The organism is Salinimicrobium oceani (assembly GCF_012037645.1).
On sequence record NZ_JAAVJR010000001.1, the window covers coordinates 519,045 to 634,387 of the forward strand.

A 115,343-nucleotide genomic window follows, 5' to 3' on the forward strand; every position below is an offset into this window, starting at 1 on the left:
TAGTAAAGCCTCCAGCTGAAAAGGGTCGGTTCGCACTTTCCTTATCACTGCAAAAGGAATTGAGGCTGCAATACTAAGAAAGGCCTCCCCATTGACATTAAGACCAAAATTCTTTGCCAGCAACTGGAACAGCACCGCCTCCCAATCTCCTGCCGACTTTCCTAAAAGGGTATTTACAAGGGTGGTTTTTTGTTCCAGTCGCTCCAGGTAAAGGCGCTCCAGCCAGTTTCTAACCAGGAAATCATCAACCTCTCCAAGATCATTCTCGCAGTTGATCCACCTGGATGAATTTCCTGAACACAGCTCGTCATAAGCAACAACTGCTTCAGGCAAAACCAGTTTTTTGATTTCAACCACAGGCAAAGGAGAATTGTCCCTTCTATAGACCTCCACGTCATGCTCCCATACTACATGCAGAATCACATTATCATATGCGGGATCATTTTCGTGCCCGTGCATATACCAGTCTGACGAGCGAAGATGGATCTCAAGATTTCCCGCCCATTCCTGATCTCCTATTAACAGCCGGGCATTGAAAAAATCGGGACCCGAAAGCAGATTATGAGACCCTGGTGAAATTACCTTAACTGCAAGCCCATTGGCGGTTCTAAGTGCCTGATGTTCCAGTTTTTGATACTGCCACAAGTAATGTAAGTAATCCTCCCGCATAAAATAAAAGTATGTAATATACTCATAGCTTTTCTCGCCCCTGGAAATTCTTCTGCGGGATAAATCTTACAAATATTGTTAATCTTTTGGGGCGAGGATGGCTTTCACATCATTAAAGATCAGATCGACCCATTGCTTATACATTTCACCACTGGGATGAAGCCCGTCTTCAGCTACCAGCTCTGGCTCTTCCTTAGCTCTTCTGGAGATGGGTGTAATATTGAAATATTCAATATTATATTCCGAGGCAATCTTTTTAAAGACCTCGTTAAATTCGTCTATTTCCTTCCCAATCTCTTCTTCCCTCGAAGCCCCAAAAGGCGTTGCGCCATAGTCCGGAATACTTACGGCAAATACTCCGGCTGCACCTTCTTCTGAACGCGCAATAGCTCTTTCAAAAATTTCATGCAGGTCTTGCTCGTATGCTGTCAGGCTTTTCCCCTGGTACTGGTTATTCACCCCGATAAGAACGGAAACAAGATCGAATTTCTCATTGTTGAGCTGGTCATCCATGGCCTTCAGGAGATCTTGTGTGGTCCAGCCAGTAGTCGCAATGATCCTGGGATCTTCAATCTTCACATCGGTTTTTCGAAGGCTGTCTACAAGCTGTACCGGCCAACGCATGGCCGGGGCAACGCTTTCTCCAATCGTGTAAGAATCCCCCAGAGCCAGATATCTGAAGGTATCCTCTTCAACCACGGTGATATTCTCAGGCTCGGTTTCTTTGCATCCAGTCATGAGCAGCAGCAAGACCAGGCAAGGCAGTAGCATTTTTTTCATTTCCTACGTTTTTTTGGTTAAGCTAAAATATATCATTCTGAAGCAGCTTTACAAATCTTCAACCCTAAAGGAGAAAAAACAACTACTGCTTTATAGTTCCATAAAAAAAGCCGCTGTAACAAGCGGCTCATTATTTTTAGAATTCTGGAACTTCTGCAACATAGTCCTATGTTACTCAATATACCCCATCTTTCTCATCCAGTCATCATTGAACATTTTCCCCACATACCGGCTTCCGTGATCGTGAAACAGAATAACCACTACATCATCTTTTTTGAAATGCTCCTTGAGCTGAAGTAGACCTTTAATAGCTGCACCTGCACTGTTCCCCAGAAACATTCCTTCCTCCTTTGCAAGCCGTTGGGTATAGATCGCAGCATCTTTATCTGTTACTTTAGTAAACCCATCAATAATGCTGAAGTCCACATTTTTAGGAAGTATATCCTCTCCTATTCCTTCGGTCACGTATGGATAAATTTCTTTTTCATCAAAAACTCCTGTTTCGTGGTATTTCTTAAAGACTGAACCATAAGTATCCACGCCCCATACCTTCACATTTGGATTCTGCTCTTTCAGATATTTTCCAACGCCCGAAATAGTCCCACCGGTACCCACGCCCACTACGAAGTGAGTCACTTTCCCATCGGTCTGTCTCCATATTTCTGGCCCAGTACTTTCGTAATGCGCTTTGGTGTTAGAAAGATTATCATATTGATTCACATACCAGGAATTTGGTGTCTCATCCGAAAGGCGTTTTGAAGTTGAATAATACGACTGGGGATCATCTGGTGCAACATCCGTTGGGCACACCACTACCTCACTGCCTACAGCCCTTAAAATGTCAATTTTTTCCTTGGATTGTTTATCGGCCATAACACAGACCATGCGGTAGCCTTTTACAATGGCTGCCAGTGCAAGACCCATCCCTGTATTTCCTGAAGTTCCCTCAATGATGGTCCCTCCTGGTTTTAAAAGTCCTGCCGCTTCGGCATCTTCGATCATCTTGACGGCCATACGATCCTTTACCGAATTCCCCGGATTAAAGGTCTCATATTTTGCCAGTACCAGAGCATCTATACCTTCAGTCAATTTATTGATCTTGACCAGTGGGGTGTTACCAATAGTACCTAATATATTTTCAGCGTATTCCATATCTCATTTTTGCGGCTGCAAAGGTAAGAAAAAAAGCAGCTTTTAAAAGCGGGCAAAAGAGGTGCCAAAAATGACATTTTTGACACCTCTTCTAGTCGAACTTCATGGCTCTTACAGGAGATATCCTAGTAATGATATAGGAAGGGATGAGCAACATGAGCATGCATAGAACAAGAGTACCCAGGTTCACGGCAGCAATATATTCCCACCCAATGTAAACAGGAGCTTCGGTGACGTAGTAGGTCTCAGGATCGAGAGGAAAAAGCTTCAGATATTTTTGAGCAAATAGTAGTCCGAGGCCAATTAGATTTCCCCAGAAAAGTCCGAGTAAAATGAGATAAGTAGCGTTGTATAGGAAGATCTTCCTTATGGTCCAGTCACTGCTCCCCAGCGCTTTTAGTATCCCTACCATTTGAGTGCGCTCCAGGATAAGTACCAGCAGAGCGGTGATCATGTTGATCCCTGCTACCAGGATCATGATCCCAATGATGAGCGCCACATTAAAATCAAAAAGCGATAACCACTCAAAAATGGAATAATACTGTTGTTTTATGGTTCGGGTGTCAAGGAAAGAACCGGTATTCTCATAGATCTCCTGGCCTTTTTCTTCTACCTCACTGAAATCTTCCAGAAAGACTTCAAAATTTCCTACCTCATCCTTTTCCCAGCGGTTGATTCGCTGAATATGGCGTATATCTGCCAGCATATAAAGCTCATCAAACTCCTGAAAACCGGAGCTGTAAACACCTTTAATAACAAAAGCTCTTATGAGCGGCGTCTTGCTGCTTTCATCTCGCAAGAAGTAAGTAGGAACTTTATCGCCTACTTCCAGGCCTAATCGGGTGGCTGTAAATTTCGAGACAAGCACCTCATCGTTCAGGTTTTTTGAAACATCTGGCAGCTCCCCGGCAATAAGAAATTCCTTAAAGTAATCCCAGTTGTAATCTGTCCCAATCCCTTTGACAATAATCCCTTCAAAATCGGTCTCAGTGCGAATCACTCCTGCCAGGTAAGCCGAGGCCTGCACATGCTTCACACCCTCTACACTGGTGAATTCAGGATAAAAATCCTGATTTTTGGAAATTGGCATAAGAGAAACCTGGGAATTGTTATTGTCATAGCTGGAAATAGTAATATGCCCTGTAAAAGCCGACATTTTTTCCCGTATCTTTTGCTGAAGACCCAGACTTGTTGCAAAAGCTACCAGCATCATGATGACCCCAATAGCAATGGCCACAATAGCTATTTTTATTATAGGGGCCGAAATGCTACTTTTGTGTTGCTTCGCACTAATAAGTCGTTTGGCGATAAAGAATTCCAGATTCAAGAGCAGCTATGAGTTTTAGATTTTTCAAAAGTACATTTTTATTCCTACTTATTAGTGCCGCTGCCTGCGGAAACACCTCGCGCGAAAACAGCAAAACTTCTTCTCAAGAAGACAGCTCTTCGGTACACCAACAGGAGGAGCCCCGGTTAAAATTAGGTGCAGAAAGAACCGACTATTATTTGCCCTTTTTGGAAGGGAAGAAAGTGGGTCTTGTTGGGAATCAAACCAGCATTATTCCCACCGAAAGCGGAAACGTCCATCTGGTTGACACCCTGCTCTCTCTTAAAGTTGATCTACGGAAGGTATTTGCTCCCGAACACGGTTTTCGCGGAACAGCCGACGCCGGGGAGGCAGTTGAGGATGGAAAGGATCCTCGCACCGGGCTCCCTGTGATCTCTCTCTACGGAAACAACAAAAAACCAACCGCAGAACAGCTGAAGGATCTCGACGTTCTCATTTTTGATCTTCAGGATGTGGGAGTTCGCTTCTACACCTATATTTCGACTCTGCACTATATTATGGAAGCAGCTGCAGAAAATGAAATTGAGGTCCTTGTCTTTGACCGCCCTAATCCCAACGGACATTTTATTGACGGACCTGTTCTTGAACCGCAACATCAAAGTTTTGTAGGGATGCATCCTGTTCCTGTGGTGCATGGAATGACGATTGGGGAATATGCAACCATGATCAATGGAGAAAGCTGGTTAAAAAATAAAATTCAGCCTTCATTGCAGGTGATTAAAATGGAAAACTATGACCGCAACGAGCCTTATGAGCTACCGGTAAAACCTTCCCCAAACCTTCCTAATGCAAAGGCTGTAAATCTTTATCCCAGCCTCTGTTTTTTTGAGGGCACCAATGTTAATGCCGGCCGCGGAACCGATAAGCAGTTCCAGGTTTTTGGTTCCCCTTTCCTGCCTAATGACAAATACCTTTTTTCTTATGTCCCTCAATCGAATGAAGGAGCAAAATCCCCTAAGCACCTGGGAAAAACCTGTTATGGTAAAGATCTTTCTAACACCCCTAACCTCGACTTTTTAAATCTTGAATGGCTGATAGAAGCTTATAATCTTACCTCTCGAAAAGAGGAATTTTTCAATTCGTTTTTCACCAAACTCGCCGGAACTAAAAAACTCCAGCACCAAATAGAAAGTAGGATGAGTGCAAAGGAGATTCGTGCGAGCTGGAAGCCGGGGTTAGAGGAATACGCGAAGGTAAGGGAGAAATATTTGCTCTATTATTAAATGTTGCACGTTGCACTGTGCGGGTTAAATCTTCCAGTTCTTCTCAACGTACTTAATGAAGTTATAGATCTTGGCACTAAGGCGATCATATTCATCCTTTAGATATAAATGGTCCTTTACCAATTCAGGATAGAGAACAGTTATCTTTTTTAAGTGGTTTTTGGTCTCATCGCAACTGGAGTGGGCGTAGACTAGAAACTTGATGAAATCAGCTTTGTATCTTTTTCTGCCATACCCTTCGACAATGTTAGAATTTATTCCGTCACAGGACCTTCTTACCTGGCTACCCAGTTCATAAAGCTCATGCCTTGGTAGAGTATGACTGAGGCGATGAGTAGCGTAAAAAAGATCCATGGATTTTTGAGAGATCTCCAGTTGATGATAAGAATCGGCCATAGTTTAAAGGATTATACCTCAATTTACCGCATTCCCATAAAACGCGCAACCTGCAACTTGCAACAAAGAGGCTGCTAAGGCAGCCGCTTTTTCATTTCCTCTACAATATTAAACGCTGCCGGGCAAATTGCAACGTTCTTCATGGTGAGATTTGAGATCTTCTGGAAGTCTTTGCGATTAGTATGAGGAAACTCACTGCAGGCCTTAGGTCGCACATCATAGATGAGGCAGTAATTGTCGGGAGCGAGAAAGGCACAGGGTACTTCCTGCAAGACGTAATCCTTATCTTCATCTATCCTCAGATACTTATCGATGAACTGCTGCGGCTTTAGGCGCAGGTGTCTGGAAATGCGTTCAATATCCTTATTGGTAAAGAGAGGTCCGGTGGTTTTACAGCAGTTAGCACATTTAAGGCAGTCTGTTCTCTGAAATTCCTCCTCATGCAGCTCCTGCATTTGAAGGTCAAGATGCTTTGGTGGCTTTTTTTTAAGCTGAGAGAAAAACTTCTTATTCTCCTTATGTTTATCTTTGGCCCTCTGCGGGAGCCCATCGATCTCTTCCTGCATGGCGCAAAGATAAACAGAACTAGCACGTGAACAAGATAAAAGAGCAGCCAGACATTTTCGGAAAGGCTATTACAGCCTTCTATGAAGCTGGTGACAATGAAGACATTATCGTCCACTCCCCCGATTTTGATGATGATGTAATACCAGTTGCATACCTCTTTAGAAACTTTAAGGAGATGCCAAAACTCGAGCAAAAAGCCTTAACCTCCTGCCGGGGAAAAGTTCTGGATGTTGGGTGCGGGGCGGGCAGTCACACTCTGTACCTTCAGCAGGAAAGAAATTTACCGGTCACTGCAATAGACACTTCTGCCGGCGCAATCAAGATTTGCGAAAAAAGAGGTATTTCTGATGCGAGGAATATAGCTTTCGAAGAGCTTTCCGAAGAAAAATTTGATACCATTCTGCTGCTCATGAATGGTACTGGCATTGTAGGTAAAATGAGATTTTTAGATGATTTTTTTCAGCAGCTAAAAAACCTTTTGGCTCAAGATGGGCAGGTGCTAATAGACTCTTCCGATCTTATCTATCTTTTTGATGCAGATGAAGATGGCGGAGTATGGGTAGATTCTTCCCAGGGTTATTACGGGGAACTCAACTATCAACTGAGCTATAAAGGGGAAACATCAGATAATTTTCCCTGGCTTTATCTTGATTTCGATTCCTTATATTTAGCAGCAGGTAAGAATGGTTTTTCATGTGAGCTGCTCTTTGAAGGAGAACATTATGACTACCTCGCACAACTTAAATTAAAATAGTACGATGACATTTTCTTCGGGAATTAGATTTTTTAGCTGGCTGATTATTGTTTTACTTTTTGCAGGATGTTCTGTAGACGAGGCTGAAGATTCCTCGTCATCTCATAGAAACGACCTGGTGCTGGGAGCATCGGCCAGGGATTTTCTAAGCGATGAAAAATTCACTTCTCTGGAGGTCGAGATCGTGTACGTGACAGGATCTGAACCAACTTCTGAAGCGATTGTTAGCCTCCAAAAATTCCTCGGAAAATATCTCAATAAGCCAAACGGAATTTCGATAAAAACCCGTGCCATACCTTCACCGAACCTTGGCACTTACTCCATCGACGAGATCGTAAAGATTGAAAAAGAGAACAGAACTGTTTTCTCCAATGATGAAAAATTGGGCACTTACATCTTCTTTGCCGATGAAAAAAGTACCGACAGCAATTCGCAACGAAGAATAATAGGGAAAGCTTACTTGAACACCTCTATGGTGATCTTTGAAAAGGAAATACGGGAAATGGCGAGTTCTGGCACCCAAAGCGAAATCCAGACCACTGCATTACACCACGAGTTTGGCCATCTTTTTGGGCTGGTGAACAATGGTACAACTGCCCAGACGCCTCACGTAGATCCCGATCCCAAGAAAAAAGCGCACTGCAACGTGGAAGGCTGCCTTATGAATGCTGAAATTGAATTTGGCACCTCGCCTTTTAGCTTCCTGGAAAACGGACAGCATGTTCTGGACTTTGATGACCAGTGCAAGCTGGACCTTAGAGCCAACGGAGGAAAATAGATCCTTTTCCTGCACAAAGATCTGTTGCTCTTTTCTGATTCCTACAACTACTTTTCACTGGTAATTATTTAAAAAAAATACTCCTCAAAAATGACATTTTTGAGGAGTATTTTTTTCTGAGGCTTTAAAACTTAGCTGCGAAAATTTGCAGGCTCAGTTTAAATTGGCACGTCCTACTTCACACTACTGTAAACGCGCTTACCTCCCAGATATGTGGCATTAGCTTTGAGGTTTGGGATCTCCGTTTCGGGGATCTCCATGATGTTTTTATCGAGGATCACGAAATCGGCAAACTTACCTGCTTCTATAGACCCTTTTTCCTGCTCCTCAAAGTTGCTGTATGCGGCCCAGATAGTCATTCCCTTTAAAGCTTCCTCTCTTGAGAGTGCCTGTTCCATATAATAACCTTCAGCAGGATAATTTTCAACATCCTTTCGGCTTATGGCCGCGTAAAAGGTTAAAAACGGACTTACTTTTTCCACTGGGAAATCTGTTCCTAATGCAATTATTCCGGCCTCTTCCAGCAACTTCTTGTAGGCATAAGCACCTTTTTCCCTTTCGGCACCCAACCTCTGTTGCGCCCAGTACATGTCACTGGTAGCATGAGTAGGCTGGACAGAAGGAATAATATTTTTACTGAAGTACCTGACGTCTTCTGGAGCGATAACCTGAGAATGTTCTACTTTCCAACGGCGATCTCCAGCCTCGGCCAGCAGGGAATCATAAGTCCTAAGAACCACAACGTTTGCTGAATCTCCAATGGCATGCGTATTCATCTGGTAAGGCGAATTTGCTATTCGTGCAGCAGTAGCCTTAAAATCGGCAACAGAAGAAAGCAGCGCACCATAATGATCATGTTTATCTGAATAAGATTCTTTTAAGGCTGCACCCCTTGAACCTAGAGCTCCATCTGCGTAGAACTTGACAGATCTCACATTAAGCTTATCCGTTTTCAAGGGTTGCTTCGGAAGATAATAATCCAGATTCTCCTTTGTATTGCTGATCATCGCATAAATACGCACGTCTAGTGCTCCCGCCTGCTGAAGGCTGTCAATCAATTCGATGGTTTCCCGATCAAGGCCGGCATCATTCACCGTAGTTAATCCATACTGAAATACCTCTTTTTGAGCATCCTGTAAAGCCGCCACCTGATCCTGAATACTGGTCTTTGGCACAGCATTCTCTACCAGTGCCATGGGATTATCGATAAGAATTCCGGTCAGTTTCCCATCCTTTACCTCGATCTCTCCACCCTCGGCAGGTGTCTCTGCAGTGATCCCTGCAGCATCAAGAGCAGCCTGGTTGGCAAGGATGGCGTGACCGTCAATACGCGTAATAGCTACGGGTGTATTTGGGAATAGCAGATCTAGGGTGTCCTTGACCGGGAATTCTTTTACTTCCCAATCGTTTTGATCCCAACCCCGGCCTACTACAAAATCTGTATTCTTTTCCTTCTGAAATTCAGTAATGCGATTTACTACCTCTTTAAAGCTGGTAGTTCCGGTAAGGTCAACTGCCTGCATGTTTGTTCCCAGACCATAAAAATGGGCATGAGCATCAATTAGTCCCGGAAGAACGCTTTTCCCCCCGGCATCCAGAACTTCAGCAGCATTAAATTTTTCCTGAAGCTCCTGTGCAGTCCCCACAGCTATAAATTTACCGTCCTTTACAGCAAAGGCTTCAGCAATTGAAAATTCCTTATCTACAGTGTAAACTTTGGCGTTGATCACTAAAAGATCTGCTTCTTCTTTATTGTCACAGGCGAAAAACATTCCGCAGGTAAGGAGTAAAAAAAGTATTTTTTTGGTCATGGTCTTATAATTTGCGTAAAAATAGAAAATGCGCTCCAAAGAGGAGCGCATTACTTTTTATTTGTATTAATCGGGTTTTAGAACCAGCTCATAATCGCATTTCCGATGGCCTGGCGAATGTCCGGGTTTGCTCCCGCAGCAAGCGCAATTGAGATAAACAGACCTATCATGGCGTAAGAGAAGTCTTTGAAAATCATCCTTCCTGCTTTTTTGCGGTGTTTTTTACCTTTCTTGGTACGTGAAAGGCTTACCGCAATTTCTCTACCTCCAATAACTCCAAGGAATACCCAGGTGGTGGACATGGGTACTGTACTAATAAAAAGTTTGTAGATCAACAGGATGACATAAGTAGCATCAACAAGAGTGGCAGCCCTTACATCGGATATCCTCGCTTTTTCGCTCACAACTTCCTGAATCTTATCTCCTCTTAAATAAAAAAGCAGACCCAACCCAGCGAAAATAGTAAAGGCAAAAATTATGAACTGAAAGAGGTCGAGTTGTCTTGGTAAGAAAACAGCAATATTAGCTCCATCCTGCATCACCCACACTCCCCAAAGAGTACCGCTCACGATCCATTGAACTATATTCCAGCTCTTGTTAAATTTTCGGCTTTTAAAATATTTCTTTATTGCGTTGTACGACAGATACCACACCAGGAAAGAAAGAACAAAAGCCATGATGTATCCGGTCCAGGATTTCCAAACTACGGAAGTAATTCCTGAAGTATCGGCACTAAAAACACTTAAAATAAGAAAGGTTGTAGACACCGGCATCTTTAACCTGGTAAGGATAAGCAGTACAAGCGGTGCAATGATCTGGAAAAAACTGAAATTTTCGGGGTGCGGATATTTAGTGGTGCCTTCTGCACTTAGAAGGCGTCTATAGGTAACGTCTCCGTCAAATTCGACCCAGCTATAGGTCACCACCGCAAGAAAGATGATCCCTATAAACAGCCACATCACCCACCACTTCCGGTTCTTGTTGCTTTCAATAAAGGTTCCGAGAGATTGAATACTATCGTTAGCCACAGTTGCATAAGCAGCGAAAAAGAATCCGAGCCACATTCCGGCCTGGCCATAACCAGTAAGGATACCTGCCAGTACAAGACCAATGATTACTATGGCAAGAAATGTCTTTTCCTGAACCATAAAGTCTAGGACGTTCAGGTAGGGCCTGTTTCGCTTCGTCCGTTTAAATTTAGTTTTTGCCATTTTCTAAAAAAAGAAAGTTAAAAATATTAAAAGTGCTGAAAAATACACTTTTCCTTGGTTTTTTTCGAGCTGCAATATTACATACTTCCATAAGAACCTATTTTTATATCAATGTTATCTAATTGTTAAGGATGCATTAAACCTCCTTTTCGAAAATAAAAAAGGTCGGTTTATCTAAACCGACCTCCTGTAACTTTCTCAGAATCACTTATCTTCCGAAATCGAATTTATAAGTTGCCCCGGCCATTACCTGTAACCCAAGTACAGGGTAGTTCTTCCACTTTTCATAATTGTTACCCAGCAAATTATTACCACGGGCAAAGATTGAAAGCCTGTCATTGAACCTGTAACCCAGCCTGGCATTAAGATCAAGGTAAGAATCCAGATCTGCAACTGAGGCAAATCTAACTGATTCTCCTCCAGTTCTGTCTACAAACATATTGGCATCCTTTCGTTCTCCTACAAGAAAGAGATCGGCCCCGGCAGACCATTTTGAGGTTATCTGCCAGTCGAGCATTGCATTGGCTTCAAAATCTGGAAGATTCCACGCCTCCTGCTGCTCATCGGTATCATAAACAAAAAAGCTGGCATTAAGCCTCAGGTTCAAGTTGCGGCGTACGTCTACATTCAGTTCACCAAAGACGGAAACCGTATTGACCCGGTCATATACAACTTCGAAGGAATTCTCATAGCTATAATCCTCTCCCCCATAATATGGATTCGACCTGAACAAGGGTTTGGCATCTTCAGCCACGTAATTCGCACGAATATTATAACCTATGCTATTGGATAGTTTCCCTTTAGCACCTACATAGGCATCATATTGCCTGTCTGTAGGTCGAACTTCCAGGGTAGGTGAAACAAAAGGATTTCGCTGTACAAAATCGTAGTAACTATTCTGTCGCAGTTCCCCTTCCAGCCCTGCATATCCTATAAAGTAATCTCCCGCCATTCGATAGCTCGCTTTCACCTGCGGGTAAACATAAATTCCGCCATCTCCGTTATCTGAATCATAGTTGTAGAAAATAGCAGCCCCAAGATTCAGGGTTAGATCATCTCTAAGAACAAGCAGGCTGGATTGTAATCCTGCATTCATGCTGCTGTAGCTAATGGGATCATCTGAATAAAAACCTCTGTCAAAATCCCCTTTTACATAATCAAAGATCAGATTGGTGTGAAAAAGTTCTCCGCCAATAGGCAATTCCAGAGTGGGTTTTATTTTCACCCTGTGTTCTGCAGAACCATGATCATCTCCAAAGTATCTGTATCTGGCTTCGGCCCTGTCGAAGAAGGATTTGTCCCAGTTCACCTCACCACCGGTAAATACGCTATAGTAATTGTGTTGTGGATCTATCTCTGGCAACTGGATCCCGATGAAATTTGGCACTCCATACCAGTTGTATTGCTGATGCTCTGCTCCAAAATCCAGGTTCCAGATAAGGTCACGATTCCTTGAAGAATAGTTCAGATTGAGTTCGGTATCATAATAATGATCGTCATAAACTACATCATCTATCCCTCCCTGGGCCGAGTTGTGGTTTAGAAATATTCCGAAGTTATCTGTACGGGTGACTTCAATATTGCTGTAGAATTCTGCAAGGGCACTTGTATAGGTTCCAAAACCCAGAGTAATGTAATTATCATAAAGCTTTGGTGGCCTTTGCCTTTCTACCGTGGTTGCTCTTCCCTTAGCTGGTGAAAAGGTGGAAGCTACCGGCACAGAAAAAATGCTATACACCACAGGCCTTTTTGCGAGGTTTAGAGAATCTGTGATCTTAGGTGTTTCTTTGATCTTAGCGGCATCACTTACGGTAGGGGTATAGGGCTTTACCACCTCAACAGTTTCACTTCCTAAATCCTGAGCGAAGGTGTAGCCGGTAAAAATTAAAAATATAAAGATTGTACTTAATGAATTGATTTTCATGAGAAGGCTTATTAAGTATTTTTAATTGTTTGTTTCAACAGAAGCATTTGTTTTAGCTTCCTGTGCTTTGATTCGACTTAGTTCCTGCTTTGCCTCCTGTACCACTTCGGGGAACTGAGTGAAGTTCTTGATCACGTTGTCAAGAATGTAAGTTGCCTGGTAAGCATCTCCTAACTGATAGAAATTCTTAGCCATTAGCACAAGCCCTTTCGCACCATAAAGCTTATAACCTGAATATTCCTTTGCCAGGCGCTGTACTGCATCGTTAGATGCCTGGTAACTTCCTCCTTTGTGCTTAAAATATGCATCATAGTAAAGAGCTTCTGCAGCCAATTCTCCACTAGCCGATTTCTGAACTTCAGCATATGCACGCTTTGCTCTATCTTCATTCCCAGTACGCATCGCTGCCCTGGCTATAATTACCTGAGCATCATTTTTCGCACTTTTTTCGGCATCTGGATTGGCAAGAACTTTTTCTGCATAGGTCACTGCTTCCGAATATTTTTCACTCTCCAGATATGATTTCATAAGGTTTGACTGCGCAAAAATGGTGTTCTGAGGATAAGAAGCTTCCACTTCCAGCCTTTTAAGTAAAGGAATTGCCTCAACGTAATTTCTGTTTTCAAGATATACTTCTGAAAGCCTTGCCAGCGACTGCTCAAGATATTCTGAAGAAGATCTTCCAATAACGTATTTGTAATGCGGAATGCTCTTTTGTTTATTACCATCTCTGAAATACAGTTGTCCCAGGTAAAAATTAGCCTGTACTGAATGTATCCCGTTAGGGAAAGAATTCAGATACTTGCTCAAAGCAGTAATGGCTGCAGCAGTGTTGTTCTCCTGGTATTGCTTCTCTGCAGATTCAAATGTAGTATTGTCAAGATCGGCATCGGTGACTTCCACGAAGTCGAGATTCTTCACCCAATTCGCATATTCGTCTGTTCTGCCCAGATCAACATAGATAAGACGTGCAGTACTCACGGCCTGTACAGCTTCAGCAGAATTAGGATACTCGGCCACCACTTTTTTCAGTTTATCCAGCGCCTGATTTCCCTGGTCATTATTATAATAGATTAGTCCTTGCTTTAATAGCGCCTGTGGCACGAAAGGACTTCCGGGCACATCTCTTATCAATCGATCGTAAGCCTCCATACCCTGCGAAGTATTTTTCATCGCCACATAGGTATTGCCCAGTTCGTATGCCGCATCATCTCTGTAAGAAGAGCGGGGATATTTCCGAAGAAAATCATTAAGCTCAGAGATCTTTGTGTCATTACGCTGTACAAATCCATAACTAATGGCTTTTTGAAAAGCCGCATAGTCATTTTGAGCACCATTGAGTGCTATAGCCGCGTTATAAGCCTCCATTGCCGGCCAGTAACTGCTATTAACAAAGTGACTGTCTCCCAGTCTCACATAAGCATCGTTCCTTCGCAACCTGTCCTTCCCGGTGTCTCTTGCATAGCGGTTAAAGAATTCAGCCGCCCTGGCATAATCCCGCTGCTTGAAATAAGCGTACCCAATATTATAATCGAGATTTTCCTTTTCTGAAACTCCTTGTGCCCCACTCATTCCACTAAATTCCCTATACCCAATCAAAGCTTCAGGATAATTGCGAAGGTTGAAATCGCTCTCTGCCTTCCAAAAAGTGGCCAACGCAGTGAATTTCGGATCCCGACGCTCATTGAGTGCAAGGTCGAAATATTCGCTCGCTTCTTGGTAATTCCCTTCCTCAAAGAGTTCAAGCCCGCGATAAAGAGCAACCTGTTGATAAACAACATTGTTCTGAAAATTGCGATTCCCTTTTAGCAACCTCATGGCCTCTTCGTAATTCTTGGATGTAATGAATGAATTGATCAACAGCTCATTGATCTCATCTTTTGCAGGGGAATTAGGATAAGCTTCAAGATAATTTAGAAGCACCTGTGGAGTGCTGGCATAATTATTTCCAATCTCATAGCTAAGTTTGGCGTAGTTTAGAGCAGCATCGGCTTTGATCTCCATATTGAAATCCATTTCACTCGCATTTTTAAATGCGTTCAATGCCTGCTGCTTCTTATCTGTTTTAAGATAGGACTGGGCAAGATGATAATAGGCATTCTGTGCGACGGCATTCTTACCATCAATAATTTTATTGAATTCAGAAATTGCTGCCTCAAAATTGTCCTGTTGAAAATAGGCATAGCCCAGTTGGTAGTAATCTGTATTATTCCATTTCCCTCTTTCGCCCTGATACTCCTTGAGATAAGGAATAGCTTTTTCATACTGTCCAAGATTAAAATAGCTCTCTCCAATGATCTTGTTGAGTTCAGACTTATCGCGACGATCGGCACGAGGTAATTGCTCGAGCCCCAATTGAATAGCTTTTTCAAAATTCCCCTGCTTGAAATTCATGTCGGCCTGGAAATAAGAAAGATCTTCTTCGTAACGTTCGTTATCCTGCACCTCCTCAAAAAGTGCATTTGCCTGTTCATAATCATCACCTTCGTAAGCCATAAAGCCCAGGTAATATTTAGCCTGCGAACCATAGGTTTTTGAATCCTGAACCTTACTCAGGTATTCCCTGGCTTCTTCGGGTTGATTGGCTCTGAAATAGGCATAGCCATTATTGAAGTTGAACCTCTCCTTTTCGGCTTTACTGAGATTTCTTTGATCTACGGTATCATACCATTTACGGGCAAGAGAATATTTTCCGGTTTCAAAGTAGTAATCGGCTACGTCCAAAAATGCTGCATTGGTCTTTGTGCTGGTAGGATAACGCTGCACAAAATCTTCCATGAGCTTATCTGCTCCTGGCTGGTTGAGTCGTATGGCAGCATTAGCAATGTAATATGCACAATTGGCTTCTATCCTCTCATCATCAACCTCATCTTTTACTTCGTCAAACAAGGTTTGTGCGGCGAGGTATTGCTGATTGTTGTATAATTCCAAGGCCCTGTGATAATCGGCAAGTTCATTTGTCTGAATGGCAGATTGTTGAGAAAACCCTGAAATGGAAAGAAAAAAGAAAACAACAAATAAGCAGATTTTGTTATGTTTCATTCGTAGGAATTGTTTGTTGATGATTCAAAGATATAAGAAACTCTTTGGTAATAACGCCAATCCTGTAGGATAAATTATACCGGGCCGTTAAATGAAACTTAAAATTTTCTGCGGAAAAATTCAGCAGAAGAAAAGCAACACGAACCATCATAATTACGTTCTCTTTCTTACTTTTACCTCTCAAAAATGTAATTTTCCATGTCCAATACTGTTCTGTACCTAAAAGATGCCGCCATATATCAAAGAGAGGCGTTAATTCTTTCTGAAGTTAATATAGAGATCGAAAAAGGAGAATTTGTTTACCTCATTGGAAAGACAGGAACCGGAAAAAGTAGTTTCATGAAAACCTTGTACGGCGACCTCCCGCTTACCGAAGGTGAAGGCCAGATCGTAGATTACGACCTGCGAACCTTACGGGAAAAGGATATTCCCTTCTTACGCCGGAAACTGGGTGTGGTTTTCCAGGATTTTAAACTACTCAATGACAGAAATGTCAATGAGAACCTGCTTTTCGTGCTCAAGGCAACCGGCTGGAAAGACAAGGCAGCCATGGATGCCAAGATCGAAGAAGTACTGAAGAAAGTAGGAATGGGCACAAAAGGATTTAAGAATCCTTACCAGCTCTCGGGAGGGGAACAGCAGCGTATTGCTATTGCTCGGGCCCTACTTAATGATCCTGAACTCATCCTTGCCGATGAACCTACCGGAAACCTAGATCCACAAACTTCTGTAGAGATCATGGAAGTCCTGCAACAGATCAGCAAAAACGGAAAGACCATTCTCATGGCCACCCATGATTACGCCCTGCTCCTCAAGTATCCTTCAAAAACCCTAAAGTGCGACGGACAAAAAGTATTTGAAGTGGTTCAAAAGACGGTATAACCGAAGCACCAAAGAACAAGCACCAAATTCCAAGCACCCAATCTCAAGTACCGAATTACAAGCACCAAATTCCAAGCACCAAATTCGAAGCACGAAATTCCAAGTACCGAATTCCAACTATCGAATTTCAAGGGCCGAATTCCAAGCACCAAATTCCAACAAGGTTAAAACATCACAACTTTTATTGCCATTGCGTGGCAAACTCCTCTCCATCAGGGGCGCCTATTTTAGTTGTAGTTGGATGTAAACAATAAAAAAAACACCTTCCAAAAATGACATTTTTGGAAAGTGTTTTTGAAAACGTGTAAATCTAACTTCGTACCTCGTATTCTAACTTTCAGGATTCTTCCTGTTGATGAAGAGGTAATAAATGTTGATGAGGATTATTGCACCATTTGTGATCGTAATAGGCCAGGCGTCAAGCAGCAGACCATATACCACAAATAAAAGACAGCCAAGGCTGTTAATATACCTTAAGGTGGTAATGTTCCTCATAAGAAATGACAGCAGCAGGAAAAAAGAAGCCAGGTAGCCAATCCATTCAATATATGATATTCCAAAAAGTTCCATAAATAATAATTCAGCAGTTTAAAAATTGATTCGGTATTGATCTATCTGGAGACCTTAGATCGGGCTCCAAAAACAAGAGCTGCCAAAAATACAATTTTTGGCAGCTCTTACTAATAAAATTATTTCAGCTTATGCGATCTTGTTTCTCTTACGATCGTTCTCAGTAAGATAGATCTTTCTCAATCGCAGGTGTTTTGGTGTTACCTCAACATATTCATCTTTCTGAATATACTCAAGCGCTTCTTCCAGAGAAAATTTGATTGCCGGTACAATTCTGGCCTTATCATCGGCTCCAGAGGAACGAACGTTAGAAAGTTTTTTGGTTTTGGTGATATTCACCACCATATCATCCTGGCGTGAGTTCTCTCCAATAACCTGACCTTCATAAATATCTTCTCCCGGATCCACGAAGAACTTTCCGCGATCCTGAAGTTTATCAATAGAATAAGGTATAGCTTTTCCGGTTTCCATAGAAACCAGTGATCCATTCTGTCTTTCAGGAATTCCACCTTTAAGTGGCTGATATTCCTTGTATCGGTGAGCCATAATAGCTTCTCCGGCAGTGGCCGTAAGCAATTGGTTTCTAAGACCTATAATTCCGCGGGAAGGGATCATGAACTGGATGGTCATCCTGTCGCCTTTTCCTTCCATGCTCAGCATTTCTCCTTTTCTAAGCGTAACCATTTCCACTGCTTTTCCTGAAACATCTTCAGGAAGGTCGATGGTCAATTCTTCAACCGGCTCACATTTTACACCGTCAATTTCTTTGATGATCACCTGTGGCTGCCCAATCTGAAGTTCATATCCTTCACGACGCATGGTCTCTATAAGTACCGATAAGTGAAGAACTCCACGACCGAAAACCAAAAATTTATCGGCACTGTCAGTTTCATTCACTCGAAGTGCAAGGTTCTTTTCAAGTTCCTTCATCAGGCGTTCCTTGATGTGTCTTGAGGTAACGAACTTTCCGTCTTTTCCGAAGAAAGGAGAATCATTAATGGTGAACAACATGCTCATTGTTGGTTCATCAATCGCGATGGTCTTAAGTCCTTCGGGATTTTCGACATCGGCAACTGTATCTCCAATTTCAAAACCTTCAAGTCCAACCAGGGCACAAATGTCACCTGCCTGTACTTCTTCTATCTTTCTACGGCCAAGACCTTCGAAAGTATGTAATTCTTTAATCTTTGTTTTCTTAATGGTTCCGTCTCTCTTTACAAGCGCAACCTGCATTCCTTCTCTTAAAGTTCCACGTTGAAGACGCCCAATGGCGATCCTTCCAGTAAAGGAAGAAAAGTCTAGAGAGGTGATCAACATTTGCGGAGTACCTTCTGCGATCTTAGGAGATGGAATATGTTCGATCACCATGTCCAGCAAAGGTTCGATATTGGTAGTAGGATTTTTCCAGTCTTCACTCATCCAGTTATTTTTGGCCGAGCCATAAACTGAAGGAAAATCAAGCTGCCATTCTTCGGCGCCAAGTTCAAACATCAGGTCGAAAACTTTCTCATGAACTTCTTCGGGAGTACAGTTTTCCTTATCTACCTTATTGATCACCACACAAGGCTTTAACCCAAGGTCGATCGCTTTTTGCAATACAAAACGCGTTTGCGGCATTGGCCCTTCAAAAGCATCTACAAGTAATAACACGCCATCGGCCATGTTAAGAACTCTCTCTACCTCTCCCCCAAAGTCGGCGTGACCCGGAGTATCGATAATATTGATCTTGGTTCCTTTGTAGACTACGGAAACATTCTTGGAGGTAATAGTAATTCCTCTTTCTCTTTCAAGATCATTGTTATCAAGAATAAGATCTCCGGTATTTTCGTTTTCCCTGAAAAGCTGGCAATGGTACATAATTTTATCTACCAGAGTAGTCTTTCCGTGGTCAACGTGTGCGATAATCGCGATGTTTTTAATAGCTGTCATATAAACGCCTGATTTTTAAAGGCTGCAAAGGTACGTTTATTTTTTCCATAAAAAACAGCAGCATTTAGAATTATATTTTATTTTAAATTTCCTATAAAATTTTGATTTGCAACATGTTATGCCAACGTTTGAATTCAGTGGATTTCTTCAGGAATTGAAAGGCCCCAATTAAACTTCGGGAATGTTTCATAATCTGAGATTGCTCATATTTTAGGAATCCACAATTCCTATTCCCATAAGATTTCCTTAACTTTAAGTAATTCATATTCAAGTAAATAATTAAAATCAGGAGTCATGAAAGAGGAAGGAAAAACAATGCAGTGGAAGAAGTTACTTCTGTTAATCGCGATCTTCATTACTGGGCAACAAGGCTTTTCCCAGATCGACGGAAAGGTAAGTCTCGATTTCCCGAGTGAGGACAATGCAATGCAGGCCGCAAAAGAAACAGTGAAAGCTTATGAGACCGGTAATTGGGAGATGTTGAGAAGTCACGTACAGCGGGAGGCGTATTTTTATAATTTGGGCAGCTTTGACAGTCTGTCTCTGGATCAAACGATCAATTACTGGAAAAAAGGCCGGGAATCGGCCACCCCTCTATTGGCCGAAGATGGTGCCTGGCTTCCGGTTTCAGTGCCCGAAGGCCCCCGAAAAGGAAACTGGATCTTGCACTGGGGGACCAATACTTTAAGCTATCCCAATGGCGAGACCATAAGTTTTCCATATCACGTCGCTCTCAAATTTCAAAATAACAAGGTCAACCAGGCGCACTTTTACTATGACAATAACAGGATCATAAGAGCACTGGGTTACGAAATCCAGCCACCCTTTGTAGAGCCCGAAGCGGAAAACGAAGATTCTGGCGAGGATGACGAAAATTAACAGGTCTCAAAAAAGGCATTTCTGAATTAGCTTTCAAAAAAGGTATCTTTGCGGTAAATTTTTATTTATGCAACTACATAAGATACCACAGATAAAGCACGCCACCTCCGGCAACTTCTTTTTACTTGCAGGTCCCTGCGCCATTGAAGGCGAGGACATGGCTTTGCGTATTGCCGAAACCATTGTGGGTATTACAGAAAAACTTGAGATTCCCTTCATCTTCAAAGGTTCCTTTAAGAAAGCGAATCGCAGTCGTATAGACAGTTTTACAGGAATTGGAGATGAAAAAGCTCTAAAGATCCTTCGGAAAGTTTCTGAAACCTTTGGAGTTCCTACTGTAACCGATATTCATGAAAGAGAGGATGCGCAACTGGCTGCCGAGTATGTAGATGTTCTACAGATCCCTGCCTTCCTTGTGCGGCAAACAGATCTTGTAGTCGCCGCTGCAGAAACAGGGAAAGTAGTCAACCTCAAAAAAGGCCAGTTCATGAGTCCGGAGAGTATGAAACACGCTGTGAACAAAGTTCAGGAGTGCAACAATGAGCAGGTAATGGTTACAGATCGCGGAACTATGTTTGGATATCAGGATATGATCGTGGATTTCCGCGGAATTCCAACCATGCGAGAATTTGCACCTACCGTTCTTGATGTTACTCATTCTTTGCAACAACCTAACCAAAGCAGCGGAGTTACGGGAGGAAGACCCGATATGATCGAGACCATAGCACGGGCAGGAATTGCCACAGGTGCCGACGGAATTTTTATCGAGACACATTTCGATCCGGCAAATGCAAAGAGTGATGGTGCGAACATGCTGGATATTCAGTATTTGGAAAGACTACTAAGCAATCTAACAGCAATTAGGAAGACGATCAATTCATTTTAGAGAATATCTCAGCACGGATTGCAAATCGGCGCCATATAACTAAGGATTAGACCTAACAGGTTTTAAAAACCTGTTAGGTCTTTTTTATTTAGTACCTCAAAATGTCGTTTAAAGTTTCTTTTATAAACTCCAGCTGTTCCGATCTTATATTTCCAATTCTCCTTTCCAGACGCTTTTTCGAAATAGAGCGAACATGAAAAGTGAGAACTTCCGATCTGTACCTATGTCAAAACTAAAAAAGCAGCTCCGTAGGAGCTAAAGATCGGTTGCACCGAAGGTGCAAAAGATCATCACCGAGCCGTAGGTACGGAAGATGTTAAACAAAAACCCCGCTTCTTTTCAGAAGCGGGGTTTTCTATTTACCGGGGGACAAAATTAAATCATTATCCACATTTGGAGTAACCACAGCTCTTACAAACCAGGCATCCTTCAGAAAATATTATTCCTTCAGGATCTCCACATTCGCCACATTCTTTGTCGGCTGCAGGAGTACCGTCGGGCACGAACTGCTTAAGGGCACGAACAACTCCTGCTTTCCAGGTGTTGATGCTTTCGTCAAGCAGGTTCAGGTTATTGATCAGGTCCACAACGTAAGGAATTGGCATTCCATGACGTAGCACTCCAGAGATCAGCTTGGCGTAATTCCAGTATTCTTCGTTAAAGGATCTTGAAAGACCTTCAATCGTTACTTTATATCCGTGCTTGTCACAGAACTGGAAATCATATCTTGACTTTCCGTCTTCATCGCGATTCTTGATCACAAATCCTTTTTCAACCCAGGTTGGCAGGTTGAAAACATCTTCCATCTTACCAGTGAAGATCTCATATGGGCGATCATTCAGAATACCAACTACTGCAAGCCACTTCTCATTTTCGTTGTTAAAACGAATGATCCTGGACTCAAGTTTCTTAGGACGTTTTGGCGCATAGGTTTCAGCAAAAGCATTATCCTTGCTGCCTTCTTTCTTTCCTTTGTCATCTGAAGAAACAAGAATTCCGCTTCTTGAGCCATCACGATAAACCGTAATTCCTTTTAAGCCCTGTCTCCAGGACTCGATATAAATATCACTTACCTTATCTGTAGTCACATCACTGGCAAGGTTGATCGTAGAACTTATAGAGTGCGTGGTGTATTTCTGAACCAGCGCCTGCATCTCAACTCGCTTCTGCCAGTCGATCTCAGACGCAGTTGCACCCGCATAAGGACTTTGCTCAATTGCTTCTTTTCCAGATGCATCCATCCATGTTTTCACTTTTGGATGATACACAGTAAATTCCTCAAAAGCATCTCCGGTGTCATCCACAAAAGCCACTTTGGCATTTGAACCTGATGCATTCACTTTTCTTCTTCTCTTATAAGACAGCATGAAAACAGGCTCAATTCCTGAAGAGGTTTGCGCAAGCATACTTAAACTCCCGGTTGGAGCAACTGTACTAATTGAGATGTTCCTTCTTCCGTGCTGCATCATGCGTCCGTAAAGCTCAGGAAATTCCCTCTTCATCATTTGAACGAAATCTGACTGTTCTTCAATTGCAGGATCGAAAACTTTGAAAGGCTCGCGGGTGATCGCCATGTCAATACTACTGTCAAATTCTCCCTTCAATTTTGTTTGCATGATCTTATCTACCACCTCAAGAGCTTCATCTGTATCGAATTTTACTCCAAGAGCGGCAACGGCATCGGCGAGAGCGGTGAAGCCAAGGCCGGTACGTCTACCATTTTTACCATTTTCGGCAAGTAGTTTCCAGGTGTCGATCTCGTTCTTCTTGATGAAATCGGGCTCCTCATCCTGACTTATCTTTGCAAGGATCTTTTCTACCGCCTCAAGTTCAAGATCAACAAGATCATCCATTAACCTCTGAGTTTCATAGATCACTTTATAGAACTTCTCGTGGTTGAACGAAGCATTTTCAGTAAAAGGATTATCAACGAAGTTGTACAGGTTCACGGCGATCAAGCGGCAGGAATCTCCTCCCTGCATCGCGATTTCTGAACATGGATTTGTTGAGCTGTTCTTAAATCCTGGATAGAAGGAAGAAGTTGAATACGTATGTTGTTTATCCCAGAAGATCAATCCTGGTTCTGCAGTGTTGTGAGCACATTTAATAATGGTGTCCCACAATTCTTTTGCACGTACTGTTTTGGTGTATTTAGGATTAGGACTGTCAATTGGCCAGCGTAAGGTGAAATCTGTATCCTCAGTTACTGCCTGCATGAACTCGTCTGTAAGCCTAAGGGAAATATTCGCCCCAGTCACTTTTTTAAGATCCTGTTTGATCGTAATAAAATCTTCAACATCGGGGTGAGACACATCAATAGTAAGCATTAATGCTCCGCGACGGCCGTTTTGAGCTACTTCACGGGTGGTATTTGAAAAACGCTCCATAAAGGAAACTGCGCCCGTGGTAGTTCCCGCTGAATTAGAAACCTGTGCATTTTTAGGACGAAGCCCAGAAAGGTCCACTCCTACTCCACAGCGTCTCTTGAATAACTGAACAAGTTGTTGATCTGTATGTAGAATCCCGCCGTAAGAATCATAGACCGGAGGAACCACCACACAGTTCGATAAGGAAGCAATCATTTGATCATTCCCTAAGGCGGCCATGACACTACCCTGAGGAATGCTGTATTTAAAATCTTTAAAAAGTTGAAAAATTCTTTCTTCACTAAGAAATTCCCGGGACTTTCCATATTCAGACAAATTTTCCTTCCCTTGTGCTCTGTCTGCATATTTCGCCTCCATTCGTGCGAATTCCTTCGCCATACGCCGGTGCATATCATCGGGAGTTAATTCTAGAAATTTTCCGTTTTTGTCTTTTACTGCATACTTATTTATCCAGGTGGTGGCTGCGAGCTCGTCATTTTTAAAATATTTTAAACATGCTTGCAGTACCTCATTATAGGTATAAGTCTGGGTGCTAAATAATTCTTCAACCATGGCCGTTTTGTTTTTGTTTTACTTGAAAGAGGGATAAAGTTATTTTAATTCCTGAGTTTTCAATTATGAGGTTTCGCTTTCTTATCAACTAAAGACTGTTGAAAAAAAATTCAACTTTTTTTGTGAAAAATGGCATCTGCTTTCAGCCCTTGCTACTCCTAATTTCTTTCATTTTTCAGCCGGAGATTCCGACTAAAAAAATATTAACAACAACCTGAATATTTTTTTAAACTCTTGTTAAGTGTCTGTGGCAGAAGTCCTTTTTAAGCTACCTTCAAGTACTAACTATCTTAAAAAAAGAATAAATTATGGAAACACAAATGGAAAACATAGGAGATCGAATTGCCTATTTTCTACCTAACCTGCTAGGAGCCTTACTGGTACTCCTCATTGGCTGGCTTATCGCAAAGGCCATTAAGACCATGGTCGTAAAACTATTGAGAAAAACCTCCTGGGACGAACGCATTTTTGGAGGGGATAATGTTGACGATACCAACATCTTCGTTGGAAATATTTTCTATTACCTTATAATGATCATTGTACTCTTGATCGCTCTCGAAGTTCTGGGGATAAGTGAGGTGCTGGCTCCACTCGAAAATATGCTCAACGAATTTCTCTCTTTCATTCCTAACCTTATTGGCGCCCTTCTTATTGGGTTCATTGGTTATGTCCTGGCGAAATTTGTTGCCAACCTGGTAAGCATTGGGGGCGGACTGCTAGATCGTTTGGTCGATAAAACCGGATTTAAAGATACCGACAGGCTGGTGAACATCTTAAGGAAAGTAGTCTTCATCGTAATTTTCATTCCCTTCCTTATCCAGGCTTTCAACACTTTGAGGCTGGATGCGATCTCCGAACCGGCAAATGACATCCTCTATGGATTCACCGAACTTATCGGAGAGATCATTATTGCTGCCCTCATTTTGACCGTCTTTGTTTGGGGTGGAAAGTACCTTGCGAATTTTCTTGAAGACCTCTTTAAAAGTATAGGACTTGATCGTACTGCGGAAAAGATCCAGATTCACAACATGATCGGGGCCGGGCAATCCTTATCAAAACTGGTAGCGAATCTTATCTACTTCTTTTTAGTTTTCTTCGGAATAATCACTGCTGTAGAGATCCTTGGGTTATCGAGACTTACTGAAATTCTACATCAAATCCTTGAAGTAACAGGACAGATCCTTTTTGGACTTGTTATTCTTGCTGTTGGAAATTACATTTCTCTATTGATCTACAATACCATGACCCGCTCCAGCAAAAATCATTTTATCGCCGGAGTAATTCGATGGGCTTCGCTGGCATTGTTCATTGCCATTGCCCTTAGAACCATGGGAATTGCAAATGAGATCGTGGAACTTGCCTTTGGACTTATTCTTGGAGCTATCGCTGTTGCTGTAGCATTAAGTTATGGACTTGGAGGCCGCGAGGCTGCCGGAGAACATTTTCGAGATATAATTCAGAAATTCAGAAAAGAAGCCTCTGAATCTCGTGATCCTAATAGAGATAATCCAGACGTGAGAAATAAGGGTGGCAACTTCCCTCCGGGTGGAACCGGAGCCGGTAATGCCAGTACGCCTGGAACGCCTGGCAATACTTCGGGAGGAACAATTACACCGCCACCTGGATCAAGAGACACCAGAGATCCAAACCGTGACCGGGGTATGGATTCAGACACTAACGGGCCTGCAGGCGCGGGACCTAATGATCCTATTAACCCGATATAAAGGAATCGGTTTATTAAACCAGTAGAAAGAGGCTGTTTGAAAAGCATGTAATTTCTCCTCCTGAATTTATTTCAGGAGCCATCAAAAAATGGAAGCGGAACTAGTAACTAGTTAAGCTTGATGAAAAACTGACTATTCAGGCAGCCTCTTTTTTATGAATCAGATTTAAAATTTGAGTTCTACCAATACAGGTAAATGGTCTGATGGATATTTCAGATCTTTCGAATCACTAAGTACTGCGTACTTTAATAATTCCACTCCTTCAGTAGTAAAAATATAATCTATTCTCCGCTCTACAGGCGTATGGAAATCATACGCATTAAAAGTTCCTTCGGGGCCAAAGCTCAAAGCAGCCGCCTCTTTGGAATCCCTGTACAATTTCTTCAGAAATCTAATCTCCTCTGTTTGAGGTTCCAGATTAAGATCTCCCATTAGAATTACAGGAATCTTATTTACATTTAATTCTGTGATCTTATCATGGATAAGTTGTACGCTATTCTTCCTTGCTTCGTCCCCTACATGATCGAAGTGGGTATTAAAAACCCAGAATTCCTTCTCAGTTTGAAGTTCCCGGAACTTCCCATAGGTACACACCCTTGGATAAGCTGCATCCCAACCCTTACTTGGAGCTTGGGGAGTTGTGGAGAGCCAGAAAGTCCCTTCCTGCAACAGTTCAAATTTGTCCTTCTTAAAAAATATGGCACTGAATTCCCCTTTTTGTGCCGCATCATCGCGACCTTTTCCGAAGAACTCATAACCCGTCAAACCTTCCTTTAAAAAATCCAACTGACTATACAATGCCTCCTGTACTCCAAAAATATCAGGTTCATAGAATCCTAATTGAGCCATAAGGTGGTTCTTTCGCTGAGACCAGCTATTTTCTCCATCATTCTCATTCGCATATTTTATATTGTAGGTCATGATCTTCACCTGCGCAGTAGCATTAATGCCTGTAAACAAAATCATCATGGAACAAAATATCATCTTTTTCATACTCCTAGCTCATTTCCTGCTACATAGTCGCTCAAATATTGGTATTGCTTGGTAAGTTCTCCATTCCTGGTCATTCGGGCGCGATCAAGGATGCCATCCTTATCTCCATTAAAGAATGCAGGCAGCACATTGTTCAGGAACATCTCCCCAAAGCCTTCACTTGCGTCTTTTGGCAGTTCACAGGGAAGATTATCTACTGCCATCACCATAATAGCATTTTTCTCCCGAAAATCGACTTCCCTCTCTTCCTGTGCGTCATAGCCATAAAAAGGTTCTGCGATGGTTGACGGACGAATGGTAGTGGCAACTGGGCCTGCAATATCGCAGGAAATATCGGCTACATACTTCAACCTGAAATCTGGCGACTTCGCATCCTGGCTCGTAAAGAACACCGGTGCGCCTTCTCCATAAAAGTGACCGGCAATAAAGAAATCGGCCGCCCTGCTAAACCTATGAAAGTTGGATTCGTAAAGTTCCGGCTGACTGTAAAATTCGCGATTATTCCCTGGAGCGCCATCCTTCCGCTTATTGTAATCAAGTACATCGATATGGCAGTACACGGGTTTATCATAATCCTTATTTAGAAAATCCTCTACCTCCACTTTGCTAATGGACATATGTTCAAGGATCTCCTTCGCACCAAAGGCTACTTTTCCACTTCCGGTGAGGACGATCTTTAATGGAGGAAGCCTAACTTTGTCAAGAGCGGCAAGCATGGCGTTGAGATCGGGAAGCTCTTCAGCTTTAGGGAGCTCAAAAATGTCATTTTTGAGACCTATTCCGCGGAAACCGTTGTAAGCTCCCACGAGTCCGGCATATCTTCCGAAGCCAATAAGCCTGCTACCGGTTTCACTTACGATCACCTCATGATCAAAAAGCTCAATGTTCTTTTGGAGGATCTCTCTTAAAAGATCCCGGTTATAAGGTTGTTTCTTGATGGTATGAGAAAAGAAAAAATATTTTTTATTCGGAATAAGATACGGCAGCGGAACCTCCTTTACCCCAAGCATGACATCACAATCTGAAACATCTTCGGCCACCTCAAACCCGGCTTTTCGATATTGCTCATCTGAAAAGATCCTGATATCTGAACTCTCCACCTTGAACTGCGCTTCGGGAAACAGGCTTACGGCCTCTTTAAGTTTTTCCGGGGAAAAAACAACACGACGATCTGGGGGAGATTTTCGCTCTTTAATAAGGGCAAATTTTATCATTCTTGAACAGCTTTTGATTTGTTTGGATCTCTCAAAGATAGCAAATCTAAAGGGCGCAGAAAATGCCATTTTTAAAAAGGCTTCGAGATTGCTGCGCATGAAGAATCATGTGCTTCCACATGTGGTTTATGTCGCAAAATTTTCTATTTTTGTTCCACTTAATGCTAAGGCATTTTCGAATGTTTTGGCATGAAAAATGCAATAAAATTGCAGAAGTTCTTTTACATATTGGGGTCGACTTGGTTTTGACAGCGAGTCTAATTGAGTTGTAAGCACGTCGAGCGCTGGGAAATAGCTCGTAAATCTCATTTTTCACACTTTTTAAACGGCGAGAATAACTACGCCTTGGCTGCATAATCCGAATCACAGTAGGAATGCTTAGTCCCTGCAAGGCAGGGAGCCAAGATGTCTCGTGGAAGCCTTGATTTACGGCGTCCACACCAGAGGCACCGGTAAAGTAAATATAGAAACCGCAGGGTCCTGATGCGGTTTTGAAACTTAAGCGGGAATACGTGTAAAGTTGGTGGTTTTCGGCCGGCTTTGCATCGACAACCAAGCGAAGACTAAGCGTGTAGAAAGCAGCTGAGTTGCTTGTTTGGACGAGGGTTCGAACCCCTCCGACTCCACTTTATAACCCGGTAAGCCTTGTGTTTACTGGGTTTTTTATTTTAAGGTGACAATGTAGGTGACAAAAATAATTTCAAAAGATTTTGATTTTCAATACCTGACCAAGGAGCCCTTTGTCCCCTTTTTCAGCGATTCCTGAGTATCTTTTCCCAATAACTTCTCTACAATGTTAAAATTTAGGCGACCGAAGGACTCGTTCCACAAAGAGATGTTCAAAGTTCTCAAATGATAGCCTTATTATCTCATGAACCTATCCGGCTTTTTCAAAGACCTCTTTAATATATTAATCCTGTTTCTGGTTTAATAAATGGAAACTTAAAGCTATAATTCCTGAGCACGTAAAGAGCTAAATCATTTACAGGAAAATTAGTGACGATATGAAGATTTAGATGCTTTTAATTCAAAAGAATACTCATAATCCCTGTTAGCGGGAATAGTATATTCGGGATGCACGTGGCGTCCCCAAGAGGTATCTCCCCCCACGCCCATTTGCAGGTGATCTATATTCCATTGCACTAGCTCTCCGGTTTTAACATCGGCACCGTGTTTTCGGGTGACGGGTACAAGTCCCGAAGCAGAAGTTTCAATTTCATCTTCCTGAAGATCGATTTCCTGCATTGTAAACGGCCATACGCTGGCGTGAAGCAGATTATCCATAGCTGTGGCCTTTAAAAAGTGATTTTTTGCATGCACCTGCATCCAGCGCACCTCAGTTTTATTTCCGGTTTCCTGAGGACGGGAATATCGATGAAATTGTTTAGCAATCTCTCCCTCATAAATTCCTGTCTTTTGACCTGTTTTTCTGTCCCAGTAGGTTTCTTCGGGTCCTCTTCCATACCAGGCCACTTCGGTGAATTTATTTGGAAGCAGCAGGTACATTCCCAACCTTGGAATATTTGGCAAATCCTCCTGCAAAGGCTCAAATCTATAATCGAGCTTCAGGGCTCCGTCAGGGGAGACAGTAAATTGCACTTCCACCTTTGCCACCTTTTTAGGAAGATCATAACCCACTTTAAAAGTCACCTCATTATTCGATTTTTTTGGTTTTTCTGTTAAGGTTGCCGTAGCTTTTGCTGTTGCCTCTTTCCACACTCCAGCCCATTCATGCATTTTATTCCCCAGGTCATTATCTGTAGGAGCGCGCCAAAACTGCGGCCTAATAGGAGCCTCGGTCATTACTTCTCCTTTAAATTTCCACAACTTTAATTCTCCCGTTTCCGAACCGATCCTGAATTCAAAATCCTCCCCTGTAATAATAAAGCTGTCAAGTGTAGATTCAAGCTTCAGTTTCTTTTCACCGGAAGTATCAACAGTTATTTCTTCAGACATAAAAAGAGGATCATTAAGTGCAAATTCTTCAAAGGCCACTTCATGTCCCCTTGGAAGTAACGGCTCTTCCTTTGCAGTCTTAAGGCTAAATCTCAGGATATATTCAGCTTCAGCAAAATCCACTTCGGGAAGAGCTGGTTCAAAATATGCACTTTTCTGCGGCGCTATATTAGAAAGAATTTCCTCCCCTGAAGCGGTTGCAACACCATTCTTCAGCAGCTCCCACTCCAATTGATATTCGTTTAAGCTTCGAAAAAAGTTTTTATTTGTCAGCTTCAGCTTTCCTGTTTTGGAATCAAATTCTAACTTCGCCGGCTGATAGACCTTTTTTACTTCCATAAGGTGCGGGTGCGGATTGCGGTATGGATCCACAAGGCCGTTGTTTAAAAAGTTCCCATCGTTGGGCAGGTCCGGGTGATAATCATAACCATAGGCCAGGTAAGGAGTACCATTGGGATATTTGTATTCGAGGGCCTGATCTACCCAATCCCAGATGAACCCGCCCTGCAGCACCTCATAATTTTCAATAATGTCCCAGTAATCCTGTAAATTACCTACAGAATTTCCCATGGCATGGGCATATTCGATCATTATTGCAGGTTTTTGAGGATTATTTGTTGCATAATCGATCAACCGCTGTGGGGAAGGATACATGGGGCAAAAAATATCGGTATAGTCCTCCGTACCGGCGGGTTCATATTGTACCGGCCTGTTGTCATGCGCTTTCAGCCAGTCATAAGTGGCTTCAAATACTTTACCATGTCCGGCTTCATTTCCAAGCGACCAAATAATAATAGATGGATGATTCCTGTCGCGATAGTACATTTTTTTTACCCGGTCCAGGTGAGCCGGGATCCAACTTTCCTCATTTCCTATTTGTGTCTCTTCATTAATGGCTAATGGATGACTCTCAATATTTGCTTCATCAATAACATATAATCCATACTTATCTGTAAGGTTATACCAGTAGGGATGATTAGGGTAATGGCTGCTGCGAACTGCATTGATGTTGTTTTGCTTCATCAAGCGAATATCTTTTTCCATGGACTCACGACTTACCACATGTCCCGTATGTGGATCGGTTTCATGCCTGTCCACACCTCGTATATAGATCGACTTGCCATTGACTAACAGCTGATTACCTTTTATCTCCACGCTTCGAAAACCAATCTTTTTAGAAAGATGGCTGTTTTTTCCTTTACCTGAAGTCAAAGAAACTTCCAGGGTGTAAAGGTTAGGGATTTCAGCCGACCATTGCGCGACTTCAGGTAATCTGGCGTCAAAACTGATTTCCGACTCCTCCCCTGCCTTAAGTCGCAGGTTGCGTTGTTCTTCAAAAACCACCCGACCCTCTACATCCTTAAGGCTAAGTTTTAGGTCCAGCTTTGCACGGAGTTTGGTGCTATTTTTTAAACTAAGGTCAGTTCTAAAAATTCCAGATGAATATTGTTTATCTAATCCTGCTTTTATTTCCAGGTCAGAGATATGAACTTTAGGCTCGGCATAGAGATATACCTCTCTTTCTATCCCGCTCATCCGAAGAAAATCCTGACTCTCGAGGTAGCTGGCATCGGTCCATCTATACATTTGAACGGCAAGCAGGTTTTCCCCATCTTTTAGCTTGCCGGTAAGATCAAATTCCGAAGGAGTTTTAGAACCCTCTGCATAACCTAAAAATTCTCCGTTGAGATAGACATACAAGGCCTTTGCAGCTGCAAAATGGAGTACTACCCGTTGATCCTCCCATTCCTTCGGAACTGAAAATGTTTTGCGGTAACTGCCAACCGGATTGTAATCCTGTGGCACATCGGGCCAGGTATTCTCAAAAGGATAACGCTCGTCTAAATAAATGGGGTATCCAAACCCCTGGGTTTCCCAATTGCCGGGCACTTCTATTGTTTTCCAATTTGAGCTGTTAAGTCCTGGTTTAAAAAAGTCAGTTGGTCGGTCTTTTGGAGAACGGACCCATTTAAAATCCCATTTTCCGTTCAAACTATGATATCGCCCGGAAAGCGTTTTATCTGCTTCGGAAGCTTTTTCTGAAGATTCAAATGCAAAAAAATCTGCCCTTGGTTCAAGGCGATTAATTTGAAAAACCTGATGATCTTCATGTGGCTGCCTCTCCTGCGCCTCACCGGTAAAGCTGATTAAGAACAAAACAAGAAGTCCGTAATATATTTTCATAATCTTTAGTTTATTGATGTTTTTTATATTTGAAAGAAATCAGCTGTCAGCACCAGGTCCAGATCTTTTAAGAATTGATTGGCATGTTCCTGATTAAAGCTCATAGGTGGTTTAATTTTTAGCACATTATCATCCGGTCCTTCGGTACTCATTAAATATCCGCGTTCCTTCATGCGCTGTACCAACGCATTCGCCTGCTTTGCAAGCGGATTTTTTTCCCGGTCCAGCAATTCAAAACCAAGGAAAAGTCCCTGCCCGCGTACATCGGCAATAACAGGATGCTTTGCAGCCATTTTGTTAAGCTCCTCTTTTAGAAAATTCCCGGTATGTAAAGCGTTTTCCTGTAACTTTTCTTCCTTAATAACTTGTAGCACAGTGTTGCCAATGGCGCAGGAAACAGGATTTCCTCCAAAAGTGTTAAAATATTCCATTCCGTTTGCAAAGGCCTCTGCGACCTCCTGCGTACAAACTACAGCTGCCAGTGGGTGACCATTTCCCAAAGGTTTTCCTATGGTCACAATATCCGGCACCACCCCGTGAAGCTCAAAGCCCCAAAAATGTGTTCCCACCCGCCCACAACCTACCTGCACCTCATCGGCAATACAAAGTCCGCCGGCATCAAATACCGCGGCGTAAGCCTCTTTTAAGAAATTATCGGGTAGTTCAATTTGTCCTGCACAACTAATAATGCTTTCTGCAATAAAAGCCGCAGGCTTACGACCTTTATCCAAAAGTTGCTGCACCAATTCGCGAACGTGAGAGGCGTATTTTTCCCCGGCATTTGCACCGCAATATTTTCCCCTTAAGGTATCGGGCAAGGGTACAACGTGAGTATGCTCGGGCGCACCTTTGCCGCCTTTGCCGTCAAATTTATATGAACTAATGTCTATACAGGCATTGCTGTTGCCGTGATAACCCAGTTCCATACTTATAAAATCCTTCTCCCCTGTGTAAGCTTTGGCCATACGGATGGCCAATTCATTAGCCTCGCTGCCGGAATTCACGAAATGTACTACAGAGAGTTTGGCAGGAAAAGTAGAGAGCAAATTCTCACTTAATTCAAGAATATTATCGTGTAAGTAGCGGGAATTGGTGTTTAACATTGCCATTTGCGCCTGTCCTGCCTTTACCACTTTGGGATGTTCATGACCTACATGTGCCACGTTGTTGACCAGGTCCATATACTTTCTTCCGGTATGGTCAATTAAAAAGCCCCCCTCACCACGCAACATTTCCAGAGGCTGTTTATAACTAAGACTCAGGCTTTTTCCCAAATGCTTTTTTCTGAAAGCTACTTTTGATGCCAGATCTTCAGAATTATCCCGAAGCTTTAGATCCTCAAATAACAGGGCAGGATCGGGATAAAGTTCTTTGTAGGTCCCGAAATCCTGATATAGGCATGATACTTCCGCAGATGTTTCCAATGGGTCCTGAAGCATGAGTTGCAGGAAAAAAGGCAAATCATCCGCTTTTATCAACCCCAACAAATCCCCTTTTTTAATAACCTTCCCAACTTCAAGTGCTGCTGCGGGTTCCAGGTTTGAATAAAGAAGATGGAACTCTGCTTTTTTTAAGGCTTCCGATTTTTCTGGTTCAACTTTTCCGGTTTTTCCTTCCGAAGAAATTCCATTGTCTTGGGGTTTTGTTGAAGCAGTTTCACTTATTTTCATGGTATGTTCCACAAATATTTGCCGGGAGTCTTTATAGACAATTTTTCCGTTGAAAGGAGAATAAAGGGCCTGTGCCTCGAACTGCCAGGCCTGTGTACCCAATAATTTCGCTTTCCAGTAGCTGCCGGTGTTTGTTTCTATCCGCTGTTCGTCTTGCATAAAATCGGGGCGCACTTCGCCATAGCCTCCGATGAAAACTGACATTTCCTGTTCACTATATATTTCCCTGATCTGCTGTTTCAGTTTTTTTGGATCACGATAGTCGGCAAGGTTGGGAATAGTAGCCGAAGAAAGACCTAACCTTATTTCTTCAACCGGTAATTGGTTTTCAAATAGGTCAGAAATTTTCACCCGGTTGTTTTTTGCAAAAGCTTTAAACGCCGAAAAATTTCTATGGGCTTCATAGCCACAAGCCTTTCTAAAAAAAGCGGCCGCCGTTTCCGGAGAGATCTTATCCCATTGTTCCAGCAAAATCAGGGCCGGTTTCTCACTGATGTTGAGGTAAGCATTTTCCGGCTCTTTCTCACGATTAAGTGCCGATTTAGTAAGGCTAATAACAAGTCTTGCACCAACCAGCCAGTATAGCAGCTCCAGCTCTTCTTCTTCCAGCGGAAATTGCCGGTGATAACCTTTTACGACAGGTATTGCAGCTTCTAAAGGATCTGTTTTGTCCATTACCGCATACGTAATACAAACAGCCAGATCGTTAATAGTCGCGGTATAGACGGCATCTCCAAAATCTATAATGGATTTAACCCGGTATCCCTGCTCAAAAGGGGCAACAATTATGTTATTATCATTTGCATCGTTGTGTACTACCGAATGCCTGCAGGATTTTAATTGGGAAGCTATATTTTTAAAGCCCAAAAAAAACTTCTGAATCTGCTCTTTTGTCCTGCCCTTAAAGTAGTGTTGATATTCCTGGGTCCAACCGGCATTATTGATATCCCAGTCGTAAGGTCTTTGGGCGTATACATCCCCAAACTCCACTAATGAAGCTGTTAGCGCCCCGGCCGCACTTCCCAGGCTGTATAACAATTTTTCATCATGATAATTAAGATCACTCCAGAGTTTTCCTTCTACCCAGCTTAAGAGGCGCAGGTAAATTTCTTCTCCATTCTTTCTCTGGGTCCTGACTAGATCCTGTTGTTTTAGATTTTGAAAAAGCAGCGGAGTTTCTAAAGGAAACTCCAGAATTTGCTCTTTATCACCATCCTCATAAATGCACGAGCATATCTCTCTTTGCTCCAAATATTTCAATATGTTTTTCTGAAAAAGCAGAAACCCTTCATCTGTGCCGGACCGGGAGATCTTAAGCAAAAAATTGTCTTCAGCAGTTTTTACTTTGAAATTAGCATCGACTTCTCCGGCTAAGGTTCTCATTTGGCCGTCAATTCCAAAGTGCTCTCTGAGCAGCTGCCGGGCTTCTTCAAGCGGTAAGAAATGATAAGGTTTTTGCATGGTTTATTCGTTAAGGAGTAACATTAAAAGATGTGCTGCAGACCAGCTGAAATTCTCTGCCTCCAGACCCTCTCCTGTGACCGGGTTATAATTTTCTCTAATGGATTTTCCCGAATTCATAACCCCCTCGGCCTGGTGAAGCAACTTATGAGCCAATTCGTTAGCTTCTGTATCATATCCATAGTTCCTTAAGCCCATCAATCCAAAGTAGGCCTGGTCAAGCCAATTGGGACCTCTCCAGTAGCCCCCATCGGGCTCAAAAGCCGGGTGCGTGGCATCCAAAGTTTGCAAAGGTACCTTAAGGTTAAAATGCTGGGGATCCATCATAGTTTCTTTCATACGCGCTGCCTGTGCCGGGGTAGCAACTTCAGTAAAAAGAGGAATCCAACCTTCGCTTCCTCTGACCTTTATAAAATCTTTTCCATCAAGACTGGTGTCATAAAACCATCCCGTCTGTGCATCAAAAAACTGATCCTGGATCTTTATTTTTAAAGCAGCAGCCGAATTTTCATATTCTCTTATTTTACTATCCAGTTCCAGTACAGCAGCTATTTTTGCCAGGTACTTTTTTTCCGCATAGAGATATGCATTTAAGTCCACACTTTCCTGATCGAGGGAATAAGCCTTTTCTCCGTTTTTGAGCAGTTTGCTCTGGTCAAATCGCACCCCGTTGTCCATGCCGCTTTCCCACTTGGCAGCAATAAGCGTTCCGTCGGTAGAACCATATTCTGCCAGGCCGTCCCTATCGTGGTCACGATCTGTATACCACCACTGGTGTTGTTTTTCAAGCTTTGGAAAAAGCTCTTTCAGGAACTCCTTATCTGTATCTGCCTCGTAAATTTTCCACACTGCCCAGACCGAAAGCGGCGGTTTGGTATCCCGGTAATTATTCTCCTCAATAAGATTGTCCCGATAAACCACATCTGGCATAAATCCATTTTCGTCGAGATGATCATACATGGCCTTTACCTGATCTTTCGCTAATTCCGGATCATAGGCAGCCAGTGCGGCAGCATGTTTCCAACTATCCCACGCCCAAAATCCATGAAACCATTTGTAGTGATAGCTTGGGAAAAGTCCGGCATGTTTAAGATTCCCGGCGGGACTACGCCAATTGTTCTGAAGGGTCAATACCAATTTTGCTAGCAAATCCCGATACTCCTCGCCCTGCCAGGTTTCCTCCATTTTTGAAATGAGGCTATTCAAGATTTGTTGTTTTTCAAGATGACGGGCTTCAAATTCTTTAGCATAGAACTGCTGCAAGTCACCGGCGGCTCTTAATTTTTGCTGCAAACTGACTTCGGATTCTTCCGCGGGAAAGAAAAAACTCTGGGTATAAACAAATTCAAAGGAGCTGCCGGAAGCAAGATCTACAGGCGCGTACAAAAGCCGGAAACTGTTTTCTGCAACTTCTGAAGTTGCACTTTTGTTTTCAGGAAAATTTAATATTCCGAAGGAATCATTAACACTGGTATTTATGCGAATTTTATTTTCCTTTTGCTCAAAACTGAGACTTTCAGGAGAAAGCTCGCCTTTTAAAACAGGTACGAATTTCTGCGGACCGTTAGATATATTGGTGATTTTTACTTTTATGGCTGCCGTATTGGAATTCGAATAAAAAAGTTGACGGGTTACCTCCAGTTCATTCGTAGCCTGTGTAAATTCCAAAAACCCGAGGCTGGAGAGACTGTTATGAGAGGTGAATCTCACAGGCTTTTCCTCCTGAAGCAATTCCAGTTGTACCATCGCAGGGCTGCTCCAAATGCCATTGTCTTGGGTCATCAAAAAAGGTCCGGAAAAACCTTGTTGCTCTTCATTATCTGGAATGGAATATGCAAACCACGCTCCCTGATCTGAAAACATCAGGAGGTCCTTATCAAAATCTGAGGTCGGGGTACCGTTGTAATCGAGGAGATTTTTGGGCAGTATCTGGGAGGTTAATCCTGTTGAAGTGTTTTTCTTTTTAACGGAACTACAACCATAAATTAGGCTTGACCCAATAAGCAATAATAAAAGGGGGGTAAAAAAAATTTTATTCATAGCGCATAAAGATAAGATCCCCTATGTGGGAAGGTTATGCAAAATGAAAAAAATGGAAGTTAAAGATGCTCCTCCTGTGCAGAAGGATTTTGGACGCAACCAAATTACAAGAAAAAAATATACTAAACAAGAGGGTAGCAAACTGGAGTATAAAAAGTTTTAGGTAATGAAAATTTCTATATTTGTGACCTAAGCCTCTTATCCTGAATAAACTTTGAATCTGGAAATCCGCCAAATTATTAATAGGAATCAAAAAGCTTTTCAGCGGCTTTTTGAATTGCTATATCCCGGTCTGGTGGAGTATGCCTATAGGTTTCTTTACGATAGAGCGGCAAGTGAGGATCTAGTGCAGGAGGTGTTCGTCGACCTTTGGGAAAATGCGGCTTCTTATGAAATTCATACCACAATCAAGGGATACCTCTACAGCACGGTACGCAACCGCTGCCTTAACCAATTAAAATCCCTTAAAATAACCGACCGGGACGCAATTTTAGATATTACCGCCTCTCTTTGTTCTCCAGATTCTATAGAGCTGGTAGAGCAACAGGAGAAGGAAGCTATGACGCGGAAGGCAGAAATTATTTTAGAAAATTTGCCGCAAAAAATGCGAAAAATCTTCAGTTTAAAGGTGATAGAAGGCTACTCTTATGCCGAGATCGCTGAAGAGATGGATGTTACAGTAAATACTGTGAAAACCCAACTTAAACGTGCCAGACTTAAAATTACCCAACTGAATGAATTGCTTATTCTCTTCTTTAGCCAGAGGTAAATTAACTCACCTGTCACCGGCTATTATAGGCCGAATTCTTGACTTTTTGTTCTAAATCAAAATTTATTTTACAAATAAATAAGTTTTTTGTCACCCGAAAACGATTTCTTATTGTCATATAATTAAACACCTAAATTTTTTCATGGAATTCCAGACCCTCCTTAAAAAACTTGATAATAAGCTTAACCCTGCCGAAGAAAGAGAATTTCGGGAGTGGTTTGAGGCTTCTCAAAAACATCGAGATTATTATCAACGTGTTGAGATGGAGTTCCAAAAAGAGCATTTTCGGGTCCCTTCTACAAATAAAGCCTGGGAAAAAATGAATAGGCGACTATTTCCTACCAAACGCAGAAATTATCGCTGGGCCCTGGCAGCTGCTGCCATTTTGGTCGTGTTGCTTAGCATTCCTTTTTTCACCGCGGATTTTATGTCTACAGAAGTGCAAGTGACCAGTACCCCTTCTGCTGAAGAGCAGGAAAAAGGAGTATTGCTTATAGATGAATCCGGACAACAACAGCTAATGAGTGAAGGAGCCGCAATAACAGGTGGGTATTACAACGCTAACAGCCATTCTCTGATAATTAAAGAGCCTGCTGCTTCAGATAAGGAAAAAAATGTATCCGAAGAAATAAAAATGAACACGGTAGTGGTACCCAGGGGAATTCAATTTTCTGTAGTACTGGCAGACGGATCTAAAGTCTGGTTAAACTCTGATACTAAAATATCATTCCCCTCGAGCTTCAAGGGGCAAAAAAGTCGGTTCGTTAGAATTGAATATGGAGAGGCTTATTTTGAAATCACATCCAGTAAACAAAATAGTGGACAAAAATTTATAGTGCAAAACAAGGAGCAGGAAATTGAAGTATTGGGCACAAAATTTAATGTAAATGCTTATCCCGATAAAGCCAGCCTGGCTACTACCCTGGTGGAAGGTTCGGTAAAAATTTCTTTGAGTAAAATGTCGGTAAAATTGAAGCCCGGCCAACAATCTCTGGTTTCTAAAGAAAATTTGGAGGTTCAACATGTAAATGTTTGGAAGTATATATCATGGACTCAAGGAAAGTATGCATTTAATAATGAGCCATTAGATGAAATTATGCAGGTAGTAGGCCGATGGTATGACGTGGAGGTAAATTTTGAGCAGCCAGCCCTGCGTGAATTGCGATTCAATGGAGTGCTAAATAAAAATCAACAGCTGGAACAACTTTTAGAAATCTTTAAAAACACTAATAAAGCAAATTTTGAATTAAATGGAAGCTCCATAAAAGTTATGGACAAAAATTAAGGGAACGGGATTTAGACCTGGACAATTTAAACCTCCATTCCCCTTTATTAATTAATCTGAATAATTAACAAGTTGTAAATTTATGAAAACTAAATTACTTGATGCGAATGATCGCAAAAAACGGATAGCTCCGTTCTATTTAAAATTATTTTTACTCCTGTTCTGTATCAATAGTTATGCTCTTGAAAATAATGTTGCTTTTCAGGCAGCCAAAATAAAAATTGAAAAGGATCAAAGTATGACTGTAGAAGAAACCTTTGACCTTATTCAGCAACAAACCGACTACAGCTTTGTATTTCCGGCTAATGCTTTTGCAAAAGCTCCCAAAGTGACTGTGCAAAAAGGTGAAATTTTTCTGAAAGACCTTCTTCAAAAAAGCCTGACCAATACGAGTTACACCTATGAAATAACAGATAAACAAACTATTCTGCTAAAGGAAAAATCCACCGACACTCCTGTTTCCAAAAAGGAAGTCCAGCAAAATGTATCTGGTACGGTGACAGATGAAAAAGGTATGCCCTTACCTGGGGTAAATGTGTACGTGGAAGGTACAACAACGGGTACCCAAACAGATTTTGATGGGAACTATTCTTTAGAAGTAAGGCCCGAAGATGTATTGGTGTTCCAATATTTAGGTTTTACAACTCAAAAAGTCACAGTAGGTGATCAAGAAATAATTAATGTGGTTTTAAAAGAAGAACTGGAAGGTCTTGATGAGGTCGTTGTAGTAGGGTACGGTACGCAAAAGAAAAGCGATGTGACCGGAGCCATAAGTACCGTCAAAAGTGAGGAGCTCAACAGGGTCGTTTCTACAAATCCACTGGACGGGATGCAGGGGCGCGTTTCGGGAGTTAATGTTACTAATTCCTCTGGGAGTCCCGGCGCAGCACCTGAAGTTTCAATTAGAGGCTTTGGTACATTCGGTAATAATGAGCCACTGTACATTGTAGATGGCGTGCAGGCAGATCCATATTTTATTGACAGTAATAACATTGAGTCGATAGAAATTCTAAAAGATGCAGCTTCGGGAGCAATTTATGGAACCAGGGCCGCTAACGGGGTGGTAATAATCACCACCAAAAAAGGGAAGAAGGGTCTGCCACAGGTAGATGTGGAATCCTCCTACAGCTTTAACTCTCCGCGGGAAGAGATGAATCTCTTAAACGCCTCAGAATATGTAGAGGTACACCGTCAAATGTATGAAAATGCAGGAATGGAAATTCCAGGATATGTACAGAATCCTCCAAATGTCGATACAGATTGGATTGATCAAACACATAGAGATGGCTACCTGCTTAATAGTAATGTTAGAGTAAGTGGCGGAGCAGAAAATGTCACTTATAGCATCGCCGGGAACATGGCTGAAGAAGAAGGAGTGTTATTAGGTTCCCAATTTACTAAAAAAGGTATTTCCTCAAATTTAAACCTTTCCAAAGGCAAACTAGAGGTTAGCACCAGTCTTAATTATAATGAAACTTATAAAGAAGATTATAAGTTTTCAATTAGGGAAACCTATTTTATTTCTCCGCTCATACCGGTTTTTGATGAGAGCAAGGAATCAGGTTATGGGTACAGAACCGGAGACATTCCCGATCATAGAAATCCTATTGGAGAAGATAACTTTATAGATGGACATACTCGTCTAAAGTATTTTCTGGGAAGCGCCAATATTTCTTATGAAGTTATTGACGGATTAACAGCCAGAGCCGGTTATTCTCTCTCAAATTTACAGGATTATACATACGAATTTCACCAGCCATTTAGGGTAAGGGATGTGCAGGATATTGCGCAGCGAGAATTTGCTTTCATATCCGAATATAATTCCACTTCCAGAAGGCTTAATCAGGAATACACGCTTAACTATAAATTAGATCTTGATCAACACAGTTTTGATCTTTTGGCCGGTTATCAACGGATCAAGGAGCCTCTAAAATGGACCTATGCGCAAGCTGAAGGTTATAAGACGGATGAGAATGGAAACAAAATTCCCGCTATTATTCTTGACCCCAGTTTTAATACTCTTAATGCTTTTAGCGACGGCACCTATTCTGCTAGCGGAACAAATGCTACATATGCGCTGGCGTCCCAATTTGGACGTCTTAACTATTCCTTTATGGATAGATATCTCTTACAGGCAAGTCTTCGTCGGGACGGTAGTTCTAAGTTTGGAGAAAACAACAAATACGGCTATTTTCCATCTTTTGCTCTAGGTTGGAAGATTACCGATGAATCTTTTATGCAGAGACAGGAAATTTTTGATTTCCTAAAAATTCGATATAGCTGGGGTCAAGCGGGGAACGATAGTGCTTTAGGTTATTATGACTATATCCCTCTTATCTCACAGGGTAAAAGCTACTATGATGGCGGTTATGTTTTTGGAATGCCGCAAACCTCTTATATTGGAAGTATTGCAAGAGATCTGGAGAATCCCGACCTCAAATGGGAAACTAACACTTCCTCTAACTTTGGTCTGGATTTTCGCTCCCTTCAAAACAGATTAACCGGTTCAGTAAACTATTACAAAAGCACAACTGAAGATTTATTAATTATAAGAGAAGTACCTCCTTCGGCCGGAGTAAATAATCCTGTAGTGAATGTAGGAGAATTTGAAAACAAAGGATTTGAATTTGAACTGCAGTACCGTAATAACGATCATGCGGTGAACTACTCGGCTGCTGCAACTTTTACTACTATTAATAGCGAGGTGACCAAGTTAAGCAATGAGGACCAGGTACTTTACGGTATCGGCTTACTCTTTGGATCGGATCATTTTGTAAATCAGACCAAAGTTGGCTTTGAACCCGGAGCTTTCTTTCTTCCGGTAGCCGATGGTATCTTTCAGAACGAGGCAGAAGTGACTGCACATAGCGTAAATGGAAATTTAATACAACCTAATGCAGCACCGGGTGATATTCGCTTTCTAGATCAAAATGACGATGGAGTAATCAACGAGAAAGACGAAATTTATGCGGGAACTGCAATACCTAAATATGAATACAGCTTGAACCTGTCTGCAGATTATTCCGGTTTTGATATTACAGTATTCTTTCAAGGTGCAGGTGGGAACAAAATCTATAATGGTAATGATTTTAGATTATTAAGTCTGGACACAGGAAGAAACTTTCGTTCAGAAAGCCTTAATGCCTGGACCCCCACGAATACCAATACCGAAATTCCACGAGCTGTATTAAATGACCCAAACCGAAATAACCGTGCTTCTACAAGATTTTTGGAAGATGGCGATTATTTGCGGGTGAAGACGATTCAAATTGGATATAGTGTACCTGAAGCTGGACTTGAAAACCTATTTATCGATAATTTAAGATTGTTTGCGACTGCGCAAAACTATTTCACGTTCACCAATTATTCAGGTCTTGATCCTGAGGTGGGGGGAGCTATACTTTCAAGAGGAATTGACAGCAATCTTTATCCAAAATACAAATCTTTGATTGGCGGAATTCAGCTTAAATTTTAATTTAAAAAATTAAGAAAATGAAGAAACTAATAAAACTTACAATACTTCCATTATTGGTGCTAACAGTATTTTCCTGTTCGGAAGAAGAATTTTTAGATGAAAAATCTCCGGACCAGTTAACTTCTCAGAACTTTTGGAGGAATGCCGATGATGCCCGATCTGGTTTGGTAGCCGCATATTCCGAATTGGAGGCTCGCAGCAATTTTTGGAATGGCTGGCAGGAAGGACGTCCCGTAGTTGATTATTTCCGTTCAGATTATGTCTTGCCGGGTCCCGACGCCTCTAATTACTCGCATTGGATGTCAATATATAATTTTAATTATACCGATGGTCATATCTTTTTGGACGTGCTATGGGAAACCAACTATAAGGGAATAAACTTTGCCAACCAGGTAATTTCCAATGTAGGAAAGATGACTGCAGAACAAATTTCTGAAGCTGAGAAAGAAAGAATAATAGGAGAAGCCACCTTTCTGCGGGGCTACTATCATTTTAGATTGCTTACCCTATATGAGCAAATCATTACCCGAACAGAGACTATAAATAATGAAAATACAAACAAACCATTGAGTACCCGTAGTGAAACTTGGGAGCTTATACTTAACGATTTCAAAACTGCTTCAGAAATGTTGGATTTCGAAGTTTCCTCCGAAAATCTCGGACATGCAAATAAAGGCGCGGCCCTGAGTTATCTTGGGAAAGCTTATTTATTTAAAGCTGGTGATGAAAGTTCTTCTGAAGCCGGAGATTACGAAAATGCCGCTGCCGCTTTTCAACAGGTGATAGACAGTGGGATTTACAACCTGGAACCGGACTTTGAAAGCCTCTTTAATGGGGAAAACGAAAACAACCAGGAAAGCATCTTTGAACTTCAGTTTAAAAGCGCCGATGCCAGTTCTAATAATTATACCCGCCTTCATGCATTTGTTGCAGACTGGGCCATAGGGGGCTGGGGAGGAATTGAAGCCAATTATGATCTGGTAGAGGAAATGAAACAGGAAGGAAAGATTGCCGAAAATGACCTTTATGACAATCGCCTGTATGCTACCTTATACTTTGATGATCCTTATTTTAATGATCCCGCAACTAATAGAATGGAAGGAAGTACCTGGGATGAATTAATAGCAGAAACATATGGTTCTGCCGATGCCAAAGATAATAGTGCTTATTTCAGAAAATGGTTGCCGGTGTATGTATATAACAACGGATATGTGGGTGTAAACGTGGTATTAATGCGTTATGCAGATGTATTGCTTATGCAGGCAGAAGCTTTAAATGAACTCGGAAAATCTTCTGAAGCAATGGCACTAATTAATGAAGTTCGTGCGGTTCATGGCAACATGCCCGCCCTTAATCTTAGCGGACAGGAAGAAATATTTCAGCAAATAATCCATGAACGTACTATGGAACTAACGCTTGAATCTACCAGGTTTTACGATCTACGTCGATGGGATTTATTAGAAGCAGAGCTGCACGAAAAAGGCAGAACTGGTTTTAATGCAGATGACCATGCTTATTTTCCTGTTCCACTCTCAGAAAAACAGACTAATACGGAGATTTAAGTCAAGCCAAAAATTTCTTCAGGAACGCCCGTAAATCACTTTTTACGGGCGTTTCATGTTTTAAAAGACTTATAAAAATTATTTAAGGACTTGATCCGGAAAGGAAAAATATCCCCCACCCTTGGCTACACTCGAGATGAAAGACACGTAAGTTTTTCTGATTTAATCTTAAAGAATTAAGTCAAAAAGCGAGAAAACAAACTTGATAAAATTTTAATTGATTTAGGTTCAATTAAAATTTTGACTTAAGCCGAACTCCCAACCCTCTGCCCATACAAATGCTGCTGAAATCCAATAAAGGTGTTCCGAATGCTCGGGATATCTCCCAATTTAGCCTTAGCATCTGCAAGGGCGTGATATTTTAATACAAGCAAGTCTCCCAGTTGGGAATCATCCAGTTGCTCAAAGCCTGAAGCTACGTATTGATCCAGGACAAAATTCAGGAACTCCTGTTGTGCCGGGTTATAATCATCCAGAAGAACCTTAGCTCTTTCTGCACGTTTTATACGCGGTACGAGGTCTCTGTGGTAAGCAATATAGGCGAGTACATCAAAAAGGTCACTGTCCTCTCCATACACCACTTTTTTCAGGTCTTCCAGCTGGGCTGCCGAGTAACCTTTATCTGAAAGCTCTTCCAATAGTTTTCGCCTGGTACCCGGAACACTCCATAGCTGCCTTAACTCCTCCTCATTTTTAAAAAGAGATGGTAGCTCCCCAAAAAGGTTCATCACAAATTTCTCTACAGAAATAGGCTTCCCATCCGGACTCCAGAAAGAAGTTTTCACCATACTATCAAATTCCCGCACCTTGTGGTCGGCAAGTTTCACTTTGATCAGGTATTTTGGCGGAGTTTCACACACGCAGGGATCATTACTGCAATCATTACAGGCATAATCCTCAGCTCCTTCACATATACACGGCTTCTGTCCACATTCCTGACATACCTGGGCTTTTTTTCGTGGTTTCGCCGGTTCCGGTTCCAAAGGTTCCCCATCCCATTCCGGATCCTGAAAATGCTCGTGGGCTTTTACAAAATCATAAATGGTGAAATGATCCTTGTCCTGATAAAGTCGAGTACCTCTACCTACAATTTGCTTGAACTCCACCATTGACTTTACCGGCCTAAGCAGGACGATGTTCTTAACTTCCGGGGCATCAACACCTGTACTGAGCTTTTTTGAAGTCGTGAGCACTGTCGGAATGATTTTCTCGTTGTCCTGAAAATCCCTGAGATGTTGTTCCCCCCTACCACTGTCGTCGGCAGTTACTCTATGGCAATAGTTTGGGTTGGTGCTGCTCGAGTACTGATTAATTAAATCCCGAATCGCAGCTGCGTGTATTTGGGTAGCGCAGAAAATAAGTGTTTTCTGATTCTGGTTGATCATCTGCATCAACAGCTTCACCCTGAACTCTTCCCGCTCCCTAATTTCAATGATGCGGTTGAATTCCGCTTCGGTGTATTTTCTTCCCTGCTCCACTTCACCGGTTTCTACATCGTCGTCCTCCGTATAGACGTATTCATCTATGGTGGTGCTGATCTCCTTTACCTTAAAAGGTGTTAGAAAACCATCATTTATTCCTTGTTTCAGGGAATAGCTATACACAGGTTCTCCGAAATATTTATAGGTATCTCCATTCACATCCCGCTTGGGTGTAGCAGTGAGACCCAGCTGAACCGCAGGTTTAAAATATTCCAGAATTGCCCTCCAGGTGCTTTCATCTTTTGCACCTCCCCGGTGGCACTCATCAATGATAATGAAGTCAAAAAAATTCGGTTCGTATTCTCCAAAGTATGGAGAATGGTCGGGGCCACTCATAAAGCTCTGGAAAATGGTAAAAAAGATGCTCCCGTTGGTGGGTACCTTACCTTTCTTTTTAATATCTGCCGGAGTGATTCTTACCAGCGCTTCTTCCTCAAAAGCTCCAAAAGAATTGAAAGCCTGATCGGCCAGAATATTTCTGTCTGCCAAAAAGAGGATCCTGGGGCTTCGCTTTCCGTCTTTTTGGAGGTTCCACCTTGCCTGAAATAATTTCCATGCGATCTGGAACGAGATTGCAGTCTTTCCTGTTCCCGTTGCCAGGGTCAACAAGATCCTGTCTTTTCCTTCTGAAATTGCTTCTAAAGTCTTTGTAATGGCATTGTCCTGATAGTAGCGTGGTTGCCAGGTGCCGCCACGATCTTCAAAAGGAACGTTGAAAAGCCGCTCCCGCCATTCATTTTTATTCGGAAAGGTTCTATCCCACAGCTCATCCGGTGTCGGAAAACCGGCGACATCACTCTCCTGCGCCAATTTCATATCGATCCCGTAGTGTTTTAATCCATTGGTGGAATAGGTATATCTAATCTGCAGCCGCTCCGCATAATCCTTTGCCTGCCCTACTCCGGCGGTGTAGTATTCATCCCTGGCTTTGGCTTCCACCACTGCCAGATATCTATTCTTGTACTGAAGCACATAATCTGCCTTTAAAGGTTTAGCCCGTCGTCCCTGAATTAAGGTCACTCACTGAAATATTCCACGACTGCTCCGTTTCCGGCTTTTCCTTCTGCAGTTTTACAAACTTTTCAAGGTCCTTATCATTGAGCGGATTAGTTTTCCCCATATTCCTTCCCGGGTCCAGTTGATAATACCAGATATTTCGGGTAGGCTCTCCTTTCTCGAAGAACAACACCACTGTTTTCACTCCGGCCCCGAGAAAAGTTCCGCTGGGCATATCTAAAATAGTATGCAGGTTACAAGTCTCTAAAAGGTGTTTCCGTAGAGCAATTGCAGCATTGTCAGTATTGCTTAAAAAGGTGTTTTTTATGACTATAGCTGCGCGTCCACCTGCTTTAAGGCTTTTAATGAAATGCTGCAGAAAGAGAAATGCTGTTTCTCCTGTTTTAATTGGAAAATTTTGCTGTACCTCCTTCCGTTCCTTTCCACCAAAGGGAGGATTGGCAAGAATTACGTTGTAACGATCCTTTTCCTGAATGTCATTCAGGTTCTGGGAAAGCGTGTTGATATGGACAATATTGGGTGCTTCGATCCCGTGAAGGATCATATTCATCACTCCTATGACGTACGCAAGGTTCTTCTTTTCTTTTCCGTAGAAGGTGTTCTCCTGGAGCGTACGGAAGTTTTTGACATTGCGCTCCATGCGGTTGTACATGTACTCGTAAGCTTCACACAAGAAGCCTGCAGAACCTACAGCACCATCATAAACCGTTTCTCCTATCTGCGGGTCCACCACATTAATCATGGCTCTAATAAGAGGTCTTGGTGTATAATACTGGCCACCATTACGGCCAGCATTTCCCATATTCTTGATCTTTGTCTCGTATAGGTGACTTAATTCGTGCTTGTCCTCTGAAGAATGAAATGGTAAGCCATCTGCCAATTCAATAATCTCTCCCAGATTATACCCGCTCTGGATCTTATTTTTAAGTTCGCTGAAGATCTCTCCTATTTTGTACTCAATAGTCTTCGGGTTCTCTTTGGCTTTTTCTTTAAAATCGGCCAGGTAAGGGAATAACTCATAATCCACAAATTGCACCAGCTCCGGTCCTCTTAAGGCTGCATTTCGATCAAGGTTTCCAGCAGCGTCCTTGGGCATGGCCCAGGTACCCCAGCGGTATTTTTCATCTATAATAAATTCATAATCTTTTCCTTCCAGAGCAGCCTCATCGGCTTTGTCTTTTTCCAGATCATCAAGGTATCTCAGGAATAGCACCCAGGAAGTCTGGCCTATATAATCTAATTCACTATCGGCTCCTGAATCTTTGTACAGGATATCATCAATGTTTTTAAACGTCTGTTCGAACATGTATTTTGGTAATTATTTTTTAGCCTCTGCTCACATTTCACACGTCAGGTGCTCAGGAACAAAGGCTGTTTCTTCTTCAGGTAGGGTATTGGTAAAAATACACAATTGTTAAAGAAAACCAAATAGGTAAAAGAAAGGGTGCTGGAAGAATATTGATGCGGTTGGCCTTGAAGGTAAATACAGTTGGAGGAGCGGTTGGATGATTGGTTAATAACCGTTGCACTTGCTGTTGTAGGTTTACATTCTTCCCGTTGCACCAGAGCCGTTGACGCCGTTGCACCCGGTTGAAGAGGTTGGTAATTAGATGGTTTTAATGCAATGCGTTAATAAAAAGGCAGTTGCCGCCGTTGATGTTTGAAACGTAAAATTATATGCTATGGAAAATTCGGTTTTAATTGAAAAAATTACACAGGCACAATTAATAGATTTTATAAATCAGGCAGTACAAAATCAATTTGAGGAGCTTAAACAGGAGCTGCACAAAGTGAGAGATCAGGAAGAATTATTAACTCGAAAAGAAGCAGCAAATCTTTTAAAAATAGATAGCTCCACGCTCTGGCACTGGACGAAGAAGGGCAAACTACCTTCTTACGGAATTGGAAATAGAGTTTACTATAAAAGGAGCGAAATTGTGGAGAGCCTGGTTAAGTTTAGACATTAAGAGTAATGGATTATTTCCTAATTTTGGAAATAATCCATTAAAAATGTTATACCAGTCCCTTTTAAGAGAAGTACAGCAGCAAAATATACAGCCTCAGCCTGAGATCCAGGAGAGCCTTAAAGGAGTTGATTTCGATTATTTCTTCACCGGAAAACGTGAGGGTACAGGAGGCGCTATAGAGCTTCATATCACCTCAATCGTTACCGACTGGGCAACCAATACTTATTCCCGCCAAAGCATCTACCGGGGCCACAAGGAGAAATGGAAAGAGTGCATAAAGAAGCACATCATATATCATTTGCAGAGTCTAAACGTGGACGCGGGAATAATTCGCAGTATGATGAGATATTTTGAAGTTGATGAAGAAAAGTATAGGAGCTGGGAGAGGTATTTTTCCAAGAAGTGAAATAGTCCCTATAGTTGACCGTTTAGCTCCGGAATATCTCTCATTTTTCCATTTTCCTGCTTGCCCAAAATAACTACTTCCTTACTTTCTTTATATTCATCAATTGCCAATAGCAGTTGATCCATGGTATCCCTTCGAATCTTAATACCAGATTTTTGGTTTCTATTTCTTACCTCAATGTAATAACCATCTCTCAGGTCTTTCGGTTTTGTGGAAGGTCTTCCCATAAATCATAATTTTAAACAGTTTAAATTTCTATACTAATTTACAAGCCTTTCCTTGAAATCACCCTGATTTTGGAACATAAAAAAGTAAAAATCAAGTTCAGCAGGCAGCTCCTGAAATTCATTTTCGACTTCCTGTCGAAAGGTATCACAATCAGTGGCAATTGATACACTGTCCGGTCGTTTAAAATTGCCGCTGGAAATATTCAGATTTTCATCAGCATAAACGTTTTTCATATAAATCCCCCAAATGGGTAGTGCCATAGTGGCCCCCTGCCCGTAGGCAATGCCGGGGAAATGTACAGACCGGTCTTCAGCACCTACCCAGACTCCGGTGACAAGGTTAAGCACCATTCCAATGAACCAGCCATCACTTTGATTTTGGGTGGTTCCGGTTTTTCCGGCAATGGGATTCTCAAACTCGTATGGGTAACCCGTCATTGCTCTTTTGTACAGGGGGACATCTGTCGCCCAATTGCCGCGCAAACGGGTGCCGGATCCTGATTGGGTTACGCCTTCCAATAAATTAACAATGGTATAAGCAGTTTCTTTGCTTAAAACATCCCTGGTTTTTGGCACATTTTGATATAAAACAGTACCATACTTGTCCTCAATTCTATTTACAACCACCGGCTCTACATGTATGCCTTCATTGGCGAAAGCACTAAAGGCCGAAACCATTTCATAGACACTTATCTCGGCAGATCCCAAAGCAATGGACGGCGCCGGAGGAATATTTTCTGTGTTTATACCAAGTTTCCTGAGCAAATCAATTACTGGGATGGTTCCTGTTCGATCTATGAGTCGGGCGGTGACGGTGTTGACGGATTTTGCAAGTGCATTTTTAAGGCTAATCATTCCGCTGTAGTCGTTCCCACTGTTTTTCGGGGTCCAGTCCTTCTCAATTCCATGGGTTCCTGCTTCAATGGTATGCCTGCTTTTCGGCATTTTATAGCAAGGAGACAAGTGCAGCTGATCTATGGCTGTGGCATACACAAAGGGTTTAAAGGTTGATCCTACCTGCCTCGTTCCCTGTTTTACAAGGTCATATTTAAAATGTTTAAAATCAATGCCTCCTACCCATGCTTTCACTTCTCCTGTTTGAGGGGTCATCGACATCATTCCTGACTGGAGAAAAGACTTATAATAGAGAATGGAATCCCGGGGAGTCATGACGGTATCCTTCCGCTTATTTTCTGCCCAGGTAAACACCGTCATCTCGGTCTCCACGTCAAAAGAATTCTTGATTTCTTCAGTAGATTTTCCCTGATTGGATAAAATTCGCCACCTCTCAGACCTCCTCATGGCATTGTTAACTATGCTATTCTTTTCTTCCGCAGTTATATCTCTAAAAGGTGCCGTCCTGTTGGATTTGTTCTGCCTGTCAAACTCCTTTTGAAGATTTGAAAGATGTGCGTCTACCGCTTCTTCTGCGTACTGTTGCATTTTTGAGTCGATGCTGGTATATACCCTGAGGCCATCACGATAGATATCGTAATTTTCACCGGTAGGCTTAGGATTTTCCTTTATCCACTCCAGCAGAAACTTTTGGAGATATACTCTAAAATAAGTTGCAATACCTTCATCGTGATCCTGCGGAGAGTAGTTTGTTACCAACGGAAGTTGCTGTAGGGAATCTTTTTCCGCGACTGTTAAATAATTGTTCCTCTCCATCTGGCCCAGCACAACATTTCTTCTTCGGAAGGCATTGTTTTTAAACTCCTCCTTCATCGGATTAAAATAGCTGGGATTCTTAAGCATAGCAGTCAGAACTGCCGCTTCTTCAGTCTTGAGGTCTTTAGGCTCTTTTCCTAAATATATTTTGGATGCCGAACGAATACCCACAGCCTGATAAATAAAGTCATACTTGTTGAGATACATTGTAAGAATCTCTTCCTTGGTGTATTGCCTTTCCAGGCGTGTAGCTATGATCCACTCCTTTACCTTCTGAAGGATCCTTTCAAAGGTGTTACCGGAAACATTTTCCGTAAACAATAGCTTGGCCAACTGCTGAGAAATGGTACTTGCCCCACCCTTACGACCTAAATAAACAGCTGCCCTTAAGGTGCCTTTAGCATCAATCCCCGCATGATTATAATACCGTTCATCCTCTGTGGCCACAATGGCATTGATAAGATTTTGCGGCAGGTCTTCATATTTCACCGGAGTGCGATTTTCCTTGTAGTATTTACCCAGGGTTTCACCGTCTGAAGAAAAAATTTCAGTGGCCAGATTTACTTCCGGATTTTCCAATTCCTCAAAAGTCGGCATAGGACCAAAAGCTCCCCGGGCCGCCATTAGAAAGATTAGAAGCACAAAAAGAATTCCGGCCGCGAACAGGGACCAAAACCAAATAATATAGCGGCGAAAGTGAAGATTTTTTCCTACTTTATTTTCGGCTTCTGAATTTGATTTTTCCATGCTGGCGCTGTTTTAATACTGTTTAATCCATTTTTTGACTACTGAAGTTTCGCCAACCTTTAGCTTCTTTTTGAATAATAAAATGTTGTGTTCTCTTCTAAGCGGCTTTCGAGTTGGGCTCTTCTCTTTGCACTTTAAAAAGTTTTCCTGTCTTTAATTTTCGGTTGTATTCTTTCAGATCCCTTTTAACTTCTCCCGAAAGGATATAGAGACCTATAATATTTGGAAAGGACATAGTTAGTATCAACATATCAGAAAAGGCCAATACTGCTCCCAAACCAACCGAAGCTCCTATTACCACAAAAACCAGAAAAATGACCTTATATAAAAGCTCGATTTTTTCACTTTTCCCGAAGAGATAGGTCCAGGCGCGCATTCCGTAGTAAGACCAGGAGATCATTGTAGAAAAGGCAAACAGGAAGACCACCAAAGACAATAGATAAGGGAACCAGGAAATTACACTTGCAAAGGCATTAGAAGTCAGCTGCACGCCACCTACACCCTGAACTTCGTGCATCCCGGTAAAGATCAGCACCAGGGCAGTGAGTGTACAAATCACTACAGTATCTATAAAAGGCTCAAGTAAAGCGACATAACCTTCAGACGGCGGATGGTTGGTCTTTCCGGCACTATGCGCTATCGCGGCCGAACCTACACCTGATTCGCTGGAAAAGGCTGCCCTTTGGAATCCTACGATCATCACCCCAATTATACCACCCTTGAGCGCGGTAGCATTAAAAGCTCCGTCATAAATAGCTGTAAGAGCAGGGCCGAGATTTTCTATGTTTACACCTATCACAATAAAAGCGGCGACTACATAAACAGCAGCCATGACAGGCACCACGCGACCTGTAACTTTCCCTATACTTTCAATTCCTCCAATAATCACAGCTCCCACAAGAGCTGCCAGAGCGAGGCCAAACCAGAACCCCTGTCCTTCAAGAAAGGAAAATTGGCTGGCGAGGATCTCGAAAGACTGGTTAGACTGGAACATATTGCCTCCTCCCAAGGTAGCTCCTATACACAAGAGAGCAAAAAGCCCGGCGAGCACTTTCCCGAGGCCTTTCATATTCCTTTTCTCAAGCCCGTAACGCAGATAATTCATGGGCCCACCAAAGATTTTCCCGTTCGAATGTATGTCACGGTACTTCAAGCCGAGGGTACACTCTACAAATTTGGAAGCCATCCCCAACAGGCCGGCAATGATCATCCAAAAAGTAGCCCCGGCCCCACCTAAAGATATCGCTATTGCTACCCCCGCAATATTCCCGAGCCCAACAGTGGCCGACACTGCTGTTGCCATAGTCTGGAAATGGGATATTTTTCCGGGAGCATCGGGTTCATCATATTTCCCCCTGGCCAGTTCTATAGAATGTTTAAAACCTTTAAAATTGATAAATCCCATTTTTACCGTAAAAAAAGCCGCTCCAAAAATGAACCAGATAACAATGAACGGTATGGGGTGAGTTAAAGGGTCTCCGTTAGGATGAGTGAGTATGACCGGCTCATCGTATTCGATTTCTGCAAAATGGTGTGCGCCCACTGCAATAACATCCTCCTTATTTTTTGAGTTGTAGATCTCGCCGCTCTCTTCGATGAGGTGGTGAATTTTCCCATCGGCATTTGCGTAGGCATTGATCTGTCCGTTTTGCTGAGATTCAACTACTGCGATGAGATCACCTTCCTCCACTTGCTCTCCTTCTCGAACCTTCCATTCCTTTAGCACATATCGATCCTCCACAGCATTATTCCAATGAGGGATGGGAACATTTTGTTTTTCGCTATAGATTTTTGGATCGTACAGCCCAAATGAGGTAAAAGGATCCCAAAAGAGAAAAGCCGACATTGTCTCAACCAGGGGCACAAAGGCGCCGTTAAAATGTTCTGTAATGGCTTTGACTTTCACTTCAAAGGATTGTCTTGAAGACACGCCCCGGCTGTCTGTAATTAAAACCTCGTATGGAATTCCTTCGGTAAGACCTTCTGCCCGGGGTGACGTAAGAGCGGTATTTTGATCAGACCATTTGTAAGTATATGGAGGCTCCCCACCCGATACTTCCAGCTCTATAAAGCCATTATTAATAACATTAGATACATTTCCAGTTTTTGCTTTTACATCCAGTTCCTGCGCATTTGTAAACGCAATACAAAAGAGCAGGAAGGCTGAAAGTATAGACTTTCTCATATACATGAGGTTTTTTAATTTGATTTTGTTCAATGGTGGAATTTGTAAAGAGTTTTTCCCTTTTCAAAAAAGAGCTGAATTTACTGGTAAAGCTGAAGAAGCTGCCCGACGGGACATATTGCTTCTTGTTCCCAAAAAAGCCGGAAATGTTAAAGATTTATAGTTTTAAATATTGCAGCAATTGGGCACAGAATCACATCTTATAGAATTCTTCTTCGGTTTGATCCAATTGTCCTTTGGTAAGAACATACTTACCATCGTTTAAATGCACCCAACCTACAGGGTGTGGCTGAAAAGCCTGAATAAAGGCCTGGGAAATTTCAGAAGAGCAGTAGTCACCGCAGTCAAATAGGATCTTTTCCAGGTTAAATAGATCAAACGCCTTGTTGATACTTGTCTCCAACAAAACCTGCAAATCCTCTGGTGCGATAACTTCTCGTTCTTTTATTTTAAAATGAATAACAGCTTCTCTATTTCTTTTTTCCTGAAGCAGCGCAAATCCCACTGTCCTTTTATCTTTTAGCCATACCAGGTACTTTTCTTTGTTCTTCTTTTGCAAGGGGCTGGTTTGCCATAAATCAAGGACAAGATCTTTTGTAAGCCATTGAGCATTTTCTGAATTGTCCCTGATTGAAATTTCATCAAGTATTCCATCAACAGAAAATTCCTTCACCTCCAATAATTTTTTATTTTCTTTCAACACAGCCATATCTTCTTGTTTTTATTCCCTTAGTCTTAGACTTCCGGAATAGTTATTTATCTATTCACCTAATAATTTCTTTAAGTTCTTTTCTTTTGAAACAACTTCTTGATTATCTGTTTTTTATACGTACAAATATACATCATAGAGTGTTTTGTATGAAATCTGATCCTTAGATATGAAAATTATCCCGATTTAATAATATAAAGCTGTACTTATTTCAAAATAACAAGCCCGATAATAGGATATTTCGGAAAAAGTCCTGAAAAATCTCTCAGCAGTTTTATTTTTGTACAGAAATAGTTCAGGTTTATAAATCATTTTACACCTTAAAATCAAATTCCCTGTATATTATTCAGATTAGGCACTGGTATTTCGTAAATTGTTCGAATATGAATTAATGAACTTTACAAAAACTCTTCAATGGAAAAATTAAGTCCACAGGATAAAAAATTACTCCGTATTCTTCAGGAAAATTCAAAATTTGACATTACAGATCTCACTCAGAGACTGAACATGTCCCGAACTTCTGTATATGAGCGGATCAAGAGACTGGAAAGTGAAGGCTACATAAAAAAATACGCGGCAATTATTGACGAGAAGAAAGTAGGTCTCAATTTTACAGTCATTGTGAACGTCCAGCTCGAAAGTCAGCAGTTCGAAGTCACAGAAGAATTTGCCAGACAGGTAAGGGAGCTCGGTGAAGTAATGCAGGCCTACGTCATAAGCGGAGTTTATGATATAGTCCTGAAAGTAGTGGTAAAGGATCCTGAAGAGTTTAATAATTTCGTTGTTAAAAAGCTTTCGGTAATTCCGCAGATTAGCAAAATTCAAAGTTCGTTTGTGATGAGTTATATAAAACAATCAACAGAATTGCCTTTTTAATCAACAGAATATTTGGAAATCGTCGGCTCTGCTTTCCTGGCTCCCGTTCTCGATTCTTTTGGCTCAGCAGTCTTCAAAAATAGATTTATCTTTGAGCTTTAATACCTATCTCATGCCTTTAATAACTTCCACTAAAGAAGAACTCCAGGAAAGGATCAAAGAACTGAGCTGTCTCTATGAAGTCTCTTCCCTGCTAAGACAGCATAGTGGAAATAATAAAAACACATTGCGAAAGATTGCCGGAGTCCTCAAGGAGGCATGGAGATTTCCAGAGGAGGCAGTGGTGCAGATCAAGTTAGATTCATTTGAATATTCTACGGAAAAAGCGCCGAAGAATGGCATTTTTCAGGAAGCAGAATTTTCAGTCTTTGATGAAGAAAGAGGTAGGCTTAGAATCTTTTATCCTGCTCCGCAATTCAGCCAGAAACATTTCTTGCCTGAAGAGCAGAAACTCCTGGAAAAAGTAGCAGATGAAATTGCTTCTTTTTACGAAAAGCAGCTTCGGCTGGAACATGAGGAGTTGTTGAGAAGATCTGTTCAACGCAACGACCGGCTGGCCATTTTAGGTGAGATTACTGCGGGTATCGCCCACGAACTTAATACGCCTATGGGTAATATCTTAGGTTTTGCTGAATTAATAGAAGAGCGGGCCGAAAGCGAACAGACCAAACAGGATATTTCCAGGATCATCAAAGCAGCTATTTTTTCCAGGGAAGTGGTGAAAAAGCTCATGTTTTTTGCCTGTGAAATGCCGCAGAGAATGGAAGTCATTGAGGTCAAACCTATAGTGGAACAAACTCTTTCGCTGTTGAAACAAAATTTCAAAAAAGCGCAGGTAACTTACAGTCTGGAGATGCCACAGGAGGAGCTCAAAGCGCAGCTTGACCCCATTCAGCTTACCCAGGTGCTTTTTAACCTCCTGATCAATGCATTGTATTTCGCGCCCGAAAATTCCAATATCAAAGTAAAAATCTTCATGCAGGAACCGAACTTTATCATAGAAATAGCCGACATGGGTCCGGGAATAAAAGCTACAGACCGCAGCAAAATTTTTGAACCATTTTTCACTACCAAGCCTACAGGAGAGGGATCTGGTCTTGGCCTGAGCGTGGTGCACGGGATAGTAAAAAGCCATAAAGGAAAGATCCTTACTTTCAATAATGAGCCCAAAGGAACCGTCTTCCAAATCCAGCTTCCTTTAAAAATGTAATTATGGCCCTGCAAAAAGAGAATATCCTAATAGTAGATGATGATTATGACATGTTGGAATTGTTGCAGCGCAACCTTACCAATCTAAATTTTCACACCTATAAAGCAGCATCTGTTACAGAGGCCATAGATATCCTGAAGCTTAGCAATATTGACCTGTTGATCACCGATCTCCAAATGCCCGGCATTAATGGCATAGAGCTCATAAAATATGTGGATGAGCATTTTCCTGAGATTCCTAAACTCGTGATTACCGGTTTTCCCTCACTTCATGGTGCAGTGAACGCACTGCGTATGGGTGCATTGGATTACCTCGTAAAACCTTTCACCCGGGAAGAGTTAAAAAATGCAGTCGAAAAATCCTTATTGGAAGCCAGGCCGCGGAAAAAGCCTTCAGAAAAGTCGGCCAAACCTGAAGCCTATGCAGGTATGATCGGGACTTCAGAGGCATTTGAAGAAATGGTGGACATTATTGAGCGCGTAAAGAACAACCGGGCCACCATTTTGATCCAGGGGGAAAGCGGAACCGGAAAGGAACTTGTTGCTAGGGCCATTCATTACAAAGGAGCTTTTGCCGGAAATCCATTTATCGCTGTAAACTGTGGTGCTATCCCGGAAAATCTGCTGGAATCTGAACTTTTTGGACATGTTAAAGGCGCCTTTACCGGTGCCGGGGAATCGAGAAAAGGCTTTTTCCAGGCTGCCGCAGGAGGCACCATTTTCCTGGATGAAATAGGAACAGCTCCCGCAAACGTGCAAACTAGTTTGCTTCGGGTGCTTCAGGAAAAGGAAGTGCGCATGATAGGTGCTCAAAAATCAGAAAAAATTCAGGTTCGGGTGATTGCCGCCACCAACAGCAATTTGTATAAGATGACCGAAAAAGGCACTTTTAGAAAGGATCTTTATTACCGTCTTAATGTGGTAAACATCAACACGCCGCCATTAAGGGAGCGAAAAGCAGATATCCCGCCGCTGGTGCAGAATTTCATCAGGCAATATGGAGTTGAATATCAAAAACCGCATACAGGAATATCAGAAAAGGCAATACAGTTACTTACGCGACATTCCTGGCCCGGGAACATCCGAGAGCTGGAAAATGTAGTGCAGCGGGCGGTGATCTTATGCGAGCGGGATATCGAAGTACAACACCTTCCGGAAGAGATAAAATTTCCTGAGCCTACAGCTCCCGAAGACAACCTGCTTAGACCTCTAAAAGAAGTAGAAAGAGCTCATATCCTGAAAGTTTTAGCTTCCGTAGATAACAATAAGACCAAAGCTTCAGAAATCCTTCAGATCGACCGAAAAACGCTTCGGCAAAAGCTAAAATAGAACCGGTACATTTCTCTACGACCGGGGAGTTTCTCCCCACTTCCCTTTTTCCTTTAAATATATTTTTCAATTTCAAGTAGCTGATAATGAGACGTTATTGAAGTAAATAATTTATTCCGGTATTAATGGGCATGCCTGTTGTCTAAAAGAGGTCGAACATAAAAACAGAGAAAGAACTATGGCCTTTATGAAAAATCAACCGGTTGGTGCAGAGGTGCCAAGACCGAAAGGAATACGCGTGAATTTACCAAATGACCTGCTAAAAAGCCTGTGTTTTAATTGTGACAACAGGTCGCACTGCAACTATGTTGAAAAAAGAAAAACCTATTGCGAACTTTTTGAATAAGAAATGATGATTACAAAACTTGAAGAGAAGAAGCAAAGTATGTATGATACTGTGCTCAACCAGTTTGAAAAAACTGCCGACCTCATTGGTCTGAATCCAAACATAAAGAAGATCCTTAGCCTTACTAACAATGAGATCATAGTACATTTTCCGGTGAAAATGGACAATGGTAAAGTTGAGATTTTTACAGGTTACCGCGTGCAACACAACAACGCGCTGGGGCCGTATAAAGGCGGATTGCGCTATCATCCAACCGTGGATGTTGACGCCGCAAAAGCATTGGCTATGTGGATGACCTGGAAAACTTCCCTTGCCGGTTTACCTTATGGGGGTGCAAAAGGAGGGATCCAGATCGACCCCCGAAATTACAGCCTTGGAGAATTAGAAAGGATCACCCGCCGCTTTACCTACGCTTTAGGTGAAAATATTGGTCCTGAGCATGACATCCCTGCACCCGATGTAAATACCAACGCCCAGACCATGGCCTGGATCGCAGACACCTATATGTCCACAAAATCCCCTTCAGAAAGATCTCAGAATCAGCACGTGGTAACGGGAAAGCCTGTCGGTTCCGGCGGATTGGAAGGACGTGATCGTGCCACCGGTTTTGGGGTATATCACACTATTAAATTGCTTCACCGGTCTCGTGGAGAGACCCTGGAGGGAAAAACTTTTATTGTGCAGGGTTTCGGGAATGTGGGTTATTGGGCTTCAAAATTTTTAGTTGAAGATGGCGCTATATTACTTGCCGTACAGGACGCCCATGCCACTCTATATAATGCTGAAGGTATTTCGGTACCACACCTACTCGAACACTCCAGCCCCCGAAAAGGTTCTATTAAAGGGTTTGAGGGTGCGAAGGAAATAGATCCTGATGAATTCTTCGGATTGGAATGTGACATTTTGATCCCTGCAGCACTTGGCAACCAGATCACCGAAGAAAACGCCTTTAAAATAAAAGCTACTGTAGTTGCTGAAGGCGCTAACGGCCCTACCAATCCTGAAGGGGAAGAAGTTTTGCTAAGTAGAGGCATCACTGTTATTCCGGATATTTTATGCAACTCGGGTGGCGTAATTGGCAGCTATTTCGAATGGTTGCAAAACCGCAACGGGGAACTATGGCAAATGGATGAGGTGCTTGAAAAACTGGAGAAAAAACTAACGCAGGTCTTTAAGAACGTAGAAGGCGCAGTGAAGGAAAAAAATACAGATTGGCGTACTGCCGCTTATATTATTGCCATTTCCCGAATTGAACTGGCGTACAATCAAAGAGGGATCTTCCCTTAAAAAATAACTTCCGGAAATCCCTTTTTTGGAAGGTAAGGATCCGGAAAAAAAGCAAGTCTGATCCCGCCCATGTGTGGGATCAGTTCTTTTTAAAAAGACAGGAATATAATATTCAGCTTATGAAATATGGAGAATTAATTATCGAAAAAAAGGAATTTGAACTGCTTAGGCAGATCATTTCCATGTCCCAAAACTACAGGGACAAATCCTACCGCATTTCCATTGAGAAATTGCTCACTGAGATGGCCAGAGCCAAGGTGGTGAGTAATGCTAAGATGCCTAATGATGTAGTAAGGCTTAACTCGGTAGTTGCTTTTTCCCTGCCGGGGAACCTGCAGCGAAACTACCGCCTTGTGACGCCGGAGATGAGCAACTTAAAAGAGAACAGGATCTCAATTTTGGCACCTATGGGCCTGGCCCTTTTCGGATACGCGAAAGGAGATGAAGTAGAATGGCAGTTTCCAGGGGGAACTAATAAAATAAAAATCATGGATGTCATTCAGCATCCGCAAACGATTAAAAAGAGCGCATCATGAAAGAACACGTACAGGAACATCATAATGATTTAGAGCTAATTCGACTGGAAATGATACCCGAATGTGAGCGATGGCTGGAAAAGACGGATTTTATCAATAGAGAGATCAATTTCTTTAGAATGCTGTTGTTTCACAACTTTATGGCAAAGATTAATCCCAACGTGGAAGCATCCAAGATGCTGCTGAAGCAACTGGATGACCTGCAGGACACCAACACTTCACATTTAAAGGCAATCAGGCAATTCAGGAATAAATTGGAAGGCCTACGAGAGTGCGATGATGTAGCCTGTGAAAATTTATATCTTGGGGAGTACTTAAATTTTAAGGAAACTCTATATGAACATCTTGAGGATGTGCAGAAGGTAAAATCTCTGTTGTATAATTATTTTGGAAAAGGCCTGGAAAAATAATGATTTAATTATTGGTATCACCTATTGTGTAGAGAAGAGGGTTTAGTTAAAAGGCTGAACCCTTTTATTATTTGATTTTGCAAAAGAAAAGATATTCAGTAGCAACACATATCTTCCAGCAGGAAAATTCCACAAATGCTTGGGATTTAATTTATTATTATCTTTACACCAGGACAAAAAATCTATGGTCAAAATAGTTATTGACGCAAGACAGGCTTCTCTGGGTGAGGGAATGCAGGTAAAACGAATCCTTCCCTTCAGAAAGCAAAGAATGGTCGGTCCTTTTATCTTCATGGATCACGGGGGACCGGTACCACTACGTCCAGACATTAAAAAATCTCTGGATGTGCTGCCTCATCCGCACATTGGCCTCTCCACGGTAAGTTATCTATTTAGCGGGAAGCTGGTGCATCGGGACAGCCTGGGGGTAAAACAGGTGATAAAACCCGGAGAAGTGAATTGGATGACCGCCGGGAGCGGGATTTCTCACTCCGAACGTTTTGAAGACCCGGGAGTTCTTGCTGAAAATTCTCTGGAATTGATCCAGACCTGGGTGGCCCTGCCCGAAAAATTCGAAGAATCAGCTCCATCTTTTACAAATTACCAGCCTGAAAAGCTACCAGTTTTTACAGATAAAGGAGTATGGATGCGCCTTATCGCCGGAGATGCTTACGGACTTGGCAATGACGTCAGCACCCATTCTCCCTTATTCTATCTTCATGTAAAACTGGAAAAAGATGCCCATTTCGGTTTACCCGAAAAACATAGCGAAAGAGGGATCTATATCGCAAAAGGAAAACTTGAAATTGCCGGTATAACTTATTCCGCAGGACAAATGCTGGTTTTTGATCCCAAAGTAGATCCCGTTATCACAGCCAAAGAAACTGCAGATCTTATGATCCTTGGAGGCGAACCTTTAGGAGAGCGTTATATATGGTGGAACTTCGTGTCCTCCCGGAAAGAGCGGATAGAACAAGCCAAGGAAGACTGGAAGCAGGGCAGGATACTTCTACCTCCCACAGATGATGAGGAGTTCATTCCTTTACCCGAGAATCCTTTTAAACCAAAATCCACCCCTCCCCCGGAACCACTTTCATAAAATAAAATTCCATTAAATTTATATCCTGGATAGGCGTCTCGAAACTGCTGAAGAATTTCGAGAAAAACCTCTTTTTTTAAAACCTTCAACAATGTTTGAATTTCTACACAAAAAGGTGAATGAAACCATCGAAATCACTGATGAGGAATTTGAATATGCGAAAACGCTTTTCCTTCCGAAGAAACTCAGGAAGAAGCGCTTTTTACTGGAGGAAGGGGAAGCTTGCATTTATACCACCTTTGTTGAGAAAGGGTTTTTGCGCAGCTTTACAATAGACGAAAAAGGAAACGAGCATATTCTCCAATTTGGAATGGAAGGCTGGTGGGTATCCGATCTTTACAGTTTTCTCACCGGTGAAGCTTCAGAATACAATATAGAGGCTTTGGAAGACAGTGAACTTCTCCTCATTACCAAGTCTTCGTGGGACCTGCTTCTGGACGGAGTACCTGCGTTTGAACGCTATTTTAGGATCCTTATTCAAAATAATCTTATTGCCACTCAAAGGCGACTTATGGGAACCATGAGCACGACTGCCGAAGAACGCTATACAAAACTGCTTCAGGATTTCCCCGACATCAGCCAAAGGGTTCCGCAGCACATGATCGCCTCCTATATTGGCGTCACCCGGGAAACCCTTAGCCGTCTGCGCAGTCAGTTGACCTAAAAACAAGTGGAAATTTCTTGACTATTCCTGCTCCAGCCTCCTAATGATCCTACAAGGATTGCCGGGGCGGCAAAAACATCAGAAGGTAAATCTTTAGTAACCATACTACCTGCCCCAATAACAGTGCGATCACCTACAGTTACTCCGGGACAGATTACCGCGCTCCCTCCTATCCACACATCTGCTCCTATATGCGCTGGTTTGGCAAATTCCAAGCCCGACGATTCAAAGGATGGGTGGCAGTATAGATCTGTATGTTTGGTCCTGTCTAATCTTCAAACTTAAAAGTGCAGGCCTTAGCTCTTGACCCTTGATTCTATAAGCGAGTCTCTCCCAAAACCGTGACATACATCACATTCATTTCTTATCATAGGTCATTGGCCGGAAAGCTATGTGCCTGTAAATTTGCAGTGTAAATTAATTATTAACTCAAAAACTAAAATTATGGCAACTACAAAATGGAACATTGATCCAACACACAGTGAAGTGACTTTTAAGGTAAAACACCTAATGATCTCAACGGTAACCGGAAAATTTAAGGTATTTGAAGGACAGGCTGAGACTGAAGGCGAAGATTTCAAAGAAGTTAAAAATGTTCAATTCAAAGCCGATGTTAAATCAATTGACACTAACAATGAGCAAAGAGATGAGCATTTAAGATCCGGAGATTTCTTTGCCGCCGATGAGCATGCAGATCTTGTTTTTCGTGCCGATAAATTTGATGTGAACAGTGACAAACTGGAAGGAGAATTGACAATAAAAAACACTACCAAACCGGTTACTCTTGATGTTGAATTCGGCGGAGTGGTAGTAGATCCCTATGGACAGACCAAAGCCGGATTAGAAATCGGCGGAAAGATTAGCCGTAAGGAATTCGGGTTGACCTGGGATGCCGTTACAGAGGCCGGAAGCGTGGTTGTAAGCGACCAGGTGAGGCTTAGCGCAGAGGTGCAATTTGTAAAACAGGCATAAGCATAAAAGCGGCGGCAGGAAAGGATGGATATCCTTCCTTTCCTGTGAAACTGCCGAAAGAATTAAGAGATGAAAAAAACAATAGCAATATTAGGAGATGCAGGGGGAGATTTTCCAAACGGAATAAGCATTTTAATGGAGCAGGACCTTCGATTGCTTTTTGTTTCTGAAAATGGAGCACAAAAAAAATCTATCCGGGAAAGTTTAGCACATCAAGGCGCGGCCGAACTCGATTTTACAAGCTGTGAGCGGGAAGGTTGCTGGGAAGCCGATTTGATCATGATGCTCAACCAGGAGACGCCTTCGGCTTCTTTGGTGGCAAGAATAAAAGAAGTGGCAACCCAAAAGGTGGTAATAAACGCTTTCGAAGGGACAAAGCCAGCAACTGCAAATTCATTGATCGAGCTCTTTCCCTGGTCTAAAGTTGCAGAGATCGCTCTGCATCCTGCTCAAAAGGAAATTGAGGTGTATAGTAGCGATACTGAAGCCAGAGCGGCGGTTCAAAGCCTGTTTGCAGCTTCGGGATATGAAATAAAATATAATTAGCAATGGAAATAAAAATTTGGTCAGACGTTAGATGTCCTTTCTGCTATATAGGAAAGAAAAAATTTGAAAAAGCTCTGGAAAGTTTTCCGCAGAAAGATAAGGTAAAGATCACCTGGAAGAGCTTTCAGCTCGATCCTTCCTTACAAACAAATGCCAATGCCAGTACCCTCGAATATTTCGTAAAGACGAAAGGCGTGAGACCAGAACAAGCCAGGCAAATGTTTAGGGGTGCCACAACTATGGCCCGGGAGGTGGGTATAGATTTCAACCTGGAAGAATCCATCCCGGCGAATTCGTTTATGGCGCACCGGCTTATACAGCTGGCAAAATCAAAGGAGCTTGGGAATGAGATAGAAGAAGCGCTATTTAAAGCACATTTTGAAGAGGTAAAGAACACAGATGACCCGGAAGTGCTGGTAGAAGTGGCAACTTCAATAGGAATGAATGCCGAAGAGGTAAAAACTGTCCTGGAATCTGATGATTTTGCCTATGAAGTGAAACAGGATGAACTCGAAGCCCGCAATATTGGCGTGAGAGGAGTTCCCTTCTTTGTCTTTGATGATAAATACGCGATCTCCGGAGCCCAGCCTTCAGAAGCCTTTTTACAGACCCTGGAAAAGGCGTGGAAAGAATTTAAGCCAAAGGCAGGGCTCGAGATCTCTGAAGGGGACTCCTGCTCTACAGACGGAACCTGTAATTAAAAACGAAAAAGTATGAAAATAGCAATTATAGGCGCCACAGGATTTGTAGGATCAGAAGTTTTAAAAGAAGCCCTTGACCGCGGACATGAAGTGACTGCCATCGCCCGCAACACTGAAAAAATAGAGGTTAAAAATGATCTTTTGAACACCGCTTCGTTAGATGTAAAACAAAAGGAAAAATTGATAGAAGTTCTTAAAGGAAACGAGGTGGTGATAAGCACCTTCAACCCCGGATGGACCAATCCTAATATTTACGAGGATTATCTGAAAGGCGCACAGGCTATTCAGGAGGCTGTGAAAGCTTCAGGCGTAAAACGCTTAATAGTCGTTGGCGGGGCAGGAAGTCTTTTTCTGAATGAAAGAACAAGAGTCATAGATTCTCCCAACTTTCCGGAAGAAATAAAACCCGGCGCACTGGCAGCCTGTGAATACCTCGAAATCCTGAAAAGAGAAAACGAACTTGATTGGACCTTTTTTAGTCCGGCGATCGAAATGGCTCCCGGAAAACCACAGGAGCGAAAAAACACCTACAGAAAAGGCTTTGACAAACCAGTCTTTGATAAGCAGGGTAAGAGTGACCTTTCAGTCCAGGATACTGCTGTGGTCCTGGTTGACGAAGCCGAAAATGCAGCACACATTAAACAGCGATTTACCGCAGCATATTAAAATTAACACTAATAATTAAACTAAAAATGAACACAATGAAACAAGTATTTTCTTTTTTGATGATTGCTTTTTTAAGCACCACGACTTTTGCCCAAACCACCTGGAAAGTTGATCCGGCTCATACGCAGGTATCATTTGGGGTGACTCACCTTGGAATTTCTGAAGTTGAAGGTAGATTCAACGAATTTGATGGAAGCATCACAACTACAAAAGATGATTTTAGCGATGCCCAATATGAAATGACCATTGAGGTTCCTTCCATAGACACAGGAATTGAAATGAGAGATAATCACCTCAAAAGTGCTGATTTTTTTGATGCTGAAAAGAATCAGAAAATGACCTTTAAAAGCACTTCTTCAGAGAGAGTTGGTGAAGGAAAATATAAAGTGAAAGGAGACCTTACTTTCCACGGAATTACCAAACCTGTCACTCTTGATGTGTGGTACCGCGGAACTGTTGAGAATCCTCAAAACGGGGATGTAATCTCCGGATTCGCAATATCCGGTGAGGTAAAGAGATCTGACTATAACTTAGGCCCAGATTTTCCTGAAGCTGTCTTGAGCGACAAAGTCGTTATAGACGTAGACGGAGAGTTTAAAAAACAATAACCACCTTTTTACGAGGAAGTCGATGATCATAAAGTCCCTTCACTTTGGTCCCCTACCGGCTTCCTCTTTTATTAAAAATAAGTCTTGGTTCTTGATTCTTGACTCCTGATTCTAATAAAAAAATGTCTCCACTTTCAGCCTTTAATAATTTCACTTCAAGCCTGACATGGCAGGATAAAATGATGCCGGTATTGTTCATTGGCCATGGTTCTCCTATGAATGGGATCCAGGATAATGAATTCAGTGCCCGGTGGAAAAAGATGGCTCAGGACATCCCTACGCCAAAAGCGGTTTTGGTGGTCTCTGCCCACTGGTTATCGAAAGGCACACGAATTACCGCAATGGATCTCCCTCAGACGATCCATGATTTCGGAGGTTTTCCGCAGGAGTTGTTTGAAGTACAGTATCCTGCTCCCGGAAATCCGGCAATTGCTGCTGAAACTAAAAAGCTGGTAAAAATGGCTTCTATTGAAGAAGATCATGACTGGGGTCTTGATCATGGAACCTGGACAGTGGTAAGGCATATGTATCCTGAAGCCAACATTCCGGTATTGCAATTGAGCATTGACCGGAACAAAGGTCCAAAAAATCATTTTGAACTGGCAAAGGAGCTCCTTGCTCTTCGAAAAAAGGGAGTGTTGATCATTGGAAGTGGTAATATGGTACACAACCTGGGAATGCTGGCATGGGATAAAATAGATGAACCCGGGTTTGGTTATGACTGGGCTTTGGAGATTAATGAGCGCTTTAAAAAGCACATTTCAGAAGGAGATTTTGATCGGCTGATCAACTTTGAAGGTCTTGGCGCAGAGTCCCAACTTGCTATTCCTACCCCCGAACATTATCTCCCGCTGCTTTATACCCTCGGACTTAAAAAAGGGGAAGAACAAGTCTCATTTTTCAATGACAGGGCGGTAGCAGGATCTTTAACAATGACCTCAGTAAAAATTGGATAAAAAAATAAACATGAAAATAATAACAAATACAAATTTTAGCACCTCCAAGGTTGATCTGGCTTTATTGATCTAAAGAGTGGGAGTTGGAGTTTTGATGCTAGCTCACGGAATTCCAAAAGTACAAATGCTTTTTTCCAGGGGAGAAATTCAGTTTCCCGGAGTAATGGGATTAAGCCCTGTTGTTTCACTTGCTCTGGCAGTTTTTGCAGAGGTGGTGTGTTCTATTCTGCTCATTATTGGCCTCGGCACAAGATGGGCGTCCATTCCGCTTATCATAACTATGCTGGTGGCAGTTCTCCTGGTGCATGGAGGTGATCCTTTTGCTAATCAAGAACCAGGATTGCTTTACCTGTTCCTTTACTTACCTCTTTTGTTTCTTGACAGCGGAAAATATTCTGTAGATCAGGTGATCAATGCTGTACAGCGGCCGCAGCTGGCAGGAAGATAATAGGACTAAAAAGTTTTTTATTTTTCCTTGTCTTAGTACACCTAATCGACCATTTATGACGAACATACATGTTACCGTATACGAGCCTAAAAAGCAAATCAATTGACAGCGCAAGCTTCTTTTTATAACGCTGGATAGACCTTAGATTGGAGATTTTTTTCTCTAAAGATTAAAGTTATGTTAAAACGGGACCTATTCGGGGACCAAAATTTTTCCCTCTTCTGGAAAGCCTATTAAAACCTACAAACATAAATTTTTGGTCTTTCCCTCCGACTCCACCTACGCCCTCCGAAGCTTTTCGTTAGAAAAGCGAAGGGGGGCTTTTTATTAGAAAATATGTTTCCAATGGAAGTTCCTATCTATAATCTTCGACGGGCTTCGGTGGACGAAGGTCCACCTCTAAAGAAATCTTCACTAATGGAATTACAGAAGTTCATTTCACGAAAGACCAATTACCTCTAGAACTTATTCATCTTTCTCTATTTCCTAACAAAAAGAAAGCCTGCGATTTCAAAAGATACTCGAAAACAGGATCTGGAGCAGCTTTTAGAAATAAGAGAGTACTATAAAAAAGAAATCTGTCCGGTATTTTCACTCGAGCAGGTTTTTTTCGTTTTAAGTCGCCTGCCCCCCAGGGACAGTTAAGCTTAGCTGCATTTGCAGGACTGGATTCCCCAGCCTCGTTTTTACCGGGTTTTTTGTTTTAAGGTGACAAAATAAGTGACAAGTTGATATATTCGGAAAATTTTGCTGCTTTTTCCTTTTCCAATTTAAATTTGAGATATTTGCTCCCAAGATTTCTTCAGAATGAAAAACTTAAGAGAAAGGCTAGAAAATAATAAGGTATATTTCGAAGTCTTCTCCTATCTTGTTCTGGGGGCTGCCTCTATTGTGGTCGCATTCCTTAGCTGGCAGACAAGTGAGCGGCAATTGGAGTTGTATGAGCTAGAAAAAATTCCGGTAATTTACACTAAGATTGAAACTGAAGAGAACCAGAAGGTAGTTAATGTTTATAATTTAGGGCAGCCTGCTTTCGACATAAGCGTTTTTCCAGTTGCAGTTATTGCAATTAAAAATGTGAGGTATTCCACTCCAAATGGAGAGGATCCGAGTCTTTTTATTCACTTTAGCGACTTTTACGAAAGCACCAGCGCCACCTCTAATCTTGTTGGAAAAATTGCTACCCTTCCCATAAACAACGTAGCCTGGGAAACTATTATTGAAAAGAAAGACTCCTTAACAACAGAGAAAAACCCTCACCAAGGCGTTATCTTACACCATTATCAACTTCTTGACTTGAAATTTGAGGATCTCCAAGGAGGAACTCATCGAAAGTTTTATATGATAGTTCACGGCTCACCTCTTGAAATAAATGAAAGCAGATTTAATGAACTTCTTCATCTACATGGTGAAAACACTATTAATTTGACAACTACAGAATTTGAACAAATGAGTCTTAAAGAAATTGGTGAACTGGTACCAATGGACAATGTTAGACTGCGGGAAATTTATTCAACACAGGAGTAAAAGATTCTTCTACCTCTTTCTGATCTAAGAAGCGGAACTTCCAACCCTCTCCCCATATAAGTGCTGCTAAAATCCGATAAAAGTGCTCCGAACGTTCGGGATATCTCATAATTTAGCCTTGGCATCTGCCAGGACGAGATGTTTTAGCACCAGTAGATCCCCAGCTGGGCAGCATCCAGCTGCTCAAAACCTGAAGTCACATATTGACCAAGGACAAAATTCAGGAACTCCTGTTGTGCAGGTTTGTAATCATCCAGATGAACCTTAGCCCTTTCTGCATGTTTTATACGCGGAACATGGTCTCTGTGGTAGGCGATATAGACCAGCACAGACGCCTGGCCCGCAGAAATAAACCTGCAACTAAAAATTCAGAATTAAACTCTTTTCCTGCTCTGTAATTTCCTAACCGGCAACTCCCCTTTTTTGATCATTTCAATAGTATGGGTATAGCCGGTTTCAATAATATCTTCTATCCTGCTGAAATCAAAGAGAGTGAAGTTTTGCATGGCGGGAGGATCTATTAGAAAATCACAGATTTCCATCTCAGGCCGGGCATTCTGCGTGATCCCCAGATTAATAGAACGTTCAAGAATTCCTTTTGGGCCGGTAAAGAGTTCTTTCTTTCCAGCGAAATTCACATGTGAACCTATCAGGTACTTGCACTTGTCACGAATTGCTGAAGCCGGGAGATTACACATGAGTCCGCCATCAACGTAATTGATCTTATCGAGGACTATAGGTGCAAAAACCCCTGGCACAGAACAGCTGGCAATGAGATAATCAAACAAAGGTCCGCTACTTCTTATTTCGCCGCAAGCGTCATTAAGATTAGAGAGGCCAAGATAAAAGGGCTTTTTCAAAACAGAAAAATCATCTTCAGAAATATATTTTTCGAGCGCCAGTTTCATTTTTTCCAGCTTGTACAGCCCTGTTCTTCTCCATGAAAAGCCGGTCATTTTTGAAAAGGTCTCTTCTACGAGAATCTTTTTTATCCCGCCCGGTGAATACCCGGCAGCGTATAATACTCCTACTACAGCCCCCATACTTGTTCCTGAAATAACGGTAGGTTTTACGCCGTGTTCATGTAATGCCTTTAGCACTCCAATATGTGCGTAACCCCGCGCACTTCCTCCACTTAAACATATCCCAACCTGGTGCTCTGGCCTGTTGCCTAAAGAGAAAATTTCCTGAAAAAGCGATTTGGTCTTAATGATCTTCTGTGGTTTAGAGATCTTGAAAGTCAGATCTCATTTGTAATGCCGCAAGATACTATTTCTCTCCGTGTTGCAGATTTTGTTCAGGGAGAAGTGTGAAAGATCAGGTTCCAAAAATGTCATTTTTGACACCTCTTTCTGCGCATTGTCTAATTCTAAAAAATCTGTAACTTTAGAATTCCCTGATTCTGAAGCCATTGAAATCGCTTCGGAAGCCTTAAATAATCTCAGAAAAAAATTATAACCTGAAAAGAAAAATAAATACTTCCCCACTTCCGGTTCCCGGGGTACTCCAGCGCTATAAAAATTTTGTGCTGGGAGTATTTGTTATATATCTGCTTAATTCCTGTACTCCAAAACTTTCACCTGTTGATCTTCCGTTAGAAAAACCTGCGGAATTCAGCATTACCAAAGGTGAGGTCATGCCAGATAACTGGTGGGAAGAGTTTGATGACCCAGCTCTCGATTCTCTTATTTCCCTGGGGCTGGAAGAAAATCTCCTTCTTTCGGGGAACCGGGAAGCTTACTTTGCTGCCCTGGCGACAGTTCAGCGGGAAAAGTCTTTTTTATTTCCGCAGCTCAATGGCTTTGCCGGTGCATCTTCTCGAAATCCAGCCAACCAGGTCTCTGGAGATCCTGATTTCAATGCCGGACTCACTGCTGCCTACGAACTGGACCTGTGGGGCCGGGTGCGAGCCGGTATACAGGCAGAAAAATACACTGCCAGTGCAATTTTGCAAGATTACCAGTCGGCAGCTATGAGTATTTCTGCAGAGATTGCAAATACCTGGTTCCAGTTACTCACCACCAGAAAACAGCTGGAACTCGTAGATCAACAGATTAAGACCAATGAGGAAATTGTACGTCTTATAAGAGCCCGGTTTGCCGGGGGACAGATTCGAGCAGTTGACATTCTACGGCAGGAGCAACTTCTTGAGAGCACCCGGAACCTGAAAGTCACCTATGAGACCAACCTCGGCATCTATAAAAACCAGATGGCCGTTCTTCTAGGTCGCCCCCCGCAGAATGTGAATCTCTTTCCTGAAGAAATACTTCCTGAGCTTCCACCTCTGCCCGCACCTGGTCTTCCTTTGGAATTGATTAGACGCCGGCCCGACGTACAGCGAGATTACCTCCTCCTCCTGGCTGCCGATAGGGATATGGCTTATGCAATGAGAAGCAAACTTCCTGTGATCTCCCTCGAGGCTACTGGCCAGTTTAGGGCAGGTAATTTTGACAACCTGTTTCAGAATTGGGCATACACGCTTGCGGGCAACCTCCTCACCCCTCTTTTCTATGGCGGAAGATTATCGGCCGAAGTAAAACGTACAGAAGCTGTGAAAAATCAGCGGTTGTACGAATATGGAGAAACCATTCTTATTGCTTTTCAGGAAGTAGAAAATGCGCTGTTACAGGAGCAAAAGCAACAGGAAAGGTTAGAGATCATGGCAAAACAGCTTGATCTAGCTCAAAAAACCAGTAAGCAGCTAAGAATAGAATTCCTCAACGGTATGAGCAATTATCTTGACGTCCTGCTGGCTTTAGATGAACAGCAGCAGCTGGAAAGGGAGCTGCTGTTTGCCCGACTTGAGCAGCTGGAAATTCGTGTTGCCCTTTACAGATCGCTTGCCGGCGGCTTTAAGGTTCCCATGGAGAACAGCCTCTAAAATGTGAAAAATGAGTAGAAAAAAAATAATCATTATTAGTGTAGTTATCCTGCTCTTTGCGGTAGTGATCACTTCTTTTATCTTTTTTACCGAACCCACGGCGCAAAGTGAAGGGGCCTCAAAAGAAATGGCCATGCTGGTTCAAACCACAAGCGCCGAGGCTGGAAGTTATTCTCCGGAACTGGTAGCTACAGGAACTGTAATGCCTGTTAATGATGTAAGCCTTAGTGCCCGTGTGGGCGGTGAAGTGAGTCGGCGAGATCCACAGTTCGTACCCGGTGGCTCAGTGCGAAAAGGACAGGTATTGTTGCAAATTGATCCTGCAGATTATAGAAATGCTTTGGAATTACGTCGCAGCGAACTTATGCAGGCTCAAACAGAGCTCGAGGTGGAAATGGGCCGGCAGGAGGTGGCCCAGCAGGATCTGAAACTGGTAGGTGCTGCAACCCTATCAGAAGAAGAAAGATCTCTCGTACTTCGCCAGCCGCAGCTCAATGCTGTAAAGGCAAGGATAAAGGCTGCACAGGCCGCAGTAGATCAGGCTCAACTCAATCTTTCCCGAACTACCATAAGAGCACCTTTTGACGCCCACATCATTACCCAGAACGTCACTACGGGCTCACAAGTTGCTCCTGGCGTTGACCTTGGTAGGCTGGTAGGTACAGAAACCTACAGAGTGGTACTTAGCCTGCCTGTTTCAAAATTGCAGTGGCTTAGCTTTCCGACTGCTGAAGAAGAAAAGGGCTCCATGGTAAAAATCAGAAACACCTCAGCCTGGCCTGAATCCAGTTTTAGAACAGGATTTCTTTCAAGCATGGTAGGCGCTTTAGATGATCAAAGTCGCCTGGCAAGAATCCTGGTTGAAGTTCCCGATCCCCTGGCTCAAGATACTGCAACCGGACCAGAATTGTTATTAGGAAGCTTCGTGGAAGCAAAGGTACAGGCTCAGAAAATTGATAATGTCGTGCGGCTGGACAGAGATCATCTCCGAAAAAATAATACCGTATGGGTTATGCAAGATGGGAAGCTCGACATTCGAGATGTACAGGTGCTGCTCACAGATCATCAATATGTATATATCGATCAAGGTCTTACTGGTGGAGAAACTGTTGTAACTACCAATCTTAGCACAGTAGCCAACGGTATTCCCTTGCGAACCGAAAAAGACAGTACCGCTAAAGCGCCACAAGACTAATGGAAACTTCAAATAATACCAGGAAAGAAGGCGCTATTGGATACATGGCACGCAATTCCATTGCCGCCAACCTTCTCATGATCCTTTTGCTGGCAGGTGGGGTGTGGACCATGTTCAATATTCAGAAAGAAGTATTTCCGCAGTTTCAACTGGACTATGTAGAGGTGCAGGTAAGTTATCCCGGCGCTGCACCAGCCGAGGTGGAACAGGGAATCCTGCTGCCGGTGGAAGAAGCAATAAGAGGCATTCAGGGGATCAAAGAAATTGTCTCTACGGCACGGGAGGGTTCGGGCGAAATAGTGATCGAATTGATCTCGGGCACCAATCGCATGAAAGCCTTTCAGGATATTGACCAGGCGGTAAGCCGAATTCGCACTTTCCCCGATGATATTGAGCAACCGCAGGTAAGCCTGCAACTTCAGCAACAGGATGTCATGGAGATAAGCCTCTATGGACAAGTAGATATCTGGACTCTCAGGCAACTTGGAGAACAACTTCGGAATATTCTGCTTAGCAATCCGGAGATCACACAGGTGGAACTCGGCAACGTTCCCGACTATTTTACACACATTGAAATTTCCCGAAATAACCTCCGGAAATACGATCTCACGCTTCAGGAGGTAGCCGAAATTGTAGCTCGTTCCAGTGAAGATGTTCCTGCGGGTGCTGTGGAAACTTCGGCGGGAGAGATCCTTTTACGCATGAAGGAGCGAAAGCAATGGGCCGAAGATTTTCGAAAGATTGCGGTGATCACTTCTGCTTCGGGCGCACAGGTGACCCTGGGAGAAATTGCAACGGTGACAGATGGTTTTGAAGAATCGGGTTTTCACGGGCAGTTTAACCGGGTTCCTTCCGTAGGGCTAAATATATACAGAGTGGGCGATCAATCTCCTTTAGAAATTGCCGAAAGCGTTGACAGGATCCTTGACGATTTTCAGCTACCGCCTGGTGTGGCTTACAGAATTGACTCCAACGCGGCCGAAGATTACCGGGAACGCCTCTCCCTCCTCACCGAAAACGGACTTATGGCTATTGGCATTGTCCTGCTCATCCTCGCCTTATTCCTGGAGTACAGGCTGGCGTTCTGGGTGATGATGGGGATGATCATTTCCTTCATTGGAGGAATGATCTTCCTGCCGCTGGTAGGAGTAAGCCTAAATATGATCTCGATGTTTGGCTTCCTCGTAGTACTTGGAATTGTAGTCGATGATGCAATTGTGGTGGGCGAAAATGTTTATGAATACAGGCGACAGGGAATGAATTTTATGGATGCCGCGATCGCCGCAACACGCGATGTTTCCAAGCCTGTTATTTTCAGCATTGCCACCACCATTATTGCTTTCATTCCTTTGCTGCTGATGCCCGGCGAAACCGGAAAATTCTGGTGGCCGCTGCCGGTCGTGGTCATCGTGATCCTCGCTGTTTCCTTACTGGAAGCCCTTTTCATTTTGCCCTCACATCTAGGCCATCTTTCCAAAAAGAAATCTAAAGGCTGGCTTCTGAAACTCGAAAACTGGCAGCAGGCATTTGCCGAAAAATTCAATCATTTTGTTCATAAATATTATCGCCCGGTACTCGATAAGTGCCTTAAGTACCGATACATCACACTTAGTGCTGCAGTTGGTTTGTTGATCATTGTGGGAGGTTATGGCTACAGTGATCATATGGGGATGATCATGATGCCCGAAGTTGCTGCCGATGAGATCGAAGCCGGGGTGCGCCTGCCCGAAGGAACCACCACGCTCCAGGCCGGCAAGGTTGCCGAAGAGATCACCAATTCAACTTTTGAAATGTTCGAGAAATACGATCTCTATAAAGTTGCAGAAGGAGTTAAAACCAACGTGAGAGGACAGAATTTCATTGATGTGGAAATTGTAATGCGTCCTCCAGATGAAAGAGAAATGAGTGCACGGGAGCTCATAGCTTTATGGCGCGACAATATTGGGGAAATTGAGGGTGTAGACCAGATCACCTTTGAAGCTGAACGTGGCCCGGGTGGCTATCAACAGGCAATTAGCGTAGATCTTAGCCATACAGATATTGATGTACTGGAGAAAGCAAGTATGGCCTTTTCTAAAAGGGTCAGCGCCTATGAGAACACTCGTGATGTTAATGACAATTACAACAAAGGAAAACAGCAGTACGATTTTAAGATGTTACCCGAAGGCAGGAACCTGGGACTTACTTCCACAGAAGTCGGGCGCCAGGTAAGAGATGCCTTTTACGGTGCACTGGCCATGCGCCAAATGCGAACCATCAACGAGATCGAAGTGCGTGTAAAACTACCTCTTGAGGAACGCCGGGATATTCAGAACCTGGAAAATTTTTTAGTCAGGGCACCAAACAATGTGGAAGTTCCGCTTTATGATGTTGTAGAGATAAGAGAAGAAGAGGCATTTACCAGCATAAACCGGCGGGATGGCCGCCGCGTGGTAAGCGTGGGTATGGACGTAGAGCCAGCCAATACCGTTGGGCAGGTTCTTGCTTCCATTCAAAAGGACATTTTACCCCAGTTGCGGGCAGATTTTCCCGGGCTCACCTGGACCTTTGAAGGGAGCCAGGCCGATATGCGCGAATCTACAGCCTCTCTTTGGAGTAGCTTTTCAATGGCCATGTTGATCATTTATGTGCTGCTGGCAGTAGCTTTTGGCAGCTATGTGCAGCCCTTGATCATTATGGCGGCAATTCCCTTTGGCATCGTAGGTGCTGTGATTGGGCACATATTACTTGGCTATGATCTCTCCCTGGTGAGTTTAATGGGAGTAATTGCCCTTACCGGAGTTGTGGTGAACGACAGCCTTATCATGATAGATTATGCCAACAAGAAACGAAAGGATCTCTCAGTTTACGAAGCTATTCATGAAGCGGGAATTCGCCGCTTCAGGCCAATAATGCTTACCACATTGACCACTTTTGGAGGCCTTACTCCTATCATCCTCGAAACTTCGAGCCAGGCCTATTATTTGATTCCTATGGCAATTTCGCTGGGCTTCGGGATCATCTTTGCCACTGCCATCATCCTGGTGATCGTTCCTTGTCTTTACCTTATTCTTGAAGATGTGAAAAGATATTTCAAAACAGGCAGTCCCGTGCAGCAATGATCTGTTTTAGTGCTGCCAAATTCTGATTTGCCATGCTGCCGAAAGAGATTTACAGCTTCTGCAATTTTTATTATCTTAGAATTTCCGAATTCTTCGGAACATGAAGTGTCAAAAATGGCATTTTTGAAACCTTTTATTTCTGAAGTCTTTCCTGAAAACATTTAATTTCTATGACCTGTCATCCCTTTAATAAATTCAGTTCTAGCCATTTATTACTTTATATTTTTTTGCTTGCTGCAGGCCTTTCCTACCTCAGCTCCACAGAGTTGAAGGCTCAGATTCCGCAGTTACAACCCGAAGCTGAAGCTACAGAGACTCCTGCTTATCCTGAAGATGAACTGGGACGTCGCACGCCACGTTCGAGCATTGCGGGTTTTATTTCGGCAGTGGCCGATAAGAACTATAACCTTGCAGGAGCTTTTTTTAAGGACAAGGATACCCGCACCGCTTCCCCGGAACATGAGGAGCTGGCACAAAGACTGGAAATCCTCCTTACCCAGGGCGGACAGATCATGCCGTATTCGTGGTTAAGCAGCGATCCTTCCGGAAGAACAGATGACGATCTCCCAAACCACCTCGACCGCGTGGGGACGATCATCATTGCTGGAGAATCCATAGATCTCCTCCTTGAAAAAGTAACCGGTCCGGAAGGAGGTCCGTTATGGCTTATTTCAGATCAAACAACAGCATATATTAAAGAATTTTCAGAGCTTGAACCAGAGGCTCTTATTATAGACCGGCTCCTGCCAGATTATCTTGAAAACACCAACTGGGGCGGAGTTCCTGTGGGCCAGTGGCTGGTGATGATCACCCTGGCTGTGCTGGCATTCACACTCGCCTGGTTTGTCATTACTTTTTTACTATTCCTGATTCCATTAGTGTGGAGAAGAGCAAAAACTGAACCCACTCATGGCATTTTAAATGCCTTCGCCTTACCTCTAAAACTCTATCTGGCTGTTTGGTTATTCGTTTTTGCCACACAGGAATTAGGACTTTCCATTATCCTGCGGCAGCGCATAAGTGGTATCACCCTGGTTGTTGGTCTTGTAGCGCTCTTGATCCTGCTATGGAGGTTATCTGAATTTATCGGCGCGTTTAGTCAGCGCAGAATGAGTTCCCGGGGAAATGTCTCTGGGGTTTCGGTGGTTTTATTTTTAAAGCGGGCTGCAAAAATTGCGATCGTAGTTTTTGGGATCATTGCAGTACTGGGAGCCTTTGGCGTTGATGTCACTACAGGTCTTGCAGCCTTAGGAATTGGTGGACTTGCCCTGGCGCTGGGAGCTCAGAAGACCATCGAGAATTTTGTGGGCAGCGTTACCTTGATCACAGATCAACCTATAAGGGTCGGTGATTTTTGCAAGGTAGGAGATACACTGGGCACAGTAGAAAAAATAGGAATGCGCTCTACGCGGATCAGGACTCTTGGGCGTACGCTTGTCACTATTCCAAATGGAGAATTTTCCTCGAGTAAAATAGAGAATTTTGCACATCGGGATAAGTTCTGGTTCAATCCTGTGATCACTCTGAGGTATGAAACCACGCCAGATCAAATTAGATTTCTACTGGTAGAGCTACGAGCCGTTCTCTATGCACATCCAATGGTAACTTCAGACACGGCCAGGGTGAGGTTCATTGAATTAGGATCAGATTCCTTAAACCTTGAGGTCTTTACCTATGTAAAAGTTGCGACTTTTGATGAATATCTCGAAGTAAAAGAAGACCTGCTGCTGCGTATTATGGAAATTGTTGGAGAAAGCGGAACCGGCTTTGCATTTCCTTCTCAAACCATTTACTTCGGAAAAGATACCGGCCTTTCAAAGGAAAAGTCAAAAACTGCTGAAGAAAAAGTACGCCAGTGGAAGGAAAAAGGAGAACTACAACTTCCTAAATTTGATCCTGAATACATTAAGGAGATTGAAGATAAACTTCCCTATCCTCCTGATGGTTCTGCAGAACAAAAACAGAAAGGCACAGGTACTATTCCGGGATTATAGAAATTGTATACCTCTCAAAAATAGCAAATTAGCTTCTTCTTATTCTTGAGAAGCAGCAATGGCCTGATATTTGTTAAAATTTAGCTTTCTTCTATTAATCAGCTAAACTTTAACTCTATGAGTGCAATTTTTCTCTTATTTGTTTCGCTTTTTCTGAACATTTCTACAGATTCAGCCGTAGTTATCGGAACCGTAACTGACAATAATCAAAAGCCTCTTGCAGGTGTCAACGTTATTGTTGAAGGCACTAAGGTAAAGGCTCAGACCGACTCGAGCGGAAAATATTCCGTAGCAGCCAAAGCAAAAGATATTCTGATATTCCGTTATTCCGGATATAAAACGGAAAAACGAAAAGTAGGCACAAAAAAAGTCATAGATGTTTCCTTAATACCCACCATTGCAGTGGTTGTGGAAGAGGTTGAAGCAGAAGTAGTCATGGATATGCAGGAAAGAGCCACTCCTCGAATGATGATTCGCGGCGTGGCCTCCCCTATTCCCCAAAACAGAGAGTCTTATAACCAGATCGAAGAGAATATCTTCAAAAATGTGCTTACTGCTCCCCTTTCCACTTTTTCTATTGACGTAGATAAAGCTGCTTACAGTAACGTGAGGAGAATGATCAACAATGGACAAAAGGTCCCTGAAGATGCTGTAAAGCTGGAAGAAATGATCAACTACTTTAATTATGAATATGAGGAACCTAAGGGTCCACATCCTTTCTCCATTCATACTAACCTGGCTCATACACCCTGGAATGAGGAAACCAGGCTGGTTAAAATTGCATTACAGGGGAAACATATTCCTCTTGAGCATGTGCCGGCTTCCAACCTGGTCTTTCTTCTGGATGTTTCTGGGTCTATGAATGCACCAAACAAACTTCCGCTATTAAAGTCTGCATTTAAATTATTGACCGGGCAGCTTCGTGAGCAGGATAAAGTAGCTATAGTTGTTTATGCCGGTGCCGCGGGACTGGTCTTACCTGCTACAAAAGGAAGTGACAAAACAGCCATTTTTGAAGCCATAGAAAATCTATCGGCTGGTGGTTCTACTGCTGGAGGAGCTGGAATTGAACTGGCCTATAAGGTGGCGCAGGAAAATTTCATCAAAGGCGGCAACAACCGGGTGATTCTGGCCACAGATGGAGATTTCAATGTAGGCGCCAGCAGTGATCGTGCTATGGGCGATTTAATAGAAGAAAAAAGAGAGACAGGCATTTTTCTTACGGCCCTTGGCTTCGGAATGGGAAATTATCAGGATGCAAAGCTGGAAACTCTGGCCCAAAAGGGGAACGGAAACCATGCTTATATTGATACCATGCAGGAAGCAAAAAGAGTTCTGGGAACAGAATTCGGCGGCACCATCTATACCATCGCCAAAGATGTAAAGATCCAGGTAGAATTTAACCCCCAGAAAGTCCAGGCCTACAGGCTTATTGGATATGAAAACAGGCTCCTCACTGATGAAGACTTTAATGACGACAAAAAAGATGCCGGTGAGCTGGGAAGTGGTCATACGGTTACAGCCCTGTACGAGATCATTCCAGTTGGCGTAAAGAGTGATTACCTCAAGGATATTGACAACTTGAAGTACACTAAAAAGATAATAAATTCAGCAGCAGACGAATTGCTCACGGTGAAATTCAGGTACCAAAAACCTGAAGGTTCAGAAAGTGTTCTCATTACAAAAGCAGTGCAAGATAAGGCCGAAGCAATGGATACAGATTTCAAATTTGCATCGGCAGTAGCACTGTTTGGAATGCAGTTGAAAAATTCAGAATACACAAATAATGCCCCAAAAGACCTGGTAATAGCGCTGGCCGAAGCTGGCAGAGGAAGGGATCTGGAGGGCTACCGGGCAGAATTCATAAGGCTGGTAAAAACCTATAGCCCATACCAGGAGGAAGCAGCTGAATAATTCCGGGAGCAGCAGCATCAATAACTTCTATCTTTTCATTAATTAAGAATATAAAAGAGGATAAAATTTTGTGCCCTTAAGTGTTAAATTAGGAGATAAAAGAACGTATAACCTATAAAAGCCATTAAAAGAAAATCATGGATTTTTACGAGAACATAAGAACCGGGGAAGTGGAACAGCTAAAAGCACAACTGGAGGCAGAACCCAATTTGATTGAACAAAAGGATTCAAAAGGTTTTACTCCACTTGTTCTTGCTACATACAGCGACCAGTATGCTGTAGCCGAATTGCTGCTAAACCTAAATGCGCCAGTTGACGGAAGGGACAGTTCTGGTAATACTCCATTAATGGGAGTGAGCTTCAAAGGATCTGCAGAGATTGCAAATCTACTAATCTCGTGGGGCGCCGATGTAAATGCGCGGAATCACAGCGGAATGACCGCTCTTATTTTTGCCGCTATGGCAGGACATGAACAGATCATTGATTTGCTCTTGCAAAACGGGGCTGACAGATCAATGAGGGACAGCAGAGGTAATACGGCCTTTGAATATTCTAAAGTGAAAGGCACCCCAGCTATGCAGGAAATGCTGGAAGTTTAAATTCTCGTTGAAATACCTTATTCCCTGATGATCTGTGGGTTTTCCCTTAAAGTATTTATAATTCATTGGTAAAGCTGACCTTTTCTCCTAATTTAGAGAAAACCAACTAAAAGAATTATGGATAAGAATATTAAAACTATGGCCAGAACAGGATTTGTGGCCAAGGGAGTAGTTTATGGGATCATTGGAGTTCTAACCTTTAAAGCGGCCTTTGACATGGGTGGTCAAAAGGCGGGACAACTTCAGGTTCTGGAATTTCTGGAAAAACAGACATTTGGAAATATTCTTCTCATTCTCATGGCGCTGGGTCTTGCCTCTTATGCAGCATGGCGGTTTGTCCAGGCCTTTAAAGATCCCGAACATATAGGAGATGACAGCAAAGGAAAAGCCAAAAGATTTGCTTTTTTCTGTAGCGGGGTGCTTTATTTAGGGATTGGAGTTATGGCCGCTTTAAAGGCGTTTGGTTCTGGCAGTAGTTCAGGCTCATCGGGATCTGCTCAACAATCTTCTTTTCTCGCCAGCGAAACAGGCCTCTGGATCATTGGAATTGCAGGTGCGGGGATCATTGTGGGCGGCATTTTTCAATTTGTCAAGGCCTATAAGAACGATTATAAGAAAAAGTTCAATCTCGCCTCATTAGGAGATCAGAAAAAAAGAGAAAGTATTGAAAAGACCGCGAGGTTTGGATTGAGCGCGCGCGGTGTAATTCTCCTCATCATTGGATTTTTTGCTGTAAAGGCTGCAGTTAATTCCAATCCTTCAGAAATAAAAACCACGCAGGAGGCATTTTCCTTTATACAGGAATCTGCATATGGTCCATGGTTAATGGGGCTGGTAGCTGCAGGTTTGGTTGCATACGCGATCTATATGTTTCTTATGGCCAAATATCGCAGCTTTAATGGCTAAGGTTAAAAAGCAGGGTTTTTCCCCATTGTCTAAAAAGACATTCCGACATACTTTTATAAAACCAATTAATTGATCACGTGAATTAATAAAAAGGTAGTTGTAAATTTTTGTTTTAAAAGAAGAAGGAGAGAGATTGGGGGATCTCTCTTCTTTTTTTATGTAAACATGCTAATCCTCGAAAATAAAATTGACAGCCATCTGGGCGTGTAGATTCGTGCTTTGGAGCAATGGCAGGTCGCTGTCTTCAGAAGAAATTAGAAGAGGTAGTTCTGTGCAGCCCATGATGACCGCCTGTGCCCCTCTTTCCTTCAACAACTGAATATGGTCCAGAAAAAATGACTTAGCAGATTGGGTGAATTTACCCTGGGTGAGCTCTACTGATATATACTGGTGGATTTCATCTATGAATTCCTCTTCGGGGGTAATGGTTTCAATCCCGAATTTCTCTTTTAATCTCTTGTGTAAAAAATCTCCCTGCATGGTTGGGCGGGTACCTAGGAGGCCAAGCTTCCTGAAGCCATTTCTGCCAGCCTCTACTCCAATGGGATCTGCAATATGCAGGATTGGGATCGAAATTTTGTCCTTGACAAAGTCATAAACAAGATGCGGGGTGTTTGCACAGATCAAGATCGCACTTGCACCAGCAGTCTCCAGTTTTTGCGCAATTTCAAGATAGGTTCTCTTTATCTTATCTCTGTCATTTTCCCGCATGAGTTCCACATTAAGACTGTAAAGGATAAGAGGCGGGTTAGCCTGGGTGCCTGTCTTTTTTCCGGACATCTCATTAATGAGCCGGTAATATACAATAGTAGAATGCCAGGAGGTTCCACCAATTAAGCCGAGAGTTCGCATATCTTGGAAACTTTCGAATAAAGATAAAACATTAGAAAGGGAGGATTTGTGACTAATATCAGCAAAAACGAAAAAAGCACCCGAGAAGGGTGCTTTTTAATCCTGTAAGAAGTTTTGTTAATGTACAGCAATACTGTCGGCATTCCCGTCGGGATCACCAGAGGCAGTACCATCTGCAGATACATTTCCAAGCACAAGAATTCCAGCCACGTGTGGAGATGCCATAGAAGTTCCGCTAATAGTGTTGTAACCTCCATTTTTCCAGGTAGACTTGATGCTTACTCCTGGAGCAGCATAATCTACTGGTGGATTTCCATAGTTGGAAAAGCTTGCGAACCTGTCGTTTACATCTACAGCCGAAACTGTGTATACATTATTTCCATTAACTCTGGCTGGAGACGAATTGTTTGCGTGAGTACTTTCGTTTCCTGCAGCAAGAGCAAATTTGATCCCTTTGGAAGCAGCAGCAAGAACAGCATCATCAAGAGCCTGTGAAGTTGGACCACCTAGGCTCATATTTGCTACTTCTCCAGATTTTCCATTAGCAGCAACGTGATTCACTCCTGCAATAACTCCAGAGTAAGATCCGCTTCCACGGCTGTCAAGTACTTTTACCGGGATCACGGTAGCACCTGCAGCAACACCTACCACTCCAACATTGTTGTCTAAAGCAGCGATAGTCCCAGCAACGTGCGTTCCATGCCCGTTACCATCATCAAGAGATCCTGCGTCTCTTCCAGAGGTAAAAGCATTAAATCCTCTTGATGCGTCCACCTTTAGATCTTCGTGATCAAGATCGATTCCAGTGTCTATTACCCACGCAACTCCATTGCTGGCAACTCCACCATTAACTCTTGTAATTCCATAAGGTGTTTCCTGAGAAGAAGTGCCGCCACCGTCTCCACCGCCATCACCATCACATGGACCTCCATTTGGAGTACCACAAGGAGGCGCCAGGGCAATGATGCGATCCTGCTCCACATAGGCCACATCGTTGCTCTCACGTAATTTTAAAGCGTCATTTTTTGACATTCTCACTGCAACACCAGAAAGTGCAGCACTGTACACTTCCAGAATTTTAGCGTCAGTCACCCCTCGGGATTTGAAAACGCCTTCTGTTTTTTGCTGAATTTCAAGTTTGTTCATGTGGTGATCTCCCATCATCTTTCCAGGTTCTTTGAAGACGACAATGAACTGGTCTGGAATTACTTCAGAATAACTTTGAGAGGCTTGGGGCTCGTCCAAGGGTTGAACATTTGGTGCCTCGTCTTTCGAGCACGATACCATTGCGGCCAGTGCAAAAGCTGCCGCCCAACTTGAATAGGTTTTTTTTAACTTCATAAAGAAAGTTTTAGGTTATTGTTATAAGATTTTCCGAATCTATATTTAATAATCGAATAACCCAATTTTTTAACAGCTACTATCTCAGGTTTTTAACTCTTTTAACAACTGCCTTTATGCTATTGCCTCCTATGAATTATTGTTAAATTTTTTAAGAAAACCCTTGCTGCTGCACGTCTCATCACAAATAAAAAATGCAAAATTCCGGGGAATTCTGCATCTTCAAAATGTTAAAAATTTTTGTAAGACTATTCTTTCTTTTCTCCCTGCCACTCGGAAAATCCCCCAATTAGGTTATAGGTGTTCTTAAATCCTTTTTGGTCTAATATAGTACAGGCCTGAGCACTTCTTTTCCCCGACCTGCAGTACACGTAGTAATTCTTATCTGGATCAAGTTGATCCACTTCATCGATAAATTCCTGCCCTTTATAGATATCTATGTTTTTTGCCCCCGGAATATACCCTTCTTCTACTTCTTCTTCTGTGCGCACATCCAAGATGACTGCGTTATCGTCCTGCGACAATTTTTCTCTCCACTCTTCTTGTTTTAATTCTTTCATGCTATAAGTTTTTATGTTGTTCCACAAAGATAAGAATCAGCAGCGCTTTTTCATTCAAGTGTTTCTCCACACAGCTTTTTTTTTTATAAAAGTTTTTGTTTAAAAGGAATTCCCTTCTATATTTGCTTTTCAAATGGATCTATTCAATACAAAAAACTGGTGGTGGAAATACTTACGTCGTTCGTCGTGAGCAATTCCTCCTGTAGATATACAAAGGCTTGTCAATCACGACAAGCCTTTTTTTATTGTTGAAAGTCAAGAAAGCTAAAAGATGTACCAACTAAATACTACATATAAAAAATTACTCGCAGATACGTTTACGCCCGTAAGTGTATATTTAAGGCTGCGGGATATTTTCCCTAACAGCCTGTTGTTAGAAAGCAGTGACTATCACGGCAATGAAAACAGCTTTTCTTATATCTGCTGTAATCCCATTGCATCTGTAAAAGTCGAGCATAATACCCTTATCAAGAGCTTTCCTGATGGCAAGGTTGAAGAGACAGAGATCAACAAGGAGGTGAATGTTCCTGAAGCCATCCACACCTTCGCAAGAAGTTTCAGCTCTACAGGGCCCGACTTCCCTTTTATCAATGAAGGTCTTTTTGGTTATATCGCATATGACGGAGTGCAGTATTTTGAAAAACTGCAGTTGAAGAAAAAAGAGGGTGACCTCGAGATCCCTGAAATATTCTACGCTGTTTATCAAAATATCATTGCCATCAACCATTTCAACAACGAGGCTTTTATTTTTGACCATAGTTATGATTCATCAAACCACCTTGAACAAATAGAACAGCTGCTTAAGGTGAAAAATTTCGCATCCTACCCATTTAATATCGAAGGAGAGGCGGCATCGAATGAGACCGATGAAGGATATAGAAAAATGGTACATCAGGCAAAGCAGCATTGCAGTCGTGGAGACGTTTTTCAACTGGTACTTTCCAGAAGGTTCTCTCAGGCTTTTAAGGGCGATGAATTCAATGTCTATAGAGCGCTGCGGAATGTCAATCCTTCCCCTTATCTATTTTATTTCGACTATGGGAATTTTAAGATCTTCGGAAGCTCCCCCGAGGCACAACTGGTGGTTAAGGATGACAAAGCCGAAATTCATCCTATAGCCGGAACTTTTAAAAGAACCGGGAATGATGAACAGGATGCTGCAAGTGCAAAGGCCTTAGCTGCCGATGAAAAGGAAAATTCAGAACACGTCATGCTTGTAGATCTTGCACGCAATGATTTGAGTCGAAATGGGAGCGATGTGCAGGTAGAAACCTATAAGGAAATACAATATTTTTCTCACGTGATCCATCTGGTGAGCAAGGTATCAGGCAAGAAAAACAAGGAGATAAGCACTATGCAAATGGTGGCCGATACCTTTCCCGCGGGAACTCTTAGCGGGGCTCCTAAACACAAAGCCATGCAGCTCATTGAAAAATACGAAAATGTAAACCGTGACTTTTATGGTGGCGCCATTGGGTTTATGGATTTTAAGGGCAACTTCAATCACGCAATTATTATCAGATCTTTTTTAAGTAAGAACCATCGCCTCTATTTCCAGGCGGGTGCAGGTATAGTTTCAGGTTCTACAGAAGAAAATGAATTACAGGAAGTCTATAACAAACTTGGGGCGTTAAAAAGAGCTCTTGAGCTGGCAGAAGAAATTTAATCCTCAAAAGCTCAATTCCCGGAGAGGAGAAAAACAGAAAAAAATGAAAAGCAAGAAAGAGATCTACCCTTCGAAAATCGAGGTAAAAGATATAACAGAACTAAGGCCTGAAGTCCTGGTGATCGACAATTATGATTCTTTTGTTTACAACCTGGTACATTACCTGGAAGAGCTGGACTGTAAAGTGACGGTTCGACGCAATGATGAAATAACCCTGGAGGAAATAGATAACTATGATAAGATCCTGTTATCTCCCGGTCCTGGAATTCCGGAAGAAGCAGGGCTGCTTAAACAGATCATAGCCACCTACGCATCCAAAAAGAGCATTTTTGGCGTATGTCTCGGTCAGCAGGCTATTGGCGAAGTTTTCGGCGGAAAACTGATCAACCTGAAAGAAGTTTACCATGGGGTAGCTTCGAAGGTAAAACTCTGTGTTGAAGATGAAATGTTGTTTGAAAATATGGAAAAGGAGATAGAAGTAGGCCGCTACCATTCCTGGGTGGTCGATAAGCCACTGCCAGATTGCCTGGAGGCTACTTCCTACGATGAAAACGGCCAGGTCATGTCTCTAAGGCACAGGGATTTTGATGTTCGGGGCGTGCAATTTCATCCGGAGTCTGTACTTACTCCGCAGGGAAAGAAGATCATCGCGAATTGGATTAAAGGAAATTCGAATTCGGGAAAAATACAAGAGGAAGCAAAGGAATCTGAACAGCTCTAAATCATGAAACAAATCTTAAACAGGTTAATTAACCACGAGACCATTAGCCGCGAAGAAGCGAAACTGGTTCTTGTAAATATTTCTAAAGGCAGCTATAATGATAGCCAGATCGCTGCATTTTTAACGGTCTACATGATGCGCAGCATAACTTTAGATGAGCTGGAAGGCTTTAGAGATGCCCTGCTGGAAATGTGTCTCCCGGTGGAGCTCCGGCAGTATGATCCTGTAGATCTTTGTGGCACCGGAGGTGACGGGAAAGACACTTTTAATATCTCTACCCTCGCCTCGTTCGTGACTGCGGGCGCCGGAGTGAAAGTTGCAAAACACGGTAACTACGGCGTTTCTTCCGGCTGTGGGAGTTCCAATGTCATGGAATACCTGGGCATAAAATTCAGCAAGGAACAGGAGTATCTTGAAAGAAGCATGGAAGAAGCCGGCATTTGTTTTTTACACGCAGCGTTGTTTCATCCGGCAATGAAAAATGTGGCTCCTATTAGAAAAAATTTGGGAGTAAAGACCTTTTTCAACATGCTTGGGCCCATGGTTAATCCGGCATTTCCGAAGAACCAGGTGGTAGGAGTGTACAGCCTGGAACTGGCAAGAATGTATGCTTATCTCTATCAGAAAACCGATAAGAATTTCACTATTTTACACGCCCTTGATGGCTATGATGAGATCTCGCTTACGGGAAACACAAAAATGATCACCAATGCTTCAGAAATCATGTTGAGGCCTCAGGATCTTGATCTTAAAATTATTGACGCCAAGGATATTTCAGGAGGAAACACTGTGGAAACTGCGGCCAGCATTTTTATGAAGGTGCTCAAGAATGAAGGCACCCCGGCCCAGGTCAACGTGGTTTGTGCAAATGCTGCCGTTGCCATCAACACTGTGAAAAAAATTGGAATGGAAAATGCCTTTTTTGAAGCTAAAGAAAGTCTTAGCTCTGGAAATGCGCTGCAAGCTCTAAAAAAGTTACAGCAGTTAAATTGATTGAAATGAATATACTCGAAAAAATAGCCGCTCATAAAAAGCAGGAGGTGGCGATCTCTAAGGAGGAAGTACCTGTGGAGTCTCTGGAACTTCTTCCTCACTACCACCGGAAGTGTCTCTCCCTGAGAGAGAATCTTCAAAAAGTGCAACCGGGGATCATAACGGAATTTAAAAGGCGCTCTCCCTCTCATCCCGAAATTAACCTGACTGCCGATGTTGAAAAGATCACGGCAGCTTATGAGGCAGCAGGGGCTTCAGGAATTTCTGTACTTACAGATGAGGAATTTTTCGGCGGTTCCCTTGATGATCTCGCCCTTGCTCGTGAAACTGTAAAGCTGCCATTACTTCGGAAGGATTTTGTGGTCGATGAATATCAGATCATTGAAGCAAAAGCCATGGGCGCCGACGTGATCCTGCTAATTGCTGCCATGCTGAAGCCTTCAGAAATACGACAGTTTTCGGCCCTTGCAAAAAAGCTCGGACTGGAGGTGCTTCTCGAAGTACATAATGAAGAGGAGCTTAAAAACAACCTTTTTGACACCGTAGATCTCATTGGTGTAAACAATAGAAACCTAAAGACCTTTGAAGTTGACCTTCAATTCAGCAAAGATCTGGCTGAAAAGATTCCGGGCGAATATCTGAAAGTCTCTGAAAGTGGCATTAGTGACACCGCGGCAATTCGGGAGCTTCAGAAATATGGATTTCAGGGGTTCCTTATAGGAGGAAACTTTATGAAGACCGAAGATCCCGGCAAAAGTGCTGCCGAATTTATTAAAGAACTAATTTAATCTCATGAACCTGAAGCTAAAAGTCTGCGGCATGAGAGAAGCCGAAAATATAGCGGCAATTTCAGATCTTAAGCCCGATTACCTCGGATTCATTTTCTACAAGGGTTCTGCCCGAAATGTTTCCGAAGAAGAGAATATTGCAACCCGCAGCCTTATACGAACAGGCGTATTTGTTAATGCCGAAGTAGACGAGATACTTCAGAAGCTAGAAAAATTTGATCTTGCTGCCATTCAGCTGCATGGAGAAGAAACCGCCGACTTCTGCAAAAACTTGAGAAAAGCACTTTCAGAAACCGAAAAAAGCGCTGAACTTATTAAGGTCTTTGGCGTAAAGGAGGAGTTCGATTTTGACATTTTAAAAGGCTATGAAGGTCTGGTAGATTATTTCCTTTTTGACACCAAAGGAAAGAACCGAGGGGGCAACGGGACCAGATTCGACTGGCAGGTGCTCGAAAAATATCCTTCTGCCACACCATTCTTTCTAAGTGGCGGGATTGGACCAGACGAGACAGCAGCTATAAAAAAATTATATCAAAGCTTTCAAAAAAGGCAAAAAGAAGACCTGTTCTACGGCATTGACGTGAACAGTAAATTTGAAGCAGCTCCCGGAAAAAAAGATCCTGTGGCCTTACAGAAGTTTAAGCAGGAGTTGTTTAAAAAATAGAATTATATGAGCTATCAAGTAGATGAAAAAGGATATTACGGAGATTTTGGCGGAGCCTTTATTCCAGAGATGCTTTATCCCAATGTTGAAGAACTGCGGTCCCAATACCTGGAGATCATGCAGGAGGAAGATTTTCAGAAAGAATTCAGGCAGTTACTAAAAGATTACGTTGGCCGGCCCACGCCGCTTTATTATGCTGAACGCTTCAGTAAAAAATACGGAACGAAGGTCTATCTCAAGCGAGAGGATCTTTGCCATACGGGCGCGCACAAAGTGAACAATACCATAGGGCAGATCCTTATGGCCAAGCGCCTTGGAAAAACGCGAATAATTGCTGAGACCGGCGCAGGACAACATGGTGTGGCAACGGCTACTGTATGCGCTTTAATGGGCATTGAATGCGTGGTATATATGGGTGAAATCGATATTAAGCGCCAGGCGCCGAATGTGGCCCGCATGAAAATGCTTGGCGCAAGTGTGATTCCGGCAGTCTCTGGCAGTCGTACGCTTAAGGACGCAACCAACGAAGCTATTCGTGACTGGATCAACAATCCGCTAGATACACATTACATCATAGGATCTGTAGTAGGGCCGCATCCCTATCCAGATATGGTGGCGAGATTTCAAAGCGTGATCTCCGAAGAAGTGCAAAAACAGCTGCTGGAAAAAGAGGGACATAAAAATCCCGATCACGTGGTAGCCTGCGTAGGTGGAGGAAGTAACGCCGCAGGAATATTTTATCATTACCTGGATCGTGAAGAGGTAGGCATTATTGCCGTAGAAGCAGCTGGAGAAGGTGTTGATACCGGTAAGAGCGCAGCCACCTCAGCACTGGGAAAGGAAGGGATCATTCACGGCAGTAAAACTCTGCTTATGCAAACGGAAGACGGCCAGATCACAGAACCCTACTCTATTTCTGCAGGTCTTGATTATCCCGGGGTGGGACCTATGCATGCCAATTTATTCAGGACCGGGCGCGGCGAATTCATTTCGGTGACAGACGAGGCAGCCATGGCCGCTGGTTTACAGCTCTGCAAACTGGAAGGGATCATTCCCGCCATAGAAACAGCCCACGCTTTAGCCATTTTTGAGACCCGTAAATTTAAGGAAGATGAAATCGTGGTAGTCAATCTTTCCGGCCGTGGAGACAAGGACCTCAATACATATATAGAACATTTTAAATTGTAAAAAACAGGCGTTACAGGTTTGACAAACCTGGCGACTTCTTATAAGATATGAACAGAATAATACAAAAACTCCAGGACAACCCTTCAAAAAAGCTGCTTTCCATCTATTTTACTGCCGGCTTTCCAGAACCCGAAGACACAACAGACATTCTGAAAAAGCTGCAGGCTGGTGGTGTTGATATGGTAGAAATTGGATTACCTTTTAGTGATCCTTTGGCAGATGGACCGGTGATCCAGCGAAGTTCTGAAACTGCTTTGAAAAGCGGCATGACAACGAGGAAGCTTTTTCAGCAACTTGAGGGAATAAGGAAAGAGATCCACATTCCTTTGCTTATCATGGGCTACTTCAATCCTATTCTTCAGTTTGGCGTTGAGCGTTTTTGCGAAAAATGCCGGGAAATTGGAATCGATGGTCTCATCATTCCAGATCTTCCCTTAGAGGAATACGAGCTTAAGTACAAAAAAATATTTCAGCAGTATGACCTTCTTCCTGTATTTCTTATCACCCCACAAACTTCAGAAGAAAGAATAAAGGAGATCGACAAGGCTTCCGAAGGCTTTATTTATATGGTAAGCAGCGCCAGCGTGACAGGTGGGACCTCAGGATTTGGAGATGCTCAGAAGGAATATTTTGAAAGGGTGTCAAAAATGGGATTAAATAGTTCTCTTATTGTAGGCTTCGGAATAAAAGATGCTGAAAGCTTTAGTCAAGCCACTGAAAGTACTAAAGGCGCAATTATAGGCAGCGCTTTTATAAAACATCTTACTGAGAATGGAACAGGCAAAATCTCAGAATTTCTGAAAACAATAAGATAATTAAGGATCTAGTTAACAAGCTGTTAGCAGAATTTAGAACTTTGATTTCGTATCTTGAAGAGAACTTAAAAACAAAGTTATGGGACGTATTCAGGATAAACACGATAATAGGAAAAGACGCAGCGATAATGATCCTTTAAGTGGTGAAATTGGAAACAGAGATATTGAAACCAATGATTTTGATATTGATGAGAAGACCATAAAGGATCAAAGGAACAAGAAATAATGTGCACAGGTGAAAAGAAGACCAAGGGAGGTAAAATTCCCGTAGACACATTTGGAAAGCTGCGTACAGAGCGAGGAAAATTTACCACAAAACCTCAACAGATCAAAGATCCATTAGAGAAACTCAACGCCTAATCTTCAAAGAAGCGGCGGTATTGCAGAACCCTGAAATCAACTGTATTGAATTCAGGGTTTTGTTTTTTCATGTGTTTATACAGCTCCATACTCCCAATGGCCCTGTTAGCCGAACCCGAAGGGGCAGTAAGAGAAATGGTATTGATGGACCTCCCGTCAAGCAGGAACTGATGCACCCGTGGCACATCGTTGGAGATCACTTTTATCTTCAAATCGTGATGTTTCAGGAGCTTTCTGAAAAAGAATTCTGGTCCGTTTTTGCTGTTTCCGCCGGTGAAGAGAAGTGTGTGAATACTTTCATGTTTTCGTAAAATGCCAATGAGATCTCGCAGCTCCACGTGCAACATTCCGAGGTCTGAGGCATCAATTTTTTCTCTTCTGCAGCTTTCTACTGTATCGCAAATACCTATCCCCTTCCTGATAAGGAATTGCTTTCGTTCCTCAATGGCTGTAGCTGTGTTCTCGTATTTCAAGTCTAGCTCAAAGATCCTGTCGATGATTGTCCATAGCATGCCATCACGACTGCCATAACAGAAATCCACATCATCTTCCTTCAGCTCGCCTGTGGTGAACCTTGGTGGCGGAAGCGTACCGACGATGAGTTTTGTAGCGTTTTCGGGAATGAAGGGAGCGTATGGATGCTGGTGATGAAATAAGTCAGATGTCAAAATTCAGGATTTAAGGTTAAACGAGGTAGTTCCAAGTACCAATTTTTAGATTCCAACTCTTGTTTCCGGGATCCTGGTCCTTGGTTCATTCACAATCACTTTAAAACTATTACCAGATCGTCTGCATAGACCATATCCCCCTCTTTTAGAACGATCTTATCGATCTCTCCTTCCCCGTTTGCAGTAATGGTGGTTTCCATTTTCATGGCCTCAATGACGAACAACGGCTGATTCTTTTCAACCTTTTCTCCCGGTTTCACTTGTATAGAGGAAAGTGCCCCCTGCAATGGAGCCCCTATCTGCTTTTTGTCATTTTTGTCTACCTTTTGATGAACAACCTTTTCCACCTTGACCGATTTGTCTTTGACTTCTACAGCCCGGGTTTGGCCATTTACCTTAAAGAATATTCTCGCCATTCCATCATCATTTGTTTCGCCAACAGAAAGGAACTCGATCAACAGCGTTTTTCCTTTGTCCAGTTCAACAATGATCTCTTCACCCGGTTCCATGCCATAGAAGAAATTCTTGGTAGGCACGTTCATCACACTCCCAAATTCCAGGTGATGATTATAGGCATCTGTAAATACTTTAGGGTAAAGCTTGTACGACAAAAAATCTGTGATCTCCACCTCCCGGCCCAAACCGTCTTCAAAAGTGGCCTTAAATTCAGCAAACTCCTTTTCAAAATCTATGGGCTCGAGGTGTGCATTTGGTCGCTCGGTATAAGGCTTTTCCTCTTTCAGAACGATCTTCTGGATCTTTTCGGGAAAGCCGCCATGAGGTTGCCCCAGGTCGCCTCTAAAGAAACTTTTGACCGATTGCGGAAAAGACAATTCCTCGCCTTTTTCCATAACATCTTCTATCGAAAGATTATTACTAACCAGGTATTGCGCCATGTCTCCCACTACTTTTGAACTTGGGGTGACTTTAATAATATCTCCAAACAATTCGTTTACTTTACTATACATCTGGGTGATCTCGTGGAACCGATCTGCAAGCCCCAGACTTTCTGCCTGGGGTTTGAGGTTAGAATACTGACCTCCCGGAATTTCATGCTTATAGACCTCTCCAGATCCTGCTTTTAACCCAGATTCAAATGGATAGTAATATCTTCGCACCGCTTCCCAGTATTGAGAATATTCATTGAGCTTATCTGAATTAAAAGCCCTGCCTCTGTCGTGAAACCTCAGCATTTCGACTATAGAATTGAAGTTTGGCTGCGAGGTTAGTCCCGATAAGCCGCCAATTGCCACATCGATCACATCGACCCCGGCTTCTACTGCTTTCAAATAAGTTGCTGCCTGTATGGACGACGTGTCATGAGTGTGAAGGTGCAGCGGAATGTTGATCCTGGACTTTAGGGCCGACACGAGCTCAAAGGCTGCATCAGGTTTTAAAATTCCGGCCATATCCTTAATTCCGATGATGTGGGCCCCGGCATTTTCTATGTCTTTGGCCAGTTGTATGTAATACTCGAGATTATATTTGGTCTCTTTTGGATTCATGATATCGCCGGTGTAGCAAATAGTACCTTCGGCCAGTCCATTTGTGCGCTTTCTTACATGTTCAATGCAAGGGGCGATAGATTCCATCCAGTTGAGACTATCAAAGATCCTGAAGACATCGATCCCATTCTCCCATGCCTGCTCTACAAACTTTTCAATAAGGTTGTCGGGATAGGCTGTGTATCCTACTCCATTAGAACCCCGCAACAGCATTTGCATTAGAATATTAGGCATAGCCTGGCGCAGAATTCGCAGCCTTTCCCATGGATTCTCCTTCAAGAATCGCATGCAGACATCAAAGGTTGCTCCTCCCCATATTTCCATGCTAAAGATCTCGGGATGGTTGCGGGCAAAACCTTCTGCCACCTTTTGCATATCGTAGGTCCTCATCCTGGTCGCCAGGAGACTTTGATGCGCATCACGCATAGTGGTATCGGTAAAATGAACTTTGCCTTCATGCAATAGCCAGCGGGAAAATTTCTCGGGACCATATTCTGTAAGCAGGTCTTTAGTTCCTTTGGGATACGAGCCGGTGTCATCAAATGAGGGCACTACAGGTTTTATGAACTGTTTTTTCTTTACCGGGTCCTTTACATCTTCATTTCCATTAATGATCACATCCCCAAGAAATTTTACCATTTTAGTAGCGCGATTCCTGGTTTTCTTTATCTCGAAAAGTTCCGGGTGCTCCTTAATGAAATTCACGGTCACCTCTCCTCTTCGGAAGGTAGGATGTGACAGAATGTTGTCCAGGAACCCAATATTGGTCATGACCCCTCTAATCCTGAATTCTGCAAGAGCTCTTCGCATTTTTCTACAGGCTCCATCAAGAGTTCTGCTGCTGGCGGAAACCTTTACCAGCATGGAATCAAAAAAGGGTGAAACTTTCACTCCCTGGTAAATACTTCCCGCATCCAGGCGAATTCCGAAGCCGGAAGCACTTCTGTACGTGGTGATGGTGCCGTAATCTGGCTTAAAATCATTGGTAGGATCCTCTGTCGTGATACGGCACTGCAAAGCATAACCGTTAGTTTTGATGGACTCCTGGCTCTCGATCTTGATCTGTTGGTCTGAAAGTTTGTAACCGCCGGCAATAAAGATCTGAGTTTTTACAAGATCTATGTTCGTAATAATTTCGGTAACTGTATGTTCTACCTGGATCCGGGGATTAACCTCGATGAAAAAGATCTCCCCGCTCCTGTCGACCAGAAATTCAACCGTTCCTATATTATTATAGTCTACTGCCTTGCAAAGCTTTACGGCATAAGCGTAAAGGTCATTCTTAATATGTTCAGCCAGGTCCTGCGAAGGCGCGAATTCTATTACTTTTTGATATCGCCGCTGTACCGAACAGTCTCTTTCAAAAAGGTGTACAAGGTTGCCGTGATGATCCCCCACGATCTGGATCTCGATGTGTTTTGGATCTTCTACAAATTTTTCAAGAAAAACGGTGTCGTCGCCAAAAGCGTTTTTAGCCTCCCGCCGGGATTCATTGAAGCCGTTCTTAAGGTCATCTTTAGTGCGAATCACCCGCATTCCCCGGCCTCCGCCACCAGAGGCAGCCTTGAGCATCACGGGATAACCTATCTTTTCAGCCTCCTCAAGAGCGATCTCTACAGAGGCCAGGTTCTTTTCGTTACTGCGTATTACAGGAATGTCATTTTTCACTGCAACTTCCTTCGCTCTCACCTTATCTCCCAAAGATTTGAGAACAGATACTTTTGGGCCTATAAAAATGATCCCATTCTCTTCACATTGACGGGCGAATTCTGCATTTTCAGAAAGAAAACCATAGCCTGGATGAATGGCGTCAACATTGTTCTGCTTAGCAACGCGAATAATCGCACTGATGTTCAAATAGGGTTTTAGAGGCTCTTTTTCATCTCCTATCTGGTATGATTCGTCGGCTTTATATCTATGCAGAGAGTACCTGTCTTCAAAAGTGTAAATTCCTACTGTTCTTATTCCGATCTCTGTACATGCACGGAAAATTCTGATGGCGATCTCTCCTCTGTTCGCGACTAAAACCTTTTTAATTTTCATTTCTGAATTGTTCGTTTTTGCTTAAATGCCTGATTAGAAATACCTGCCAAAAATGTCACTTTTGAAGGTCTTCGTTTTCCCAAAAATTAAAAAGAAAAAAGCGGTGAAACACCGCTTTTTTAAATACTTTAACAATAAACTGCCGCTGAAGTTATCTCGTAAAAATCAATTCATTTTCATTAACAGATTCCTGAACCGAAAAACGATAGCCATCATAATCAAATCCTTTTAGATCTTCCACTGTTTTCGCTTCGGTTTCAACAATGTATCTCACCATGGCGCCTCTCGCTTTTTTCGCAAAAAAACTTATGATCTTTAATTTTCCGTTCTTATAGTCTTTAAAAACAGGGGTGATGATTGGGGCCCGAAGTTTTTTCGTGTTGATGACCTTAAAATATTCCTGGCTGGCCAGGTTCACGAACAATTCCTTTTCTTCCAGTTCCTTGTTCAAATAGGCTGTAACCTTCTCCTGCCACAATTCATAAAGATCCTTTTTGCGCCCAACTGCCAAAGAAGTTCCCATCTCCAACCTGTATGGCTGAATAAGATCAAGTGGCCTTAGAATTCCATAGTAGCCTGAGAGGATACGCAGACTGTTCTGCATAAAATCGATCTTATCTACCGGAATATCATAAGCTTCCAACCCAGTATAGACATCACCGGCAAAGGCATATACAGCAGGCCGGGAATTTTCTTTGGTATGTTCTTCGCTGAAATCGTGATAGCGGGTGTAATTAAGATCGGCCAGTTTCTCACTAATATCCATTAGCTCGGCAACCTCTTTCTTAGACATGCGCGATAACTTTCTGTTGATCGTCGCAGTGGTGTCAAGAAATAATGGCTGAGTTGCTCGGGTGGTAGGTAATGGTGTTTTGTAATCAAGAGTTTTAGCAGGGGAAACAACAATTTTCATAAGAGGATCTTTCCGAAGTGTTTTATTATTTTTTTACTCCACTAAATTATTAAATCGCCACAGTTTTTCCTGCGAGGATCGTTCTTTCCTATTGATAATGCTATTGAAAAAGCCTATTCGTCAATGAATTCTTTTTGATTCTTTGCGTAATTTCTCCAGCGCTCAATACACTGCTGCATATCATCTGGAATTTGTGTGTCGAAGCTCATCCATTCTCCCGAAACAGGATGTTTAAAACCTAAGGTCTTCGCATGTAAAGCCTGCCTTGGCAATACTTTGAAGCAGTTTTCCACGAATTGCTTGTACTTTGTGAATGTTGTGCCCTTAAGGATCTTATCGCCACCATATCGTTCATCATTGAAAAGCGTATGCCCAATATGTTTCATATGCACCCTTATTTGATGCGTGCGGCCGGTTTCGAGCCTGCAGGAAACAAGCGTAACATATCCGAGCCTTTCTAAAACTTTGAAGTGCGTGACTGCGGGTTTGCCTTTATCTTCATCATCTCCTAAATACACAGTGTTCTGGAGCCTGTTCTTGGGATGTCTGCCAATATTTCCTTCTACTGTACCTTCATCTTCCTCAACATTTCCCCATACCAGCGCTACATATTCGCGTTCACTGCTTTTGTCAAAGAATTGCTTGGCCAGCCTGGTCATCGCCTGCTCTGTCTTGGCTATTACGAGTAAACCACTGGTATTCTTGTCTATTCGGTGAACAAGACCTGGTCTTTCATCAGAATTCTGCGGGAGATTATCGAAATGATAAACGAGGGCGTTTATCAATGTACCGCTGTAGTTTCCATGACCGGGATGCACTACCATTCCTGCGGGTTTATTCACCACCAGCAGCGCCTCATCTTCATGTACAATGTCCAGCGGAATATTTTCGGGAGTTAATAAAAATTCATAGGGAGGATGTTCGAACAATACCTGCACTACATCTCCCGGTTTAACTTTATAATTCGATTTTACAGGAACTTCATTCACATGAATGTTGCCTTCCTTTGCAGCAGTCTGTATCTTATTACGGGTAGCTTTTTCGATATAGTTCATCAGGAACTTATCCACCCGTAGCGGCTGCTGCCCTTTATCTGCTACAAACCTGTGATGTTCATAAAGTTCATCATCATTATCTTCGGGCTCAACATTGGTGTTATCAGAAATCATATTCTTCGTCTTCCAGGTCGTTCAAAATTTGTTCCTCGGCAGTTGTGTCCTGCTCCTCTTCCATTCCATATCTACCCGAGCCGTCGCCCAGCACAAGATCGATCTTGGAGGTTTTCATAAGTTTCATTCCAGGTTCCACAAGTGCGCCCTGGTGACGCATCTCCAGCACTACATCTTTGGCTACATCTGGCTTATAAGTAATGGTTCCAATCTCAAAGCCCAGGGAACGCAGGGTAGGCTCTACCTGTCTCCTGGTTCTGCGGATAAGATTTTCTGGTATTTCCACCTTAGTAAAGCCTGAAGGATTAAGCGTTAGATAGATCTTCCTGTTCTCCTTCACCTGCTTCCCCGGAAGTGGCACCTGGTCAATAACAGAATATGGCGGATAATCGGGATTGTAATTAGCCGAATCAAGGATTTCCCTGCGAAGGTCGAGTTCTTCCAGTTTAAGGTCTACCCTGTCCAGTGACATGCGTGCAAGATTCGGCACGGTAATCCTTTGATCCTGGTTGGTGGAGAAATCCAGCCATTTTAAAATAATAAAGGCGATCAAAATGAGCGCCAGCACCGCTAAAACCAGTTGAAGTAAAAAGGTTTTGCTGAAGAGGAATTTGAAAAAACTCATAGTTTAATTTAAAAAACAAAGATATAAAAACAGGTGGTTTTGCAGACATTCATTTATTAGTCGCTACTTTTGTTAACGTAAAACATCGGGCCATATTTAATTATGAAGAAAAATGTAGCCATTGCCATGGGCGGCTTTTCCAGCGAGTACCGTATTTCCATCAACAGCGGGAATGTGGTCTATAAAAATCTTGACCGCAGCAAATACAACCCTTACCGGGTTCATATCCTCCAAAAAGAATGGTTTGTGATTGGAGAGAATGACACTCCTTATCCAATAAATCGCAGTGATTTTACTGTAACTATAGACGGGAGAAAAATAACTTTTGACTGTGTGTTTAATACTATTCACGGAACCCCGGGGGAGAATGGCCTGCTGCAGGCATACCTGGAGTTGCTGGACATCCCGCAAACTTCCTGTGATTTCTACCAGTCGGCACTTACCTTTAATAAGAGGGACCTCATTAGCGTACTCAAACCATACGGTGTAAAAACAGCTGTAAATTATTTTCTTGATAAGGGAGATGAAGTGGATCCCGATGATATTATTGCCAAAGTAGGCCTTCCTTGTTTCGTCAAGGCCAATAAAGCGGGAAGCAGCTTCGGAATTTCCAAAGTTAAAAAACGGGAAGAGATCATTCCTGCCACCAAATTTGCTTTTAAGGAGGATGACGAGATCATCATTGAATCTTTCCTGGACGGGACCGAAGTATCTGTGGGAGTGATCACCTATAATGGCAAAGTAAAAGCCCTACCCGTTACTGAAATCGTATCTGAAAATGAATTTTTTGACTACGAAGCGAAGTATCTTGGAAAATCGCAGGAGATCACCCCCGCCAGAATATCTGATGAGCAAACAAAGCAAGTACAGGAGATCGCCGAACTCATCTACCGTAAGCTAAAAATGAAAGGTTTCTCACGTTCAGAATTCATTTTTCATAATGACCAGCCTCATTTTATTGAGATGAACACAAACCCGGGTCTCAGCGAAGCGAGTATTTTACCTCAACAGGCACAGGCCGCCGGTATTTCTCTTGAAGCACTTTTTGGAAGCGCCATCGAGGCAGCAATGAATAACTAAGAGGTTTGGTCACAACCGCAGAAATTCAAGATCACAGGAATTTTCTATTTTAGAAGAAATATTCAGCAATGAAAAAAGCCGTTTTCCCCGGATCTTTTGATCCGGTTACTTTAGGACATACAGATATTATAGACCGGGCCTTACCTCTTTTTGACGAGATCATCCTTGCTATTGGCACTAACTCTGATAAAGAGTACATGTTCTCGCTCGAGGAAAGGGTTCGGTTTCTTGAGGAAACCTATAAAGCTGAATCGAAGATCAAAGTAATGACCTACTCGGGATTAACTGTAGATTTTTGCCGGGAGCAGAATGCCCAATTTATTTTAAGAGGACTTCGCAACTCCATTGACCTGGAATATGAAAAGACCATTGGCCAGACCAATTACAAAATGAAAGGAATTGAAACTGTTTTCCTTCTCACCTCCTCCGGAAAAAGCCACATTTCTTCCACCGTGGTTCGGGATGTCATAAGACATGGCGGAGATTACCAGTTCATGGTGCCCGATGTGGTGAGAAAATAGTGGATTCTACATTCACTCAATTAGTAAGAATCTTATCAATATTTGGCTAAAGCCCGATTCTCTTTATTCCACTAATCCTCCGACTGAAGTCGGATGCAATTTATGGTTAGTCAAATTGTCACGGGCTTTAGCCCGTGGATATATAGGTTCTCCAAAAATGGCTTTAGCCGAATCATTTAAACAGATATCCTACGGCTACACCCGCATAATAATTCCTGGGCATTCCCGGATAAAAGTACCGTGGTGCAGCGCCACCAAATCCCACAGCATTTGGAATGACTGAAGCTGCATATCGCTCATCAAAAACATTATTGACTCCGGCGAAAATCTCGGTGTTCCAGTTTCGGAAAAGTTCTGGTATCCAGGCAGCTTTCAGGTGGAAAAGATTATAGCCTTCCCGATATTCTGAATTCTCGTCGTTCAAAGGCATTTTGCCTTCGTGCTGGTAGGTGGTGCGAAGGGAAATTCCGGAGGAAGAGATAAGGTCGAAGCCCGCATTGACCGACTGCCGCGGAACGGCCGGTAAATGATTTCCGGAGAAATTTTGCCCGTCATCCACAAATTCGTCGAACTTAAAAGCATTAAAAGCAGCATTGACAAAAGAGCGGGCGCGCAGACCAGGCGCGATGGTGAAATTATAATTCAGAAGAAATTCCAGGCCGTTGTGATCTGTTTTTCCGGCATTGCGGCCAATGTACTGGTCTTCTCCTATGCGCTCGGCCACAAGTAAATTCTCCACCTGTATACTAAAAGCAGCAACTTCGGCATAAAGGCGATTATCCAGGAAATTTCCTTTGAATCCTATCTCATAGTTCCAGCCGGTTTCCGGCTTTAGGTTTGTATTGATAAGACCTTCAGGAGTTAAAGTTTCGGCAACAGTTGGCGTAGAAAAGCCCTGGCTAACGGAAGCATAAAGATTTTTGGAAGGACTAAGCGCGTAGACTGCCCCCACCCTTGGAGAAAGTATACTTTGGAATTTATAATTGCCAGATTGCTCGACCTCATCTTCGGGATAAAGATCTGTAAGCTCATATGAAGTAGAATTCAGGTTAAGCCCGGCTTCCAGTCGCAGTTTTGGCAGCAGTTGCAAATCATACTGCGCAAAAATATTATAGTAATTCCTGTCCTGTTCATTGTTACTGAGACTGTTTCCCAGAACACTTCCCTGCCCCGGAAAATCCTCATAAAGGTTTTCAAAGGTCGCAGTATCATACCACTCCCGGTAAATTTCGGCACCAAAAGTCAGCTGCGACTGCAGTTCCAAAAAGGGGCTTTTCAGACTGAATTTTGTACGAGCGCCAGTTGCTATCTGCTCTTCTTTTAGAATATCAAAAGGCCGAGGCTCATAGGCATCCCTGAAATTGATGTGTACACTAGTCACATTTTCAAAGGAAGAAGAAAACTTCTGGGAATAGGAAGCTCCAAGCAAACCTTTGTCATAAGATTCAAATCCCTTTGCCGCAGCCCAGGTAAAAGCAGCCGAAGAAGGCTCATTTTCTAAAGTTTCCCGATTAACGGAACTCGGAATAAAGGCTTTTAGCCGTACAAAATGTCCAAAGACAGAAAACTTGCCAGATCCTTCACTCTTCATTTCCCCAAAAATACTGAAGGAATTGCGGTCATAATTACTGTTCTCGCGCCAGCCATCGGCCTGTAAATTATTGTAGGTGGCCACCAAATTGGTATATTGAGTGGCGTGTCCAATCTTTAAATTACTGCGAAGAAGTCCGAAGCTACCAAAGCTCGTTCCAGCACTTGCAGTCGTGCCGGGATTGGCCTGGGCAGGATACAGGCTAATAACACCTCCCAGGCCGGCACCATAAATACTGGAAACGAGTCCTTTGATGATCTCGGCTCTTCCTGTCAAAGCAGGATCAATATCGTCGAGCGTAGTTTCCCCTTCGGCCGATGAAATCGGGATCTCCATAAAGTAGGCTTTCACACGGTTCGTACTGTACTGGGACCTTGCTCCTACCCCGCGAATGCTCATCTTATTGGTATTAAGTGCGCCCTGGTGCACATTCACACCTGCTACCGTACTAAAATTCTGCATGATGTTCGTCTGGTCAAACCTTTTAAGATCGGAAGCTGTGAGCACAGCGACTGCAGCAGGCGTTTGCATTAATTCCTGCGGCACCATGGTACTGCGAAGAACAACTTCGGCAAGAGAACCTTCAGCCGGCGCCATGTAAATGATAAGATCAGCTTCAGGTGAATTGATCTCAAGAATTTTGTCACCGTAACCTTGCTTCTCAAAAATGACATTTACGGGGAACATTTCCGCAGTTAAAGAAAAGTTTCCTTCGGCATCAGAATAGGACACCTCTGGAACACTTTCTGCAGAGATATTCACTTGTTGCAAAGGTTCATTGGTAAAGGCATCAAGGATCTTTCCGTGAAGAGTTTGACCAGAAATACTTCCAAAGCAGAAAAGAAAAAGGAGGAATGGCAGGTAAGTTTTCAAACGCATAATATTAATTTTCTTCAGCAAGAGGCGCCAAAAATGGCATTTTTGGAAGGTATTTTCCCAGGAAGCTGCAGCGCCACTAAAATAAATCTTATTTTTAAGGTCCCGAAAAATCCTGTAAACCTTAGGACTTCTTTAGGCTTTTGAAGTTTTTCTTTATGTTTACGGCAGCTAAAAACATCTTATGAAGAAGATTCTGGTTCTATTGATCGCGGGGCTTAGCCTTAGCTCCTGTGATTTTTCTAATTATATTCTGGAACAGGATTACGATTTTACTACTACTTTCGAGAAATCTGGCGGCACTGAAACCGGAACTTATACTGAAGTCATTGATTTTTATGAGGATCTGGCAGCAGTATATCCTTCCATTGATCTTCAGATCTTTGGAGAGACCGATAGCGGGAAACCGCTACACCTCATGGTTTACAGCAGAGATAAGAATTTTGATTTCAAAAAGCTGCGGGAAGACCATACGGTGATCCTCATCAATAATGGCATTCATCCCGGAGAAAGCGATGGGATCGACGCTACAATGATGCTTTTTCGAGACCTTGCGCAAGATTCCATTGTACTACCTGAAAATACGGTTATCGCCACGATTCCCATTTACAACGTTGGTGGCGCGCTAAACCGAAATTCCTTTTCCAGAACCAATCAGAATGGGCCTAAGAGCTATGGCTTTAGAGGTAATGCCCGCAATTTTGACCTCAACCGTGATTTCATAAAGGCCGATACCAGGAACACCAGGACTTTTTACGAGATCTTTCACCACGTAAATCCCGATGTTTTTATAGACACCCACGTAAGTAACGGAGCAGATTATCAATACACCTTAACTCATCTTTTCACGCAGCATGACCAGATGGGAGGGCAACTTGGGAAATATATTAAGACAGACCTGCGTCCCGCTCTTGAGAAGGCCCTGGCGAAGAAAAAATGGGACATCACGCCTTATGTAAATGTGTTTGGGGATGTTCCGGAAAAAGGCTTTTCTCAATTTCTCGATACCCCCAGGTATTCTACAGGTTACACCTCTCTTTGGAACACCCTGGGAATGATGATCGAAACTCATATGCTGAAGCCGTATGATCAACGCGTTCGCGGCACTTATGAAATTCTGCGTTCCATGATCGACATTACCGATGAAGATTCACAGCTCATAAAGAAACTAAGAGCTCAGGATTTTAAAGAATTTCAGGCAAAAAGATCTTATGCTTTTGGTTTTCAGGTAGACAGCACTCAGACCTCGGGCCTTCAGTTTAAAGGTTATGAAGCTGAAAGGCTTCCCAGTGAAGTGACAGGTTTTGAGCGCCTTAAATATGACACCTCTAAACCCTTCAATCGGGAAGTAACATATTATGACAGTTTTAAACCCTCTAAGGAAGTTGCCATGCCACAAGGTTATATTATTCCGCAGGGATGGTGGCCTGTGCTTGAGCTCCTGGACCTGAACAAGGTAAAGATGCTGCCCTTTGAAAAAGACACTACCATGCTTGTGGAAGTATATCGAATTGAAAATTACGAGACTCGCCAAAACGCTTACGAAGGTCATTATCCACATTCAAATGTAGCGGTGGAATCTTCCATGCAGAAAGTGGATATAAGGAAAGGTGACTTTTTTGTTCCTGTAAAACAAAGGGCTGCAAAATACATAATGGCCACGCTGGAACCACAGGCGCCAGATTCATTTTTTAGCTGGAATTTCTTTGACAGCGTTTTGCAGCAGAAGGAAGGTTTCTCACCTTATGTTTTTGAAGAGGTGGCCAGAGAGATCCTGGATGATTATCCTGAAATTGAGGATGAATTTATGGCCTTAAAGGAAAGTGATGAGGAATTCGCCAGTAACTGGTATGCACAGCTGGACTGGATCCATAAAAAAAGTGAACACTATGAAACTTCACATTTGAGATATCCCATCTTTAGAGTGAACCGGTAAGATCTCTTCAGGAAATAATAACTGGATATTGGCATAAGACTTCTTTAATGCCTTCTGCGCCTTTTCCATGTCTTTCCATTTCACCTTTTTGATACCTTCATTTTCTTCGGGAGTAAGTTCCCCATCGTAGTCGGTCCTCATTTCATACCAATAGGTGACCTTAAGCCTGTAACGGCCTTTGCGTTGAAAAACATGGTAGGTGGTTTGAAGGAATTTGGTGATCTTGAGATCCCGCACGCCCGTCTCCTCCTCGACCTCCCGAATTGCACCGGCCTCTATACTTTCGTTCTTTTCGATCTTCCCTTTTGGCAGGTCCCATCTCCCGTTGCGATAAATGAAGAGTACCTCGTCTTTTGTATTTAACACCATTCCTCCACCAGCAGTCACTACAGGTAGTTTTTTAAATAGATGTTTAAGCAGCTTTTCCTTTTTTGCGTGATGCAGGTTCACGTAAAACAGTTTGCCTTTGATGATCTTTTTAATGATCCTCTTAAATTTAACTTCCTTTAACGGAATAGATACATATTTCTCACCTAAATCCTTTTTTGTTGAGAGAATAATAGGAATATCATTTACAAAAACTTTATACATTTGCAGTATGATTTTAGATAAGGAAACAGCACGCAAAACTGCTGAGTTATTATTGCAAATTAAGGCAATAAAATTAGATGCACAACAAGGCTTTAAGTGGGCCAGCGGATGGAACTCTCCCATCTATTGCGACAATCGCATCATTCTTTCCTATCCTCCCATTCGCAACTATGTAAGGGAGCATATGGCCAGGCAGATAGAACAACTTTATGGCAAGGCCGATGTTATTGCGGGTGTGGCTACAGGTGCTATTGGTATTGGAATGCTGGTAGCCGAATACCTGGGGCTTCCCTTTGCATATGTTCGTCCGGAAGCAAAGTCTCATGGTCGTCAAAATCAAATTGAAGGAAAAATTGATGAGAGTCAAACGGTGGTGGTGATCGAAGATCTTATTAGCACCGGTAAAAGCAGTCTCAATGCAGTAAAAGCTCTTGAAGAAGCGAACGTGCATATCAAGGGTATGATCGCCATATTTTCATATGGTTTTGACACTGCTAAAGAAAATTTTGACTCTGCCGGCATAGAGCTGCATACCTTGAGTAATTATGAATATTTACTGGAGGTCGCACTCAAAACAAATTATATTAATCAGGCCGAAAGCGACCTGCTGCAAAGCTGGCGTAAAGATCCGGCCAACTGGAAAAAATAGCTATGGAATTACAAAGTGATAAAGTAACCGTTCAAAAGAGTCAGCAGGAATTGTTCAATTTTCTTACAGATGTAAAGAATTATGAGCAGATCATGCCCGAGAGCAAAGAAAAATTTGAAGTCATTTCATCTGATACTTTTGCTTTTGCTCTTAAAGGAATGCCTGAAATCGCATTGCAGATCAAGGAAACCCGCGAGCCGGAATATATTAAGTTGGGATCTACTTCAGATAAGTTTGATTTTTCTTTAGATGTGGAGATTGAACCTCTCTCGGAAACTCAGAGTCAGGCGCAGTTATTCTTCCACGGAAAATTCAATACTATGATGGCGATGATGGTGAAAGGACCTTTAAAGAAATTTATAGGCAACCTTTCAGAGAATGTTGCCCGTCTTTAGTAGCGAAGACTAACTTCCTTCAGGTCAAATTCCCGAATTTTTTCATCTTCGTCACGCACGAGCAGTTTTCCTTGTGCAGTCACTCCATGAATAATGCCGGTAAAAAGTTGTCCCGATGGCAGTTGAAAAGTAGATGGAATAGTCCTTCTAAAAAGGCATTTTTCATAGGTCTTTAAAATGGCGCCCGACTGTCTTTCTGAGAAATTTTCCAGCACTTGTTCCAGATCCTTCAGGATGGTTTCAAGCACCAGGTCAAGATCAAGATCCTGCTCCTGCCCTGTCATCATCTTCATGGAGCCAGCCTGAGGTAGTTCCGGGAACTCCTCCTGATTGACGTTGAGCCCAATTCCAATGACCGAACCAGCTATTTTACCTTCAGAAAGTATATTCTCAATAAGAATACCTGCAACTTTTCGATTTGCTGACAGAATGTCGTTCGGCCATTTGACCTTTAAGCGTGGCAGATCAAATTTTTCCAGCGATCTAATCAGCGAGACCGCCACCGTAGCGCTTATCAAAAATTGTGATGCAGGAGCAACACCAGGCCTTGGAAAAAAGACGCTAAAAGTGAGGTTTTTCCCTTCTTCAGCATCCCAAATAGTACCTCGCTGCCCCCTTCCCTGAAGTTGCTTTTTTGCCACCACACAGGTCATGGGTAACTCCGCTTTCTCCCGAAACAGTTCCCGCACAAAAGAATTCGTGGAGTTGATGGCATTAACTTTGATAAGGTGCATACGAGATGAATAGATAATGCAGGCGTTAAATGTTGTAAAAACGAAGGTTCAAAAACCTTAAAAAGTAATAACTTTGCGCAAAGAAAATAAATTTAATGACAAAAAAAGAAGCGAACAACGATATACTTATTGCACATATTATCAAGGGAATCGAAGAGGTTAAAGGCAACGATATTGATATACTTGATCTAAGGGAAATAGAAAATACTGTTTGTGATTATTTCGTAATCTGCAATGGAACTTCAAATACGCAGGTAAACGCTATAGTTAATTCCATACAAAAATCTGTCAGTAAATCACTGAAGGACAAGCCATGGCATATAGAAGGATCTGACAATGCTGAGTGGGTATTAATGGACTACGTGAACGTAGTAGTACATGTTTTTCAGAAACACATCAGGGAATTTTACGACATTGAAAGTCTTTGGGGCGATGCTAAGACCACCTCCATTGAGACAAATTATTAAGAGCTAAGAAGATACACATGGCCACAGAGCAAAAGAAAAATAAAGAACCTAAGAAACCAAAATTCAGTGCCTACTGGATTTATGCCGCCATAATACTTGTTTTCCTGGGGATCAACTGGTTTAGCGGTAGTGGATTCAATGAACCTGCCAAGACCAACCCAGCCGAATTCCTGACATATCTTGAACAGGGTGATGTTCAGAAGGTAGTAATTGTAAACAGAAATCAGGCAAAAGTCTTTCTTACTGAAGAAGCAAAATCCAAAGACATTCATCAAAAGGCGGTCCAGGAGGAAATCTTTCCGGGAGGCGAAAGCCCGGCATATACCTTTGAGTTTGGAGATCTTCAAAATCTGGAAGACGACATTAGAGAGGTAAAGGCAGAAAACAGTCTTGACACCCCTGTAGTTTTTGAAACTCACCAGAACGTGTGGGGAGATATTCTCCTAACGCTTCTCCCCTTTGTTTTGATCATTGGGATCTGGATCTTCATTATGCGAAGAATGAGCGGTGGCGCAGGAGGTGGCGCAGGAGGCCAGATCTTTAATATTGGAAAATCAAAAGCCAAGCTTTTTGATCAAAATACAGATGTAAAGGTTTCTTTCAAGGATGTTGCAGGTCTCGAAGGTGCCAAGGAAGAAGTACAGGAAATCGTGGATTTTCTGAAGAATCCAGATAAATACACCAGCCTTGGAGGAAAGATCCCAAAAGGAGCTCTTCTTGTAGGACCTCCGGGAACCGGGAAGACCTTGCTGGCAAAAGCCGTTGCCGGCGAAGCAAAAGTTCCTTTCTTTTCATTGTCGGGTTCGGACTTCGTGGAAATGTTTGTGGGAGTTGGAGCTTCAAGGGTACGTGACCTGTTCAAGCAGGCAAAGGAAAAATCTCCTGCCATTATCTTCATAGATGAAATAGACGCTATAGGACGGGCACGAGGTAAGAGTAATTTTTCAGGTTCTAATGATGAACGTGAAAATACTCTGAACCAGCTTCTGACGGAAATGGATGGTTTTGGAACCAATACCAATGTTATTGTCATTGCTGCAACTAACCGTGCAGACGTGCTGGACAAGGCATTGATGAGAGCAGGACGATTTGACCGACAGATCTACGTGGACCTGCCAGATGTTAGAGAGAGAAAAGAAATATTTGAAGTGCACCTGCGCCCCCTTAAAAAGGTGGCAGATGAGCTGGACACAGAATTCATGGCAAAACAAACTCCTGGTTTTTCGGGTGCAGATATTGCCAATGTTTGTAATGAAGCAGCTTTGATCGCAGCCCGTAAAGGAAAAACGGCTGTTGGGAAACAGGATTTCCTGGACGCGGTAGACCGTATTGTAGGAGGACTTGAGAAAAAGAACAAAATAATCACTCCCGAAGAGAAACAGGCCATAGCTTTTCACGAAGCAGGACATGCAACCGTTAGTTGGATCCTGGAACACGCCGCACCTTTGGTAAAGGTGACCATTGTACCCAGAGGTCAATCCCTTGGAGCTGCATGGTATTTGCCAGAAGAAAGACTTATCGTAAGGCCAGAGCAAATGCTGGATGAAATGTGTGCCGCCCTGGGAGGCCGTGCTGCAGAGAAAGTGATCTTTAATAAGATCTCTACCGGCGCTCTTAGTGATCTTGAAAAAGTAACCAAGCAGGCAAGGGCCATGGTAACTGTTTATGGATTGAATGACAAAGTAGGAAACCTTACTTACCATGATTCTTCGGGACAGAGTGAGTATAATTTCACAAAACCTTATAGTGAGAAGACTTCAGAATTGATCGATAAGGAGATCTCAAATCTCATTGAAGAACAGTATCAGCGGGCAATAAGGATTCTTGATGAAAACAAGGATAAGCTCACAAAGCTTGCCGAAATTCTGCTTGAAAAAGAGGTGATCTTTAAAGATAATCTGGAAGAGATCTTCGGAAAAAGACCGTACAAAAGCAGGGATGAGATCATGAATGGCAACTCACAGGAAAGAGCACTGCCCGAACAGGAGGAAACAGTTACCGAAAAGTTTCCTGATACTACAGGATCTCATGAAGCTACAGGAGAACCTACTTCAGAACAAAAATAAATTCTCCACACCACATAAAAAATCTTAACTTTCATTAAACTGTAAGTTAAGATTTTTTACCTTTGGTTGAAATGCTACTTTAGTGTAACCATGAACCTATATGAGTCTATTTAGAAATTTCTTAAACCCTAAATCTAAATCAGACAAAGGTCAGGATAAGGTTGAAAATTCTGACCGTAGCAAGTACATGCCAGATGTTAAGCTCCCTACCGATGAGCGTTTCATGCTCAATTTCAAAAACAACGGCGGTAAATTTCTATACTGCGAGAGCAACGAGGAGTTGATCGAAGCGTTCGAAAACATCATGTTAGAGAATGATTGGTATGAAAAGCAAGCTTGTTGTTTTGATCAAAGTTTAAGGGACAAATTCTCTGACCAGAATCTGGAATTCACAAATTCCGGAGAGGCAGATTTCTTTCTGAGTACCTGTGAGTATCTTATTGCAAACGACGGGTCCATTCTCATTTCTTCAAATCAGATCAAGGAAAAGAAGCTAAAGGAACTCCCTTATAATTTTGTTATCCTTGCCTCCACCAGTAAACTTGTGGATATCATTGGAGAAGGGCTTAGAGGCATAAAATTTAAAAATAAAGACCGCATTCCTTCTAACATTACTACCATCAAAAATTTCGAAAACAATAAGGAAGGAGACTTCATGAGTTATGGAAGTAGCACAAAAAACCTATATTTGCTGCTTCTGGAAGATCTGTAACATGAAGGAAAATATTATTCGGGGTTTATCGGGAGTCATGTATATATCTATACTCGTGGTCTCCATATTTTCCTCAGAATTTGCCTTTACCACCCTCTTTTTACTTTTTGGCGTTATTTGCTTAAGAGAGCTACAACGTCTCCTGCATTTAAAGAGTTACCTGGGATACTTTTTATTATTTGCACTATTCTATCTTTTTAGTTATTTGCGATGGAGCCCTTATGCAACCCTGGTCCTTTTAATGATCACCATTTTTGTCAATATGTTCCTGGTAAAGGACCTGATGCTGGTAAATAAAATACCGCTCTTTGAAAAGAAGAAGTATGTGATCATCATCTTCTACCTTATCGCTTCGATGATCTTTTTAACCCTAATTCCAAGCTATACAGGAGATTTCACGCCAGAACTTGTGATTGGCATCTTCTCTCTCATTTGGATTAACGATACTTTTGCCTATATTGTTGGGAAGAATTTTGGAAAGAAAAAGCTATTCGAGCGCATCTCTCCAAAAAAGACGGTGGAAGGTTTTCTGGGAGGTCTGATATTTACAGCCATAGCTGGCTATATTGTTTTTTTAATAACTGGTTTACTCGAACTGCACACCTGGGTAGGAATGGCCATCATTTTGAGCATTTTTGGCACCCTTGGAGATTTGATCCAATCCAAGTTCAAGCGCCAGGCAGGAGTAAAAGACAGCGGAAGATTAATGCCAGGCCATGGAGGCTTGTTTGACAGGCTGGACAGTATTATTTTTGCAAGTCCCTTTGTCTACGCTTACTTACAAATATTGAATTATGTTTCATAAAGAAGGATATAAAATAATGGGAAGTGCGATGATCCTGTTGATCATTGTTAATCTTCTTGCACATACTTTTATTTTCACTGACTGGATAAGGATTACAATTCTCATCACCAGTGTGCTCTTGTTTTTTCTTATTGTCCAGTTTTTCAGAAATCCAAAGCGACAAACACAGCTTAATGATATTCACGTGGTTGCTCCTGTTGACGGGAAGGTTGTGGTCATAGAGGAAGTATACGAAAAAGAATATTTTAAGGATAAGCGACTAATGATCTCTGTATTCATGTCTCCCATCAATGTTCATGTCACACGACATCCAATTGGAGGCAGGGTGAAATACAGCGAGTATCATCCGGGAAAATATCTTGTAGCATGGCATCCCAAGGCAAGTGAAGAAAATGAGCGCACTACTGTGGTCGTCGAGAACGAAGTTGCAGGAGAAGTACTTTACAGACAGATTGCCGGAGCTTTGGCTAAAAGGATCGTCAACTACGCCAAAGTAGGAGAAGAAGTCGTTCAGGGAAGCGACAGCGGCTTTATTAAGTTTGGTTCCCGGGTAGATGTCTTTCTTCCTTTAGGCACTGAACTTGAGGTGAAATTAAACCAGAAAGTTAAAGGCGGGATCAGCCTACTTGCCAAAGTATCTTAAGTTTTCCTATGACTTCTGAAGAGATAGACAGAAAATTTGATGAGGCCTATGAAAAGGCCTGCAACACCTCAAAGAAATTTCCGCCAGATTTAATGCTGAAGCTTTATGCCTATTATAAGCAGGCTACCGAACATACTGCCGCTTACATGCCTTCAGGGAATAGCGATGTCAAAAATGCGTTTAAACTCAATGCTTTACTTCAGGTAAAGGGAATGAGCGTCGAGGAGGCTAAAAAAGCATACATCGAGCTCGTTGAAGAGCATATTTCAGATTAACAAGCTGCAAAATTCTGGTGGAGCAAGGGATCTGTGATCACGACCTCCAACTCATTCATACAAACTCTTTATTACAACCGGTTGCCCTGTGCGGACTCTGGCGCTTTTATGAAAGCGCCTTTAGACTCGCCTGGATCGCCTCGATCTTAGCCTCGGCATCTGCCTTCTTCTGCTGCTCGATCTCCACTACCTTTGCAGGAGCTCCACTCACGAATCGCTCGTTAGAAAGTTTCTTTTCAACAGATTTCAGGAAGCCACGAGTGTAGTTAAGTTCTTCTTCCAGCTTTGCCTTTTCAGCTTCAACATCAACAGCGCCAGCAACAGGGATAAAATATTCATTGGATTTCACTCTAAAGGAAAGTGCGCCCTGAACCTGTTCATTTGTGTAAGAGAGAGCCGATAAATTCCCCAGTTTCTCGATCACAGGATCAAAAGTGGTGGCAACTTTCTCATTATTGAGAATCTGTAGTTCGATCTGGTCTTTATACGAGATATTTTTCTCTTTCCTAATACTTCTCACGCCCGAGATCACTTCTGAAGCAACAGCAAATTCCTCTATTACCTTTGCATCAAATTCATCCATTTCTGGCCAGGTCGCAACGATCAATGCCTCTTCTGCACTTCGCGTTTTCATCGTTTGCCATATCTCTTCTGAAACAAAGGGCACAAAAGGATGAAGGATCTTCAGGTTGTTTTCGAGGATCTTATTTACTGCCTCAAAGGTCTGTGCATCCATAGGCTGGCCAAAAGCAGGCTTCACCATTTCCAGGAACCAGGAACAATAGTCATCCCATATGAGCTTATAGGTAGCCATCAATGCGTCACTAATTCGATATTTCTTATAGTTATCCTCAATTTCTTTCAGGCTCTTCTGAAATTTGGCCTCGTACCACGAAATAGCAACTTTTGCCGACTCAGGTTGTTCAGCTTCCGAAGAAACTTCCCAGGAATTCACGAGCTTAAAAGAATTCCAGATCTTATTGACAAAGGCTCCCCCTTGCTTGCAAAGATCTTCATCGAACATAAGATCATTGCCCGCAGGTGAGCTAAGCAGCATTCCTACCCTCACACCATCGGCACCATAATTATCAATGAGGCCGAGGGGATCTGGGGAATTACCCAGGGATTTTGACATTTTTCGTCGCTGTTTATCACGAACAATCCCTGTGAGATAAACATTATTGAACGGTTTTTTATCTCTGTACTCATATCCTGCTATGATCATACGCGCCACCCAGAAGAATAAGATCTCGGGTGCGGTTACAAGATCATTGGTTGGATAGTAATAATTGACCTCCTCATTATCTGGTTCCAAAATCCCATTAAAGACACTAATAGGCCACAACCATGATGAGAACCAGGTATCAAGCGCATCCTTATCCTGAACGAGCTCATCTATCGTTAGATCTGAATTTCCGGTACGTGCCTGCGCTAATTCAAGCGCCTCTTCCCGCGTTTCAGCCACTACATAATCTTCTTTGCCTTCGCCATAATAGAACGCAGGAATTTGCTGCCCCCATATCAACTGGCGGCTTATGTTCCAGTCGCGAACATTCTCCATCCAATGACGATAGGTATTGATGAATTTCTCGGGTACCAGGTTCACTTCCTTTTCCAGTACCGCATCTAAGGCAGGTTTGGCGAGATCTTTCATCTTCAGGAACCACTGGTCGCTTAACTTTGGTTCGATCACCGCGCCCGTTCTTTCACTGGTCCCGATCTTGTTAAGGTGGTCTTCGGTTTTTTCCAGAACCCCTTTCTCCTTAAGCTCAAGGATGATCTTTTTTCGGGCATCAAACCTGTCTATTCCCTGGTAATGCATTCCGAAGGAATTCAAAGTGGCGTCATCATTAAAAATATCTATCACCTCAAGCCCATGCTTATCACCAAGCACCTTATCATTTTCATCATGAGCCGGCGTAACCTTAAGGCAACCGGTTCCAAATTCCATGTCTACGTATTCATCCTCGATAATAGGAATAACGCGCTCACACAATGGAACAACAGCCTTTTTCCCCTTTAAATGAGTAAAGCGCTCATCATTTGGATTTATACAAATTGCAGTATCTCCCAGAATAGTTTCGGGGCGTGTTGTTGCGATAGTTAGTGTATCGTCTGAACCTTCGATCTTGTACTTAAGGTAATACAGCTGGCCCTGACGTTCCTGATAGATCACTTCTTCATCTGAAAGTGTGGTCTTGGCTTCAGGATCCCAGTTTACCATGCGATGTCCGCGGTAAATATGGCCTTTCTTATACAAATCCACGAACACCTTGATCACCGAGGCAGACATGTCATCATCCATGGTGAACTTAGTACGATCCCAGTCGCAGGAGGCTCCCAGCTTTTTCAATTGTTCAAGAATGATCCCGCCGTGTTTATGGGTCCATTCCCAGGCATGTTCCAGAAATTCCTCCCGGGAAAGGTCATTTTTGTCGATTCCTTCAGCCTTAAGTTTGGCAACAACCTTAGCTTCGGTAGCAATGGAAGCATGATCTGTACCAGGTACCCAGCACGCGTTATAGCCTTTTAATCTCGCACGACGAATGAGGACATCCTGAATGGTGTTATTCAGCATGTGTCCCATATGCAGCACTCCCGTCACATTAGGTGGAGGAATCACTATAGTATAGGGCTCTCTTTCGTCAACTTCTGAATGAAAATATCCATTTTTCATCCAGTAGTCATACCACTTATTTTCAACTTCCCTGGCTATGTATTTTGATGCTGCAGACATACTTTGGTGCGGTTTTTGGAATATGAGGGCAAAAGTAAATATAACTTCAGGATTATAAAAGGCGAACCAAAGGATTGCCATTTTATTTATCATTATAAACAGATAAATATTATATTTACAGTTCTGATTAAACCAAAAACTATGAAAAAATTAATTGCAATTGCCATCTTCGTTTTTGCCGGTTTTGCAGTACAGGCGCAGGAAACCGCAAAGATCGAATTCAAGTCGGAAGTTATTGACTATGGCGAAATACAGAAGGGAAGTGACGGAGTTCGAGTTTTTGAATTCACTAATACGGGTACTGTTCCATTGGTGATCACAGATGTTACTTCCAGTTGCGGATGTACCATTCCCGAAAAACCTAAAGACCCAATTGCACCGGGAGAATCTGGTGAGATCAAGGTAAAATATGATACTTCTAGAGTAGGACCAATACGCAAAACAGTTACGGTATATTCAAATGCCGATGTTCCTGCAAAATCCATCAAAATAAAAGGAAAGGTCCTGGAATAAGACCTTCCTAAAATGACATTTTTGAAGCCCCTTGTTGAGAGGGGCTTTTTATTTTAAAGGATCTTTCAGTTTAAAACTGAAATTTAGGTTTCTGCCCGCTCGCAGAACTTTTAGGGAGATAGTTTTTCCTTCTTCAGAAGTAAAGAGGGAAATAAAATCTTCAATACCCAGTTTATAGGCATTTTTCCGGTTTACTTTTACGATTTCATCTCCCTCCAGAAGTCCTGCCAGGAGAGCTGGAGAGCCTTCCCGTAAACTTGCGATCCTGAAAGCCGGTCTCAATTCAAATTTTTTATAGAAGGATGGTTCTATTACCAGGAGATTGTCTTCTTCACTTCCGGCACTTACTGCATTTAATGATTTTTCATAGGTTTCCACCATCACAAAGCCGCTGTGTTCAAGAACTATCCCACTCATATCATAATTAAAGGCATCATCAAACCACTTATTCTTCCGCAGATACACAACCTCCTCGTTGTAATCAAAGATCATGTGGAACCGCTTAAAAATTTCACTCCCTATACTCCCCTTTCGTGCGTGATATGTTTGAAGTCCTTCCACAGAAAGATTATCGGGAAAGGAAGTGGTCACCCCTGGAATGATCTGGCTGCCAATTTGTAGGGAAGAA

At 42.6% G+C, this 115,343-nt stretch carries 96 protein-coding genes, 1 other RNA gene and 2 pseudogenes (2 of these 99 cut by a window edge); 58 read left to right on the plus strand and 41 right to left on the minus strand.

Annotation, left to right across the window (positions count from 1 at the left end; all coding sequences use genetic code 11):
- From HC175_RS02410 to HC175_RS02425, 4 genes are all read right to left on the minus strand, one after another.
- Nucleotides 1-669: the 5' portion of a DUF2851 family protein gene (locus tag HC175_RS02410; protein ID WP_168136904.1), read on the minus strand. The gene continues 618 nt to the left of window position 1, outside the view; the window shows 669 of its 1,287 coding nt (coding positions 1-669); its start codon is at nt 667-669; the stop codon falls past the left edge of the window.
- A 78-nt stretch (nt 670-747) separates the two neighbouring features.
- Complete coding sequence (locus HC175_RS02415; protein WP_168136905.1) at nt 748-1,449, minus strand: SGNH/GDSL hydrolase family protein; 702 nt, start codon at nt 1,447-1,449, stop codon at nt 748-750.
- Between the two features lie 171 nt (nt 1,450-1,620).
- Entirely contained in the window at nt 1,621-2,601 is a 981-nt protein-coding gene (locus HC175_RS02420; RefSeq protein WP_168136906.1) for a PLP-dependent cysteine synthase family protein, read from the minus strand.
- A 91-nt stretch (nt 2,602-2,692) separates the two neighbouring features.
- Nucleotides 2,693-3,928 carry an ABC transporter permease gene (locus HC175_RS02425; RefSeq protein WP_168136907.1) on the minus strand — a complete coding sequence of 412 codons (1,236 nt, stop codon included), beginning with the start codon at nt 3,926-3,928 and terminating at the stop codon, nt 2,693-2,695.
- Nucleotides 3,929-3,936: 8 nt separating this feature from the next.
- Between HC175_RS02425 and HC175_RS02430 the strand changes: the two genes are divergently transcribed.
- Nucleotides 3,937-5,172 carry an exo-beta-N-acetylmuramidase NamZ family protein gene (locus HC175_RS02430; protein ID WP_168136908.1) on the plus strand — a complete coding sequence of 412 codons (1,236 nt, stop codon included), beginning with the start codon at nt 3,937-3,939 and terminating at the stop codon, nt 5,170-5,172.
- 24 nt (nt 5,173-5,196) lie between these two features.
- Here HC175_RS02430 and HC175_RS02435 read toward each other — a convergent pair whose 3' ends face one another.
- Nucleotides 5,197-5,568 carry a four helix bundle protein gene (locus HC175_RS02435; protein ID WP_168136909.1) on the minus strand — a complete coding sequence of 124 codons (372 nt, stop codon included), beginning with the start codon at nt 5,566-5,568 and terminating at the stop codon, nt 5,197-5,199.
- Nucleotides 5,569-5,642: 74 nt separating this feature from the next.
- The gene (locus HC175_RS02440) at nt 5,643-6,134 is read right to left on the minus strand and encodes a YkgJ family cysteine cluster protein (RefSeq protein WP_168136910.1); all 492 of its coding nucleotides are present in this window, start codon (nt 6,132-6,134) and stop codon (nt 5,643-5,645) included.
- A 35-nt stretch (nt 6,135-6,169) separates the two neighbouring features.
- Here HC175_RS02440 and HC175_RS02445 point away from each other — a divergent pair, with 35 nt between their 5' ends.
- Nucleotides 6,170-6,889, plus strand: a complete 720-nt coding sequence (locus HC175_RS02445) for a class I SAM-dependent methyltransferase (RefSeq protein ID WP_168137131.1) — start codon at nt 6,170-6,172, stop codon at nt 6,887-6,889.
- A gap of 4 nt (nt 6,890-6,893) precedes the next feature.
- Entirely contained in the window at nt 6,894-7,667 is a 774-nt protein-coding gene (locus HC175_RS02450; RefSeq protein ID WP_168136911.1) for a hypothetical protein, read from the plus strand.
- A 173-nt stretch (nt 7,668-7,840) separates the two neighbouring features.
- On the opposite strand, the gene HC175_RS02455 is transcribed toward HC175_RS02450, so the two are convergent.
- The 4 genes from HC175_RS02455 to HC175_RS02470 all read right to left on the minus strand — a co-directional run bounded on the left by HC175_RS02455 (nt 7,841) and on the right by HC175_RS02470 (nt 15,655).
- Nucleotides 7,841-9,478 (minus strand): amidohydrolase, encoded by a 1,638-nt coding sequence (locus HC175_RS02455; protein WP_168137132.1) that lies wholly within the window; start codon nt 9,476-9,478, stop codon nt 7,841-7,843.
- Between the two features lie 77 nt (nt 9,479-9,555).
- Entirely contained in the window at nt 9,556-10,689 is a 1,134-nt protein-coding gene (locus HC175_RS02460) for a hypothetical protein (protein WP_168136912.1), read from the minus strand.
- A 208-nt stretch (nt 10,690-10,897) separates the two neighbouring features.
- The gene (locus HC175_RS02465; RefSeq protein WP_168136913.1) at nt 10,898-12,613 is read right to left on the minus strand and encodes a TonB-dependent receptor; all 1,716 of its coding nucleotides are present in this window, start codon (nt 12,611-12,613) and stop codon (nt 10,898-10,900) included.
- A 21-nt stretch (nt 12,614-12,634) separates the two neighbouring features.
- Nucleotides 12,635-15,655 (minus strand): tetratricopeptide repeat protein, encoded by a 3,021-nt coding sequence (locus HC175_RS02470; protein WP_168136914.1) that lies wholly within the window; start codon nt 15,653-15,655, stop codon nt 12,635-12,637.
- 198 nt (nt 15,656-15,853) lie between these two features.
- Between HC175_RS02470 and HC175_RS02475 the strand changes: the two genes are divergently transcribed.
- Entirely contained in the window at nt 15,854-16,537 is a 684-nt protein-coding gene (locus HC175_RS02475) for a cell division ATP-binding protein FtsE (RefSeq protein WP_168136915.1), read from the plus strand.
- 330 nt (nt 16,538-16,867) lie between these two features.
- Here the strand turns inward: HC175_RS02475 and HC175_RS02480 are convergent, their stop codons facing one another.
- The gene (locus HC175_RS02480; protein ID WP_168136916.1) at nt 16,868-17,107 is read right to left on the minus strand and encodes a YgjV family protein; all 240 of its coding nucleotides are present in this window, start codon (nt 17,105-17,107) and stop codon (nt 16,868-16,870) included.
- A 129-nt stretch (nt 17,108-17,236) separates the two neighbouring features.
- Complete coding sequence (gene typA / locus HC175_RS02485) at nt 17,237-19,036, minus strand: translational GTPase TypA (RefSeq protein ID WP_168136917.1); 1,800 nt, start codon at nt 19,034-19,036, stop codon at nt 17,237-17,239.
- 294 nt (nt 19,037-19,330) lie between these two features.
- On the opposite strand from typA, the gene HC175_RS02490 reads away from it, so the two are divergent.
- Nucleotides 19,331-19,915, plus strand: coding sequence for a hypothetical protein (locus HC175_RS02490; RefSeq protein ID WP_168136918.1), 585 nt, complete (start codon nt 19,331-19,333; stop codon nt 19,913-19,915).
- Between the two features lie 67 nt (nt 19,916-19,982).
- Nucleotides 19,983-20,801, plus strand: coding sequence for a 3-deoxy-8-phosphooctulonate synthase (gene kdsA / locus HC175_RS02495; RefSeq protein WP_168136919.1), 819 nt, complete (start codon nt 19,983-19,985; stop codon nt 20,799-20,801).
- 88 nt (nt 20,802-20,889) lie between these two features.
- Here kdsA and HC175_RS24585 read toward each other — a convergent pair.
- Nucleotides 20,890-21,006, minus strand: a pseudogene (locus HC175_RS24585) (type II toxin-antitoxin system PemK/MazF family toxin); the annotation flags it as partial.
- 178 nt (nt 21,007-21,184) lie between these two features.
- On the minus strand, nt 21,185-23,740 hold the full coding sequence (locus HC175_RS02505; protein WP_168136920.1) for an adenosylcobalamin-dependent ribonucleoside-diphosphate reductase: 2,556 nt from the start codon (nt 23,738-23,740) through the stop codon (nt 21,185-21,187).
- Between the two features lie 308 nt (nt 23,741-24,048).
- On the opposite strand from HC175_RS02505, the gene HC175_RS02510 reads away from it, so the two are divergent.
- Nucleotides 24,049-25,464 carry a mechanosensitive ion channel gene (locus tag HC175_RS02510; RefSeq protein WP_235942499.1) on the plus strand — a complete coding sequence of 472 codons (1,416 nt, stop codon included), beginning with the start codon at nt 24,049-24,051 and terminating at the stop codon, nt 25,462-25,464.
- A 165-nt stretch (nt 25,465-25,629) separates the two neighbouring features.
- Here HC175_RS02510 and HC175_RS02515 read toward each other — a convergent pair whose 3' ends face one another.
- Nucleotides 25,630-26,433, minus strand: coding sequence for an endonuclease/exonuclease/phosphatase family protein (locus HC175_RS02515; RefSeq protein WP_235942500.1), 804 nt, complete (start codon nt 26,431-26,433; stop codon nt 25,630-25,632).
- A gap of 20 nt (nt 26,434-26,453) precedes the next feature.
- On the minus strand, nt 26,454-27,671 hold the full coding sequence (locus HC175_RS02520; RefSeq protein WP_168136922.1) for an NAD(P)-dependent oxidoreductase: 1,218 nt from the start codon (nt 27,669-27,671) through the stop codon (nt 26,454-26,456).
- 230 nt (nt 27,672-27,901) lie between these two features.
- Between HC175_RS02520 and ssrA the strand changes: the two genes are divergently transcribed.
- Nucleotides 27,902-28,300, plus strand: a transfer-messenger RNA (tmRNA) gene (gene ssrA, locus HC175_RS02525).
- A 364-nt stretch (nt 28,301-28,664) separates the two neighbouring features.
- Here the strand turns inward: ssrA and lacZ are convergent.
- Genes lacZ through HC175_RS02540 form a run of 3 tightly spaced genes read right to left on the minus strand, consistent with a single transcriptional unit; the run spans nt 28,665 to nt 36,805 of the window.
- Nucleotides 28,665-31,811 (minus strand): beta-galactosidase, LacZ type, encoded by a 3,147-nt coding sequence (gene lacZ / locus HC175_RS02530; RefSeq protein ID WP_168136923.1) that lies wholly within the window; start codon nt 31,809-31,811, stop codon nt 28,665-28,667.
- Between the two features lie 23 nt (nt 31,812-31,834).
- The gene (locus HC175_RS02535) at nt 31,835-34,942 is read right to left on the minus strand and encodes an aminotransferase class III-fold pyridoxal phosphate-dependent enzyme (RefSeq protein WP_168136924.1); all 3,108 of its coding nucleotides are present in this window, start codon (nt 34,940-34,942) and stop codon (nt 31,835-31,837) included.
- A gap of 3 nt (nt 34,943-34,945) precedes the next feature.
- Nucleotides 34,946-36,805, minus strand: coding sequence for an MGH1-like glycoside hydrolase domain-containing protein (locus HC175_RS02540; RefSeq protein ID WP_168136925.1), 1,860 nt, complete (start codon nt 36,803-36,805; stop codon nt 34,946-34,948).
- 391 nt (nt 36,806-37,196) lie between these two features.
- On the opposite strand from HC175_RS02540, the gene HC175_RS02545 reads away from it, so the two are divergent.
- From HC175_RS02545 to HC175_RS02560, 4 genes are all read left to right on the plus strand, one after another.
- Nucleotides 37,197-37,751: an RNA polymerase sigma factor gene (locus tag HC175_RS02545; protein WP_168136926.1), complete on the plus strand. Its 555-nt coding sequence runs from the start codon at nt 37,197-37,199 to the stop codon at nt 37,749-37,751.
- Between the two features lie 142 nt (nt 37,752-37,893).
- Nucleotides 37,894-39,036 (plus strand): FecR family protein, encoded by a 1,143-nt coding sequence (locus HC175_RS02550; RefSeq protein WP_168136927.1) that lies wholly within the window; start codon nt 37,894-37,896, stop codon nt 39,034-39,036.
- 82 nt (nt 39,037-39,118) lie between these two features.
- Nucleotides 39,119-42,511 carry a SusC/RagA family TonB-linked outer membrane protein gene (locus HC175_RS02555; RefSeq protein ID WP_168136928.1) on the plus strand — a complete coding sequence of 1,131 codons (3,393 nt, stop codon included), beginning with the start codon at nt 39,119-39,121 and terminating at the stop codon, nt 42,509-42,511.
- Between the two features lie 17 nt (nt 42,512-42,528).
- On the plus strand, nt 42,529-44,073 hold the full coding sequence (locus tag HC175_RS02560; RefSeq protein WP_168136929.1) for a RagB/SusD family nutrient uptake outer membrane protein: 1,545 nt from the start codon (nt 42,529-42,531) through the stop codon (nt 44,071-44,073).
- A gap of 245 nt (nt 44,074-44,318) precedes the next feature.
- Here the strand turns inward: HC175_RS02560 and hsdR are convergent.
- Both hsdR and HC175_RS02570 read right to left on the minus strand, forming a co-directional pair.
- Nucleotides 44,319-46,562: pseudogene (gene hsdR / locus HC175_RS02565) on the minus strand (EcoAI/FtnUII family type I restriction enzme subunit R); the annotation flags it as partial.
- The gene (locus HC175_RS02570; protein ID WP_168136931.1) at nt 46,546-47,877 is read right to left on the minus strand and encodes a class I SAM-dependent DNA methyltransferase; all 1,332 of its coding nucleotides are present in this window, start codon (nt 47,875-47,877) and stop codon (nt 46,546-46,548) included. The gene HC175_RS02570 and the pseudogene hsdR, both read right to left, overlap by 17 nt.
- Before the next feature lie 376 nt (nt 47,878-48,253).
- On the opposite strand from HC175_RS02570, the gene HC175_RS02575 reads away from it, so the two are divergent.
- Nucleotides 48,254-48,538, plus strand: coding sequence for a helix-turn-helix domain-containing protein (locus tag HC175_RS02575; protein WP_168136932.1), 285 nt, complete (start codon nt 48,254-48,256; stop codon nt 48,536-48,538).
- Nucleotides 48,539-48,581: 43 nt separating this feature from the next.
- Nucleotides 48,582-48,944: a hypothetical protein gene (locus HC175_RS02580; protein ID WP_168136933.1), complete on the plus strand. Its 363-nt coding sequence runs from the start codon at nt 48,582-48,584 to the stop codon at nt 48,942-48,944.
- Between the two features lie 8 nt (nt 48,945-48,952).
- On the opposite strand, the gene HC175_RS02585 is transcribed toward HC175_RS02580, so the two are convergent.
- From HC175_RS02585 to HC175_RS02600, 4 genes are all read right to left on the minus strand, one after another.
- A complete protein-coding gene (locus HC175_RS02585) occupies nt 48,953-49,171 on the minus strand; it encodes a hypothetical protein (RefSeq protein WP_168136934.1) in 219 nt (72 codons plus the stop codon).
- A 33-nt stretch (nt 49,172-49,204) separates the two neighbouring features.
- Nucleotides 49,205-51,589, minus strand: coding sequence for a penicillin-binding protein 1A (locus tag HC175_RS02590; RefSeq protein ID WP_168136935.1), 2,385 nt, complete (start codon nt 51,587-51,589; stop codon nt 49,205-49,207).
- A 97-nt stretch (nt 51,590-51,686) separates the two neighbouring features.
- Complete coding sequence (locus tag HC175_RS02595) at nt 51,687-53,774, minus strand: amino acid carrier protein (protein WP_168136936.1); 2,088 nt, start codon at nt 53,772-53,774, stop codon at nt 51,687-51,689.
- A 193-nt stretch (nt 53,775-53,967) separates the two neighbouring features.
- Nucleotides 53,968-54,483, minus strand: coding sequence for a hypothetical protein (locus HC175_RS02600; RefSeq protein WP_168136937.1), 516 nt, complete (start codon nt 54,481-54,483; stop codon nt 53,968-53,970).
- A 414-nt stretch (nt 54,484-54,897) separates the two neighbouring features.
- Between HC175_RS02600 and HC175_RS02605 the strand changes: the two genes are divergently transcribed.
- The 8 genes from HC175_RS02605 to HC175_RS02640 all read left to right on the plus strand — a co-directional run bounded on the left by HC175_RS02605 (nt 54,898) and on the right by HC175_RS02640 (nt 62,239).
- Nucleotides 54,898-55,359: an Lrp/AsnC family transcriptional regulator gene (locus HC175_RS02605; protein WP_168136938.1), complete on the plus strand. Its 462-nt coding sequence runs from the start codon at nt 54,898-54,900 to the stop codon at nt 55,357-55,359.
- Between the two features lie 112 nt (nt 55,360-55,471).
- Nucleotides 55,472-56,569, plus strand: coding sequence for a sensor histidine kinase (locus HC175_RS02610; RefSeq protein ID WP_168137134.1), 1,098 nt, complete (start codon nt 55,472-55,474; stop codon nt 56,567-56,569).
- Between the two features lie 2 nt (nt 56,570-56,571).
- On the plus strand, nt 56,572-57,897 hold the full coding sequence (locus tag HC175_RS02615) for a sigma-54-dependent transcriptional regulator (RefSeq protein WP_168136939.1): 1,326 nt from the start codon (nt 56,572-56,574) through the stop codon (nt 57,895-57,897).
- A gap of 352 nt (nt 57,898-58,249) precedes the next feature.
- A complete protein-coding gene (locus HC175_RS02620; RefSeq protein WP_438865915.1) occupies nt 58,250-59,530 on the plus strand; it encodes a Glu/Leu/Phe/Val family dehydrogenase in 1,281 nt (426 codons plus the stop codon).
- Nucleotides 59,531-59,649: 119 nt separating this feature from the next.
- Nucleotides 59,650-60,066, plus strand: a complete 417-nt coding sequence (locus HC175_RS02625) for a GreA/GreB family elongation factor (RefSeq protein ID WP_168136941.1) — start codon at nt 59,650-59,652, stop codon at nt 60,064-60,066.
- Complete coding sequence (locus HC175_RS02630; RefSeq protein ID WP_168136942.1) at nt 60,063-60,476, plus strand: hypothetical protein; 414 nt, start codon at nt 60,063-60,065, stop codon at nt 60,474-60,476. Before HC175_RS02625 ends, HC175_RS02630 begins: the two co-directional genes overlap by 4 nt.
- A 184-nt stretch (nt 60,477-60,660) precedes the next feature.
- On the plus strand, nt 60,661-61,575 hold the full coding sequence (locus HC175_RS02635; protein WP_168136943.1) for a pirin family protein: 915 nt from the start codon (nt 60,661-60,663) through the stop codon (nt 61,573-61,575).
- Between the two features lie 91 nt (nt 61,576-61,666).
- Nucleotides 61,667-62,239 (plus strand): Crp/Fnr family transcriptional regulator, encoded by a 573-nt coding sequence (locus HC175_RS02640; protein WP_168136944.1) that lies wholly within the window; start codon nt 61,667-61,669, stop codon nt 62,237-62,239.
- On the opposite strand, the gene HC175_RS24675 is transcribed toward HC175_RS02640, so the two are convergent.
- Nucleotides 62,236-62,454 (minus strand): DapH/DapD/GlmU-related protein, encoded by a 219-nt coding sequence (locus tag HC175_RS24675; protein WP_317172068.1) that lies wholly within the window; start codon nt 62,452-62,454, stop codon nt 62,236-62,238. The genes HC175_RS02640 and HC175_RS24675 overlap by 4 nt on opposite strands.
- 229 nt (nt 62,455-62,683) lie before the next feature.
- Here HC175_RS24675 and HC175_RS02650 point away from each other — a divergent pair, with 229 nt between their 5' ends.
- The 8 genes from HC175_RS02650 (at nt 62,684) to HC175_RS02685 (ending at nt 68,663) form a co-directional block, all read left to right on the plus strand.
- Nucleotides 62,684-63,211 carry a YceI family protein gene (locus tag HC175_RS02650; protein ID WP_168136945.1) on the plus strand — a complete coding sequence of 176 codons (528 nt, stop codon included), beginning with the start codon at nt 62,684-62,686 and terminating at the stop codon, nt 63,209-63,211.
- 69 nt (nt 63,212-63,280) lie between these two features.
- Nucleotides 63,281-63,757 carry a hypothetical protein gene (locus tag HC175_RS02655; RefSeq protein WP_168136946.1) on the plus strand — a complete coding sequence of 159 codons (477 nt, stop codon included), beginning with the start codon at nt 63,281-63,283 and terminating at the stop codon, nt 63,755-63,757.
- Between the two features lie 2 nt (nt 63,758-63,759).
- On the plus strand, nt 63,760-64,458 hold the full coding sequence (locus HC175_RS02660; RefSeq protein ID WP_168136947.1) for a DsbA family oxidoreductase: 699 nt from the start codon (nt 63,760-63,762) through the stop codon (nt 64,456-64,458).
- Between the two features lie 12 nt (nt 64,459-64,470).
- Nucleotides 64,471-65,124: an NAD(P)-dependent oxidoreductase gene (locus HC175_RS02665; protein ID WP_168136948.1), complete on the plus strand. Its 654-nt coding sequence runs from the start codon at nt 64,471-64,473 to the stop codon at nt 65,122-65,124.
- A gap of 35 nt (nt 65,125-65,159) precedes the next feature.
- Complete coding sequence (locus tag HC175_RS02670) at nt 65,160-65,732, plus strand: YceI family protein (RefSeq protein WP_168136949.1); 573 nt, start codon at nt 65,160-65,162, stop codon at nt 65,730-65,732.
- A 122-nt stretch (nt 65,733-65,854) separates the two neighbouring features.
- Nucleotides 65,855-66,688 (plus strand): 4,5-DOPA-extradiol-dioxygenase, encoded by an 834-nt coding sequence (gene ygiD, locus HC175_RS02675; RefSeq protein WP_168136950.1) that lies wholly within the window; start codon nt 65,855-65,857, stop codon nt 66,686-66,688.
- A gap of 76 nt (nt 66,689-66,764) precedes the next feature.
- Nucleotides 66,765-67,136: a DoxX family protein gene (locus HC175_RS02680; protein WP_317172069.1), complete on the plus strand. Its 372-nt coding sequence runs from the start codon at nt 66,765-66,767 to the stop codon at nt 67,134-67,136.
- An 807-nt stretch (nt 67,137-67,943) separates the two neighbouring features.
- Entirely contained in the window at nt 67,944-68,663 is a 720-nt protein-coding gene (locus HC175_RS02685; RefSeq protein WP_168136951.1) for a hypothetical protein, read from the plus strand.
- Between the two features lie 143 nt (nt 68,664-68,806).
- On the opposite strand, the gene HC175_RS02690 is transcribed toward HC175_RS02685, so the two are convergent.
- Complete coding sequence (locus HC175_RS02690; RefSeq protein WP_168136952.1) at nt 68,807-68,992, minus strand: type I restriction-modification enzyme R subunit C-terminal domain-containing protein; 186 nt, start codon at nt 68,990-68,992, stop codon at nt 68,807-68,809.
- Nucleotides 68,993-69,037: 45 nt separating this feature from the next.
- Nucleotides 69,038-69,907, minus strand: coding sequence for a patatin-like phospholipase family protein (locus HC175_RS02695; protein ID WP_168137135.1), 870 nt, complete (start codon nt 69,905-69,907; stop codon nt 69,038-69,040).
- A gap of 281 nt (nt 69,908-70,188) precedes the next feature.
- Here HC175_RS02695 and HC175_RS02700 point away from each other — a divergent pair, with 281 nt between their 5' ends.
- From HC175_RS02700 to HC175_RS02730, 7 genes are all read left to right on the plus strand, one after another.
- Nucleotides 70,189-71,544: an efflux transporter outer membrane subunit gene (locus HC175_RS02700; protein ID WP_317172070.1), complete on the plus strand. Its 1,356-nt coding sequence runs from the start codon at nt 70,189-70,191 to the stop codon at nt 71,542-71,544.
- A 10-nt stretch (nt 71,545-71,554) separates the two neighbouring features.
- Entirely contained in the window at nt 71,555-72,739 is a 1,185-nt protein-coding gene (locus HC175_RS02705; protein ID WP_168136953.1) for an efflux RND transporter periplasmic adaptor subunit, read from the plus strand.
- Nucleotides 72,739-75,840 (plus strand): efflux RND transporter permease subunit, encoded by a 3,102-nt coding sequence (locus HC175_RS02710; RefSeq protein ID WP_168136954.1) that lies wholly within the window; start codon nt 72,739-72,741, stop codon nt 75,838-75,840. The genes HC175_RS02705 and HC175_RS02710 overlap by 1 nt, the downstream gene beginning before the upstream one ends.
- A gap of 266 nt (nt 75,841-76,106) precedes the next feature.
- Complete coding sequence (locus tag HC175_RS02715) at nt 76,107-77,834, plus strand: mechanosensitive ion channel family protein (RefSeq protein ID WP_209309899.1); 1,728 nt, start codon at nt 76,107-76,109, stop codon at nt 77,832-77,834.
- Nucleotides 77,835-77,951: 117 nt separating this feature from the next.
- Nucleotides 77,952-79,748, plus strand: a complete 1,797-nt coding sequence (locus HC175_RS02720) for a YfbK domain-containing protein (RefSeq protein ID WP_168136956.1) — start codon at nt 77,952-77,954, stop codon at nt 79,746-79,748.
- A 137-nt stretch (nt 79,749-79,885) separates the two neighbouring features.
- Nucleotides 79,886-80,347, plus strand: a complete 462-nt coding sequence (locus tag HC175_RS02725) for an ankyrin repeat domain-containing protein (protein WP_168136957.1) — start codon at nt 79,886-79,888, stop codon at nt 80,345-80,347.
- Nucleotides 80,348-80,464: 117 nt separating this feature from the next.
- Complete coding sequence (locus HC175_RS02730; RefSeq protein ID WP_168136958.1) at nt 80,465-81,253, plus strand: DUF1206 domain-containing protein; 789 nt, start codon at nt 80,465-80,467, stop codon at nt 81,251-81,253.
- 168 nt (nt 81,254-81,421) lie between these two features.
- Here HC175_RS02730 and HC175_RS02735 read toward each other — a convergent pair whose 3' ends face one another.
- The 3 genes from HC175_RS02735 to HC175_RS02745 form a co-directional block, all read right to left on the minus strand.
- Complete coding sequence (locus tag HC175_RS02735; protein WP_168136959.1) at nt 81,422-82,105, minus strand: aspartate/glutamate racemase family protein; 684 nt, start codon at nt 82,103-82,105, stop codon at nt 81,422-81,424.
- Between the two features lie 117 nt (nt 82,106-82,222).
- Entirely contained in the window at nt 82,223-83,446 is a 1,224-nt protein-coding gene (locus HC175_RS02740; protein WP_168136960.1) for a S8 family serine peptidase, read from the minus strand.
- A 248-nt stretch (nt 83,447-83,694) separates the two neighbouring features.
- Nucleotides 83,695-84,006: a rhodanese-like domain-containing protein gene (locus HC175_RS02745; protein WP_168136961.1), complete on the minus strand. Its 312-nt coding sequence runs from the start codon at nt 84,004-84,006 to the stop codon at nt 83,695-83,697.
- A gap of 271 nt (nt 84,007-84,277) precedes the next feature.
- Between HC175_RS02745 and HC175_RS02750 the strand changes: the two genes are divergently transcribed.
- The 9 genes from HC175_RS02750 (at nt 84,278) to HC175_RS02790 (ending at nt 91,201) form a co-directional block, all read left to right on the plus strand.
- The gene (locus HC175_RS02750) at nt 84,278-85,672 is read left to right on the plus strand and encodes an anthranilate synthase component I family protein (protein WP_168136962.1); all 1,395 of its coding nucleotides are present in this window, start codon (nt 84,278-84,280) and stop codon (nt 85,670-85,672) included.
- Between the two features lie 43 nt (nt 85,673-85,715).
- The gene (locus HC175_RS02755; RefSeq protein WP_168136963.1) at nt 85,716-86,393 is read left to right on the plus strand and encodes an anthranilate synthase component II; all 678 of its coding nucleotides are present in this window, start codon (nt 85,716-85,718) and stop codon (nt 86,391-86,393) included.
- 3 nt (nt 86,394-86,396) lie between these two features.
- Nucleotides 86,397-87,386 carry an anthranilate phosphoribosyltransferase gene (trpD, locus tag HC175_RS02760; protein WP_168136964.1) on the plus strand — a complete coding sequence of 330 codons (990 nt, stop codon included), beginning with the start codon at nt 86,397-86,399 and terminating at the stop codon, nt 87,384-87,386.
- Between the two features lie 5 nt (nt 87,387-87,391).
- Complete coding sequence (gene trpC / locus HC175_RS02765) at nt 87,392-88,174, plus strand: indole-3-glycerol phosphate synthase TrpC (protein ID WP_168136965.1); 783 nt, start codon at nt 87,392-87,394, stop codon at nt 88,172-88,174.
- A gap of 4 nt (nt 88,175-88,178) precedes the next feature.
- A complete protein-coding gene (locus tag HC175_RS02770) occupies nt 88,179-88,838 on the plus strand; it encodes a phosphoribosylanthranilate isomerase (RefSeq protein ID WP_235942502.1) in 660 nt (219 codons plus the stop codon).
- A gap of 6 nt (nt 88,839-88,844) precedes the next feature.
- The gene (trpB, locus tag HC175_RS02775) at nt 88,845-90,026 is read left to right on the plus strand and encodes a tryptophan synthase subunit beta (protein ID WP_168136966.1); all 1,182 of its coding nucleotides are present in this window, start codon (nt 88,845-88,847) and stop codon (nt 90,024-90,026) included.
- 47 nt (nt 90,027-90,073) lie between these two features.
- Nucleotides 90,074-90,841, plus strand: coding sequence for a tryptophan synthase subunit alpha (gene trpA / locus HC175_RS02780; RefSeq protein WP_168136967.1), 768 nt, complete (start codon nt 90,074-90,076; stop codon nt 90,839-90,841).
- A gap of 79 nt (nt 90,842-90,920) precedes the next feature.
- Nucleotides 90,921-91,067, plus strand: a complete 147-nt coding sequence (locus tag HC175_RS02785; RefSeq protein ID WP_168136471.1) for a hypothetical protein — start codon at nt 90,921-90,923, stop codon at nt 91,065-91,067.
- Nucleotides 91,067-91,201 (plus strand): 30S ribosomal protein THX, encoded by a 135-nt coding sequence (locus tag HC175_RS02790; RefSeq protein ID WP_168136968.1) that lies wholly within the window; start codon nt 91,067-91,069, stop codon nt 91,199-91,201. Before HC175_RS02785 ends, HC175_RS02790 begins: the two co-directional genes overlap by 1 nt.
- Here the strand turns inward: HC175_RS02790 and HC175_RS02795 are convergent.
- The 5 genes from HC175_RS02795 to HC175_RS02815 all read right to left on the minus strand — a co-directional run bounded on the left by HC175_RS02795 (nt 91,198) and on the right by HC175_RS02815 (nt 98,124).
- Nucleotides 91,198-91,869: a uracil-DNA glycosylase family protein gene (locus tag HC175_RS02795; RefSeq protein WP_168136969.1), complete on the minus strand. Its 672-nt coding sequence runs from the start codon at nt 91,867-91,869 to the stop codon at nt 91,198-91,200. The genes HC175_RS02790 and HC175_RS02795 overlap by 4 nt on opposite strands.
- Nucleotides 91,870-91,964: 95 nt before the next feature.
- The gene (locus HC175_RS02800) at nt 91,965-95,417 is read right to left on the minus strand and encodes a pyruvate carboxylase (protein ID WP_168136970.1); all 3,453 of its coding nucleotides are present in this window, start codon (nt 95,415-95,417) and stop codon (nt 91,965-91,967) included.
- Between the two features lie 151 nt (nt 95,418-95,568).
- Nucleotides 95,569-96,330, minus strand: coding sequence for a peroxide stress protein YaaA (gene yaaA, locus HC175_RS02805; protein ID WP_168136971.1), 762 nt, complete (start codon nt 96,328-96,330; stop codon nt 95,569-95,571).
- Between the two features lie 113 nt (nt 96,331-96,443).
- Nucleotides 96,444-97,499 (minus strand): RluA family pseudouridine synthase, encoded by a 1,056-nt coding sequence (locus HC175_RS02810; protein ID WP_168136972.1) that lies wholly within the window; start codon nt 97,497-97,499, stop codon nt 96,444-96,446.
- Entirely contained in the window at nt 97,489-98,124 is a 636-nt protein-coding gene (locus tag HC175_RS02815; RefSeq protein WP_168136973.1) for a PASTA domain-containing protein, read from the minus strand. The genes HC175_RS02810 and HC175_RS02815 overlap by 11 nt, the downstream gene beginning before the upstream one ends.
- Before the next feature lie 102 nt (nt 98,125-98,226).
- On the opposite strand from HC175_RS02815, the gene HC175_RS02820 reads away from it, so the two are divergent.
- Both HC175_RS02820 and coaD read left to right on the plus strand, forming a co-directional pair.
- The gene (locus tag HC175_RS02820; RefSeq protein WP_168136974.1) at nt 98,227-99,204 is read left to right on the plus strand and encodes a D-alanine--D-alanine ligase; all 978 of its coding nucleotides are present in this window, start codon (nt 98,227-98,229) and stop codon (nt 99,202-99,204) included.
- 68 nt (nt 99,205-99,272) lie between these two features.
- Complete coding sequence (coaD, locus tag HC175_RS02825; protein ID WP_168136975.1) at nt 99,273-99,725, plus strand: pantetheine-phosphate adenylyltransferase; 453 nt, start codon at nt 99,273-99,275, stop codon at nt 99,723-99,725.
- A gap of 172 nt (nt 99,726-99,897) precedes the next feature.
- Here coaD and HC175_RS02830 read toward each other — a convergent pair whose 3' ends face one another.
- Nucleotides 99,898-102,195, minus strand: a complete 2,298-nt coding sequence (locus tag HC175_RS02830) for a TonB-dependent receptor (protein ID WP_168136976.1) — start codon at nt 102,193-102,195, stop codon at nt 99,898-99,900.
- Nucleotides 102,196-102,376: 181 nt separating this feature from the next.
- Between HC175_RS02830 and HC175_RS02835 the strand changes: the two genes are divergently transcribed.
- Nucleotides 102,377-104,128: a M14 family metallopeptidase gene (locus tag HC175_RS02835; protein ID WP_168136977.1), complete on the plus strand. Its 1,752-nt coding sequence runs from the start codon at nt 102,377-102,379 to the stop codon at nt 104,126-104,128.
- On the opposite strand, the gene HC175_RS02840 is transcribed toward HC175_RS02835, so the two are convergent.
- Complete coding sequence (locus HC175_RS02840; protein ID WP_168136978.1) at nt 104,090-104,719, minus strand: NUDIX hydrolase; 630 nt, start codon at nt 104,717-104,719, stop codon at nt 104,090-104,092. The two genes, HC175_RS02835 and HC175_RS02840, sit on opposite strands and share 39 nt — an antisense overlap.
- Before the next feature lie 7 nt (nt 104,720-104,726).
- On the opposite strand from HC175_RS02840, the gene pyrE reads away from it, so the two are divergent.
- Together pyrE and HC175_RS02850 are read left to right on the plus strand one after the other, a co-directional pair.
- Nucleotides 104,727-105,368: an orotate phosphoribosyltransferase gene (pyrE, locus tag HC175_RS02845; RefSeq protein WP_168136979.1), complete on the plus strand. Its 642-nt coding sequence runs from the start codon at nt 104,727-104,729 to the stop codon at nt 105,366-105,368.
- 2 nt (nt 105,369-105,370) lie between these two features.
- Entirely contained in the window at nt 105,371-105,763 is a 393-nt protein-coding gene (locus tag HC175_RS02850) for an SRPBCC family protein (protein WP_168136980.1), read from the plus strand.
- On the opposite strand, the gene HC175_RS02855 is transcribed toward HC175_RS02850, so the two are convergent.
- Complete coding sequence (locus HC175_RS02855; protein ID WP_168136981.1) at nt 105,760-106,497, minus strand: biotin--[acetyl-CoA-carboxylase] ligase; 738 nt, start codon at nt 106,495-106,497, stop codon at nt 105,760-105,762. The genes HC175_RS02850 and HC175_RS02855 overlap by 4 nt on opposite strands.
- A gap of 95 nt (nt 106,498-106,592) precedes the next feature.
- Here HC175_RS02855 and rsfS point away from each other — a divergent pair, with 95 nt between their 5' ends.
- The 6 genes from rsfS (at nt 106,593) to HC175_RS02885 (ending at nt 111,465) form a co-directional block, all read left to right on the plus strand.
- A complete protein-coding gene (gene rsfS / locus HC175_RS02860; RefSeq protein WP_168136982.1) occupies nt 106,593-106,964 on the plus strand; it encodes a ribosome silencing factor in 372 nt (123 codons plus the stop codon).
- Between the two features lie 17 nt (nt 106,965-106,981).
- Complete coding sequence (ftsH, locus tag HC175_RS02865; protein ID WP_168136983.1) at nt 106,982-109,030, plus strand: ATP-dependent zinc metalloprotease FtsH; 2,049 nt, start codon at nt 106,982-106,984, stop codon at nt 109,028-109,030.
- 100 nt (nt 109,031-109,130) lie between these two features.
- Nucleotides 109,131-109,742 carry an LUD domain-containing protein gene (locus tag HC175_RS02870; RefSeq protein WP_168136984.1) on the plus strand — a complete coding sequence of 204 codons (612 nt, stop codon included), beginning with the start codon at nt 109,131-109,133 and terminating at the stop codon, nt 109,740-109,742.
- Nucleotide 109,743: 1 nt separating this feature from the next.
- The gene (locus tag HC175_RS02875; RefSeq protein WP_168136985.1) at nt 109,744-110,547 is read left to right on the plus strand and encodes a phosphatidate cytidylyltransferase; all 804 of its coding nucleotides are present in this window, start codon (nt 109,744-109,746) and stop codon (nt 110,545-110,547) included.
- Nucleotides 110,537-111,190, plus strand: a complete 654-nt coding sequence (locus HC175_RS02880; RefSeq protein WP_168136986.1) for a phosphatidylserine decarboxylase family protein — start codon at nt 110,537-110,539, stop codon at nt 111,188-111,190. The genes HC175_RS02875 and HC175_RS02880 overlap by 11 nt, the downstream gene beginning before the upstream one ends.
- Before the next feature lie 8 nt (nt 111,191-111,198).
- Nucleotides 111,199-111,465: an acyl-CoA-binding protein gene (locus tag HC175_RS02885; protein ID WP_168136987.1), complete on the plus strand. Its 267-nt coding sequence runs from the start codon at nt 111,199-111,201 to the stop codon at nt 111,463-111,465.
- Nucleotides 111,466-111,571: 106 nt separating this feature from the next.
- Here the strand turns inward: HC175_RS02885 and HC175_RS02890 are convergent, their stop codons facing one another.
- Complete coding sequence (locus HC175_RS02890; RefSeq protein ID WP_168136988.1) at nt 111,572-114,202, minus strand: valine--tRNA ligase; 2,631 nt, start codon at nt 114,200-114,202, stop codon at nt 111,572-111,574.
- Nucleotides 114,203-114,343: 141 nt separating this feature from the next.
- Between HC175_RS02890 and HC175_RS02895 the strand changes: the two genes are divergently transcribed.
- Nucleotides 114,344-114,715, plus strand: a complete 372-nt coding sequence (locus HC175_RS02895; protein ID WP_168136989.1) for a DUF1573 domain-containing protein — start codon at nt 114,344-114,346, stop codon at nt 114,713-114,715.
- A gap of 48 nt (nt 114,716-114,763) precedes the next feature.
- Here the strand turns inward: HC175_RS02895 and HC175_RS02900 are convergent, their stop codons facing one another.
- Nucleotides 114,764-115,343, minus strand: partial view of an aspartyl protease family protein gene (locus HC175_RS02900; RefSeq protein WP_168136990.1) — the final stretch only. The gene runs 743 nt beyond the window's last position; 580 of the gene's 1,323 nt are visible here — the last part of the coding sequence; the start codon falls outside the window, past its right edge; its stop codon occupies nt 114,764-114,766.

Coding starts and splice junctions, on each gene's coding strand:
- HC175_RS02475 (WP_168136915.1), top strand. CDS start 15,854: ATGTCCAATACTGTTCTGTACCTAAAAGATGCCGCCATATATCAAAGA.
- HC175_RS02735 (WP_168136959.1), bottom strand. CDS start 82,105: ATGCGAACTCTCGGCTTAATTGGTGGAACCTCCTGGCATTCTACTATT.
- HC175_RS02650 (WP_168136945.1), top strand. CDS start 62,684: ATGGCAACTACAAAATGGAACATTGATCCAACACACAGTGAAGTGACT.
- HC175_RS02875 (WP_168136985.1), top strand. CDS start 109,744: ATGAAGGAAAATATTATTCGGGGTTTATCGGGAGTCATGTATATATCT.
- HC175_RS02625 (WP_168136941.1), top strand. CDS start 59,650: ATGAAATATGGAGAATTAATTATCGAAAAAAAGGAATTTGAACTGCTT.
- HC175_RS02540 (WP_168136925.1), bottom strand. CDS start 36,805: ATGTTTTCAGATCAGGGAGCGTGGTTTGCATATTCCATTCCAGATAAT.
- kdsA (WP_168136919.1), top strand. CDS start 19,983: ATGCAACTACATAAGATACCACAGATAAAGCACGCCACCTCCGGCAAC.
- HC175_RS02665 (WP_168136948.1), top strand. CDS start 64,471: ATGAAAATAGCAATTATAGGCGCCACAGGATTTGTAGGATCAGAAGTT.
- HC175_RS02850 (WP_168136980.1), top strand. CDS start 105,371: ATGGAATTACAAAGTGATAAAGTAACCGTTCAAAAGAGTCAGCAGGAA.
- HC175_RS02420 (WP_168136906.1), bottom strand. CDS start 2,601: ATGGAATACGCTGAAAATATATTAGGTACTATTGGTAACACCCCACTG.
- lacZ (WP_168136923.1), bottom strand. CDS start 31,811: ATGAAAATATATTACGGACTTCTTGTTTTGTTCTTAATCAGCTTTACC.
- HC175_RS02740 (WP_168136960.1), bottom strand. CDS start 83,446: ATGAAGTTAAAAAAAACCTATTCAAGTTGGGCGGCAGCTTTTGCACTG.
- HC175_RS02640 (WP_168136944.1), top strand. CDS start 61,667: ATGTTTGAATTTCTACACAAAAAGGTGAATGAAACCATCGAAATCACT.
- HC175_RS02430 (WP_168136908.1), top strand. CDS start 3,937: ATGAGTTTTAGATTTTTCAAAAGTACATTTTTATTCCTACTTATTAGT.
- HC175_RS02670 (WP_168136949.1), top strand. CDS start 65,160: ATGAAACAAGTATTTTCTTTTTTGATGATTGCTTTTTTAAGCACCACG.
- HC175_RS02705 (WP_168136953.1), top strand. CDS start 71,555: ATGAGTAGAAAAAAAATAATCATTATTAGTGTAGTTATCCTGCTCTTT.
- HC175_RS02610 (WP_168137134.1), top strand. CDS start 55,472: ATGCCTTTAATAACTTCCACTAAAGAAGAACTCCAGGAAAGGATCAAA.
- HC175_RS02620 (WP_438865915.1), top strand. CDS start 58,250: ATGATTACAAAACTTGAAGAGAAGAAGCAAAGTATGTATGATACTGTG.
- HC175_RS02755 (WP_168136963.1), top strand. CDS start 85,716: ATGAAAAGCAAGAAAGAGATCTACCCTTCGAAAATCGAGGTAAAAGAT.
- HC175_RS02480 (WP_168136916.1), bottom strand. CDS start 17,107: ATGGAACTTTTTGGAATATCATATATTGAATGGATTGGCTACCTGGCT.
- HC175_RS02815 (WP_168136973.1), bottom strand. CDS start 98,124: ATGAGTTTTTTCAAATTCCTCTTCAGCAAAACCTTTTTACTTCAACTG.
- HC175_RS02560 (WP_168136929.1), top strand. CDS start 42,529: ATGAAGAAACTAATAAAACTTACAATACTTCCATTATTGGTGCTAACA.
- HC175_RS02600 (WP_168136937.1), bottom strand. CDS start 54,483: ATGGCTGTGTTGAAAGAAAATAAAAAATTATTGGAGGTGAAGGAATTT.
- typA (WP_168136917.1), bottom strand. CDS start 19,036: ATGACAGCTATTAAAAACATCGCGATTATCGCACACGTTGACCACGGA.
- HC175_RS02515 (WP_235942500.1), bottom strand. CDS start 26,433: ATGATGATTTTGTTTACAGGCATTAATGCTACTGCGCAGGTGAAGATC.
- HC175_RS02810 (WP_168136972.1), bottom strand. CDS start 97,499: ATGATTTCTGATAACACCAATGTTGAGCCCGAAGATAATGATGATGAA.
- HC175_RS02535 (WP_168136924.1), bottom strand. CDS start 34,942: ATGCAAAAACCTTATCATTTCTTACCGCTTGAAGAAGCCCGGCAGCTG.
- HC175_RS02635 (WP_168136943.1), top strand. CDS start 60,661: ATGGTCAAAATAGTTATTGACGCAAGACAGGCTTCTCTGGGTGAGGGA.
- HC175_RS02595 (WP_168136936.1), bottom strand. CDS start 53,774: ATGAGAAAGTCTATACTTTCAGCCTTCCTGCTCTTTTGTATTGCGTTT.
- HC175_RS02450 (WP_168136911.1), top strand. CDS start 6,894: ATGACATTTTCTTCGGGAATTAGATTTTTTAGCTGGCTGATTATTGTT.
- HC175_RS02470 (WP_168136914.1), bottom strand. CDS start 15,655: ATGAAACATAACAAAATCTGCTTATTTGTTGTTTTCTTTTTTCTTTCC.
- HC175_RS02505 (WP_168136920.1), bottom strand. CDS start 23,740: ATGGTTGAAGAATTATTTAGCACCCAGACTTATACCTATAATGAGGTA.
- coaD (WP_168136975.1), top strand. CDS start 99,273: ATGAAAAAAGCCGTTTTCCCCGGATCTTTTGATCCGGTTACTTTAGGA.
- HC175_RS02465 (WP_168136913.1), bottom strand. CDS start 12,613: ATGAAAATCAATTCATTAAGTACAATCTTTATATTTTTAATTTTTACC.
- HC175_RS02750 (WP_168136962.1), top strand. CDS start 84,278: ATGTACCAACTAAATACTACATATAAAAAATTACTCGCAGATACGTTT.
- HC175_RS02820 (WP_168136974.1), top strand. CDS start 98,227: ATGAAGAAAAATGTAGCCATTGCCATGGGCGGCTTTTCCAGCGAGTAC.
- HC175_RS02630 (WP_168136942.1), top strand. CDS start 60,063: ATGAAAGAACACGTACAGGAACATCATAATGATTTAGAGCTAATTCGA.
- HC175_RS02790 (WP_168136968.1), top strand. CDS start 91,067: ATGTGCACAGGTGAAAAGAAGACCAAGGGAGGTAAAATTCCCGTAGAC.
- trpC (WP_168136965.1), top strand. CDS start 87,392: ATGAATATACTCGAAAAAATAGCCGCTCATAAAAAGCAGGAGGTGGCG.
- ftsH (WP_168136983.1), top strand. CDS start 106,982: ATGGCCACAGAGCAAAAGAAAAATAAAGAACCTAAGAAACCAAAATTC.
- HC175_RS02415 (WP_168136905.1), bottom strand. CDS start 1,449: ATGAAAAAAATGCTACTGCCTTGCCTGGTCTTGCTGCTGCTCATGACT.
- HC175_RS02555 (WP_168136928.1), top strand. CDS start 39,119: ATGAAAACTAAATTACTTGATGCGAATGATCGCAAAAAACGGATAGCT.
- pyrE (WP_168136979.1), top strand. CDS start 104,727: ATGATTTTAGATAAGGAAACAGCACGCAAAACTGCTGAGTTATTATTG.
- HC175_RS02520 (WP_168136922.1), bottom strand. CDS start 27,671: ATGATAAAATTTGCCCTTATTAAAGAGCGAAAATCTCCCCCAGATCGT.
- trpD (WP_168136964.1), top strand. CDS start 86,397: ATGAAACAAATCTTAAACAGGTTAATTAACCACGAGACCATTAGCCGC.
- HC175_RS02590 (WP_168136935.1), bottom strand. CDS start 51,589: ATGGAAAAATCAAATTCAGAAGCCGAAAATAAAGTAGGAAAAAATCTT.
- trpB (WP_168136966.1), top strand. CDS start 88,845: ATGAGCTATCAAGTAGATGAAAAAGGATATTACGGAGATTTTGGCGGA.
- rsfS (WP_168136982.1), top strand. CDS start 106,593: ATGACAAAAAAAGAAGCGAACAACGATATACTTATTGCACATATTATC.
- HC175_RS02570 (WP_168136931.1), bottom strand. CDS start 47,877: ATGTTCGAACAGACGTTTAAAAACATTGATGATATCCTGTACAAAGAT.
- HC175_RS02745 (WP_168136961.1), bottom strand. CDS start 84,006: ATGAAAGAATTAAAACAAGAAGAGTGGAGAGAAAAATTGTCGCAGGAC.
- HC175_RS02800 (WP_168136970.1), bottom strand. CDS start 95,417: ATGAAAATTAAAAAGGTTTTAGTCGCGAACAGAGGAGAGATCGCCATC.
- HC175_RS02655 (WP_168136946.1), top strand. CDS start 63,281: ATGAAAAAAACAATAGCAATATTAGGAGATGCAGGGGGAGATTTTCCA.
- HC175_RS02490 (WP_168136918.1), top strand. CDS start 19,331: ATGAAAGAGGAAGGAAAAACAATGCAGTGGAAGAAGTTACTTCTGTTA.
- HC175_RS02685 (WP_168136951.1), top strand. CDS start 67,944: ATGAAAAACTTAAGAGAAAGGCTAGAAAATAATAAGGTATATTTCGAA.
- HC175_RS02840 (WP_168136978.1), bottom strand. CDS start 104,719: ATGTATAAAGTTTTTGTAAATGATATTCCTATTATTCTCTCAACAAAA.
- HC175_RS02710 (WP_168136954.1), top strand. CDS start 72,739: ATGGAAACTTCAAATAATACCAGGAAAGAAGGCGCTATTGGATACATG.
- HC175_RS02770 (WP_235942502.1), top strand. CDS start 88,179: ATGAACCTGAAGCTAAAAGTCTGCGGCATGAGAGAAGCCGAAAATATA.
- HC175_RS02830 (WP_168136976.1), bottom strand. CDS start 102,195: ATGCGTTTGAAAACTTACCTGCCATTCCTCCTTTTTCTTTTCTGCTTT.
- ygiD (WP_168136950.1), top strand. CDS start 65,855: ATGTCTCCACTTTCAGCCTTTAATAATTTCACTTCAAGCCTGACATGG.
- HC175_RS02890 (WP_168136988.1), bottom strand. CDS start 114,202: ATGTCTGCAGCATCAAAATACATAGCCAGGGAAGTTGAAAATAAGTGG.
- HC175_RS02880 (WP_168136986.1), top strand. CDS start 110,537: ATGTTTCATAAAGAAGGATATAAAATAATGGGAAGTGCGATGATCCTG.
- HC175_RS02870 (WP_168136984.1), top strand. CDS start 109,131: ATGAGTCTATTTAGAAATTTCTTAAACCCTAAATCTAAATCAGACAAA.
- HC175_RS02660 (WP_168136947.1), top strand. CDS start 63,760: ATGGAAATAAAAATTTGGTCAGACGTTAGATGTCCTTTCTGCTATATA.
- yaaA (WP_168136971.1), bottom strand. CDS start 96,330: ATGAAAATTGTTGTTTCCCCTGCTAAAACTCTTGATTACAAAACACCA.
- HC175_RS02895 (WP_168136989.1), top strand. CDS start 114,344: ATGAAAAAATTAATTGCAATTGCCATCTTCGTTTTTGCCGGTTTTGCA.
- HC175_RS02460 (WP_168136912.1), bottom strand. CDS start 10,689: ATGGCAAAAACTAAATTTAAACGGACGAAGCGAAACAGGCCCTACCTG.
- HC175_RS02585 (WP_168136934.1), bottom strand. CDS start 49,171: ATGGGAAGACCTTCCACAAAACCGAAAGACCTGAGAGATGGTTATTAC.
- HC175_RS02580 (WP_168136933.1), top strand. CDS start 48,582: ATGTTATACCAGTCCCTTTTAAGAGAAGTACAGCAGCAAAATATACAG.
- HC175_RS02730 (WP_168136958.1), top strand. CDS start 80,465: ATGGATAAGAATATTAAAACTATGGCCAGAACAGGATTTGTGGCCAAG.
- HC175_RS02550 (WP_168136927.1), top strand. CDS start 37,894: ATGGAATTCCAGACCCTCCTTAAAAAACTTGATAATAAGCTTAACCCT.
- HC175_RS02440 (WP_168136910.1), bottom strand. CDS start 6,134: ATGCAGGAAGAGATCGATGGGCTCCCGCAGAGGGCCAAAGATAAACAT.
- HC175_RS02855 (WP_168136981.1), bottom strand. CDS start 106,497: ATGCACCTTATCAAAGTTAATGCCATCAACTCCACGAATTCTTTTGTG.
- HC175_RS02510 (WP_235942499.1), top strand. CDS start 24,049: ATGGAAACACAAATGGAAAACATAGGAGATCGAATTGCCTATTTTCTA.
- HC175_RS02725 (WP_168136957.1), top strand. CDS start 79,886: ATGGATTTTTACGAGAACATAAGAACCGGGGAAGTGGAACAGCTAAAA.
- HC175_RS02885 (WP_168136987.1), top strand. CDS start 111,199: ATGACTTCTGAAGAGATAGACAGAAAATTTGATGAGGCCTATGAAAAG.
- HC175_RS02785 (WP_168136471.1), top strand. CDS start 90,921: ATGGGACGTATTCAGGATAAACACGATAATAGGAAAAGACGCAGCGAT.
- HC175_RS02575 (WP_168136932.1), top strand. CDS start 48,254: ATGGAAAATTCGGTTTTAATTGAAAAAATTACACAGGCACAATTAATA.
- HC175_RS02720 (WP_168136956.1), top strand. CDS start 77,952: ATGAGTGCAATTTTTCTCTTATTTGTTTCGCTTTTTCTGAACATTTCT.
- trpA (WP_168136967.1), top strand. CDS start 90,074: ATGAACAGAATAATACAAAAACTCCAGGACAACCCTTCAAAAAAGCTG.
- HC175_RS02435 (WP_168136909.1), bottom strand. CDS start 5,568: ATGGCCGATTCTTATCATCAACTGGAGATCTCTCAAAAATCCATGGAT.
- HC175_RS02615 (WP_168136939.1), top strand. CDS start 56,572: ATGGCCCTGCAAAAAGAGAATATCCTAATAGTAGATGATGATTATGAC.
- HC175_RS02455 (WP_168137132.1), bottom strand. CDS start 9,478: ATGACCAAAAAAATACTTTTTTTACTCCTTACCTGCGGAATGTTTTTC.
- HC175_RS02835 (WP_168136977.1), top strand. CDS start 102,377: ATGAAGAAGATTCTGGTTCTATTGATCGCGGGGCTTAGCCTTAGCTCC.
- HC175_RS02605 (WP_168136938.1), top strand. CDS start 54,898: ATGGAAAAATTAAGTCCACAGGATAAAAAATTACTCCGTATTCTTCAG.